Origin of the sequence: Halomonas pelophila (assembly GCF_040196315.1) — a bacterium.
Classification (GTDB): Bacteria; Pseudomonadota; Gammaproteobacteria; order Pseudomonadales; family Halomonadaceae; genus Halomonas; species Halomonas pelophila.
In genome coordinates, this window is sequence record NZ_JBEGCI010000011.1 from 1 (window position 1) to 112577 (window position 112577).

At 69.0% G+C, this 112577-nt stretch carries 106 protein-coding genes, 2 tRNA genes, 1 other RNA gene and 1 pseudogene (1 of these 110 running past the window's edge); 67 read left to right on the plus strand and 43 right to left on the minus strand.

Annotation, left to right across the window (positions count from 1 at the left end):
- Positions 1-690: 690 nt before the first annotated feature.
- Positions 691-1890, minus strand: coding sequence for a tyrosine--tRNA ligase (tyrS, locus tag ABE957_RS12655; RefSeq protein WP_349759050.1), 1200 nt, complete (start codon positions 1888-1890; stop codon positions 691-693).
- A gap of 113 nt (positions 1891-2003) precedes the next feature.
- Here tyrS and ABE957_RS12660 point away from each other — a divergent pair, with 113 nt between their 5' ends.
- Positions 2004-3134, plus strand: coding sequence for an anhydro-N-acetylmuramic acid kinase (locus tag ABE957_RS12660; protein WP_349759051.1), 1131 nt, complete (start codon positions 2004-2006; stop codon positions 3132-3134).
- 31 nt (positions 3135-3165) lie between these two features.
- On the opposite strand, the gene ABE957_RS12665 is transcribed toward ABE957_RS12660, so the two are convergent.
- Both ABE957_RS12665 and ABE957_RS12670 read right to left on the minus strand, forming a co-directional pair.
- Positions 3166-4308, minus strand: coding sequence for a PilT/PilU family type 4a pilus ATPase (locus tag ABE957_RS12665; RefSeq protein WP_349759052.1), 1143 nt, complete (start codon positions 4306-4308; stop codon positions 3166-3168).
- 25 nt (positions 4309-4333) lie between these two features.
- Positions 4334-5365 (minus strand): type IV pilus twitching motility protein PilT, encoded by a 1032-nt coding sequence (locus ABE957_RS12670; RefSeq protein ID WP_349759053.1) that lies wholly within the window; start codon positions 5363-5365, stop codon positions 4334-4336.
- Between the two features lie 63 nt (positions 5366-5428).
- Between ABE957_RS12670 and ABE957_RS12675 the strand changes: the two genes are divergently transcribed.
- The 7 genes from ABE957_RS12675 to ABE957_RS12705 are packed head-to-tail and all read left to right on the plus strand — an operon-like array spanning position 5429 to position 10290.
- Positions 5429-6133, plus strand: a complete 705-nt coding sequence (locus tag ABE957_RS12675; RefSeq protein WP_349759054.1) for a YggS family pyridoxal phosphate-dependent enzyme — start codon at positions 5429-5431, stop codon at positions 6131-6133.
- 54 nt (positions 6134-6187) lie between these two features.
- Positions 6188-7012: a pyrroline-5-carboxylate reductase gene (gene proC / locus ABE957_RS12680; protein WP_349759055.1), complete on the plus strand. Its 825-nt coding sequence runs from the start codon at positions 6188-6190 to the stop codon at positions 7010-7012.
- Positions 7013-7061: 49 nt separating this feature from the next.
- The gene (locus ABE957_RS12685; RefSeq protein ID WP_349759056.1) at positions 7062-7655 is read left to right on the plus strand and encodes a YggT family protein; all 594 of its coding nucleotides are present in this window, start codon (positions 7062-7064) and stop codon (positions 7653-7655) included.
- Positions 7656-7691: 36 nt separating this feature from the next.
- Entirely contained in the window at positions 7692-8849 is a 1158-nt protein-coding gene (gene metX / locus ABE957_RS12690; protein WP_349759057.1) for a homoserine O-succinyltransferase MetX, read from the plus strand.
- Complete coding sequence (gene metW / locus ABE957_RS12695; RefSeq protein WP_349759189.1) at positions 8849-9445, plus strand: methionine biosynthesis protein MetW; 597 nt, start codon at positions 8849-8851, stop codon at positions 9443-9445. Before metX ends, metW begins: the two co-directional genes overlap by 1 nt.
- 48 nt (positions 9446-9493) lie before the next feature.
- On the plus strand, positions 9494-9946 hold the full coding sequence (locus tag ABE957_RS12700) for a DUF4426 domain-containing protein (RefSeq protein WP_349759058.1): 453 nt from the start codon (positions 9494-9496) through the stop codon (positions 9944-9946).
- A complete protein-coding gene (locus ABE957_RS12705) occupies positions 9943-10290 on the plus strand; it encodes a Rieske (2Fe-2S) protein (protein WP_349759059.1) in 348 nt (115 codons plus the stop codon). The genes ABE957_RS12700 and ABE957_RS12705 overlap by 4 nt, the downstream gene beginning before the upstream one ends.
- Here the strand turns inward: ABE957_RS12705 and ABE957_RS12710 are convergent.
- Both ABE957_RS12710 and ABE957_RS12715 read right to left on the minus strand, forming a co-directional pair.
- Positions 10249-11070, minus strand: a complete 822-nt coding sequence (locus tag ABE957_RS12710) for a DNA/RNA nuclease SfsA (RefSeq protein WP_349759060.1) — start codon at positions 11068-11070, stop codon at positions 10249-10251. The two genes, ABE957_RS12705 and ABE957_RS12710, sit on opposite strands and share 42 nt — an antisense overlap.
- Entirely contained in the window at positions 11070-12230 is a 1161-nt protein-coding gene (locus ABE957_RS12715; protein ID WP_349759061.1) for a pyridoxal phosphate-dependent aminotransferase, read from the minus strand. Before ABE957_RS12715 ends, ABE957_RS12710 begins: the two co-directional genes overlap by 1 nt.
- A 218-nt stretch (positions 12231-12448) precedes the next feature.
- Here ABE957_RS12715 and dksA point away from each other — a divergent pair, with 218 nt between their 5' ends.
- The 11 genes from dksA to ABE957_RS12770 all read left to right on the plus strand — a co-directional run bounded on the left by dksA (position 12449) and on the right by ABE957_RS12770 (position 24862).
- Positions 12449-12886, plus strand: a complete 438-nt coding sequence (gene dksA, locus ABE957_RS12720; protein ID WP_089852064.1) for an RNA polymerase-binding protein DksA — start codon at positions 12449-12451, stop codon at positions 12884-12886.
- Between the two features lie 106 nt (positions 12887-12992).
- Positions 12993-13886 (plus strand): tRNA glutamyl-Q(34) synthetase GluQRS, encoded by an 894-nt coding sequence (gluQRS, locus tag ABE957_RS12725; RefSeq protein WP_349759062.1) that lies wholly within the window; start codon positions 12993-12995, stop codon positions 13884-13886.
- Positions 13887-13898: 12 nt separating this feature from the next.
- The gene (locus ABE957_RS12730; protein WP_166462108.1) at positions 13899-14075 is read left to right on the plus strand and encodes a hypothetical protein; all 177 of its coding nucleotides are present in this window, start codon (positions 13899-13901) and stop codon (positions 14073-14075) included.
- Positions 14065-17025, plus strand: a complete 2961-nt coding sequence (locus ABE957_RS12735) for an ATP-binding protein (RefSeq protein ID WP_349759063.1) — start codon at positions 14065-14067, stop codon at positions 17023-17025. Before ABE957_RS12730 ends, ABE957_RS12735 begins: the two co-directional genes overlap by 11 nt.
- The gene (locus ABE957_RS12740) at positions 17003-18391 is read left to right on the plus strand and encodes a sigma-54-dependent transcriptional regulator (protein ID WP_349759064.1); all 1389 of its coding nucleotides are present in this window, start codon (positions 17003-17005) and stop codon (positions 18389-18391) included. The genes ABE957_RS12735 and ABE957_RS12740 overlap by 23 nt, the downstream gene beginning before the upstream one ends.
- Before the next feature lie 887 nt (positions 18392-19278).
- Positions 19279-20676 carry a polynucleotide adenylyltransferase PcnB gene (gene pcnB, locus ABE957_RS12745; protein ID WP_349759065.1) on the plus strand — a complete coding sequence of 466 codons (1398 nt, stop codon included), beginning with the start codon at positions 19279-19281 and terminating at the stop codon, positions 20674-20676.
- A 1-nt stretch (position 20677) separates the two neighbouring features.
- Entirely contained in the window at positions 20678-21187 is a 510-nt protein-coding gene (folK, locus tag ABE957_RS12750) for a 2-amino-4-hydroxy-6-hydroxymethyldihydropteridine diphosphokinase (RefSeq protein WP_349759066.1), read from the plus strand.
- A 113-nt stretch (positions 21188-21300) separates the two neighbouring features.
- Positions 21301-22092, plus strand: coding sequence for a 3-methyl-2-oxobutanoate hydroxymethyltransferase (panB, locus tag ABE957_RS12755; RefSeq protein WP_349759067.1), 792 nt, complete (start codon positions 21301-21303; stop codon positions 22090-22092).
- Positions 22093-22117: 25 nt separating this feature from the next.
- Positions 22118-22966, plus strand: coding sequence for a pantoate--beta-alanine ligase (gene panC, locus ABE957_RS12760; protein ID WP_349759068.1), 849 nt, complete (start codon positions 22118-22120; stop codon positions 22964-22966).
- A 35-nt stretch (positions 22967-23001) separates the two neighbouring features.
- Positions 23002-23382, plus strand: coding sequence for an aspartate 1-decarboxylase (panD, locus tag ABE957_RS12765; RefSeq protein WP_349759069.1), 381 nt, complete (start codon positions 23002-23004; stop codon positions 23380-23382).
- A 304-nt stretch (positions 23383-23686) separates the two neighbouring features.
- Positions 23687-24862 carry an acetyl-CoA C-acetyltransferase gene (locus ABE957_RS12770; protein WP_349759070.1) on the plus strand — a complete coding sequence of 392 codons (1176 nt, stop codon included), beginning with the start codon at positions 23687-23689 and terminating at the stop codon, positions 24860-24862.
- 310 nt (positions 24863-25172) lie between these two features.
- Here ABE957_RS12770 and pnp read toward each other — a convergent pair whose 3' ends face one another.
- The 15 genes from pnp to rlmE all read right to left on the minus strand — a co-directional run bounded on the left by pnp (position 25173) and on the right by rlmE (position 40802).
- Positions 25173-27308: a polyribonucleotide nucleotidyltransferase gene (gene pnp / locus ABE957_RS12775; RefSeq protein ID WP_349759071.1), complete on the minus strand. Its 2136-nt coding sequence runs from the start codon at positions 27306-27308 to the stop codon at positions 25173-25175.
- 411 nt (positions 27309-27719) lie between these two features.
- A complete protein-coding gene (gene rpsO / locus ABE957_RS12780; protein WP_108446032.1) occupies positions 27720-27989 on the minus strand; it encodes a 30S ribosomal protein S15 in 270 nt (89 codons plus the stop codon).
- 79 nt (positions 27990-28068) lie between these two features.
- On the minus strand, positions 28069-28986 hold the full coding sequence (gene truB / locus ABE957_RS12785) for a tRNA pseudouridine(55) synthase TruB (RefSeq protein ID WP_349759072.1): 918 nt from the start codon (positions 28984-28986) through the stop codon (positions 28069-28071).
- Complete coding sequence (rbfA, locus tag ABE957_RS12790; protein ID WP_349759073.1) at positions 28986-29414, minus strand: 30S ribosome-binding factor RbfA; 429 nt, start codon at positions 29412-29414, stop codon at positions 28986-28988. Before rbfA ends, truB begins: the two co-directional genes overlap by 1 nt.
- Before the next feature lie 18 nt (positions 29415-29432).
- Positions 29433-31964, minus strand: a complete 2532-nt coding sequence (gene infB / locus ABE957_RS12795) for a translation initiation factor IF-2 (RefSeq protein WP_349759074.1) — start codon at positions 31962-31964, stop codon at positions 29433-29435.
- Between the two features lie 27 nt (positions 31965-31991).
- Complete coding sequence (gene nusA / locus ABE957_RS12800; RefSeq protein WP_349759075.1) at positions 31992-33485, minus strand: transcription termination factor NusA; 1494 nt, start codon at positions 33483-33485, stop codon at positions 31992-31994.
- Positions 33486-33528: 43 nt separating this feature from the next.
- A complete protein-coding gene (gene rimP, locus ABE957_RS12805) occupies positions 33529-33987 on the minus strand; it encodes a ribosome maturation factor RimP (protein WP_108446037.1) in 459 nt (152 codons plus the stop codon).
- 218 nt (positions 33988-34205) lie between these two features.
- Positions 34206-34282, minus strand: a tRNA-Met gene (locus tag ABE957_RS12810).
- A gap of 107 nt (positions 34283-34389) precedes the next feature.
- A tRNA-Leu gene (locus tag ABE957_RS12815) sits at positions 34390-34476 on the minus strand.
- A 22-nt stretch (positions 34477-34498) separates the two neighbouring features.
- Positions 34499-34858, minus strand: a complete 360-nt coding sequence (secG, locus tag ABE957_RS12820) for a preprotein translocase subunit SecG (RefSeq protein ID WP_349759076.1) — start codon at positions 34856-34858, stop codon at positions 34499-34501.
- A 4-nt stretch (positions 34859-34862) separates the two neighbouring features.
- Positions 34863-35612, minus strand: coding sequence for a triose-phosphate isomerase (tpiA, locus tag ABE957_RS12825; protein WP_349759077.1), 750 nt, complete (start codon positions 35610-35612; stop codon positions 34863-34865).
- A gap of 71 nt (positions 35613-35683) precedes the next feature.
- Complete coding sequence (gene glmM, locus ABE957_RS12830) at positions 35684-37033, minus strand: phosphoglucosamine mutase (protein WP_349759078.1); 1350 nt, start codon at positions 37031-37033, stop codon at positions 35684-35686.
- A complete protein-coding gene (gene folP, locus ABE957_RS12835) occupies positions 37026-37889 on the minus strand; it encodes a dihydropteroate synthase (RefSeq protein ID WP_349759079.1) in 864 nt (287 codons plus the stop codon). Before folP ends, glmM begins: the two co-directional genes overlap by 8 nt.
- A gap of 65 nt (positions 37890-37954) precedes the next feature.
- Positions 37955-39919, minus strand: a complete 1965-nt coding sequence (gene ftsH / locus ABE957_RS12840; RefSeq protein ID WP_349759080.1) for an ATP-dependent zinc metalloprotease FtsH — start codon at positions 39917-39919, stop codon at positions 37955-37957.
- Positions 39920-40118: 199 nt separating this feature from the next.
- The gene (gene rlmE / locus ABE957_RS12845) at positions 40119-40802 is read right to left on the minus strand and encodes a 23S rRNA (uridine(2552)-2'-O)-methyltransferase RlmE (protein WP_349759081.1); all 684 of its coding nucleotides are present in this window, start codon (positions 40800-40802) and stop codon (positions 40119-40121) included.
- A 192-nt stretch (positions 40803-40994) separates the two neighbouring features.
- On the opposite strand from rlmE, the gene yhbY reads away from it, so the two are divergent.
- The gene (gene yhbY, locus ABE957_RS12850; protein WP_349759082.1) at positions 40995-41321 is read left to right on the plus strand and encodes a ribosome assembly RNA-binding protein YhbY; all 327 of its coding nucleotides are present in this window, start codon (positions 40995-40997) and stop codon (positions 41319-41321) included.
- Positions 41322-41488: 167 nt separating this feature from the next.
- Here the strand turns inward: yhbY and greA are convergent, their stop codons facing one another.
- The 4 genes from greA to dapB form a co-directional block, all read right to left on the minus strand.
- The gene (greA, locus tag ABE957_RS12855; protein WP_349759083.1) at positions 41489-41965 is read right to left on the minus strand and encodes a transcription elongation factor GreA; all 477 of its coding nucleotides are present in this window, start codon (positions 41963-41965) and stop codon (positions 41489-41491) included.
- Positions 41962-45207: a carbamoyl-phosphate synthase large subunit gene (gene carB, locus ABE957_RS12860; RefSeq protein WP_349759084.1), complete on the minus strand. Its 3246-nt coding sequence runs from the start codon at positions 45205-45207 to the stop codon at positions 41962-41964. Before carB ends, greA begins: the two co-directional genes overlap by 4 nt.
- Positions 45208-45261: 54 nt before the next feature.
- Entirely contained in the window at positions 45262-46407 is a 1146-nt protein-coding gene (carA, locus tag ABE957_RS12865) for a glutamine-hydrolyzing carbamoyl-phosphate synthase small subunit (protein ID WP_349759085.1), read from the minus strand.
- Positions 46408-46821: 414 nt separating this feature from the next.
- Positions 46822-47625, minus strand: coding sequence for a 4-hydroxy-tetrahydrodipicolinate reductase (gene dapB, locus ABE957_RS12870; protein ID WP_349759086.1), 804 nt, complete (start codon positions 47623-47625; stop codon positions 46822-46824).
- 123 nt (positions 47626-47748) lie between these two features.
- On the opposite strand from dapB, the gene ABE957_RS12875 reads away from it, so the two are divergent.
- Positions 47749-49683 carry an MBL fold metallo-hydrolase gene (locus tag ABE957_RS12875; RefSeq protein WP_349759087.1) on the plus strand — a complete coding sequence of 645 codons (1935 nt, stop codon included), beginning with the start codon at positions 47749-47751 and terminating at the stop codon, positions 49681-49683.
- On the opposite strand, the gene ABE957_RS12880 is transcribed toward ABE957_RS12875, so the two are convergent.
- Both ABE957_RS12880 and ABE957_RS12885 read right to left on the minus strand, forming a co-directional pair.
- Entirely contained in the window at positions 49680-50585 is a 906-nt protein-coding gene (locus ABE957_RS12880) for a DMT family transporter (RefSeq protein WP_349759088.1), read from the minus strand. The two genes, ABE957_RS12875 and ABE957_RS12880, sit on opposite strands and share 4 nt — an antisense overlap.
- On the minus strand, positions 50582-50860 hold the full coding sequence (locus tag ABE957_RS12885) for a DUF2218 domain-containing protein (RefSeq protein WP_349759089.1): 279 nt from the start codon (positions 50858-50860) through the stop codon (positions 50582-50584). Before ABE957_RS12885 ends, ABE957_RS12880 begins: the two co-directional genes overlap by 4 nt.
- A gap of 144 nt (positions 50861-51004) precedes the next feature.
- Here ABE957_RS12885 and corA point away from each other — a divergent pair, with 144 nt between their 5' ends.
- Positions 51005-51970: a magnesium/cobalt transporter CorA gene (gene corA / locus ABE957_RS12890; protein ID WP_349759090.1), complete on the plus strand. Its 966-nt coding sequence runs from the start codon at positions 51005-51007 to the stop codon at positions 51968-51970.
- Between the two features lie 95 nt (positions 51971-52065).
- Here corA and dnaJ read toward each other — a convergent pair whose 3' ends face one another.
- From dnaJ to grpE, 3 genes are all read right to left on the minus strand, one after another.
- The gene (gene dnaJ, locus ABE957_RS12895) at positions 52066-53208 is read right to left on the minus strand and encodes a molecular chaperone DnaJ (RefSeq protein ID WP_349759091.1); all 1143 of its coding nucleotides are present in this window, start codon (positions 53206-53208) and stop codon (positions 52066-52068) included.
- A 92-nt stretch (positions 53209-53300) separates the two neighbouring features.
- Positions 53301-55229, minus strand: a complete 1929-nt coding sequence (dnaK, locus tag ABE957_RS12900) for a molecular chaperone DnaK (RefSeq protein ID WP_349759092.1) — start codon at positions 55227-55229, stop codon at positions 53301-53303.
- Between the two features lie 121 nt (positions 55230-55350).
- Positions 55351-55974 (minus strand): nucleotide exchange factor GrpE, encoded by a 624-nt coding sequence (gene grpE / locus ABE957_RS12905; protein ID WP_349759093.1) that lies wholly within the window; start codon positions 55972-55974, stop codon positions 55351-55353.
- Positions 55975-56224: 250 nt separating this feature from the next.
- On the opposite strand from grpE, the gene recN reads away from it, so the two are divergent.
- Complete coding sequence (recN, locus tag ABE957_RS12910) at positions 56225-57898, plus strand: DNA repair protein RecN (protein ID WP_349759094.1); 1674 nt, start codon at positions 56225-56227, stop codon at positions 57896-57898.
- 118 nt (positions 57899-58016) lie between these two features.
- On the opposite strand, the gene fur is transcribed toward recN, so the two are convergent.
- Positions 58017-58463, minus strand: a complete 447-nt coding sequence (gene fur / locus ABE957_RS12915; protein ID WP_089847586.1) for a ferric iron uptake transcriptional regulator — start codon at positions 58461-58463, stop codon at positions 58017-58019.
- Positions 58464-58535: 72 nt separating this feature from the next.
- Here fur and ABE957_RS12920 point away from each other — a divergent pair, with 72 nt between their 5' ends.
- Complete coding sequence (locus ABE957_RS12920; protein ID WP_349759095.1) at positions 58536-58964, plus strand: outer membrane protein assembly factor BamE; 429 nt, start codon at positions 58536-58538, stop codon at positions 58962-58964.
- A 61-nt stretch (positions 58965-59025) separates the two neighbouring features.
- Here ABE957_RS12920 and ABE957_RS12925 read toward each other — a convergent pair whose 3' ends face one another.
- A complete protein-coding gene (locus ABE957_RS12925) occupies positions 59026-59340 on the minus strand; it encodes an RnfH family protein (RefSeq protein WP_349759096.1) in 315 nt (104 codons plus the stop codon).
- The gene (locus ABE957_RS12930) at positions 59330-59764 is read right to left on the minus strand and encodes a type II toxin-antitoxin system RatA family toxin (RefSeq protein ID WP_349759097.1); all 435 of its coding nucleotides are present in this window, start codon (positions 59762-59764) and stop codon (positions 59330-59332) included. Before ABE957_RS12930 ends, ABE957_RS12925 begins: the two co-directional genes overlap by 11 nt.
- Before the next feature lie 128 nt (positions 59765-59892).
- On the opposite strand from ABE957_RS12930, the gene smpB reads away from it, so the two are divergent.
- On the plus strand, positions 59893-60384 hold the full coding sequence (gene smpB / locus ABE957_RS12935; protein WP_349759098.1) for an SsrA-binding protein SmpB: 492 nt from the start codon (positions 59893-59895) through the stop codon (positions 60382-60384).
- Positions 60385-60425: 41 nt separating this feature from the next.
- Positions 60426-60806, plus strand: a transfer-messenger RNA (tmRNA) gene (ssrA, locus tag ABE957_RS12940).
- A gap of 93 nt (positions 60807-60899) precedes the next feature.
- Here ssrA and ABE957_RS12945 read toward each other — a convergent pair.
- A complete protein-coding gene (locus tag ABE957_RS12945; protein WP_349759099.1) occupies positions 60900-61919 on the minus strand; it encodes a GlxA family transcriptional regulator in 1020 nt (339 codons plus the stop codon).
- 102 nt (positions 61920-62021) lie between these two features.
- Here ABE957_RS12945 and tmpA point away from each other — a divergent pair, with 102 nt between their 5' ends.
- The 14 genes from tmpA (at position 62022) to ABE957_RS13015 (ending at position 77060) form a co-directional block, all read left to right on the plus strand.
- Positions 62022-63140, plus strand: coding sequence for a 2-trimethylaminoethylphosphonate dioxygenase (gene tmpA, locus ABE957_RS12950; RefSeq protein WP_349759100.1), 1119 nt, complete (start codon positions 62022-62024; stop codon positions 63138-63140).
- Complete coding sequence (locus ABE957_RS12955) at positions 63137-63748, plus strand: HD domain-containing protein (protein WP_349759101.1); 612 nt, start codon at positions 63137-63139, stop codon at positions 63746-63748. The genes tmpA and ABE957_RS12955 overlap by 4 nt, the downstream gene beginning before the upstream one ends.
- Complete coding sequence (locus ABE957_RS12960; RefSeq protein WP_349759102.1) at positions 63745-65346, plus strand: 5-guanidino-2-oxopentanoate decarboxylase; 1602 nt, start codon at positions 63745-63747, stop codon at positions 65344-65346. Before ABE957_RS12955 ends, ABE957_RS12960 begins: the two co-directional genes overlap by 4 nt.
- A 100-nt stretch (positions 65347-65446) precedes the next feature.
- Entirely contained in the window at positions 65447-66403 is a 957-nt protein-coding gene (locus tag ABE957_RS12965) for a glycine betaine ABC transporter substrate-binding protein (RefSeq protein ID WP_349759103.1), read from the plus strand.
- Positions 66400-67173, plus strand: a complete 774-nt coding sequence (locus ABE957_RS12970; protein ID WP_349759104.1) for a class II aldolase/adducin family protein — start codon at positions 66400-66402, stop codon at positions 67171-67173. The genes ABE957_RS12965 and ABE957_RS12970 overlap by 4 nt, the downstream gene beginning before the upstream one ends.
- Before the next feature lie 7 nt (positions 67174-67180).
- Complete coding sequence (locus ABE957_RS12975; RefSeq protein ID WP_349759105.1) at positions 67181-68419, plus strand: pyridoxal phosphate-dependent aminotransferase; 1239 nt, start codon at positions 67181-67183, stop codon at positions 68417-68419.
- Positions 68416-69210, plus strand: coding sequence for an ATP-binding cassette domain-containing protein (locus ABE957_RS12980; protein ID WP_349759106.1), 795 nt, complete (start codon positions 68416-68418; stop codon positions 69208-69210). Before ABE957_RS12975 ends, ABE957_RS12980 begins: the two co-directional genes overlap by 4 nt.
- A 33-nt stretch (positions 69211-69243) precedes the next feature.
- The gene (locus ABE957_RS12985) at positions 69244-70020 is read left to right on the plus strand and encodes a transporter substrate-binding domain-containing protein (protein ID WP_349759107.1); all 777 of its coding nucleotides are present in this window, start codon (positions 69244-69246) and stop codon (positions 70018-70020) included.
- Between the two features lie 77 nt (positions 70021-70097).
- Positions 70098-70805 carry an ABC transporter permease gene (locus ABE957_RS12990; protein WP_349759108.1) on the plus strand — a complete coding sequence of 236 codons (708 nt, stop codon included), beginning with the start codon at positions 70098-70100 and terminating at the stop codon, positions 70803-70805.
- Between the two features lies 1 nt (position 70806).
- A complete protein-coding gene (locus ABE957_RS12995) occupies positions 70807-71532 on the plus strand; it encodes an ABC transporter permease (protein WP_349759109.1) in 726 nt (241 codons plus the stop codon).
- Positions 71533-71547: 15 nt separating this feature from the next.
- Positions 71548-72993, plus strand: a complete 1446-nt coding sequence (locus ABE957_RS13000) for an aldehyde dehydrogenase family protein (protein WP_349759110.1) — start codon at positions 71548-71550, stop codon at positions 72991-72993.
- 260 nt (positions 72994-73253) lie between these two features.
- Entirely contained in the window at positions 73254-74453 is a 1200-nt protein-coding gene (locus ABE957_RS13005) for a saccharopine dehydrogenase family protein (protein WP_089847620.1), read from the plus strand.
- A 6-nt stretch (positions 74454-74459) separates the two neighbouring features.
- Positions 74460-75614 carry a carboxynorspermidine decarboxylase gene (nspC, locus tag ABE957_RS13010; protein ID WP_349759111.1) on the plus strand — a complete coding sequence of 385 codons (1155 nt, stop codon included), beginning with the start codon at positions 74460-74462 and terminating at the stop codon, positions 75612-75614.
- A 150-nt stretch (positions 75615-75764) separates the two neighbouring features.
- A complete protein-coding gene (locus tag ABE957_RS13015; RefSeq protein ID WP_349759112.1) occupies positions 75765-77060 on the plus strand; it encodes an aspartate kinase in 1296 nt (431 codons plus the stop codon).
- Positions 77061-77074: 14 nt separating this feature from the next.
- On the opposite strand, the gene gap is transcribed toward ABE957_RS13015, so the two are convergent.
- A complete protein-coding gene (gene gap / locus ABE957_RS13020; RefSeq protein WP_349759113.1) occupies positions 77075-78088 on the minus strand; it encodes a type I glyceraldehyde-3-phosphate dehydrogenase in 1014 nt (337 codons plus the stop codon).
- 374 nt (positions 78089-78462) lie between these two features.
- Here gap and ABE957_RS13025 point away from each other — a divergent pair, with 374 nt between their 5' ends.
- A complete protein-coding gene (locus ABE957_RS13025; RefSeq protein ID WP_349759114.1) occupies positions 78463-78936 on the plus strand; it encodes a methylglyoxal synthase in 474 nt (157 codons plus the stop codon).
- A gap of 25 nt (positions 78937-78961) precedes the next feature.
- Here ABE957_RS13025 and ABE957_RS13030 read toward each other — a convergent pair whose 3' ends face one another.
- Together ABE957_RS13030 and ABE957_RS13035 are read right to left on the minus strand one after the other, a co-directional pair.
- Positions 78962-79351, minus strand: a complete 390-nt coding sequence (locus ABE957_RS13030; RefSeq protein WP_349759115.1) for a fluoride efflux transporter FluC — start codon at positions 79349-79351, stop codon at positions 78962-78964.
- On the minus strand, positions 79348-79731 hold the full coding sequence (locus tag ABE957_RS13035; protein ID WP_349759116.1) for a fluoride efflux transporter FluC: 384 nt from the start codon (positions 79729-79731) through the stop codon (positions 79348-79350). The genes ABE957_RS13030 and ABE957_RS13035 overlap by 4 nt, the downstream gene beginning before the upstream one ends.
- Before the next feature lie 187 nt (positions 79732-79918).
- Here ABE957_RS13035 and ABE957_RS13040 point away from each other — a divergent pair, with 187 nt between their 5' ends.
- Entirely contained in the window at positions 79919-80992 is a 1074-nt protein-coding gene (locus ABE957_RS13040; RefSeq protein ID WP_349759117.1) for an alpha/beta fold hydrolase, read from the plus strand.
- Positions 80993-81272: 280 nt separating this feature from the next.
- Positions 81273-83588 (plus strand): mechanosensitive channel protein, encoded by a 2316-nt coding sequence (gene ybiO, locus ABE957_RS13045; protein WP_349759118.1) that lies wholly within the window; start codon positions 81273-81275, stop codon positions 83586-83588.
- Between the two features lie 363 nt (positions 83589-83951).
- Here the strand turns inward: ybiO and ABE957_RS13050 are convergent, their stop codons facing one another.
- The 4 genes from ABE957_RS13050 to hemC are packed head-to-tail and all read right to left on the minus strand — an operon-like array spanning position 83952 to position 88569.
- Positions 83952-85205 (minus strand): heme biosynthesis HemY N-terminal domain-containing protein, encoded by a 1254-nt coding sequence (locus ABE957_RS13050; RefSeq protein ID WP_349759119.1) that lies wholly within the window; start codon positions 85203-85205, stop codon positions 83952-83954.
- Positions 85202-86827 carry a uroporphyrinogen-III C-methyltransferase gene (locus tag ABE957_RS13055; RefSeq protein ID WP_349759120.1) on the minus strand — a complete coding sequence of 542 codons (1626 nt, stop codon included), beginning with the start codon at positions 86825-86827 and terminating at the stop codon, positions 85202-85204. The genes ABE957_RS13050 and ABE957_RS13055 overlap by 4 nt, the downstream gene beginning before the upstream one ends.
- A gap of 6 nt (positions 86828-86833) precedes the next feature.
- Positions 86834-87628: a uroporphyrinogen-III synthase gene (locus ABE957_RS13060; RefSeq protein WP_349759121.1), complete on the minus strand. Its 795-nt coding sequence runs from the start codon at positions 87626-87628 to the stop codon at positions 86834-86836.
- Positions 87628-88569, minus strand: coding sequence for a hydroxymethylbilane synthase (hemC, locus tag ABE957_RS13065; protein WP_349759122.1), 942 nt, complete (start codon positions 88567-88569; stop codon positions 87628-87630). The genes ABE957_RS13060 and hemC overlap by 1 nt, the downstream gene beginning before the upstream one ends.
- A gap of 233 nt (positions 88570-88802) precedes the next feature.
- Here hemC and argH point away from each other — a divergent pair, with 233 nt between their 5' ends.
- The 7 genes and pseudogenes from argH (at position 88803) to ABE957_RS13100 (ending at position 94914) form a co-directional block, all read left to right on the plus strand.
- A complete protein-coding gene (argH, locus tag ABE957_RS13070; protein WP_349759123.1) occupies positions 88803-90212 on the plus strand; it encodes an argininosuccinate lyase in 1410 nt (469 codons plus the stop codon).
- Positions 90212-90331: pseudogene (gene lptM, locus ABE957_RS18165) on the plus strand (LPS translocon maturation chaperone LptM); the annotation flags it as partial. The gene argH and the pseudogene lptM, both read left to right, overlap by 1 nt.
- Before the next feature lie 67 nt (positions 90332-90398).
- Entirely contained in the window at positions 90399-91679 is a 1281-nt protein-coding gene (lysA, locus tag ABE957_RS13080; protein ID WP_349759125.1) for a diaminopimelate decarboxylase, read from the plus strand.
- Positions 91679-92512 (plus strand): diaminopimelate epimerase, encoded by an 834-nt coding sequence (gene dapF / locus ABE957_RS13085; protein WP_349759126.1) that lies wholly within the window; start codon positions 91679-91681, stop codon positions 92510-92512. The genes lysA and dapF overlap by 1 nt, the downstream gene beginning before the upstream one ends.
- A 46-nt stretch (positions 92513-92558) precedes the next feature.
- Positions 92559-93275, plus strand: a complete 717-nt coding sequence (locus tag ABE957_RS13090; RefSeq protein ID WP_349759127.1) for a DUF484 family protein — start codon at positions 92559-92561, stop codon at positions 93273-93275.
- The gene (locus tag ABE957_RS13095; protein ID WP_349759128.1) at positions 93272-94189 is read left to right on the plus strand and encodes a tyrosine recombinase XerC; all 918 of its coding nucleotides are present in this window, start codon (positions 93272-93274) and stop codon (positions 94187-94189) included. The genes ABE957_RS13090 and ABE957_RS13095 overlap by 4 nt, the downstream gene beginning before the upstream one ends.
- On the plus strand, positions 94186-94914 hold the full coding sequence (locus ABE957_RS13100; RefSeq protein WP_349759129.1) for an HAD family hydrolase: 729 nt from the start codon (positions 94186-94188) through the stop codon (positions 94912-94914). The genes ABE957_RS13095 and ABE957_RS13100 overlap by 4 nt, the downstream gene beginning before the upstream one ends.
- 46 nt (positions 94915-94960) lie before the next feature.
- Here the strand turns inward: ABE957_RS13100 and yihA are convergent, their stop codons facing one another.
- Positions 94961-95587 carry a ribosome biogenesis GTP-binding protein YihA/YsxC gene (gene yihA / locus ABE957_RS13105; RefSeq protein WP_349759130.1) on the minus strand — a complete coding sequence of 209 codons (627 nt, stop codon included), beginning with the start codon at positions 95585-95587 and terminating at the stop codon, positions 94961-94963.
- Between the two features lie 238 nt (positions 95588-95825).
- Between yihA and ABE957_RS13110 the strand changes: the two genes are divergently transcribed.
- From ABE957_RS13110 to ABE957_RS13135, 6 genes are all read left to right on the plus strand, one after another.
- Positions 95826-96446 (plus strand): c-type cytochrome, encoded by a 621-nt coding sequence (locus ABE957_RS13110; RefSeq protein WP_349759131.1) that lies wholly within the window; start codon positions 95826-95828, stop codon positions 96444-96446.
- Positions 96447-96612: 166 nt separating this feature from the next.
- Positions 96613-97245 (plus strand): thiol:disulfide interchange protein DsbA/DsbL, encoded by a 633-nt coding sequence (locus ABE957_RS13115; RefSeq protein ID WP_349759132.1) that lies wholly within the window; start codon positions 96613-96615, stop codon positions 97243-97245.
- A gap of 1 nt (position 97246) precedes the next feature.
- Complete coding sequence (locus ABE957_RS13120) at positions 97247-98083, plus strand: endonuclease/exonuclease/phosphatase family protein (protein ID WP_349759133.1); 837 nt, start codon at positions 97247-97249, stop codon at positions 98081-98083.
- A gap of 117 nt (positions 98084-98200) precedes the next feature.
- A complete protein-coding gene (locus tag ABE957_RS13125) occupies positions 98201-98758 on the plus strand; it encodes a TRAP transporter small permease subunit (protein ID WP_349759134.1) in 558 nt (185 codons plus the stop codon).
- On the plus strand, positions 98758-100161 hold the full coding sequence (locus ABE957_RS13130) for a TRAP transporter large permease (RefSeq protein ID WP_349759135.1): 1404 nt from the start codon (positions 98758-98760) through the stop codon (positions 100159-100161). Before ABE957_RS13125 ends, ABE957_RS13130 begins: the two co-directional genes overlap by 1 nt.
- Before the next feature lie 232 nt (positions 100162-100393).
- A complete protein-coding gene (locus ABE957_RS13135; protein WP_349759136.1) occupies positions 100394-101503 on the plus strand; it encodes a TRAP transporter substrate-binding protein in 1110 nt (369 codons plus the stop codon).
- A gap of 84 nt (positions 101504-101587) precedes the next feature.
- Here the strand turns inward: ABE957_RS13135 and ABE957_RS13140 are convergent, their stop codons facing one another.
- Positions 101588-102019, minus strand: a complete 432-nt coding sequence (locus ABE957_RS13140; RefSeq protein ID WP_349759137.1) for a YqaA family protein — start codon at positions 102017-102019, stop codon at positions 101588-101590.
- A 63-nt stretch (positions 102020-102082) separates the two neighbouring features.
- Between ABE957_RS13140 and thiD the strand changes: the two genes are divergently transcribed.
- From thiD to dtd, 4 genes are all read left to right on the plus strand, one after another.
- Positions 102083-102895 carry a bifunctional hydroxymethylpyrimidine kinase/phosphomethylpyrimidine kinase gene (gene thiD, locus ABE957_RS13145; RefSeq protein WP_349759138.1) on the plus strand — a complete coding sequence of 271 codons (813 nt, stop codon included), beginning with the start codon at positions 102083-102085 and terminating at the stop codon, positions 102893-102895.
- Between the two features lie 83 nt (positions 102896-102978).
- Positions 102979-103824 carry a universal stress protein gene (locus ABE957_RS13150; RefSeq protein WP_349759139.1) on the plus strand — a complete coding sequence of 282 codons (846 nt, stop codon included), beginning with the start codon at positions 102979-102981 and terminating at the stop codon, positions 103822-103824.
- Positions 103825-103918: 94 nt separating this feature from the next.
- Positions 103919-104512: a chalcone isomerase family protein gene (locus ABE957_RS13155; protein ID WP_349759140.1), complete on the plus strand. Its 594-nt coding sequence runs from the start codon at positions 103919-103921 to the stop codon at positions 104510-104512.
- A gap of 70 nt (positions 104513-104582) precedes the next feature.
- Positions 104583-105020 carry a D-aminoacyl-tRNA deacylase gene (gene dtd / locus ABE957_RS13160; RefSeq protein WP_349759141.1) on the plus strand — a complete coding sequence of 146 codons (438 nt, stop codon included), beginning with the start codon at positions 104583-104585 and terminating at the stop codon, positions 105018-105020.
- A gap of 40 nt (positions 105021-105060) precedes the next feature.
- Here the strand turns inward: dtd and ABE957_RS13165 are convergent, their stop codons facing one another.
- Positions 105061-107007 (minus strand): ATP-binding cassette domain-containing protein, encoded by a 1947-nt coding sequence (locus ABE957_RS13165; RefSeq protein ID WP_349759142.1) that lies wholly within the window; start codon positions 107005-107007, stop codon positions 105061-105063.
- A 54-nt stretch (positions 107008-107061) separates the two neighbouring features.
- On the opposite strand from ABE957_RS13165, the gene ABE957_RS13170 reads away from it, so the two are divergent.
- From ABE957_RS13170 to ABE957_RS13200, 7 genes are all read left to right on the plus strand, one after another.
- Positions 107062-107577: a TIGR02444 family protein gene (locus ABE957_RS13170; RefSeq protein WP_349759143.1), complete on the plus strand. Its 516-nt coding sequence runs from the start codon at positions 107062-107064 to the stop codon at positions 107575-107577.
- Between the two features lie 104 nt (positions 107578-107681).
- On the plus strand, positions 107682-108704 hold the full coding sequence (locus tag ABE957_RS13175; RefSeq protein ID WP_349759144.1) for a TRAP transporter substrate-binding protein: 1023 nt from the start codon (positions 107682-107684) through the stop codon (positions 108702-108704).
- 199 nt (positions 108705-108903) lie between these two features.
- Positions 108904-109482, plus strand: coding sequence for a TRAP transporter small permease (locus ABE957_RS13180; RefSeq protein ID WP_349759145.1), 579 nt, complete (start codon positions 108904-108906; stop codon positions 109480-109482).
- A gap of 30 nt (positions 109483-109512) precedes the next feature.
- A complete protein-coding gene (locus ABE957_RS13185; protein ID WP_349759146.1) occupies positions 109513-110796 on the plus strand; it encodes a TRAP transporter large permease in 1284 nt (427 codons plus the stop codon).
- Positions 110797-110826: 30 nt separating this feature from the next.
- Positions 110827-111270 carry a universal stress protein gene (locus tag ABE957_RS13190; RefSeq protein WP_349759147.1) on the plus strand — a complete coding sequence of 148 codons (444 nt, stop codon included), beginning with the start codon at positions 110827-110829 and terminating at the stop codon, positions 111268-111270.
- Between the two features lie 145 nt (positions 111271-111415).
- Positions 111416-112102, plus strand: coding sequence for a BamJ family beta-barrel-assembly machinery protein (bamJ, locus tag ABE957_RS13195; protein WP_349759148.1), 687 nt, complete (start codon positions 111416-111418; stop codon positions 112100-112102).
- Positions 112103-112112: 10 nt separating this feature from the next.
- Positions 112113-112577 carry the 5' portion of an alpha/beta hydrolase-fold protein gene (locus tag ABE957_RS13200; RefSeq protein ID WP_349759149.1) on the plus strand. The gene runs 591 nt beyond the window's last position, so the window shows 465 of its 1056 coding nt (coding positions 1-465); the start codon lies at positions 112113-112115; its stop codon lies off the right edge, out of view.

Sequence of the window (112577 nt, forward strand, 5' to 3'; positions counted from 1 at the left end):
CATTTTGACGAGTCGCTTGCCTTGAATGTTTCAGTGACTGGTCACCAACATCCCGACAAGCGCCCACATGAATTACCTGATCGATTGTTAAAGAGCGTCTCGCTGTTGCCGTCGTGTCCGGCCTGCTTCTGTTGAAGCGGCGGTCTCGCCGACGCCCTGCGAGGAAGGCGTATTCTACATGACCGGCTGTTCTTGTCAACCCTGCAAGGCGTTCCGAAGAAGCGAACCGGGTGACCGAAACCTCGTTGCGCTAGAGCGCTGCGAGTGCCGATCGAGTGGCGTGCATTCTACCGAATGCGGCGAGTTCGTCAAGCGGGAATTTTCAAAGCGTCTTCGAAAAACCCAAGTGGAAACAAGCACTTCTGCCACCATCACCGCCTGCAACGTTTGCCCGTTGCCGGCAGCGGATGCGTACTTTACGGATTTCCCCGGAGCCGCGCAAGGCCTCGATGAAGAAAAATGTCAGAGCCGTGTCGAGACCATGAAACGGCGATGACACGAAGACCCGCAACATCACCCTCACCTCACGCCGCCTGACTGTCCACCGTCCTTTATCCACCACCCTTATCCACCGCCGCTATTGCGCCACCGGCTGTGGATAGCTTACCCATTCTGCAGAGACACGAACGCCCGCGCGAGGCGGGCGTCGTGGCCGGGAGAGCCGGTCAGCCACATAGAGAGAGGCGTGCCTCAGCCGAGGGTCACTCGGGCATAGCGCTTCTTGCCCGCCTGGATGACGTAGCTCTTGCCGGTCTCGAGCATATGATCACGCTCGACCACCTCGCCATCCACCTTGACCCGGCCATTGCCGAGCATGTCCTTGGCCTGGGCACTGTTGTTGGCCAGTCCCGAGCGGTTGAGCACCGCGGCGATCGGCGCCTGGGCGCTGCCCTCGAAGTCGACCTCGACCTCGGGCAAGTCCTCCGGCAGCTCGCCCTCGGCGAGCTGGTTGCCCGCACTGCGGTGGGCGTTGGCGGCCGCCTCTTCACCGTGATAGCGACCGATCAGCTCGCGGGCGAGGACCATCTTGATGTCGCGCGGGTTGGCACCGCCCTCGACATCGCGCTTGAGCGCCTCGATCTCCTCGTTGGGCTTGAGCGAGAGCAGCTCGAAGTAGCGCCACATCAGGCTGTCGGGCATGGAGACCAGCTTGTTGAACATCGACCCCGGCGTCTCGTCGACGCCGACATAGTTGCCCAGCGACTTGGACATCTTCTGCACGCCGTCGAGCCCCTCGAGCAGCGGCATGGTCATCACTACCTGGGGCGACTGGCCGAAGTGCTTCTGGACCTCGCGTCCCATCAGCAGGTTGAACTTCTGGTCGGTGCCGCCGAGCTCCACATCGGCCTCCAGCGCCACGGAGTCGTAGCCCTGCACCAGCGGATAGAGAAACTCGTGGAGGGAGATCGGCTGGCCCGCGCTGTAGCGCTTGTCGAAATCGTCGCGCTCGAGCATCCGCGCCACGGTGCTCTGGCCGGCGAGCTCGATCATGTCGGCCGCGCTCATGGCCGAGAACCACTCGGCGTTGAAGCGCACCTCGGTCTTGTCGGGATCGAGGATCTTGAACACCTGCTCCTTATAGGTCTGGGCGTTGGCCTTGACCTCCTCCTCGGTGAGCGGCTTGCGCGTCACGTTCTTGCCGGTGGGATCCCCGATGCGCCCGGTGAAGTCACCGATCAGGAAGATCACCTCGTGACCCAGGTCCTGAAACTGGCGCATCTTGGTCAGCAGGACACTGTGCCCGAGGTGCAGGTCCGGCGCCGTGGGATCGAAGCCCGCCTTGATGCGCAGCGTGCGCCCGGAGGTCAGCTTCTTCTCCAGCTCGTCCTCGAGCAGGATCTCGTGGGTGCCGCGCTTGAGCAGCGCCAGGGCGCCAGCTACATCGGTCATTGTCTCCTCTCCACTCAGCAGGCGGCCCGCGACCCGGCGGGCACTCGGTGTTCGAATGGTCGAGGATGGTACCATGTCCGACCACCCACGGTTGAGCCCGCCCGGGAGTCCCCATGAGCCTCTTCATCGGCCTGATGTCAGGCACCAGTCTCGACGGCGTCGATGCCGCCCTCGTCGATATCACCCCGGGACGCGCACCGAGCCTGATCGCCACCCATGCCGAGACGATGCCCGAGCCGCTGCGCGACCTGCTGTGGCGACTCTGCCACGCCGATCGCGTGGCCTTCGCCGAGCTGGCGGCCGCCGAGGACGCCTTCTGCCGCCTGCAGGCCACCGCCGTCGAGGCGCTGCTCGGCACCAGCGACGCGGGGCGGGAGACCATCGCCGCCATCGGCAGCCATGGCCAGACCATCGAGCACGCCCCCTGGGGCCATGACGGCGGCCCGGCCTATACGCTGCAGCTCGACAACCCCAGCCTGCTCGCCGAGCTCACCGGCTGCGCGGTGGTCGGCGACCTGCGCCGCCGCGACCTGGCCGCCGGCGGCCAGGCCGCGCCGCTGGCCCCGGCCTTCCACGAGGCGCTGTTTCGGGCGCGCGGCGAATGGCGCCTGGTGCTGAACCTGGGGGGCTTTGCCAACCTCACGCTGCTGCCGCCCGCCAAGGATCCGCGCCCACCGCTGGGCTTCGATACCGGGCCGGCCAATGCCTTGATGGATGCCTGGCACGCCCGCCATCGCGGCGGGCGCTTCGACGCCGGCGGCGCCTGGGCGGCCTCGGGCCGGGTCGACGAGGCGCTGCTGAGGCGCCTGCTGGCACAGCCCTTCTTCCACCGGCCACCGCCCCGCAGCACCGGCCGCGAGGTGTTCCATCTGGACTGGCTGGAAAGGCATCTAGAAGGGGGGGAATCACCGGAGGACGTGCAGGCCACGCTGGCCGAGCTGACCGCCGCCAGCGTGACGCTGGGCGTGGAGATGGCCCGGGAGACCCTGTCGGCCCCGCCGGCCGCGCTGCTGATCCCCTGCGGCGGCGGCGCCCACAATCCGGACCTGCTGGCACGCCTGGCGCGCCGACTGCCCGAGACCCCGCTCACCACCGGTGACGACTGGGGCTGGCCCGCCGACTGGCTGGAGGCCGGGGCCTTCGCCTGGCTGGCCGCGCAGCGCCTGGCCGGCCAGCCGGGCAACCTGCCCTCGGTGACCGGCGCCGCCGGTGCCCGGGTGCTCGGCGGGCTCTACGCCCCATGAGCTCCCTGAAGAGCGAGCGCGGGCCGAGCCGTTAGAAGTCGTCCTCGCCCCTCAGCGAGAGGTGGCTGGCCGCCTCCTTGGCCCCGGCCACGCCTTTACCGCTCTCGTCGCCGAACTTGATCATCATGCGCAGGTCGTTGGCCGAGTCGGCGTGCACCAGCGCCACCTCCTCGGTGATCTTGCCGGCCTTGAAGAGCTCATAGAGCGCCTGATCGAAGGTCTGCATGCCGAGATCCCGCGAGCGCGACATGACCTTCTTGATCTCACTGACCTCCCCCTTGCGCACCAGGTCACCGATCAGCGGCGACTTGAGCATGATCTCGATCGCCGGGCAGCGCCCGCCGTCGACCGTGGGCAGCAGCTGCTGGGCGACGATGGCGTGCAGATTGAGCGAAAGGTCGAGCCACACCTGGGCGTGACGCTCGATGGGGAAGAAGTTGATGATGCGGTCCAGCGCCTGGTTGGCGTTGTTGGCGTGCAGCGTCGCCAGGCAGAGGTGGCCGGTCTCGGCGAAGGTCAGCGCGTGCTCCATGGTCTCCCGGGTGCGCACCTCACCGATCAGGATCACATCCGGCGCCTGGCGCAGGGTGTTCTTCAGGGCCACCTCGAAGGACTCGGTGTCGATGCCCACCTCGCGCTGGTTGATGATCGCCTTGCGGTGCGGATGCACGTACTCGATGGGATCCTCGACGCTGATGATGTGGCCGCCGATCGTCTCGTTGCGCTGCTGGATCATCGACGCCAGGGTGGTCGACTTGCCGGTGCCGGTGCCGCCGACCACAAACACCAGGCCACGCTTGTTGTTGGCCAGCTCGCCGAGGGTGGCGGGCAGCGAGAGCTCCTCCAGATGGGGAATGTCGAAGCCGATGCGCCGAACGACCATGGCCATCTGGTTGCGCTGCTGGAAGGCGCTGATGCGAAAACGCCCCATGCCCTTGAGGCTCAGCGCGAAGTTGGCCTCGTGCTCGGTCTTGAAGCGCTCCTGCTGCGCCTCGGGCAGCGAGACGCCGACCAGCTCGTTGACCTGCGCCACGCTGAGCCCCTGGTCGCCGAGGGGAATGAGCTGGCCGGCCATCTTCAGCGTGGGCGGCGCGTTCACCGAGATCAGCAGATCCGACGCCTCCTTCTGCACCATGATGTCCAGCAGCTGGTGGAGCCACTCTTTTGCCGTCATGTCCCTGCCTCCTTGTTATCCGTGCTCAGGCCAGCACGCCCTTGGCCTTGGCCTGAGCCTCCTCGCGCGCCACGGTATTGTCGGTGACCAGCCGCGCCAGCGCAGAATCCATGGTCTGCATGCCCAGATTGCCGCCGGTCTGGATCGCCGAGTAGATCTGCGCCACCTTGTCCTCGCGGATCAGGTTGCGCACCGCCGCCGTGGCCACCAGGATCTCGTGGGCCGCCACCCGGCCGCCACCCTGACGCTTGAGCAGGGTCTGGGAGATCACCGCCTGCAGCGACTCGGAGAGCATCGAGCGCACCATGGACTTCTCCTCGCCCGGGAAGACGTCGATGATGCGGTCGATGGTCTTGGCCGCCGAGGTGGTGTGCAGGGTGCCGAACACCAGGTGGCCCGTCTCGGCCGCGGTGAGGGCGAGGCGGATGGTCTCGAGGTCGCGCAGCTCGCCGACCAGGATGATGTCCGGGTCCTCGCGCAGGGCGCTGCGCAGGGCCGGGGCGAAGCCGTGGGTATCGCGGTGCACCTCGCGCTGGTTGACCAGGCAGCGCTTGCTGCGATGGACGAACTCCACCGGGTCCTCGATGGTGAGGATGTGCTCGAAGCGGTTATCGTTGATGTAGTCGATCATCGCCGCGAGCGTGGTGCTCTTGCCCGAGCCGGTGGGGCCGGTCACCAGCACCAGGCCGCGAGGCAGCATCGAGAGCTGGCGGAAGACCGGGCCCATGCCCAGGTCCTCCATGGTCAGCACCTCGGTGGGGATGGTACGGAACACCGCCCCGGCGCCGCGGGCCTGGTTGAAGACGTTGACGCGGAAGCGGGAGACCCCGGGCACCTCGAAGGAGAAATCGGTCTCGTAGAATTCCTCGTAGTCGCGGCGCTGGCGGTCGGCCATGATGTCGTAGATCAGCTTGCGGACCTCGCGGTCCTCCATGGCCGGCACGTTGAGCCGGCGAATGTCGCCATCGACGCGGATCATCGGCGGCAGGCCCGCCGAGAGATGGAGGTCCGAGGCGTTCTGTTTTGCCGAGAATGCCAGCAGTTCGGTAATATCCATGCGTTTCCCCTGCTTCCGGGATAAGGTTCCCTTCTGTATGACCAGTATGACAGACCCTACGACATGACGGACCTGGTACTTTCCGAGTCGCTGGCCGCCGCTCGCGCCCGGCTCGACGCGGCCCTCGACGCCGCGGGCCGGCCCGCCGACGCCGCCCGGCTGCTCGCCGTGAGCAAGACCAAGCCCGCCGCGCTGATCCGCCAGGCCTGGCACGAGGGCCAGCGCGAGTTCGGCGAGAACTACGTCCAGGAGGCCCTGGACAAGCAGGCCGAACTGGCGGACCTCACGGCCATCGTCTGGCATTTCATCGGGCCGCTGCAATCCAACAAGACCCGCGACGTGGCCGAGCACTTCTCCTGGGTGCATAGCGTAGACCGGGAAAAGATCGCCCGGCGCCTGAGCGATCAACGCCCCGAGGGCCTGGAACCGCTGGACATCTGCCTGCAGGTCAACATCAGCGACGAGGCGAGCAAGTCCGGGGCCTCCCTCGAGGAGCTTCCGGCGCTGGCCGAGGCCGTGCTGTCGATGCCGCGCCTGCGGCTACGCGGCCTGATGGCGATTCCCGCGCCGGCCGAGACCCCGGCCGAGCAGCGCCTGCCCTTCGCCCGGCTGCGCCAGGCCCTGGAGGCGCTGCGCGAGCGCTTCCCCGAGGCGCCGCTGGACACCCTCTCCATGGGCATGAGCGCCGACCTGGAGGCCGCGGTGGCCGAGGGCGCCACCCTGGTGCGCCTGGGCACCGCCATCTTCGGCGAGCGTCACGCTCGATAATCCCGCCCGAGCCGGCTGCCGGCCGAGGCTTTTACCATCAGAAGGACAGATCCCATGGCCAGCACAATCACCTTCATCGGCGCCGGCAACATGGCCGGCGCCATCATCGGCGGGATGATCGAGAGCGGCTTCGCGCCGAACGACGTCATCGCCACCTCGCCCAGCGACGACGTCCTCGCCCCGCTGCGCGAGCGGCTGGGCATCCGCACCGAGACCGACAATGCCGCGGCCGTCGCCGAGTCCGACGTGGTGGTGCTGGCGGTCAAGCCGCAGATCATGCGCGAGGTGTGCGAGCAGATGCGCGACGCCGTCCAGGCGCGCCGTCCGCTGATCGTCTCGGTGGCCGCGGGGCTGCCGGCCGAGACCCTCGAGGCGTGGCTCGGTGGCGAGCTGCCGCTGGTGCGCTGCATGCCCAACACCCCCGCCCTGGTCGGCGCCGGGGCCGCCGGCCTCTACGCCAACGCACGGGTCGACGAGGACCAGCGCCGGCTCGCCACCGAGCTGATGGAGGCCGTGGGCCTGGTGGAGTGGGTCGAGGACGAGGCCCTGCTGGACGCGGTCACCGCCGTCTCGGGCAGCGCCCCGGCCTACTTCTTCCTGATGTTCGAGGCCATGGAGGAGGCCGGCGTGAAGCTGGGGCTGCCCGCCGACACCGCCCGTCGCCTGGCCATGCAGACGGCGCTGGGGGCGGCGAAGATGGCGCTTTCCAGCGACAAGCCGCCGGCGGAGCTCAAGCGCAACGTGATGTCGCCGGGCGGCACCACCGAACGCGCCATCGCGCACCTCGAGGATGCCGAGCTGCGCCGCATCATGGGCGAGGCGATGACCGCCTGCGCCGACCGCGCCGCCGAGATGGCCGACGAGCTCGGCCAGCGCTGAGCCCGCACGAGTAAACACGATCCCGTTTCAAGGACATGGAGGAGCCCCGATGGGCAGTCAACTGGGAAGTGCCGGCCTGCTGCTGGTGAACACCCTGATCAATATCTACATCTTCCTGCTGATGCTGCGCTTCCTGCTGCAGGCGTCCCGGGCCGACTACTACAACCCCATCAGCCAGTCGGTGGTGAGGGTCACTCAGCCGGCGGTGCGCCCCTTCCAGAGCTTCCTGGGGCCGGTGATGGGCCGCTTCGACCTGGCGACCCTGGCCACGGCCTTCGTGATCAAGGCGGTCAGCATCATCCTGATCCTGCAGGTCGCCGGCTTCGGCATGGCGCCGATCGTAAGCGTGGCGATCGGCGCGGTGGCCGCCGTCGCCAACGCCATCCTCAAGATCTACTTCTTCGCGCTGATCGTGATGATCATCCTCAGCTGGGTGGCGCCGCAGGCCAGCCATCCTGGCGCGCTGCTGGTGATGCAGCTGGTGGAGCCGATCATGGCGCCGGTGCGCCGGGTGATTCCGCCGCTGGGCATGATCGACCTGTCGCCCATCGTGGTGTTCATCGCCATCAGCCTGATCGATGGTATCGTGGTGGGCTCGCTGACCCGCGCCGCGGGTGTCGTCGGGGCCCTGGTCGGCCTCTGACGCTGGCCCATTACAACGACTGGACACGACAGACCGATGCCCGAGTTTCCCCGCGATTCGGTCGGCCTGGTGACGCCCGAAACGGCGCACTTCGCCGAGCCCCTGGCCCTGGCCTGCGGCAGGACGCTGCCGGCCTATAACCTGGTCTACGAGACCTATGGCACGCTCAATGCCGAGCGCTCCAACGCCATCCTGATCTGCCATGCCCTCTCCGGGCACCACCACGCCGCCGGCTTCCACGCCACCAATGAGCGCAAGCCCGGCTGGTGGGACGCCCACATCGGCCCCGGCAAGTCGATCGACACCGATCGCTTCTTCGTGATCTCGGTGAACAACCTCGGCGGCTGCCACGGCAGCACCGGCCCCACCAGCGAGAACCCGGAGACGGGACGCCAGTGGGGACCGGACTTCCCGATCATCACGGTGGTCGACTGGGTGCACAGCCAGGCACGGCTGGCCGACCGGCTGGGTATCGAGCGCTTCGCCGCGGTGATCGGCGGCAGCCTGGGCGGCATGCAGGTGCTGCAGTGGACGCTCTCCTATCCCGAGCGCATCGCGCATGCCGTGGTCATCGCCGCGACGCCCAAGCTCTCGGCCCAGAACATCGCCTTCAACGAGGTGGCGCGCCAGGCGATCCGCTCCGACCCCGACTTCTTCGAGGGCTGGTACGCGGATCACGACACGGCGCCGCGGCGCGGCCTCAAGCTCGCCCGCATGGTGGGCCACATCACCTACCTGTCCGAAGACGCCATGGGCACCAAGTTCGGCCGTGACCTGCGCACGACCGACCTGAACTTCGGCTTCGACGTGGAGTTCCAGGTGGAGTCCTACCTGCGCTATCAGGGCGACACCTTCTCCACCTCCTTCGACGCCAACACCTACCTGCTGATGACCAAGGCGCTGGACTACTTCGACCCGGCGGCGGCCCACGACGGCGAGCTGTCCCGGGCGCTCGCCCCGGCGGCCTGTCCCTTCCTGGTGGTCAGCTTCACCACCGACTGGCGCTTCCCGCCGTCGCGCTCCAAGGAGCTGGTCAACGCCCTGATCCGCGCCGACAAGGCGGTCAGCTACGTCAACATCGACTCGTCCCACGGCCACGACGCCTTCCTGATGCCCGAGCCCCGCTATCAGGCGGTGTTCGCCGCCTTCATGAGCCGCGCGGCCCGGGACCTGGGCCTGGAGGGCCACTCATGATGCGCGCCGACCTCAAGCTGATTCACGCCTGGATCCCCGAGGGCGCGCGGGTGCTCGACCTCGGCTGCGGCGAGGGCACGCTGCTGGCGGCGCTGGCCCGCGACAAGGGTGTCACCGGATATGGCCTGGAGATCGACCCCGAGGGCATCACCGCGTGCCTTGCCAAGGGCGTCAACGTCATCGAGCAGAACCTCGACGAAGGGCTCGCCAACTTCGACGACAACGCCTGCGACCTGGTCGTCATGACTCAGGCGCTGCAGGCGCTGCGCCGCCCCGACCTGATGCTCGACGAGATGCTGCGCGTTGCCGGGGAGTGCATCATCACCTTCCCCAACTTCGCCTACTGGCGCCACCGCGCCTACCTCGGCTTCAAGGGCTACATGCCGGTCTCCCGCTCGCTGCCCCACGCCTGGTACGACACGCCCAACATCCACCTCTCGACCTTCAACGACTTTGAACGCCTGTGCCGCGACAAGGGTCTGAGCATTGTCGACCGGGCGGTGGGCATCGGCGATCACGAGGGCCACTGGACCTCGCGCTGGTGGCCCAACCTGTTCGGCGAGATCGCCATCTTCCGGGTCGCCCGCCGGCCGTGAGCCCGCGCGCCCCGAGACACTGCCCAGAGCCGAGAGGGAGAACCGACGATGATGCGACACAGCCTGACGGCCCTGATGCTGGGCCTGCTCCTGCTGGCGGCCGTGCCCGCCCAGGCCCAGCAGTTCGAGCAGGTGGGGGACTACCAGATCCACTACAGCGCCGTGAACACCAGCTTCCTGCCGGCGTCGGTGGCCCGCGAGCACGGCATCCAGCGCAGCCAGGCCATGGCGCTGCTCAACGTCAGCGTGATGGAACGGCTCGAGGACGGCTCGACCCGCCCCGTGATCGCCTCGGTCGACGGCCGCAGCGGCACGCTCGACGGCAGCGACGGCAGTCCGCTGGCCTTTCGCAGCCTGCGCATCAACGACACGCCCTCCCAAGTCGCGGTGTTCCGCATCCGCGAGGACGAACCGATGCGCTTCGACCTGCGCGTGCGCTACGACCGCAATGCCGAGCCCGCCGAGGTGAGCTTCATCCAGCGCTTCTACATCGATCGATGAGCGCCCGGATCGACGACGTCCCGCCCATCGCCCACCTCGCCGAGCTCGAGGCCAGCGCCTCGCTCGGCCTGCGCCTGCCCGACGGTCGCGACGCCCTGCTGGTGCGGGTGCATGGCCGGGTCAGCGCCTTCGAGAACCGCTGCCCCCACCAGGGCGTGCCGCTCGAGGCCGAGCCGGACCGCTTCCTGGAGGCCGGCGGCGAACTGATCCAGTGCGCCATGCACGGCGCGCTCTTCCTGCCCGAGGGCGGCGAGTGCGTGTTCGGCCCCTGCCAGGGCGAGCAGCTGCGCGAGATTCCCGTCTCAGTCGACGATAGCGGACGCATCCACCTGGCGAGTGAGTGAGACCGGAAGCCCCTTGCCCAGGCGCACCTCGACCGGCACGCCCCCCGCGCGGCGGATCTCGCAGCGCCGCGCCAGCACCTCCACGCCGCGCGCCGCCACCTCGCGCAGGGTCGCGGCATAGGCCGGATCCAGATGCACGGCCGGCGCCACGTCCGCGATGCCCTCGTGGGCCACGCAGAACAGCAGCACGGCGCGATGCCCCCGCGCGGCGAGCGCCGCCAGCGCCTCGAGATGCCGGCGCCCCCGCGCGCTGACCGCATCGGGGAAGTAGCCGTGCCCGTCGGCCTCCCTCAGCGTCACCTGCTTGACCTCGACGAAGGCCGTGGCGCGGCGGGGATCCTCGAGGCAGAAGTCGAGCCGGGTGCGTTCGCGGCCCTTCCCGCCACCGGCGCCCTCGCCCTGCCCCCCGTCCGACCCGTCGAGCCGCTCTTCGACGCGCACCTCGCGGCGAATCTCCGCGTAGCCCGACAGCTCTTCCACGCGCCCCGCGCGCAGTGCCTCCTCGACGATGCGGTTGGCGCGCCCGGTGTGCACCGAGGCCGCCGCCACGCCGCCCTCGGGCTGCGGCAGCTCGATCAGCTCCCAGGTCCAGGCCAGCTTGCGCGCCGGGTTGTCGCTGGCGGCGAGCCACACCCGGCAGCCCGGCACGTTCACCGCCCGCATCGAGCCGGTATTGGGGCAGTGAGCGACCACCTCGCGGCCATCGTCGAGGCGCACGTCGGCCAGGAAGCGCTTGTAGCGGCGCAGCAGGGTGCCGGGCACCAGGGTCGGGTACTCCATCAGCGACGCGCCAGGAAGCGCTCGAGGCGGCTAACCGCCTCCTCGAGGCGCGCCTCGCCGGTGGTGAAGGCGATGCGCACATGCTGCTCGCCCCCCGCCAGGGCGAAGTCGGTGCCCGGGGTGATGGCGACGTTCTCCTCCTCGAGCAGCGCGCGGCAGAACGCCTCGCTGTCGTCGCTGTAGCGGGAGATATCGAGCCACAGGTAGAAGGCCCCCTGGGGTGGAAGCGACGGCGCCAGCCCCAGCCGCGAGAGCCCCGCCAGCAGGGCGTCGCGGCGCCGGCCGAGCTCGAGCCGCCGCGCCTCGAGGATCTCGCGGCAGTCGGGCGTGAAGGCGGCCAGGGCGGCATGCTGGGCCGGGGTGGAGGCGGCCAGGAAGACGTTCTGGGCCAGCCGGGTGAGCGGCTCCACCGCCCCCTCGGGGGCCAGCAGCCAGCCCAGGCGCCAGCCGGTCATGCCGAAGTACTTCGAGAAGCTGTTGACCACGAAGGCGTCCGGGGTGGTCGCGGCCACCGACAGCGGCGGCAGGTCATAGCAGAGCCCCTGGTAGATCTCGTCCACCAGCAGATCGCCGCCGCGCGCCTTCACGGTGTCGGCCACCGCCGCGAGCCGGCCGGCGTCGAGCATGTGGCCAGTGGGGTTCGAGGGCGAGGCCAGCATGGCGAGCCGTGTGTCGTCGCGCCAGTGGCGCGCCACCAGCTCGGCATCGAGCTGCCAGCCGCTCTCGGGCCCCACCGGTACGGCATCGACCTCGGCGCCGGCCAGGGCCATGAAGTGGCGGTTGCAGGGGTAGTTGGGGTCGGCCATCAGCACCCGGTCGCCGGGCCCCGCCAGCAGCTGGCTGGCCAGCAGCAGCGCCCCGGAGGCCCCGGGCGTGATCAGGATGCGCGCCGGATCGACCGCGGCCCCGAAGTGCTCGGCATAGTGCCCGGCGATCGCCTCGCGCAGCGCCGGCAGGCCGGCCGCCGGCGTGTAGCGGGTGTGGCCAGCCGCCAGGGCGGCCCGGCCGGCCTCGACGACCGGCGCGGGGGTGGCGAAGTCGGGCTCGCCGATCTCCAGATGGATGACATCGTGACCGGCGGCCTCCCGGGCCTGGGCGACCTCCAGCAGGCTCATCACGCGAAAGGGGGCGATACGCGCCACCCGGTCATTCCAGGACATCCGTGGCTCCTCTGTTCGCACCGGGAATCGAAGGGCATCTTTCCGGCGGCCGGTGGTCAAATTCGACATGTTACGACTTTTGGCGCGAAGCAGCAGTCCCGATGCCGCCGAAGGTTGCAACGCCCGTCTTTTTCCGATAAACAAGCATCCCTTTGGCGTGAAATACCCTGCAGACGGCGGGTATTGATCAGCAGTCACTCAAGACACGAGGCGGACCCATGCCAGTAGCAGAAAAGAAGATGGATGCTCCCAAGAAATTCACCCCGTACGAGCCGGCGGCGGGTGAAGAGTACATGAACGAGAAGCAGCTGGAGCACTTCCGCAAGATCCTGCTGGGCTGGAAACAGGAGCTCATGGAAGAGGTCGACCGCACCGTTCGCCACCTGCAGGAAGAGGCGAACAACTACGCCGACCCGGCCGACCGGGCCACCCAGGAAGAGGGCTTCAACCTGGAGCTGCGCACCCGGGATCGCGAGCGCAAGCTGCTCAAGAAGATCAACGAGACCCTCGACAACATCGACGATGACGATTACGGCTTCTGCGAGGCCTGCGGCGTCGAGATCGGCATCCGCCGCCTCGAGGCGCGTCCCACCGCCACCCTGTGCGTGGACTGCAAGACCCTGGCCGAGCTCAAGGAAAAGCAGCTGGGCGGCTGACGGCGATGCCGATGCCCCGGATCTCCCCCCGTGACGGGCACCTGAGGGTGCCCGTTTGCGTGTCGGCCAGCCACGCCGGATCGGCCCTTCACGCAGGAGGAGTGCGATGAGCGCCTACCGCGGGCGCTTCGCGCCGACCCCCTCGGGCCCGCTGCACTTCGGCTCCCTGGTGGCGGCCCTGGCGAGCTTTCTCGACGCCCGCCGCGCGGGTGGCGAGTGGCGGCTGCGCATCGAGGACATCGACCCGCCGCGCTGCCCGGCCGGCGCCGCCGACACCATCCTGCGCCAGCTCGAGGCCTTCGGCCTGGGCTGGGACGGCCCGGTAAGCTGGCAGCATGACCGCGACGACGCCTTCGCCGCCGCGCTGGAGCGCCTCACGGCTGCGGGCCTCGCCTACCCCTGCAGCTGCTCGCGCAAGCAGTGGCGCGAGTACTCCGTCTATCCCGGCTGGTGCCGCCACGGCGTGTGCGAGCCCGCCAAGCCGGTGGCCTGGCGGCTGCGCAGCGACCTGGGGCCGCGCCCGGTGGTCTGGCCGGATCGCCTGTTCGGCGAGCAGCGCTTCGACCCGGCCGCGCTCGGCGACGTGGTGCTGAAGCGCAAGGACGGCCTCTGGGCCTATCAGCTCGCGGTGGTGGTGGATGATGCCGACCAGGGCATCAGCGACGTGGTGCGCGGGGTCGACCTGCTCGACAACACCCCCTGGCAGCGCCAGCTGCAGCAGGCGCTGGGCTACCCCGAGCCACGCTACCTGCATCTGCCGCTGATCCTCGGCGACGACGACCAGAAGCTCTCCAAGCAGAACCTGGCGCCGGCCCTGCCCGAGGCCGATGACGCGGTGCGACCGCTGCTGCACGCCGCCCTGACGGCGCTGGACCAGGCGCCGCCGCGGGAGCTTGCCACGGCCCCGGTGGCCGAGCAGCTCGCGTGGGGCATCGCCCACTGGGACGTCGCCAAGCTTCGCGCCGCGCCCCATCGCCAGACCGACGCCACCATCCCCTGAGAGGAGCCCGACGTGTACGTCTATCGCATCATGCTCTTCCTGGTCTTCGGCGGGTATCTGCTCTCGCCGCTGCTGATGAGCGGCTGGGCGAGCCCCGAAATCGCCTGGTATCGCCCCTTCGTGGTCTGGGGCGTGCTGATCGCCCTGACCCTGTGGCTGGAACAGAAGAGAAAGCTCGATGAACGCTAGTCTCGGCGCCGTCCTGGCCCTCGGCAGCGGCTACCTGCTGCTGCTGTTCCTCTGCGCCCTGGCGGTGGAGCGCGGCTGGATCCCCACGCGCATCGCGCGCCACCCGGTGGTCTACACCCTGGCGCTCGGCACCTACGCCAGCGCCTGGGCGATCTACGGCAGCCTGGAGCTGGCCGGCCGTGCCGGCTACGGCTACCTGGCCTACTACCTGGGGGTGGCCGGCGCCTTCCTGCTCGCCCCGGTGCTGCTGGTGCCGATCCAGCGCATGACCCGCACCTACCAGCTCGCCTCGCTGGCCGACCTCTTCGCCTTCCGCTTCCGCTCGCGGTGGGTCGGCACCCTGATCACCCTGGTCAGCCTGCTCGCCGTGCTGCCGCTGCTGGCCCTCCAGGTGCAGACCCTGGGCGACACCATCCACCTGCTGACCGGCACCGCCTCGCCGGCCCTGCTGGCGCTGCTGTTCTGCGCGCTGATCGCGCTGTTCGCGATCCTCTTCGGCGCCCGCCATACCCGGCTTCACGCCCGCCACGACACCCTGCTGGCGGCCATCGCCCTGGAGTCGCTGGTCAAGCTGGTCGCCATGCTGGCGCTGGGCGGCTTCGCGCTGTTCGTGGTCTTCAACGGCCCCGGGGACCTGCAGGCCTGGCTCGACGGCCCGGGTCGCCAGGCCCAGGCGCACGTGAACCACCTGGACCCGGCCCAGTGGCGCACCCTGCTGCTGCTGTTCTTCGCCGCGGCCTTCCTGATGCCGCACATGTTCCACATCACCTTCGCCGAGACGCTCTCGCGGCGCACCCTGCTCCAGGCCGCCTGGGCGCTGCCGCTGTTCCTGCTGCTGATGGCGCTGCCGGTGCCGCTGATCCTGTGGGCCGCCCAGCGCCTGGGCGTCGATGCCGCGGGGCTGGGCAGCGCCTACCTGGCCTACGGGCTCTCGGAGTCGCTGTGGCTGCAGGGCGTGGTGTTCATCGCCGGCCTCGCGGCCACCAGCGGCACCATGATCATCATCTCGCTGGCGCTGTCGGGGATGATCCTCAACCACCTGGTGTTGGTCGCCCACCCCCCGGTGGACCAGCCGGACCTCTACCACTGGCTGCGCTGGCTGCGTCGCGCCCTGATCGGCGCGGTGATCTTCGCCGGCTGGCTCTTCTACCGCCTGGTGGGGGTCAACCATGACCTCACCACCCTGGGGCTTGCCGCCTTCATCGGCATGGCCCAGTGTCTGCCGGGCATGCTGGCGCTGCTCTACTGGCCCGGCGCCAACCGCAAGGGCATGGTCAGCGGGCTGACGGCCGGCGTGCTGGTGTGGCTCGCCGGCAGCTGGGTGCCGCTGCTGACCGACTTCCCGGCCCAGGTGCTGCTGCCGCCCGGCCTCGAGGCCCTGGCCGGCCAGCCGGACTGGTACGTGGTGACGATCGTATCGCTGGCGGCCAACATCCTCACCTTCATCTTGGTCTCGCTGCTCACGCCCACCTCCGACGGCGAACGCGCCGCGGCGGAGGCCTGCTCGGTGGATGCGGTGATCCGCCCCAAGCGCCTGCCGCTGGTCGCCGGCAACGGCGAGGAGTTCAAGTATCACCTGACCCGCGCCCTCGGCGAGGAGGTCGCCGGCCGCGAGGTCGACCGGGCGCTGACCGACCTGGGCCTGTCGCCGCTGGATGGCCGCCCCTATGCGCTGCGCCGCCTGCGCGATCGCATCCAGGCCAACCTCTCCGGGCTGATGGGCCCCTCGGTGGCCCAGGACATCGTCGACCGCCACCTGCCCTATCGCCGCGGCGGCCTGGAGCCCACCGACGACATCCACTTCGTCGAGAGCCGCCTGGAGGCCTACCGCACCCGGCTGACCGGCCTGGCCCGCGAGCTCGACGGCCTGCGCCGCTACCACCGCCGCATCCTCACCCGGCTGCCGGTGGGCCTGTGCGCCTTCGGCGTCGATGACGAGCTGCTGATGTGGAACGACGCCCTCGCCGAGCTGACCGGCATCGACGGCGCCAGCGTGGTCGGCTCCCGTCGGGACAGCCTGCCGGCCCCCTGGAACGACCTGCTGGGGCGCATGTTCCTCGAGCATCACGACCACCTCTACAAGCAGCCGGTGGCCCTCGACGGCACGCTCCGCCACCTGAGCCTCCACAAGGCAGAGCTCACCGCCGACGAGGACATCCGCGGTGGCACCGTGGTGCTGGTCGAGGATCACAGCGAGATGAAGTGGCTGGAGGACGAGCTGGTGCACGCCGCCCGGCTCGCCTCCATCGGCCAGCTGGCGGCCGGCGTGGCCCACGAGATCGGCAACCCCGTCACCGGCATCTCCTCGCTGGCGCAGAACCTGCGCTACGACACCGACGACCCGGAGGTGCTGGAGACCGCCACCCAGATCCAGCAGCTCACCGACCGCATCTCGCGCATCGTCGAGTCGCTGGTCGGCTTCGCCCACGGCGGTCGCCACGTGGCGGGGCGGGCCTTCACCGCGGTATCGCTGGCCGAGGTGACCGACGAGGCCCTGCACTTGATCCACCTCGCCCGCTCGGGGGAGGATATCCACTACCGTAATCGCTGCCCCGAGGGCCTCGAGGTCGAGGGCGATGCCCAGCGGCTGCTGCAGGTGATGGTCAACCTGCTCGGCAACGCCCGGGATGCCAGCCTCCCCGGCGGCGAGGTGATCGTCGACGCCGGCCGCCAGGGCGAGTGGCTGCACGTCACCGTCACCGACCAGGGCCACGGCATCGCCGAACACGTGCGCGACCACCTGTTCGAGCCCTTCACCACCACCAAGCCGCCCGGCGAGGGCACCGGGCTCGGCCTGCCGCTGGTCTACAGCATCATCGCCGAGCACGGCGGCCAGATCGACATCGACTCCCCGCCCCCTGGGCAGGCCCAGGGCACCCGCATCCACCTGTGGCTGCCCCTCAACACAGAGCATGGTGACCCCACCGATGAGCCGGATCCTGATCGTTGAAGACGAAGCCATCATCCGCAGCGCCCTGAGGCGCCTGCTGGAACGGCACGACCACCGGGTCAGCGAGGCGGGGTCGGTGGCCGAGGCCCTGGCTCTCGAGCCCCAGGGCTTCGACCTGGTGATCAGCGACCTGCGCCTGCCGGGCGAGCCCGGCACCGAGCTGATCGCCCGCGCCGCCCCCGTGCCGGTGCTGATCATGACCAGCTACGCGAGCATGCGCTCGGCGGTAGAGGCCTTGAAGCAGGGCGCCGTGGACTACGTCGCCAAGCCCTTCGATCACGACGAGCTGCTCGAGACCGTGGCCCGGGTCCTGCACCAGCAGGCCACCCAGCAGGGCGAGCCGCCTGACATCACCGAGCCCGACGGCCAGCGCCAGACCATGATCGGCAACTGCCCCGCCATGCAGGTGGTCTACACCCGCGTCCGCAAGGCAGCACCCGCCGATGTCACGGTGCTGGTGCAGGGCGAATCGGGCACCGGCAAGGAGCTGGTGGCCCGGGCCCTGCACCAGCAGAGCCGGCGCGCCGGCGCGCCGCTGATCTGCGTCAACTGCGCGGCCATCCCCGAGACGCTGATCGAGTCCGAGCTGTTCGGCCACGAGAAGGGCGCCTTCACCGGCGCCAGCGCCGCCCGCACCGGTCTCGTCGAGGCCGCCGACGGCGGCACCCTGTTCCTCGACGAGATCGGCGAGCTGCCCCTCGATGCCCAGGCGCGACTGCTGCGGGTGCTGCAGGAGGGCGAGATCCGCAAGATCGGCTCGGTGGAGACCCGCCACGTGAACGTGCGCCTGATCGCCGCCACCCACCGCGACCTGCAGAGCCTGTCGAAGACCGGCGAGTTTCGCCTCGACCTCTACTATCGCCTCAACGTGATGCAGATCGACCTGCCCTCCCTGCGCGAGCGCGAGGATGACATCCTGCAGATCGCCGACGTCCTCCTGGAGAAGGCCTGTCGCCGCCACGAGCGCGAGGGCCTGCGTCTCTCGCGGGCCTCCCGCCGCACCATTCGCGACTACCCCTGGCCCGGCAACGTGCGCGAGCTGGAGAACGCCCTGGAGCGCGGCGTCATCCTCGCCGAGGGCCACCTGATCCATCCCGACGACCTGGGACTGGCCAGCGCGCCCCGGCCACCTCTGGAGCCGGCAGGCGAGGTGCCGACCTCGTCCGCTCCCGCAGAGCCGGAGCCGGGTGAAGAGGACGACCTCTCCCTGGAGGACTATTTCCAGCACTTCGTGCTGGAGCACCAGGACCAGATGAGCGAGACCGAGCTCGCCCAGAAACTCGGCATCAGCCGCAAGTGCCTGTGGGAGCGACGCCAGCGCCTGGGCATCCCGCGCAAGAAGAGCCCGCGCCGCAACACGGGATGACGCCGCCCGGCCATACGCCCCCTGGCTATACGACCATAGTGCAAGCGCCCGCGGCCGACGCCGCGGGCGCTGTTTTTCCCCCTTCCGGACCGAGTTCTGCACCATTTGTTACCTTCCCACACAGCCACTGCCCCAAGGCGGGGCCAGATGGGTAACACTTGGCCGCCGCGTCGAAACATGGCCCCTGCAGCTCATCTGCATCTTTATGTTTTATAGCGCTTTTCTCGACAGTGGCACGACACCTGCTACTACCAGACCAAGAAAAACAAATCCGGACGTCACCCGGTGCCAACAACAACAACAAGGCAGCCAGGCGTGACAGGGCCTGACCCGACAACAACAACAAGACACCGGGCCCCTACGACTTCGGCGCCTGCCGACAACAAGAACAGCAGCGGCACGGCGCGAGGCCTTCGAGACTCAACAACAACAAGCTGCTCGAAGCACCGGAGCCATCAGGACGCGACGCACCCAAGTACGGCCAACAACAATGACAATGGCCAGCGAGGTGCACTCCCGGCAACAATGCCAACAATCCGGGAGGAGGCATACTTTCATGCCGTCGTGGTTGGACTATTGTTTTGAATACGAGACGGTCGCCGTCAGGAGCATCAACAACCATAACAACACCGCTTGCCTGAACACTCCTTGGTGACTGTGGTGCGTATTCAGGGCGATGCGCCATCACGAAGAAGAATCAGCTGCACGGACGCAGCATCCTGCTTTTGAGGGGAGGCCATTGGCCTCCCCTTTCTATGTCCGGCTTCCCTGTCTGGCGACGCCTGGACGCCCGTCATCACCAGGTCATCGCCGCGCCGCGCTTTGCAAGGTGTCAGTGGTCGGCTACACTCAACGCTTTTCCGCGTCCCGCGAGTCGATATCGCCGCATGATCAAAGGTTTTACCCGCTTTCTGCAGAGCCCGGGCCAGCACTTCAAGTCGCTGTTCGGCCCTCAGGATGCGCCGGCCGGCAGCACCGGCCCTCGCATCATTCCCCGCCAGGAACACCCGGTCTCGCGTCAGCACTTCAGTGACGCCGCCATCAAGGTGCTCTACCGCCTGCACAATGCCGGCTTCCAGGCCTTCCTGGTCGGCGGGTGTATCCGTGACTCGCTGCTCGGCCACATGCCCAAGGATTTCGACGTCGCCACCGATGCGACGCCGGAGCAGATCCGCGAGCTGTTTCGCAACTCGCGGATCATCGGCCGGCGCTTTCGCATCGTGCACGTCCGCTTCGGCCGCGAGGTGATCGAGGTCACCACCTTCCGCGGCAAGCCCAACGACGACCACGCCGATCATATCTCTCAGCAGTCGGACGACGGCCTGCTGCTGCGCGACAACGTCTGGGGCAACCTCGAGGAGGACGCACTGCGCCGCGACTTCACGGTCAACGCCCTCTACTACAACATCGCCGACTTCTCGATCCACGACTTCGCAAATGGCGTCAAGGACATCGAGGCCCGCACCCTGCGGCTGATCGGCGACCCGGCGACGCGCTACCGCGAGGATCCGGTGAGGATGCTGCGCGCGGTGCGCTTCGCCGCCAAGCTCGACTTCCACCTCGACCCGGCCACCGAGGCGCCCATCGCCGAGGCCGCGCCGCTGCTGCTGCAGATTCCGCCGGCCCGGCTGTTCGACGAGATCCTCAAGCTGTTCATGGCCGGCCACGGCGTCGTCACCTTCCAGCTGCTGCGCCGCTACGGCCTGTTCGCCATGCTCTTTCCCGAGGCCGACGAGGCCATGGAGGCGCTGCCCTGGGCCGAGCGCCTGGTCGAGCGAGCGCTGGAGAGCACCGATCGCCGCATCCGCGAGGAGCGCCCGGTAACGCCGGCCTTCCTGTTCGCCGCCCTGCTCTGGGCGCCCGTCCAGCAGCGTCAGGCGATCCTCGAGGCCGAGGGCATGCCGGCGATCCCCGCGCTCCAGACGGCCTCCCAGCAGGTGGTCTCGCGCCAGCTCCAGCACATCTCGATTCCCAAGCGCTTCAGCCTGCCGATGCGCGACATCTGGGATCTGCAGCAGCGGCTGCCGCTGCGCCGCGGCAAGCGCGTCTTCCAGACGCGCGAGCATCCGCGCTTCCGGGCCGCCTATGACTTCCTGCTGCTGCGCGAGGAGGCCGGCGAACTGGACCCGGGCCTCGGCGACTGGTGGACCGCCTTCCAGCAGGCCGATGAGCACGAGCAGCGCCGCCTGCTGAGCAAGGTCGGCGCCGACCCGGCCGGCAGCGGAGCGCCGCGCAAGCGCCGCCGGCGGCGCCGCAAGCCGCGGGGCCCCGCGAGCGACGCATGACATGAGTGGCGAGCCTAATGCGGGGCATCACGCCTGGATCGGCCTGGGCAGCAACCTCGATGGCCCACGCGAGCATGTCGCGCGCGCCCTCGAGGAGCTCGACCGCCTGCCGCTGACGCGCCGCGTCGCCGCCTCGCGCCTCTATGCCAGCCGCCCGGTGGGGCCCGCCGACCAGCCCGACTTCGTCAACGCCGTGGCGCAGCTGGTGACGCGGCTCTCGCCGCTCGCCCTGCTCGATCAGCTGCAGGCCCTCGAACAGCGCCACGGCCGCGTGCGCGGCCGCCGCTGGGGCCCCCGCACCCTGGACCTCGACCTGCTGCTCTACGACGAGCGCCGGCTGGCGCTGCCACGCCTCACTCTGCCTCATCCTGAGATGACCCGGCGCGCCTTCGTACTGGTACCGCTGGCCGAGCTGGCCCCGAGCCTCACCCTCGACGGCCAGCCGCTGTCCCGCCTCGCGGCCGAGCTCGAACCCCAGGACCTGGCGCCGGTGTTACCGAGCGGCGGGTGATCGCCCCCACACTGTTACCTATCGACACTCCGGCATGATTCGGGTAACAATCGCGGGTTACACCGAGGACGGCCCGCCAGAGGCCTCCCCCGACCAGACGATGAGAACACGCCATGAAAACCGTCACCCTGAGCACGCTGTCGGCCCTCAAGCGCGCCGGTGAGCCCTTCAGCTGCCTGACCGCCTACGACGCCTCCTTTGCGCGGGCGGCCGGCGAGGCCGGCATCGAGGTGCTGCTGGTGGGCGATTCGCTGGGCATGGTCCTGCAGGGGCATGCCAGCACCCTGCCGGTGACCCTCGACGAGATCTGCTATCACACCCGCTGCGTGGCGCGCGGCAAGGGCAAGAGCCTGCTGATGGTTGACCTGCCCTTCATGAGCAACTCCAGCACCGAGCGCCTGCTCCAGGATGCCGGCGCCCTGATGCGGGCCGGCGCCGAGCTGGTCAAGGTCGAGGGCGAGGCCTGGATGGCCGAGGGCATTCGCGAGCTGACGCGCCGCGGCGTGCCGGTCTGCGCCCACCTCGGCCTGACCCCCCAGTCGGTCTATCAGCTGGGCGGCTACAAGGTGCAGGGCCGCGAGGCCGAGCAGGCGACGCGGATCCTCGAGGATGCCCGCACGCTGGTCGAGGCCGGCGCCTCGGTGATCCTGCTGGAGTGCGTGCCGGCGAGCCTGGGGCGGGCGGTGAGCGAGGCGCTGGAGGTGCCGGTGATCGGCATCGGCGCCGGCCCCGATACCGACGGCCAGATCCTCGTGATGCACGATGTGCTGGGCGTGACCCACGGCCGCACACCGCGCTTCGTCAAGAACTTCATGGTGGATGCCGACGACATCCAGGGCGCCTTCCGTCACTACCACGAGGACGTCAAGGCTCGCCGCTTCCCCGCCGAAGCGCACTGCTTCTAAGTCTTTATTCCGGGAGCTCTAGCCGATGCGCACCCTGCATGAGATTGCCCTCCTGCGCGAGACCCTCGACGAGGCCCGTCGACACGGCCAGCGCATCGCCCTGGTCCCGACCATGGGCAACCTCCACGAGGGCCACCTGGCGCTGGTCGCGGAAGCCCGCCGCCGGGGCGACCTGGTGGTGGCGACCATCTTCGTCAACCCGCTGCAGTTCGGCCCCGGCGAGGACCTGGACGCCTACCCGCGCACCCTCGCCGAGGACCAGGCGAAGCTCGAGGCGGCCGGCTGCGACCTGCTGTTCGCCCCCGAGACCACCACGCTCTACCCGCGCGGCCTCCAAGCCCAGACCCGGGTCAGCGTCCCCGAGGTCAGCGAGGGCCTGTGCGGCGGCGATCGGCCCGGCCACTTCGACGGGGTCGCCACCGTGGTCACTATGCTCTTCCAGCTGGTGCAGCCCGACGTGGCCTGCTTCGGCGAGAAGGATTACCAGCAGCTGGCGGTGATCCGCCGCCTGGTGGCCGACCTGCACCTGCCGGTGGAGATCGCCGGCGTGCCGATCGTGCGCGCCGAGGACGGCCTGGCGCTCTCCTCGCGCAACGGCTACCTGGATGGCGCACAGCGCAGCGTCGCCCCGACCCTCTATGCGACCCTGTGCGCGCTGCGCGAGGCGCTGGAGAACGGCGCCGCCCCACACGACACCCTGGCCGACGGCCTCGCCCGGCTGAAGGATGCCGGCTTCGCGCCGGACTACCTGGAGCTGCGCGCCGCCGACCTGGGCCCGGTCGAGGCGACGACCCGCGAGGCCGTGCTGCTCGCCGCGGCCCGCCTGGGCCCGACCCGACTGATCGATAACCTGAGCCTGACCCTGCCGCGCTGAACGCGTGGCATCGCGACCGGAGGAACCGTTTCACCATGCAGACCATCATGCTCAAGGCCAAGCTGCACATGGCCCGCGTCACCCATGCCGTCCTCAACTACGAAGGCTCCTGCGCCATCGACGGTGAGCTGCTGGACATGTCCGGCATCCGCGAGAACGAGCAGATCCAGATCTACAACGTCGAGAATGGCCAGCGCTTCACCACCTACGCCATCCGCGCCGAGGAAGGCTCGCGGATCATCTCGGTGAACGGGGCGGCCGCCCACCTCGCCACCGAAGGGCAGCGCGTGATCATCTGCAGCTATGCCCACTACAGCGAGGCGGAGCTCGACGCCCACCAGCCGGCGCTGGTCTATCTCCAGGAAGGCAACGTCGTCAGCCATACCAGCAACGCCATTCCCGTCCAGCTGGCCTGACGCCCTGCGGGCACCCCTCACCGGGGTGCCCGCACTTCCTCCCCGTGACGAGCCTTTCACCCAAGCTCTCCACCAGGCTCTCCACGCCGAGCGCTGCCCGTACCACCCCCTGCATGCCGCCCTCTCCATGCCGCTCTCCTCGCGACGCACTCGCCGCGATGCCCCCTACGGCCATGGAAGCATTGCCGCGACGCACAAGACTCCCCTATGCTGAGAGACCGGCTCTGTCTGAGACGTCATCTCGTGCAGGGTGTCCCCCAGACACGGCCGCCAGTCCGCTACCTATTCTTCAGGAGTATCCCGCATGCAAGACGTGGTGATCGTTGCCGCACGCCGTACCGCCGTCGGCACCTTCGGCGGCTCCCTGGCCGGCATTCCCGCCAGCGACCTGGGCGCGCATGTCATCAAGGACATCCTCGCCTCCACCGGCGTCGCCGGCGACCAGGTCGACGAGGTCCTGCTCGGTCAGGTGTTGACCGCGGGGGTCGGCCAGAACCCCGCCCGCCAGGCGAGCATCAAGGCCGGCCTGCCGGACGCGGTGCCCGCCATGACCATCAACAAGGTCTGCGGCTCCGGCCTCAAGGCCCTGCACCTGGCGACCCAGGCGATCCGCTGCGGCGATGCCGAGCTGATCATCGCCGGCGGCCAGGAGAACATGTCCGCCTCGCCGCACGTGTTGCCCAATTCGCGCACCGGCCAGCGCATGGGCGACTGGAAGGCCGTCGACACCATGGTCCACGACGGCCTGTGGGACGCCTTCAACAACTACCACATGGGTATCACGGCCGAGAACCTGGCCGAGAAGTACGGTATCACCCGCGAGGCGATGGACGAGTTCGCCGCCGCCTCCCAGCAGAAGGCCGCCGCGGCCATCCGCGAGGGCAAGTTCAAGGGCCAGATCGTCCCGGTCGAGATCCCCCAGCGCAAGGGCGACCCGGTGGTCTTCGACACCGACGAGGGCCCGCGCGACGTGACCGCCGAGAAGCTTTCCGGCATGCGTCCGGCCTTCAAGAAGGACGGCAGCGTCACCGCCGGCAACGCCTCGTCCCTTAACGACGGCGCTGCCGTGGTCATGCTCTGCTCCGCCGAGAAGGCCAAGGCGCTGGGCCTCGAGCCGCTGGCACGCATCAAGGCCTACGCCAACGCCGGCGTCGATCCGTCCATCATGGGCATCGGCCCGGCCCCGGCGACCCGCCGCTGCCTGGAGAAGGCCGGCTGGAGCATCGATGACCTCGACCTGGTCGAGGCCAACGAGGCCTTCGCCGCCCAGGCGCTCTCGGTCAACAAGGAGCTCGGCTGGGATACCGACAAGGTCAACGTCAACGGCGGCGCCATCGCCATCGGCCACCCCATCGGCGCCTCCGGCTGCCGCATCCTGGTGACCCTGGTGCACGAGATGATCGCCCGCGATGCCAAGAAGGGTCTGGCGACCCTGTGCATCGGCGGCGGGCAGGGCGTCGCCCTGGCGATCGAACGGTAAGCACGCACCACAACACGAGCGGCCCCGGAGACAAGTCGAAGCGGAGGTCCGATGCCAGGGGTGAGGAGGATTCCTCCGAACGGGCTGGCCATGGATGGCCAGCACCGGCCCGGCAAGCGAAGCAGGATGCAAAAGCGCCGCAGGGCATCGGTAGCGCCCAGGGAAGGGTTCACAGCGCCTCCACGATGGTCCGGCACCCCGGGGCCTGTCGCCGGGAAAACCGCACCCCAAACGACAACCGCCCCCGCAGCCAGGCTGCGGGGGCGGTTGTCGTTACCGCGTCGGCTTTCTGCTCGCCGAAAACGGTCGCTTACAGCTCGGGCTCGGCGGCCGCTTCGGCCTCGAAGGCGGCCTTCTCTTCCGGGGTGATCTCCTTGATGGTGAGCTTCACCCGGTTGCGGTTGTCGATGTCGAGCACCTTGACGATGGGCTCGTCGCCCTCGTTGAGGAAGTCGCGCACGTCGTTGACCCGCTCCGGCACGATCTGGGAGATGTGCACCAGGCCGTCGGTGCCCGGCATGATGTTGACGAAGGCGCCGAAGTCGGCGATGCGCACCACCTTGCCGCGGTAGAGCTTGCCAATCTCGGGCTCGGCGGTGATCGCGAGCACCGTGTCGATGGCCGCCTTGGCCGCCGTCTTGTCCTCGGCGTAGATGCGCACGGTACCGTCGTCGTCCAGGTCGATGGAAGCGCCGGTGTCCTCGCAGATCTTGCGGATGGTGGCACCGCCCTTGCCGATGACGTCGCGGATCTTCTCCGGATCGATCTTGAGGGTCGCCATGGAGGGCGCGTTCTCGGAGACCTCGGTACGGCTCTGGGCGATCACGGTGTTCATCTGCTCGAGGATCTGCAGGCGAGCCTCGTGGGCCTGCTGCAGCGCCTGCTCCATGATCTCCTCGTTGATGCCCTCGATCTTGATGTCCATCTGCAGGGCGGTGACGCCCTCGGAGGAACCGGCCACCTTGAAGTCCATGTCGCCAAGGTGATCCTCGTCGCCGAGGATGTCGGTGAGCACGGCGAAGCCGTCGTCATCCTTGACCAGGCCCATGGCGATGCCCGCCACCGGCGCCTTCATCGGCACGCCGGCATCCATCAGCGCGAGCGACGAGCCGCACACGGAGGCCATGGAGCTCGAGCCGTTGGACTCGGTGATCTCGGAGACCACGCGAATGGTGTAGGGGAAGTCCGCCTCGTTGGGCAGCATGGCCTGCACGCCGCGGCGCGCCAGGCGGCCGTGGCCGATCTCGCGACGCTTGGGCCCGCCCATGAAGCCGGCCTCGCCCACGCTGTAGGGAGGGAAGTTGTAGTGCAGCAGGAAGCGGTCCTTGCGCTCGCCTTCCAGCGACTCGATCAGCTGAGAGTCGCGCAGGGTGCCGAGGGTCGCGACCACGATGGCCTGGGTCTCGCCGCGGGTGAAGATCGCCGAGCCGTGGGTCTTGGGCAGGCCGCCGACCTCGATGGAGAGCGGACGCACGGTCTTGTGGTCGCGACCGTCGATGCGCGGCTCGCCCTTGACCACGCGCGAGCGTACCACGCGCTTCTCGAGGCCGGCGAAGGCCCCCTTCACCTCGTCGGCGGCGAACTGGCCGTCTTCCTCACCGGCGAACTGCTCGACCGCCTGATCCTTAAGGGCGGACAGGGCGTCCTGGCGGGCCATCTTGTCGGTGACGCGATAGGCCTCGCCGACCTTGGCCTCGAAGGCCTCGGCCATGGCGCCCTTGAGGGCGACGTTCTCGGCGGGGGCCTGCCAGTCCCACTTCGCCTTGCCGGCCTCGGCGGTCAGCTCGTTGATGGCAGTGATGGCCACCTGCATCTCCTGGTGGGCGTAGAGCACGGCGCCCAGCATCTCGTCCTCGAGCAGCTCCTTGGCCTCGGACTCGACCATCAGCACCGCCTTCTCGGTACCGGCGACCACCATGTTGAGCTCGGAGTCGCCCAGCTCTTCCACGGTGGGGTTGAGGAAGTAGCCGTTGTCCTCGGTGAAGCCCACCCGCGCGGCACCGATCGGGCCGTTGAAGGGCACGCCGGAGATCGCCAGCGCCGCGGAGGTGCCGAGCATCGCGGCGATGTCCGGATCGTGGTTGCGGTCGGTGGAGAGCACCGAGCAGACCACCTGCACCTCGTTCATGAAGCCCTTGGGGAAGAGCGGGCGGATCGGGCGGTCGATCAGCCGCGAGGTGAGGGTCTCCTTCTCGGTGGGACGCCCCTCGCGCTTGAAGAAGCCACCGGGAATCTTGCCGACGGCGTAGGTCTTCTCCTGATAGTGGACGGAGAGCGGGAAGAAGGGCTGGGCCGGGTTGGCCTCCTTCTTGGCAACCACGGTGCACAGCACCACGGTGTCGTCCATGGTGACCATCACGGCACCGGTGGCCTGGCGGGCAATGCGCCCGGTTTCCAGGGTGACGGTGCTGCGACCGTACTGAAATGTCTTCTTGACCGGATTCACGGCGACTTCCTTCAACGTTACTTTTCTGTGTTTGGGTCGTTTTGACTCGCCGACCATTTTAGGGCGTGACGCCCGCCGGGACCACCAGGCAGCGACATTTCCACTGGCGCCAGGTGACGAGGAGCGCCGGGGACAGGCCGAAAGGGAGGTCGGAGGACCAGGGGTGAGGAGCACTGCTCCGAACGGGCTGGCCAAGGAGGGTCAGCACCGGACCTGCAAGCGGAGCAGGATGCGAGAGCGACGCACAGGGCCGAGGTAGCGCCCAGGGTCGGGGTCACAGCGCCTGCCTGACGGTCCGGCGCTCCGGGGCCTACGCCGGATCAGCTCCGGGCCAAGACCCGCTAAATGGCCCAATAAACAAAACGGGCAGCCCGAAGGCTGCCCGTTTCTCTACCGCGTAGGATGCGTCGCTTAGCGGCGCAGGCCCAGACGCTGGATCAGCGACTGATAGCGCTCGAAATCCTTGCGCTTCAGGTAGTCCAGCAGCTTGCGGCGCTGGTTGACCATGCGGATCAGGCCACGACGAGAGTGGTGATCCTGCTTGTTGGTCTTGAAGTGATCCTGCAGGCCATCGATGTTGGCGCTCAGCAGGGCCACCTGAACTTCGGGGGAACCGGTGTCGTTGTCGCCACGACCGTACTCGCTGACGATTGCGGACTTCTGCTCGGCTGTCAGTGCCATCTGTCTCTCCAGTAAGCAATATGCTTGGGGTTTGAATGTGTGAGACCACGCATATTTGCAGTCTCGGGCGTCTCTCCCTTCACTCGGCTGCGGTGCTCAGCAGCCGTTTCGGCGCCACCTCCTGTGGCCCCGTCACCGTGCCGAGACCCAGGAAGGCCTCGCCACGATAGAGTCTGGCGGTCTCGCCCTCGGCGAGCCCGCCGGCCTCGACCCGGGCCGACTGGCCATGGGTCAGGCGCCCCGCCGCCTCGGCGTCGACGTCGAGGCGCGGCAGATGATCGACCAGCACGTCGACCGGCAACAGTACCGCCTCGCGCTCGGCCTGATCGGCCAGGGCCTCGAGCGAGGCGATGTCGCGCATGCCGTCGCTCGTGAAGGGCCCGGTCGCCAGCCGCCGCAACGCGCTGATGTGGGCCCCGCATCCCAGGGCGCGGCCGATGTCCTCGGCCAGCGTGCGGATGTAGGTGCCCTTGCTGACGCGCACCTCCAGCTCGAAGGCCTCGGCCTCGCAGGCGAGAAGCCGGGCATCATACACCGTCACGCGACGGGCTGCACGCTCCACCGACTTGCCCTCGCGGGCGAGTTCGTAGAGCTTGCGGCCCTGGTGCTTGAGCGCCGAATACATCGGCGGGACCTGATCGATCTCGCCGCGAAAGCGCGCCAGCACGCCCTCGATGTCGGCCTCGGTGAGCCGCGGCACCGCGTGACGCTCGATCACCGCGCCCTCGGCATCGCCGCTGTCGGTGACCACGCCGAGTTCCACCCGGGTGCGGTAGACCTTGTCGGCCTCCAGCAGATGGGCGGAGAACTTGGTCGCCTCGCCGAAGCAGACCGGCAGCAGGCCGGTGGCCATGGGATCGAGCGTCCCGGTATGGCCGGCCTTCTGGGCCTGGAACAGGCGCCGCGCCCGTTGCAGGGCATGATTGCTGGACGCGCCCGCAGGCTTGTCCAGCAGCAGCACGCCGTTCACCGGCAGTCCGCGACGTCGCCGTGCCATCAGTCGCGCTCGCCCGTGTCCGTCGGCCCCTGACCCGAGGCACCGTCATCCGGGGCCTCGTCATGCTGGGCCTGGTCGCTGGCCACGGCCTCGTCGATCAGCGACGACAGCCGCTGACCGCGCACCACGCTCTCATCGTAGTGAAAGCGCAGCTCCGGCACGTGGCGCAGCTTGATGCGCCGGGCGATCTGGCTGCGCAGGAAGCCGGCGGCGCGCTTGAGCACCGCCAGGTTCTCCTTGATGCGCTCGGGCGCCTGCTCACCCAGCAGGGTCACGTGGACATCGGCATAGCCAAGGTCACGACTGACCTCGACACCGCTGACCGTGACCATGCCCAGGCGCGGGTCCTTGACCTCGCGCTGGATGAGCACCGCCAGCTCCTTCTGGAGCTGGTCGGCTACCCGGTCGGTACGCTTGAATTCCCGCATGGTCGACTCCTGGGGCCCTTAGAGCGTCCGCTCGACCTTGACCTGATCGAAGACCTCGATCTTGTCGCCGACCTGGACATCGTTGTAGTTCTTCACGCCGATGCCGCACTCCATGCCGTTGCGCACTTCCTGGACGTCGTCCTTGAAGCGGCGCAGCGACTCGAGCTCGCCCTCGTAGATCACCACGTTGTCGCGCAGCACACGGATCTTCTTGTTGCGATGCACGCTGCCCTCGACGACCATGCAGCCGGCCACGGCGCCGATCTTCGGTGCGCGGAAGACGTCACGGACCTCGGCCACGCCGACGATCTCTTCCTTCCACTCCGGTGCCAGCATGCCACTCATGGCCTGCTTGACCTCGTCGATCAGCTGGTAGATGACGCTGTAGTAGCGCAGATCCAGGCCTTCACGCTCGATGATCTCGCGGGCCGCGGCGTCGGCACGCACGTTGAAGCCGACCACGATGGCGTCACTGGCGAGCGCCAGGTTGGCGTCGGTACCGGTGATGCCGCCCACGGCGGAGGAGACCACGGCCACCTCGACCTCGTCCGTGGAGAGCTCTTCCAGCGCACCCTTGATCGCCTCCAGCGAGCCCTGCACGTCGGCCTTGAGCACGATGTTGAGCTTGGCGGCGACGTCCTGGCCCATCTGGCTGAACATGTTCTCCAGCTTGGCCTTCTGCTGGCGTGCCAGGCGCACCTCGCGGTACTTGCCCTGACGGAAGTTGGCGACCTCGCGGGCCTTGCGCTCGTCGGCCAGCACCATGAAGTCGTCACCCGCCTCGGGGGTGCCGTCCAGGCCCTGGATCTCCACCGGGGTGGAGGGACCGGCGTCGTCGACCTGCTTGCCCAGCTCGTTGGTCAGCGCACGCACGCGGCCGTAGTGCAGGCCGGCGAGCACGATGTCGCCCTTCTTCAGGGTGCCGTTCTGGACCAGCACGGTGGCCACCGGGCCACGGCCCTTGTCCAGGCGCGACTCGACCACCACGCCCTTGCCGGGCGCCTCGGGCACGGCCTTGAGCTCGAGCACCTCGGAGACCAGCTGGATCGACTCCAGCAGCGACTCGATGCCTTCCCCGGTATGCGCGGAGACGTGCACGAACTGGGTGTCGCCGCCCCAGGCCTCGGAGATGACGCCGTGCTGGGACAGTTCGTTCTTGACCCGGTCCGGATCGGCGCCCGGCTTGTCGATCTTGTTGACCGCGACCACCATCGGCACCTCGGCGGCCTTCGAGTGCTCGATGGCCTCGATGGTCTGGGGCATGACGCCGTCATCGGCGGCCACCACCAGCACCACCACGTCGGTGGCCTTGGCACCGCGAGCACGCATGGCGGTGAACGCCGCGTGACCCGGGGTATCCAGGAAGGTCACGCCGCCGTGATCGTCTTCCACATGGTAGGCGCCGATGTGCTGGGTGATGCCACCCGCCTCACCGGTGGCCACCTTGGCCTTGCGGATGTAGTCGAGCAGCGAGGTCTTGCCGTGGTCGACGTGACCCATGACCGTGACCACCGGCGAGCGGGTGATCTCCTCGCCCTCGTAGGAGATGCCCTCGAGGACCTCGGTCTCCAGCGCATCGTCCTTGACCAGCTTGGGCGTGTGACCCATCTCCTCGACCACGATGGCCGCGGTGTCCTGATCGATGGTCTGGTTGATGGTCACTGCCGCGCCCATGGTGAACATGGCCTTGATGACCTCGTTCGCCTTGATCGACATCTTGTCGGCCAGGTCGGCGACGCTGATCGACTCGGGGATGGAGACCTCGCGGACGATCGGCTGAGTCGGCTTCTGGAAGCCGTGCTTGCCGCCGCCCTGGCTGCCACCACCGCGGCGACCGCCGCGACGCTCGGCGCGCTTGGCCTTCTTGCCGCCCCGGCGACGCTCCTCGCGATCACCACGATCGTCCTCGCGATCGTCACGGCCCTTCTTGCCACCCTTGCCGCTGGCCTTCTTGACCGCGGCACGACGCGGCTCGGCACGCCCCTCCTTGGGGGGAGCCGGCGGCTCGTCGGATGCCGGCTGCGTCTCCAGCTCCGGCACCGGGATCGACGGCTCGATGACGGCCTTCTCGGCCTTCTCGGCCTCCAGCTTGGCGGCGGCCTCGCGGGCGGACTCCTCGGCGGCACGCGCCTTGGCTTCCTCGGCTTCGCGGGCATCCTTGGCGGCCTGAGCCTGCTGGGAATCGGCCATGTCGCCGACCAGCTGACGCGGACCGGCGTCGACATCGGCGTCGCTCTTGTCGGTCTCTTCCTCGGCGCGCTTGACGTAGGTGCGCTTCTTGCGCACCTGCACCTCGATGCTCTTGCCGCGCTCGCCGGTCTTGATGCGGCTGCGCGTCTTGCGCGTCAGGGTGATGCGGTTCTTCGCCGCCCCGGCGCCGCTGCCGCCGTGGCTCTTGGTGAGATAGTCGAGCAGCTGGCGCTTGTCCTCTTCGGACACGGCGTCATTCTCGGCCTTCTGGCCAAGCCCTGCTTCTTTCATCTGTTCCAGCAGACGAGGCACGTCGCGCCCCACCTTCGCTGCAAAATCCTTAACGGTCATTTCTGACATTACGACCCTCCTCAGCCCGTGACCCGTTTACTGTTCGTTCTCGAACCATGGCGCACGGGCAGTCATGATCAGTGCCGCGGCGCGCTCCTCGTCGATACCCTCGATGTCGGTCAGATCATCGACGGACTGCTCGGCCAGGTCTTCCATGGTGACAATGCCTCGACTGGCCAGAATGAAGGCCAGGTGACGCTCCATGCCGTCCATCTCCAGCAGGTCGTCGGCCGGCTGGGCGCCGTCGAGTTCCTCCTCGGAGGCGATGGCGAGATTCAGCAGTTCATCCTTGGCGCGAGCGCGCAGCTCCTCGATGGTCTCCTCGTCGAACTCCTCGATCTCGAGCATCTCCTCGACCGGCACATAGGCGACCTCCTCCAGGGAGGTGAAGCCCTCGTCCACCAGCAGGCGCGCCACGTCCTCGTCGATGTCCAGGTGCTGGATGAAGTGCTCGACGAGGCTATCCACTTCCTGGTCGCGCTTGGCCTCGGCCTCTTCCTCGGTCATGACGTTGAGACGCCAACCGGTGAGCTCGGAGGCCAGGCGCACGTTCTGGCCGCTGCGGCCGATGGCCTGGGCCAGGTTGTCCTCGGCGACGGCGACGTCCATGGCGTGGGACTCCTCGTCGACGAGGATCGAGGCGACATCGGCCGGCGCCATGGCGTTGATCACCAGCTGGGCGGGGTTGTCGTCCCACAGCACGATGTCCACGCGTTCGTTCTGCAGCTCCGAGGAGACGGCCTGCACGCGCGAACCGCGCATGCCGACACAGGCGCCGACCGGATCGATGCGGCGGTCGTTGGTCTTGACCGCGATCTTGGCCCGGGAGCCCGGGTCGCGCGCCGCGCCCTTGATCTCGATGAGCTGCTCGGCGATCTCCGGCACCTCGATGCTGAACAGTTCGATGATCAGCTCCGGGCAGGTGCGCGAGAGGATCAGCTGGGCGCCGCGAGCCTCGGCATCGACCTTGACCAGCAGCGCGCGGACCCGCTCGTTCATGCGGTAGCGCTCGCCCGGGATCATCTCGCTACGCGGCAGGAACGCCTCGGCGTTCTCGCCCAGATCGATGATCAGGCCGTCGCGGGTGGTCTTCTTGACGATGCCGGCGACCAGCTCGCCCTCACGCTCGGCGTACTGGCGCACCACTTCGGCGCGCTCGGCCTCGCGGACCTTCTGCACGATGACCTGCTTGGCGGTCTGCGCGGCGATGCGGCCGAAGGCGGCATTCTCGATACGCTCCTCGACCACGTCACCCAGCCCCAGGGGCGGGTCGCGACGCTCGGCGAAGGTGAGCTTGATCTGGGCATCGGGCCCGTCGAAGTCGTCATCCTCGACCACCTCCCAACGGCGGAAGGTCTCGTAATCGCCGGTGTAGCGATCGATGTGCACGCGCACGCTGGCTTCCTCGTCTTCGAAGCGCTTGCGCGATGCACTGGCCAGGGCCGCCTCGACGGCCTCGAAGATCACCTCGCGGGAGACCCCCTTCTCGTTGGAGATCGTGTCGACGACCGCCAGAATTTCTTTACTCATGCCTTAGCCTCGCCAGTGAACCTGTCCTTATACACCGAGCTCGTCACGTGAACTGCGGGACGACCCGCGCCTGATCGATGCCCTCGATGGGAAAGCAATACTCCTCGCCGTCGACCTGCAGCAGCACCTCGTCGTTCTCGACCCCGGCCAGCAGCCCCTTGAACTTGCGCCGGCCGTCGAAGGGAGCGCGCAGCTTCACGGTGACCACATGGCCGGCGTACTGGGCGAACTGCTCGAGGGTGAAGAGCGGCCGATCCATGCCCGGCGAGGAGACTTCCAGTCGATACTCGCCCGGCACCGGGTCCTCGACATCGAACACCGCGCTGATCTGACGACTGACGTCGGCGCAGTCGTCCACGCTTATCCCGTTCTCATGGTCGATGTAGATCACCAGGCGGGAATGTTTGCCCTGAGACAGATGATCGATGCCCCAGAGTTCGAACCCCATGGCCGAGACCACCGGTTCGATCAGCGCATGCAGCGCAGCGTCCTTGATTGCCACGGAAGAAAGCTCCTACAGCCGTTGCATCAGGCACCTGGCCGGGAGTTGAGAGAAGAGTCAGGTGGCTGATTGGCGTTGCCCGAGCAGCGCCGCCGGCGTTTCCGGCTGGCAAGCTGCTAACAAAAAGCCCCTTCACAGGAAGGGGCTTTTACAAGAAACCTGTATACCACTTCGGCACTCTGGCACGCTCCTGTTGCTGCGCATGCCTGCCAAGAAGATGGTAGCGGGGACCGGATTTGAACCGATGACCTTCGGGTTATGAGCCCGACGAGCTACCAGACTGCTCCACCCCGCATCAATCTAGGCCGGTGATTGTAAGCCCACATGACCCGATGGTCAAGCGGCAACACCGCATTCTGCCAATCCTGCTTCGAAGACGCGAACTGCTCGCTTGCTTCGATTTGGTGCCGAAGGCGGGACTTGAACCCGCACGACCGTAAGGTCACTACCCCCTCAAGATAGCGTGTCTACCAATTCCACCACTTCGGCATCGGGGAGGCTGGATGACGACTTAGTCGCCGCTTTCCTCCAGCACTGGCGCAGTATTATCCACATCACTGCTACCGTCGTCAAGGGTCGGCACGGCATTCTGCTGCTCGATCAGCTCGGCATCGGGAATGCCGGCCTCGGGCGCATCGCCGGCCTGAGAGGCGAAGTACGCCAGGGTCAGCGAGGTAGCGAAGAAGGCCACGGCCAGCAGGCCAGTGAACTTCGCCAGGAAGTTACCGCTGCCCCGAGAGCCGAACACGGTCTGGGAGGCACCGCCGCCGAAGGCGGCACCGGCTTCGGCGCCCTTGCCCTGCTGCAGCAGGATCAGGACGACCAGGGCGATGGCGATCGCCACGTGGGTCATGAGAATGGCAACTTGCATGGATTCAACCTGCTGACTGACAAATGGCTAGGAAATCGTCGACCTTGAGGGAGGCTCCCCCCACCAGGCCGCCGTCGATGTCGGGCTGGGCGAGCAGCTCGGCGGCATTATCCGCCTTCATGCTGCCGCCGTACAGCAGACGCATGCCGTCGGCAAGCGTCTCGTCATAGCGCGCCAGGCGCTCACGCAAGGCCGCATGCACCGCCTGCGCCTGCTCGGGCGTGGCGGTGCGGCCGGTGCCGATCGCCCAGACCGGCTCGTAGGCCACGATCAGGCGCGACCGCTCGGCCGTATCGAGGGCCTCGAAGACCGCCTCGAGCTGGCCCAGCACCACCGCCTCGGTGCGCCCGGCCTCGCGCTCCTCGAGGGTCTCGCCGACGCAGAGCACCGGCGTGAGCCCCTCGTGAAGCGCCGCCTGAACGCGCGCCAGCACCGCCGCGTCGTCCTCGCCGAACAGGGCGCGGCGCTCGGAGTGGCCGACCAGCACCAGGCGGGCGCCACACTCACGCAGCATGGCGCCGCTGACCTCGCCGGTGAAGGCGCCGGCGGGCCGATCGCTGAGCGTCTGGGCACCCACCGTGACGGCGGTCTCACCCAGCGCCTGCCCCGCGACCCCCAGGTAGGGGAAGGGCACCATCAGGGCCACCTCAACGTTCACGGGCAGGGAGACGCCGGCGAAGGCCCGGCCGAATTCCTCGACCAGGGACAGGGAGCCGTTCATCTTCCAGTTCCCGGCGATCAGCGGCATGCGCATGGAGCTTCCTCTTTCAAGGTGGTGCGAAATGGTATAGGAGGGGCCTACCCAAGACAACCGGGCCCGGCCGCTCAGCCGAGCAGCGCCTCGACGTCATCGGCCAGGCGCCGCGCCAGGCCGTCGACGTCGAGATGGGCGCGCCCCTCGACCATCACACGAATCAGCGGCTCAGTGCCCGACGCCCGCAGCAGCACGCGCCCCTGGTCGCCGAGCTCCGCCTCCAGGGCCCTCACCGCCTGCTGGAGCGACGCCTGTCCCAGCAGCGCCTTGGCATCGCTGCCCGGCGTCAAGCGCACGTTAACAAGCGCCTGCGGCGCCTTCTCCAGTCCGGAGAGCAGACGTTCCAGCGACTCGCCCTCGCGGACCATGATCGCCAGCACCTGCAGCGCCGAGACGATGCCGTCGCCGGTGGTCTGCACGTGGCCGCAGACGATGTGCCCGGAGGACTCGCCGCCCAGCTGCCAGCCATTGGCCGCCAGGCGCTCCATGACGTAGCGGTCGCCGACCCGGGCGCGCTCGAAGGGGATCTCCAGCGACTCCATGGCAGTGGCGAGGCCGAAGTTGGACATCAGGGTGCCCACCACCCCGCCGCCCAGGTCACCCCGGGCATGCCGGTCGCGGGCGATCAGGTAGAGGATGTCGTCGCCGTCGATCTCCCGGCCGTCGGCACCCACCAGCAGCACCCGGTCGCCGTCGCCGTCGAAGGCCACGCCTAGATCGGCGCCCTGCTCGACCACCGCGGCGCTCAGGGCCTGGGGATGGGTCGAGCCCACCGCCTGGTTGATGTTGAGGCCGTTGGGCGAGGCGCCGATCAGACTGACCTCGGCGCCCATCTCGCGAAACACGCTGGGGGCGATGTGATAGGTCGCGCCGTGGGCGCAGTCGATCACCATCTTCAGCCCGTGCAGGCTGACCCGGTCGGGAATGGTCGACTTGCAGAATTCGATGTAGCGGCCGGGAGCGTCGTCGACCCGCATCGCCTTGCCCAGCCGGGACGGCCCCACGGTGGTCAGCGGCTCCTCGAGCATCGCCTCGATCTCGGCCTCGACCTCGTCGGCCAGCTTGGTCCCGGCGGCGGAGAAGAACTTGATGCCGTTGTCCTGGAAGGGATTGTGCGAGGCCGAGATGACGATGCCCGCGTCGGCGCGGAAGGTGCGGGTCAGATAGGCGATGGCCGGCGTCGGCATGGGGCCGAGCAGCATCACGTCGACGCCGGCAGCGGAGAGCCCGGACTCCAGCGCCGACTCGAACATGTAGCCGGAGATCCGCGTGTCCTTGCCGATCATCACCCGGGCCCGCCCCGTCTCGCGCGTCAGCACGCGACCGGTGGCCCAGCCCAGCTTGAGCATGAAATCGGCGGTGATGGGGTACTCCCCCACGGTGCCGCGAATGCCGTCGGTGCCGAAATAGCGTCTAGTCATGCGCGCAGCCTTCCTCGAGTACGGCCCAGGTCATGTTCACCGCGTCCACGTGGGGCCCCACGTCGTGAACGCGCAGGATGCGTGCGCCGCGCTCCACCGCCATGGCGGAGAGCGCCAGGCCACCGGAGAGACGCTCCTCTACCGGCCGCCCGAGCACCTTGCCGATCATGCTCTTGCGCGACATGCCGGCGAGCAGCGGCAGGCCGAGTCGCGCCACATGATCCATCTGCTTGAGCAGGCGCAGGTTGTGCTCCACCGTCTTGGCGAAGCCGAAGCCGGGGTCGAGCAGCAGGCGCTCGCGGCGCAGCCCGGCGGCCTCGCAGGCGGCCACCCGCTGTGCCAGGAAGTCGGCCACGGCCTCTTCCACCGGCACATCGTAATGCGGCTCCTGCTGCATGTCGCCGGGCTCGCCGAGCATGTGCATCAGGCACACCGGCAGGCCGCTGGCGATCGCCGCCGACAGGGCGCCCTCGCGGCGCAGGTTGCGCACGTCGTTGAGCATGCCGGCACCGGCCTGCGACGTTGCCTGCATCACCTCCGGCGTACTGGTATCCACCGAGACCAGCGCATCGAACTCGCGCACCAGCGCCTCGACCACCGGCACCACCCGGTCCAGCTCCTGCTGGAGCGGCACCGGCGCAGCGCCCGGGCGCGTGGACTCGCCGCCCACGTCGATGATCGCGGCCCCTTCGGCCAGCATCTGCTCGGCATGGCGCAGGGCGTCGTCCGGCACCGCGTGGCGCCCGCCGTCGGAGAAGGAGTCGGGGGTGACGTTGAGGATCCCCATGACGCGGGGGAAGGAGAGGTCGAGGCGGTGCCGGCCGCACTGCAGGTGGGTCGCTGTGCTGGTATCCATCGTCTTCCTGTTGGTCGAACGGCAAAGGCGCCCCGCAGGGCGCCTGAGAGTACTGCCGGAGCGGCTCAGCTGCCGGCCGGGCCACCCAGCGGGTCGGAGGGTCGGCGCGAGGGCGTGTCGTCGTCCTCGGTGTCGTCGCTCGCCGCCGGGCCCGTCTCGGCGCGCGGCTCGCCACCGGTGGGGGCGCCGCCGCTCGGGTCGTCCCAGCCCTCGGGGGGACGCGGGTCGCGACCGGCCATAATGTCCTTGAGCTGAGTGGAGTCGATGGTCTCGTACTTCATCAGCGCCTCGGCCATGGCGTCCAGCTTGTCGCGATTCTCGCTGAGGATCTTCTGGGCCTGCTCGTAGCAGCCGTCGATGATCTTGCGCACCTCCTTGTCGAGCTTGGAAGTGGTCTCGCCGGACTTGAGCTTGCCGCCCTGGCCGGGGCCGCCGAGGAACTGGTGCGACTCGTCCTCGTCGTACATGATCGGGCCCATCTCCTCGGAGAGGCCCCACTTGGCGACCATGTTGTGGGCCAGCTCGGTGGCGCGCTTGATGTCGTTGGAGGCGCCGGTGGTAACGCCGTTCGGCCCCAGGGTCATCTCCTCGGCGATGCGGCCGCCGAACAGCGAGCAGATCTGGCTGATGATCTGCTGGCGCGACAGGCTGTAGCGATCCTCCTCGGGGAGGAACATGGTCACGCCCAGCGCCCGGCCGCGGGGGATGATGGTCACCTTGTAGACCGGGTCGTGCTCCGGCATCACCAGGCCGATGATGGCGTGGCCCGACTCGTGATAGGCGGTATTGAGCTTCTCCTTGTCGGTCATGACCATGGACTTGCGCTCGGCGCCCATCATGATCTTGTCCTTGGCGAGCTCGAGCTCCTCCATGCCCACCAGACGCTTGTTGCGACGCGCGGCGAACAGCGCGGCCTCGTTGACCAGGTTGGCCAGGTCGGCGCCGGAGAAGCCGGGCGTGCCGCGGGCGATCAGCGACGGCTTGACGTCGTCGGCCAGCGGCACCTTGCGCAGGTGCACGTTGAGGATGTGCTCGCGGCCGCGGATATCCGGCAGCGGCACCACCACCTGGCGATCGAAGCGGCCCGGGCGCAGCAGCGCCGGGTCGAGCACGTCGGGACGGTTGGTGGCGGCGATGACGATGATGCCCTCGTTGGCCTCGAAGCCGTCCATCTCGACCAGCAGCTGGTTCAGCGTCTGCTCGCGTTCGTCGTTGCCGCCGCCCATGCCGGCGCCACGCGAACGGCCCACCGCATCGATCTCGTCGATGAAGATGATGCAGGGCGACTGCTTCTTGGCCTGCTCGAACATGTCACGCACGCGCGAGGCACCCACGCCGACGAACATCTCGACGAAGTCGGAACCGGAGATCGAGAAGAACGGCACCTTGGCCTCGCCGGCGATGGACTTGGCGAGCAGCGTCTTGCCGGTACCGGGCGGGCCGACCATCAGCACGCCGCGCGGAATGGTGCCGCCCAGGCGCTGGAACTTGGTCGGATCGCGCAGGAAGTCGACCAGCTCCTCGACCTCTTCCTTGGCCTCGTCGCAACCGGCGACGTCGGCGAAGGTGGTCTTGATCTGGTCCTGGGAGAGCAGCTTGGCCTTGGACTTGCCGAAGCTCATGGGCCCGCCCTTGCCGGCCCCACCGCCCTGCATCTGGCGCATGAAGAACATGAAGATGGCCAGGATCAGCAGGATCGGGAAGCTGGCGATCAGCAGGCGCATCCACAGGCTCTGCTGCTCGGGCTCCTTGCCCACCACGGTGACGTCATTGGCCAGCAGATCGTCCATCAGCTTGGGATCCTCCGCCGCCGGGCGGATGGTCCGGAACTGCGAGCCATCGGTGCGTTCACCGGCGATGGTGTAGCCATCGATGGTCACGCTCTTGACCTGCTGGTTCTGCACCTGCTGGACGAACTGGGAGTAGTTCATCGCCTGCGGTGAGCTGTCGACGCTGAAGTTGTTGAACACCGTCAGCAGCACTGCCGCGATGACCAACCACAGAATCAGGTTCTTCGCCATGTCGTTCAAGGGACTACCCTCATTGCAAGAATCTGTCGGCCGAAAATGCCTGGTCCTTCGACACTACATGAGCGGCACATGTTCAGCCAGCCTAGGGCCGGAGCGGGAATTACCGTCACTGTGACACAGTCGCGGCACCCTGTCCGGCCATCGGCCCATTAGGCGCTGCCTATCGTGGCAGTGCCCCGTATTGCGGCCGAGGCACGCCTCAGCCGCGAAATCCTTCCGCCAGCAGGTAGACCTCACGCGAGCGGGCCCGGGAGGCCTCCGGCTTGCGCGTCACCACGCGCTTGAAGCTGCCGCGCAGCTCCTTCAGGAACTCGTCGAACCCCTCGCCCTGGAAGACCTTGGCCAGGAAGGTGCCGCCGGGTGACAGCGTCTGGCGCGCCAGATCCAGGGCCAGCTCCACCAGGTACATCGCCTGGGGCTGGTCGATGGCGGCCATCCCACTCATATTGGGGGCCATGTCCGACATCACAAGGTCTACCGGACGATCGCCGAGGGTTTCGAGGATCGCCTCGAGCACGTGCGCTTCGGTGAAATCGCCCTGCACGATGTCGACGTCGGCCAGCGCATCCATCTCGAGGATGTCCGAGGCGATCACCACGCCGTCGGATCCGACCCTCTCGGCGGCCACCTGGCTCCACCCGCCCGGGGCGGCGCCCAGGTCGATCACGGTCATGCCGGGACGCAGCAGACGATCCTTCTCGTCCAGCGCCAGCAGCTTGTAGCTGGCCCGACTGCGGTAGCCGTCCTGCCAGCTCTGCTGCACGAAGCGGTCGTCGAAGTGCTCCTTCATCCAGCCCTTGCTGGTCTTGCTGACGGAGGAGGCCTTGCTGGCCGGCTTCTTGCCGGCAGCGCCCTTGGCGCGGGAAGCATGGGGACGTGCCACGGCATCACCTGTGAATGGCCATGAATGACAGGTAGTCGAGCGAAATCCGGGAAGACCCGAGGGAGGTGCGACGGGGTGCTGACCTGCGGACCCGGCCGATGGAGAAGCAGGCGGACAGGTAACGCGCTTTCGCCGCGGGACGATTCGCCGTACCATGTGCGCTGCGCGCCAACCGGGAAGAAGCAAGATACCATGAGCTTGTCACAGGCACAAAAGAAAGCATTTCGCAGCATCGGCCACCATCTCGACCCCGTGGTCACGGTCTCCGAGAACGGCGCCTCCGAAGGAGTGCTCGCCGAACTCGACCGGGCCCTGCGCGACCATGAGCTGGTCAAGGTCAAGCTCGCCCTGCCCGACCGCGACGACCGCGCGGCCATGCTCGACGAGCTGGTCACGGCGAGCGGCGCCGAGCTGGTGCAGAAGATCGGCAAGATGGCCCTGCTCTATCGCCACAACCCCAAGGTCAACCCGAAGCTCTCCAACATCACGCGCTTCGAGGAGCACCACGGGCGGCGCTGAGGCGACCGGCGGTCGATGATCGCCAGAGGCCACAACGCAAGACCGTAAAAAAGAAACCCCGCCGACTCCGGTCCGCGGGGTTTCTTCTTGTCTGGTATCTGCCTTTGCACCCGCCGCCCGTCACCGGGCGGCGTGGCGCTTGTGGCTTGTTGCTAAGCGCTTGGCGCTCAGAGGTGCTCGACGCTGGAGATCTCGTACTCGACCTCGCCACCGGGCGTCTTCACCACCACCACTTCGCCCTCTTCCTTGCCGATCAGGGCACGGGCGATGGGCGAGGTGACCGAGATGCGACGCGCCTTGATGTCGGCCTCGTCCTCGCCGACGATGCGGTAGGTCACCTCCTCGTCGTTATCGAGGTTGATCAGCCCCACGGTGACGCCGAAGATCACCTTGCCGGTCTGGGGCAGCTTGGTGACGTCGATCACCTGGGCGTTGGAGAGCTTGCCCTCGATCTCCTGGATGCGCCCCTCGATGAAGCCCTGCTGCTCGCGAGCCGCATGGTACTCGGCGTTCTCCTTCAGGTCGCCATGCTCGCGAGCCTCGGCGATGGCGGCAATCACCGTGGGACGCGCCTCGCCCTTCAGCTGCTCAAGCTCTTTGCGAAGCCGCTGCTCACCGGCGACGGTCATCGGGACCTTGTTCATTGCGTAGCTCCTGCATGCAGTTCCTGTAGCCGCCGCACGGTGATGGCGTTGCCATACTCGAGCGCCATGCACACGGCATTGGCTCCGGCCAGCGTGGTGGCATAGGGAACCTTGCGAGCGAGTGCGGTGCGGCGGATCACCGAGGAGTCGTTGATGGCCTGGCGGCCCTCGGTGGTGTTGACGATATAGGCGACCTCGTCGTTCTTGAGCAGATCGACGATATGGGGACGGCCTTCATAGACCTTGTTGACGATCTGGACCGGCAGGTCGGTGCCCTTGAGGGCCTCCGCCGTGCCACGGGTCGCGCACAGGGTGAACCCCAAGGTTACCAGAGAACGGGCCACCTCGATAACTCCCGCCTTGTCCGGATCGCGCACCGAGAGGAACGCCTTGCGCTCGCCCTCGAGCCGCGGGATCGCCTCGCCGGCACCCAGCTGCGCCTTGTAGAAGGCCTCGGCGAAGGTGTCGCCCGAGCCCATCACCTCGCCGGTGGACTTCATCTCCGGCGAGAGGATCGGATCGACGCCCGGGAACTTGTTGAACGGGAAGACCGCCTCCTTGACGCTGTAGAAGTGCGGCACAATCTCGCGCTCGAAGCCCTGCTCGGCCAGGGTCTGGCCGGCCATGCAGCGCGCGGCGATCTGGGCCAGGGAGGTGCCGATGCACTTGGAGACGAAGGGCACGGTGCGCGAGGCCCGCGGGTTGACCTCGATGACGTAGATCTCGCCGTCCTGCCAGGCCAGCTGGACGTTCATCAGGCCCTTGACGCCGAGCTCCACGGCCATCTGCTTAACCTGCTCGCGCATCGCGTCCTGCACCTCGGCGGGCAGCGAATAGGGCGGCAGCGCACAGGCGGAATCGCCGGAGTGCACGCCGGCCTGCTCGATGTGCTGCATGATGCCGCCGATCACCACCTGGCTGCCGTCGCTGACCGCATCGATGTCGATCTCGATCGCGGCATTCAGGAAGTGGTCGAGCAGCACCGGTGAGTCGTTGGAGACCTTCACCGCGTGGGTCATGTAGTTCTCTAGCTCGGAGGCGTCGTAGACGATCTCCATGGCTCGGCCGCCAAGCACGTAGCTCGGGCGCACCACCAGCGGGTAGCCGATCGCCTCGGCCTTGGCGAAGGCCTCGTCGAAGCTGCGCGCGGTGGCGTTGGGCGGCTGCTTGAGGCCCAGCTTGTCGATCATCTGCTGGAAGCGCTCGCGGTCCTCGGCGCGGTCGATGGCGTCCGGGGTGGTGCCGATGATCGGAACGCCGGCGGCCTCGAGCTCGCGGGCCAGCTTGAGCGGGGTCTGGCCGCCGAACTGCACGATCACGCCGACCGGCTGCTCCTTGTCGGCGATCTCCAGCACGTCCTCCAGGGTCACCGGCTCGAAGTAGAGGCGATCCGAGGTGTCGTAGTCGGTGGAGACGGTCTCCGGGTTGCAGTTGACCATGATGGTCTCGTAGCCGTCGTCGTGCATGGCGAAGGCGGCATGCACGCAGCAGTAGTCGAACTCGATGCCCTGGCCGATGCGGTTGGGCCCGCCGCCCAGCACCATGATCTTCTGCTTGTCGCTGACCTCGGCCTCGCACTCCTCCTCGTAGGTGGAGTACATGTAGGCGGTATCGGAGGCGAACTCCGCGGCACAGGTGTCGACGCGCTTGTAGACCGGGCGGATGCCGGCCCGCTGGCGGGTGCGCCGGAACTCCTTCTCGGCGACGCCCAGCAGGCGCGCCAGGCGGGCGTCACTGAAGCCCTTGCGCTTGAGCCGGTAGAGCTCGCGCGGCGTGAACTCGGAGAGCGAGCGCGTAGCCACCTCGGCCTCGATGCGGATCAGCTCCTCGATCTGCACCAGGAACCAGCGATCGATGTTGGTCAGCGCGAAGATCTCCTCGACGCTCATCCCGGCGCGCATGGCGTCGGCGACGAAGAAGATGCGCTCGGCCCCGGCGGCCTGCAGCTCGCCCTTGATGTGCGCCATGGCCTCGGCGGTGAACGCCCCGGGCTTCTGCTCGGGGAACACGGGATCCAGGCCGTCGTTGCCGGTCTCCATGCCGCGCAGCGCCTTGTGCAGCGACTCCTGGAAGGTCCGGCCGATGGCCATCACCTCGCCCACCGACTTCATCTGGGTGGTCAGGCGATCGTTGGCCTGGGGGAACTTCTCGAAGGTGAAGCGCGGGATCTTGGTGACCACGTAGTCGATGGCCGGCTCGAAGGACGCCGGGGTCCGGCCGCCGGTGATGTCGTTCTGCAGCTCGTCCAGGGTGTAGCCCACGGCCAGCTTGGCGGCGATCTTGGCGATCGGGAAGCCGGTGGCCTTGGAGGCCAGCGCCGAGGAGCGCGAGACCCGCGGGTTCATCTCGATGACCACCATGCGCCCGGTCTGCGGATCCATGCCGAACTGGACGTTGGAGCCGCCGGTCTCGACGCCGATCTCGCGCAACACCGCCAGCGAGGCGTCGCGCATGATCTGGTATTCCTTGTCGGTCAGCGTCTGGGCCGGGGCCACGGTGATGGAGTCGCCGGTGTGCACGCCCATCGGATCGAAGTTCTCGATGGCGCAGACGATGATGCAGTTGTCGTGCCTGTCGCGCACGACCTCCATCTCGTACTCCTTCCAGCCGAGCAGCGACTCGTCGATCAGCAGCTCGTGGTTGTTCGAGAGCTCGAAGCCACGCTGGCAGATCTCGTCGAACTCCTCCTTGTTGTAGGCCACGCCGCCGCCGGAGCCGCCCATGGTGTAGGAGGGGCGGATGATGGTCGGGAAGCCCAGCTCGGCCTGGATCTCCCAGGCCTCCTGCATGCTGTGGGCCACCTTGGCCTTGGGGCACTCCAGGCCGATGTTCTTCATCGCCTTGTCGAAGAGGTCGCGATCCTCGGCCTTGTTGATGGCGTCGGCGTTGGCACCGATCATCTCCACGCCGTACTTGGTCAGCACGCCGTGATGGTCGAGCTCCAGGGCGCAGTTCAGCGCGGTCTGCCCGCCCATGGTGGGCAGGATCGCGTCCGGGCGCTCGGCCTCGATGATCTTCTCCACCGCCTGCCAGGTGATCGGCTCGATGTAGGTGGCATCGGCCATCGCCGGGTCGGTCATGATGGTGGCCGGGTTGGAGTTGACCAGGATGACCCGGTAGCCCTCCTCACGCAGCGCCTTGCAGGCCTGGGCGCCGGAGTAGTCGAATTCGCAGGCCTGGCCGATGACGATGGGGCCAGCACCAATGATCAGGATGCTCTTGATGTCGGTACGCTTGGGCATGACGGTTTCCGCGGCTAATCGATGAATGACGGTCTGATGTAGGGCGATTCGCGCCTAGCGGCGTTCCTTCATCATGGTGACGAAACGGTCGAACAGCGGCGCCACGTCGCGCGGGCCCGGGCTCGCCTCGGGATGACCCTGGAAGCTGAAGGCCGGGCGGTCGGTGCGCTCGATGCCCTGCAGGGTGCCGTCGAACAATGAGCGATGGGTGGCGCGCAGGGTGGCCGGCAGGCTCGCCTCGTCGGCGGCGAAGCCGTGGTTCTGGCTGGTGATCATCACCTTGCCGGTGTCGAGGTCCTGCACCGGGTGGTTGGCGCCGTGGTGGCCATGGCCCATTTTCACCGTGGCGGCGCCGCTGGCCAGCGCCAGCAGCTGGTGACCCAGGCAGATGCCGAACAGCGGGATCTCGGTCTCGAGGAAGGCCTCGATGGCCTTGATGGCGTAGTCGCAGGGCTCGGGGTCGCCGGGGCCGTTGGAGAGGAAGATGCCGTCCGGGGCCATGGCCAGCACCTCGTCGGCCGGGGTCTGGGCCGGCACGACGGTCAGCCGGCAGCCGCGGGAGGCGAGCATGCGCAGGATGTTGCGCTTGGCGCCGAAGTCATAGGCGACCACGTGATAGGGACGCTCGATGGCGCTCGCATCGGCGTAGCCCTGGCCCAGGGTCCACTCGCCCTCGTTCCAGTCGTGGGACGTCTGGCAGGAGACCACCTTGGCCAGGTCCATGCCCTTGAGGCCGGGGAAGGCGCGGGCTGCCGCCAGGGCGCGCTCCACGGCGTCCTCACCCTCGGCCTCGCTGCCAGCCAGGATGGCGCCGTTCTGGGCACCCTTGTCGCGCAGGATGCGGGTCAGGCGGCGGGTATCGATATCGGCGATGCCCAGCACGTTCTCGCCCTTGAGGTAGTCGGAGAGCGACTGTTCGGAGCGGAAGCTGCTGGCCAGCAGCGGCAGGTCGCGGATCACCAGGCCCGCCGCGGCGATGCTGCCGGACTCGACGTCCTCGGCGTTGACGCCGGTGTTGCCGATATGGGGATAGGTAAGGGTGACGATCTGTCGGGTGTAGGAGGGGTCGGTCAGGATTTCCTGGTAGCCGGTCATGGCCGTATTGAACACCACCTCACCGCTGGTTTGTCCATCGGCACCGATGGCCGTGCCGTGGAATACACTTCCGTCTTCCAGGGCCAGTATCGCGGGTCTGTTCAATGCTAGGTCCTCCCAAGTGTTAACAGCTCGTCAAGGAATGCCGTTCGCCGGGCCGTAAAAAAGCGGGACGAACCCGATGGCTAGACCGGTTTCATCCCGCTTGTTGTCATTCGCTCGGAATGCCTGGGCCGAAGCAACAAGCGCGTTGAAGGGGCTTTCGCCCGTGCGCCCGGCCAAAATTTTGGGGATATTACAGGAAACGACGCCCCGCGACTACCCCCGAGGAATTACCACCCAAGCCCGTCGCAGTTAGCTGGCTCGGCTCGGAGCTAATCTGGCGACAACCCCTCGAGGAGGCGCTGTGAATTCCTCCCTGTAAGCTACCTACGCCCTCCCTGGCGTAGGACCTTCTCTTAGGCTTGTCCCCAGCGCTCCTCACATCGTGGGGCTGCGATGCCCGGGGTGCCCTCTTCACTACAGGCCCAGCACATCTTGCATCGCATAGCGGCCGTTGCCCTGGCCGGCCACCCAGCGCGCCGCGCGCACCGCGCCCTTGGCGAAGGTCATGCGGCTCGAGGCCTTGTGGGTGATCTCAATGCGCTCGCCCTCGGTGGCGAACATCACGGTGTGCTCGCCGACGATGTCGCCGGCGCGCACGGTGGCGAAGCCGATCTCCTTGTCGGTACGCGGGCCGCACTGGCCGACCCGCTCGAACACGCCGTACTCCTTGAGCGGGCGCTCCAGGGCGTCAGCCATCACCTCGCCCATCTTGAGCGCCGTGCCGGAGGGGGCGTCGACCTTGTGGCGATGGTGGGACTCGATCACCTCGATGTCGTAGCCCTCGTCGCCCAGCGCCCTGGCCGCGGTCTCCAGGAGCTTGAGGGTCAGGTTGACCCCCACGCTCATGTTCGGCGCGAAGACCATCGGCACGCGATCGCCATAGCCGTCGAGCTCGGCGAGCTCGGCGTCATCGAGCCCGGTGGTGCCGATGACGATGCGCTTGCCGTGCTCGGCGCAGAAGGCCAGGTTGGCCAGCGTGACCCGCGGGGCGGTGAAGTCGATCAGCACGTCGAAGTCGTCGACGATGGCGCCGAGGCTGTCCGCCGCCGTCACGCCCAGCTTGCCGATGCCGGCCAGCTCGCCGATATCGGCGCCGACGAGCGAGCTGCCCGGCTCGACGATCCCGCCGGCCAGGGTGGCCTCGGCGTCCTGCTGCACGGCGTTGACCAGGGTGCGGCCCATGCGGCCGGCGACGCCGACGATGGCGATACGGGTCATGCGGACTCCTGCGAATGCGATGGTTGGGAAATGGCTGCAGTATACCAGAGGGGCGCCCGCGCCGGGTGGCCGCCCCGCGGCACTCCCCCCACACTGGGCATATCGATGCCGAGGGCCGTCACCATGCCTGCACCGAGCGAACACCTCCCCGCAGACCACCCCCTGCTGGCCCTGCTGCAGCGGCATGACCGCGTGCTGGTGGTCGGCGCCCCGGGCAGCGGCAAGAGCACCCTGGTGCGTGCCGCCGCGGCGTCGCTGGCCCACCGGAACCAGGCGTGTCACTGCCTGAGCGCCGATCCGGGACTGCCCGCCATCGGACCGCCCGGCGCGGCCTGCCTGGGCCGCTGGCAGGCCGGAGACTGGCGGCTCGAGGCCCTCGCCGCCCTGGCCACCCTGGATGCCGCCCGCTTCCGGCTGCCGCTGGTGCAGGCGGTGCGACGCCTGGCCGAGCAGGCGCCCGTCGGGGCGCTGCTGCTGGATGCCCCGGGGGTGGTGCGCGGCGCTGCCGGGGCCGAGCTGCTGCCGGCACTGGCGGAGGCCGCCAGCATCGGCGCCCTGCTGTTGCTGGCAGCGGAAGGCACCCCCTTCCCGCTCCAGGAAGAGTGTCACGCCCTGGGCCTGGAGGCCGTCACCCTGGCACCGGAGCCGCATGTCCGCCACCCCGGAAAGCGTCGACGCCGCCAGCGTCGCAGCGACGACTGGGATGCGTGGCTGGCGTCGGCCCGCGAGACCGTGCTCGCGCTGCCCGCACTGGCCCTGACCGGCAACGCCCCGCCGCGCAGCGCCCCCGAGGCCTGGGCAGGGCGCCAGGTTGGGCTGCTCGATACGCGGGGCGACACCCTGGGGCTGGGCGAGATCCTGGCGCTGGAGGGTGACCGGCTGCGGATTCGCACGCCCAGGCTTGTCGGCAGGCCCCATGCCCTGGTGGTTCGCGATGCCCGTCGCGGGCGGGACGGCCAGCTGGGCACCGCCCGCCCCCACGCCTCCACCCTCGGCACGCCTGCGCCGGACGACATCCCCGCGCCCCTGAAAAGCCGCGACGGCCCGCGCCCCCGGGCCGACCTCGGCACCGTCACCGCGATCCTGGTCAACGGCGTCTACGGCGACCCGCTGCTGCACCTTCGGCTGCGCCATCAGTCGCGCAGCCTGCTGTTCGACCTGGGCGACCCCGGCCGCCTGCCGGCTCGCCTCGCCCACCAGGTCAGCGACGTCTTCATCAGCCATGCCCACTTCGACCACATCGGCGGCTTCCTGTGGCTGCTGCGCTCGCGCATCGGCGAGTACCCGCCCTGCCGGCTCTATGGCCCACCGGGGCTGGCGGAGCACCTGCAGGGGCTGGTGGGCGGCATCCTCTGGGACCGGGTCGGCGAGAAGGCGCCCCGCTTCGAGGTCGGCGAACTGCATGGCGAGCGCCTCCTACGCTGGGAGATCGTCGCCGGCGAGGCGCGCCCCAGGCCCCTGCCCGAACGCCCGGCCCTCGGCGGCCTGCTGCATGAGGAGCTCGGCTTTCGCGTGCGGGCCACGATCCTCGACCACGGCACGCCGGTGCTGGCTTTTGCCCTGGAGCCCGACCGGCAGGTCGCGGTACGCCAGGAGCGGCTGGAGGATCATGGCTGGCCGCCGGGCCCCTGGCTCGGCACGCTCAAGCAGCATGTCCTGGCGGGCGAGGGGGAGGCCCGGGTCCGGCTGCCGGACGGCACCACCCGGACCGCGGCCCGACTGGCGGCGCTGCTGCTGATGACACGGCCGGGGGAGCGGCTGGTCTATGCCACCGACCTGGGCGACACCGCTGCGAACCGACGGCGCCTGGTCGCACTGGCGCGGGGCGCCCGGGTACTCTTCTGCGAGGCCCCCTTCCTGGAGGCAGAGGAGGAACAGGCCCGACGCACCGGCCACCTGACCGCCCGGGCCTGCGGCGAGATCGCCGCGGCAGCCGGGGTGGCGCGACTGGTGCCCTTCCACTTCTCGCGGCGCCATATCACCGACGCCCGCCGCCTTCACGACGAGGCCCGCCTCGCCTTTACCGGCGAGGCAGTGGGCGATGGCAACAGCGGCTAGCCGGCCGCGCGGCCGTGGCGCAGCAGCATCGCAATCGCCACCACCACCAGCAGGCTGCCCGGCAGCCAGACCCAGTCGATCCGCCCCGGGTCGCGGACGAACAGCAGCAGCATCGAGACGAAGGGCACCAGGTAGCTGTAGGCGGTGACCGCCCCCGGCGTCAGCACCGCGGTGGCGCGCTGCAGCAGCCAGAAGGTCAGGGCGCTGGAGAAGAGACCCAGATAGACCAGCAGCAGCAGGTCGCGACCGGTCATGCTCGCCAGGCGCGCCACCGGCTCGACGGCGAGGCCCGCCAGCCCGACCAGGAGGGCGCCGAGCCCCAGGCTCCAGAAGGTGCGCACCGCCGCCGACGCCGGCAGGCGCCCCGTCGTCATTCCCCACTTGCTGAGCACCGGATAGAGCGCCGTGGCCAGACAGCCGAGGAAGAACACGGCCTCGCCGATGCCGAAGCGCAGGCGCCCGCCCTGCCCCAGGGACTCGGCGATAGCCAGCCCCAGCGCCCCCGCCGCGCCGAGCGCCAGGATCGCCGGCAGCCGCCAGCTCAGCCGCTCGACCCCGAAGCCCGCCCCGAGCAGGAAGGCCAGCAGCGGCACCGTGACGAACAGGGTGGCCATGGAGAGCGCCGTGGCATGGTGTGCCGCCCAGAACATGGCGCCGAAGAAGCCGGCCAGGCACAGCCCCATCAGGGCGTAGAGCGGCAGGGTCCGCCCGTCGGGCAGGAAATCCGGCGAGCGCCGGGCCAGCCACCACAGGCCCGCACAGGCGATCAGAAAGCGCAGTGCGGTCAGCGAGAGCGGTGGCAACTCGCTCATCACCCCCACCGCGGGGAACGAGAGCCCCACCAGCACCGCCCACAACAGCATGCCGAGGTGGGCGGCACGGACCGAGCGAGGCTCGTTCAATTTTCCCAGACGATCTCCAGGGTCACCCCCGCGAGCCCCTCGAGGGCGGCGTTCACCTTGCCCTCCAGGCGATCCAGGCTCTCGTCATCCAGGCTCTCGACGGCCACGCTGAGGTGCGTCGGACGGGCCTCGAGCAGGCAGCTGCCCTCGTCGAAGCGTACCCGCGCCTGGGTCTCCTCGCGGTCGATCGGCTGGGCATCGACCCACTCCTGGCAGAGGCGCTCGATCAGCCCCTTGGCATCCTCGGCGGGAATATCGGCACGTGAAATCGGCATGGGGGACTCCGGGTTCCTTGGACATGAGTCTCCAAGACTATGCCGCCCACCCCCGCCAACGCCACCCCGCCTGCCGGGCCGTCACGCGATGACCGCGCACTATGCTGTGGCACAGGACATCGTCATGACGCGGGAGGGGCGGCAATGATCATCAACTGCGTGGCCTACGAGAAAGGGCATCGCCTGCACGACATCGCGACCGAGGAGATCGGCGACATCCTGGGGCACCCGGATCGCTTCGTGTGGGTAGCCCTGCACGAGCCCGACGCGGCGGAGATGGCCCGTTTCCAGGCGATCTTCGGCCTGCACGAGCTGGCCGTGGAGGACGCCCTGAACGGGGGCCAGCGGCCCAAGCTCGAGGAGTACGGCGAGGCGCTGTTCGTGACCATGCACATGGTCACCCTGCGCGACGACCAGCTGGAAACCGGCCAGGTGGCGGTGTTCGCCGGCCCCGGCTACGTGCTTTCGGTGCGCCATCACCCGAGCCGGGGCTTCGCCGAGGTGCGCCGGCGCTGCGAGCGGGAGCCGAAGCTGCTCAGGCACGGCCCGGCCTTCGTGATCTACGCCCTGATGGACGCCATCGTCGACCGCTACTTCCCGGTGGTCGAGGCGCTGCAGGCGGAGCTCGAGAGCATCGAGGACCAGATCTTCGTCCGCGGCACGGCGCGCCAGAGCCTGGAGCGGCTCTATCAGCTCAAGCGCCAGACCATGCGGCTCAAGCACGCCTCAATGCCGCTGGGCGAGGCCGCCGGCCACCTCTCGGGCATCAGGGTGCCGGGCCTGTGCCGCAAGACCCGGGAGTACTTCCGCGACGTCTACGACCACCTGAGCCGCATCGAGGCGGCGGTGGACACCATCCGCGAGATGACCATCACGGCGATCCAGGTGAACCTCTCGATGGTGGCCATCGACGAGGGCGAGGTGCACAAGCGGCTCGCGGCCTGGGCCGCCATCTTCGCGGTGGCCACCATCCTCGCCGGGATCTGGGGCATGAACTTCAGCCACATGCCGGAGCTCGACTGGCGCCTGGGCTACCCCCTGGCCCTGCTGGTGATGGGCGGCGCCTGCGGCTGGCTCTACTGGCGCTTTCGCCGCGCCGGCTGGCTGTAGCGATCGGCGCCGCACGCCGCCGCTCAGGAGCGGACACGAAAAGACCCCGCCTCCTCTCGGAGCGCGGGGCCTCGTCGTGTTCGGCGGGACGGCCCTTAGGGCTTCATGTCCTCGAAGAACTTCTTCACGCCGTCGAAGAAGCTCGACTTCTTCGGCGAGTGATGGCTCTTGCTGCCCTCCAGGCTGTCCTGGAAGGCGCGCAGCAGATCCTTCTGCTCCTCGCTTAGCTTGACCGGCGTCTCCACCACGACCTTGCACAGCAGATCGCCGGGGGGGCCGCCGCGCACCGGCTTGACGCCCTTGCCGCGCAGGCGGAACAGCTTGCCGGTCTGGGTCTCGGGCGGAATCTTCAGCTTGACCCGAGCGTCCAGGGTGGGCACCTCGAGCTCGCCGCCGAGGGCGGCGTCGACGAAGTTGATCGGCACCTCGCACTGCAGGTGACGGCCGTCGCGCTGGAAGATGTGGTGCGGCTTGATCGCCACCTGCACATAGAGATCCCCGGGCGGTCCGCCGTTGACGCCGGCTTCGCCCTCGCCGTTCAGGCGAATGCGATCGCCGGTATCCACGCCGGCCGGGATCTTCACCGAGAGGGTGCGGGTCTCGCGCACGCGGCCCTCGCCATGGCACTTGTGGCACGGCACCTTGATGTGCTCGCCGCCGCCGTGGCAGGTCGGGCAGGTCTGCTGCACGGCGAAGAAGCCCTGCTGCATGCGCACCTGACCCATGCCGTTACAGGTCGGGCAGGTCTCCTTGCTGGAACCCGGCTCGGCACCGCCGCCGTCACAGCGCTCGCACTCGACATGGCGCGGCACGCGGATATCCACGCTGGTGCCGGCCACGGCGTCCTCGAGGTCGAGCTCGAGGTTGTAGCGAAGGTCGCTGCCGCGCTGCGGGGCATTGGGGTGGCGACGACCGCCGCCCCCGCCGAAGATATCGCCGAAGACGTCGCCGAAGATGTCGCTGAAGCCGCCGGCACCGGCCCCCGCGCCACCGAAGCCGCCGCCGGCCTGGCCGTCCACCCCGGCATGGCCGAACTGGTCGTAGGCCGCACGCTTCTCGCCGTCGCTCAGGACCTCGTAGGCCTCGGAGACCTCGCGGAACTTCTCGGCTGCCGAGTCATCATCCGGATTGCGGTCCGGATGGAATTTCTGGGCGAGGCGTCGGTAGGCCTTCTTGATGTCCTTCTGGTCGGCACCGCGCTCGACGCCCAGTACTTCGTAATAGTCACGCTTGGACATGAGTCTGTCCGCCTCCGTAGGGACTCTGCGGAAACACCAACGCGGGAGTCAGGCCCCCGCGCTGGCATCATCCGTCAAACAGATGTCGTGGTTTACTGCTTCTTCTGGTCGTCGTTGACTTCTTCGTACTCGGCGTCGACCACGTCATCTTCCTGCTTGGCGGCGGCCTCATCGGCCTCACCGGCCTGCTGCGCGGCCTCACCCTGCTCGGCGTACATCTTCTGCGCCAGGGTGCCGGAGGCCTCGGTCAGCTTGTCGAGCTTGGCCTGGATGTCCTCCTGGTCGTCGCCCTTGATCGCCTCTTCCAGCTCGGATGCGGCGGTTTCGATGGCCTGCTTCTCCTCGTCGCTGGCCTTGTCGCCGGCCTCTTCGAGGGTCTTGCGGGCGGCGTGGATCATGCCGTCGGCCTGGTTGCGAAGCTGGACCAGTTCCTCGAACTTCTTGTCCTCGTCGGCGTGAGCCTCGGCGTCCTGGACCATCTGCTCGACTTCTTCCTCGGACAGGCCGCTGGAGGCCTTGATCACGATGGACTGCTCCTTGCCGGTGGCCTTGTCCTTGGCAGACACGTTCAGGATACCGTTGGCGTCCAGGTCGAAGGCGACCTCGATCTGCGGCACGCCGCGCGGCGCCGGCGGGATGTCGGCCAGGTCGAAGCGACCGAGCGACTTGTTGCCGGTGGACTGCTTGCGCTCGCCCTGCAGCACGTGAATGGTCACGGCCGTCTGGTTGTCATCCGCGGTCGAGAAGGTCTGCGTCTTCTTGGTCGGGATGGTGGTGTTCTTCTCGATCAGCGGCGTCATCACGCCACCCAGGGTCTCGATGCCCAGGGTCAGCGGGGTGACGTCGAGCAGCAGCACGTCCTTGACGTCACCGCCCAGCACGCCGCCCTGGATCGCCGCGCCCACGGCCACGGCCTCGTCCGGGTTGACGTCCTTGCGGGCGTCCTTGCCGAAGAACTCGGCCACGGACTTCTGCACCATGGGCATGCGGGTCTGACCGCCGACCAGGATGACGTCGTCGATCTCGCCGTTGGACAGGCCGGCATCCTTGAGCGCGGTCTTGCACGGCTCGAGGGAGCGCTTGACCAGCTCCTCCACCAGCGACTCCAGCTTGGCCCGGGTCACCTTCACGTTGAGGTGCTTGGGACCGGTGTTGTCGGCGGTGATGTAGGGCAGGTTGACGTCGGTCTGCTGGGCGCTGGACAGCTCGATCTTGGCCTTCTCGGCGGCTTCCTTGAGGCGCTGCATGGCCAGGTTGTCGCCGGACAGGTCGATGCCGCTGTCGGCCTTGAACTGATCGACCAGGTAGTTGATCAGCTTCATGTCGAAGTCTTCGCCGCCCAGGAAGGTGTCGCCGTTGGTGGCCAGCACCTCGAACTGAGTCTCGCCGTCGACGTCGGCCACTTCGATGATGGAGATATCGAAGGTGCCGCCACCCAGGTCATAGACCGCGATGGTCTTGTCGCCGCGCGCCTTGTCCATGCCGTAGGCCAGGGCGGCCGCGGTCGGCTCGTTGATGATGCGCTTGACCTCGAGGCCGGCGATGCGACCCGCGTCCTTGGTGGCCTGACGCTGGGAGTCGTTGAAGTAGGCCGGCACGGTGATCACCGCCTCGGTCACTTCCTCGCCCAGGTAGTCCTCGGCGGTCTTCTTCATCTTCTTCAGGACTTCGGCGCTGACCTGCGGCGGCGCCAGCTTCTTGTCCTTGACCTGCACCCAGGCGTCGCCGTTGTCGGCTTCGGTGATGGTGTAGGGGACCATCTTGACGTCCTTCTGGACGACATCGTCCTTGAAGCGACGGCCGATCAGGCGCTTGATGGCGTACAGGGTGTTCTGGGGGTTGGTGACCGCCTGGCGCTTGGCCGCCTGGCCCACCAGCGTCTCACCGTCGTCGGTGTAGGCGATGATGGACGGCGTAGTGCGCGCGCCTTCAGCGTTCTCGATCACCTTGGCCTGGTCACCGTCGAGCACGGCGACGCAAGAGTTGGTGGTCCCCAGGTCAATACCGATGATGCGTCCCATAGGAAATCCTCAAACTGGCAGTTGAATTCGTGATCTGCGGCTTTCGCCGCGGGGTTGCCGTCTATCTGGGGGCCCTCGAACCCATTTCAAGACCCGAGGGCCGCTTTTCTATGGCTCGGTGTCAGCCGGCGGCCTGGCTGACGACCACCATGGCCGGACGGACCAGGCGCCCGTTGAGCAGGTAGCCCTTCTGCATGACGTCCATCACGGTGTTGGGCTCCAGCTCGGGGTTGGGCACCATGGCCATGGCCTCGTGGTACTGCGGGTCGAAGGGCTCGCCGTGGGGCTCCACCACCTCGACGCCGAACTTGGCCATCACGTCGCGCTGCATCTTGAGCGTCATGGAGACGCCCTCGATGTGGGCCTCGCTGGCCTCGTCGCCCATCGACTCGAGGGCCTTCTCGAGGCTGTCGATCACCGGCAGCAGCTCCTTGACGAACTTCTCCAGGGCGAACTTGCGGGCCTTCTCGGCCTCCTGCTCGGCGCGCCGGCGCACGTTCTGTGCCTCGGCGGCCGCGCGCATGGCCTGATCCTTGGCCTCGGCGACGCTCTGCTCGAGCTCCTCGACACGCGCCGCCAGCATCTCGGCCTCGGGATTATCGGCGGCCTCGGCCTCGGTGGCGGCCTGATCGGCGCCCTCGATGGCGTCCTCCAGCTCACCCTCCACGGTCTCGGCCTGCGGCTCGGCTTCCCGCTCTTCGCGAGCGAGTTCGTCGTCCAGCGGGGTCTGAGAGTCTTTGGCCATGTGGGGTCTCCTGAATGGCAATCAGCGGCGAGGGGCCGCTGGCAAGGCATGAAAGATGGCTTGAATAACGGTCTGCGAGGTATATGGGGCTGGCCGCGGTGAACTCAAGGCGTCGTCGCGAGACGAATTTGCGGGTGCATTGTGGGGGATGCTTGACTACTGTATAAACGCACAATACTTGTATGGATAGACAGTAGTTCAGGAGCAGTACTTCCAGAACAGTATCCCCAGACAGGCCCCGGGAGGCACCATGCTGACAGAGCTTGCCATTCGCGACTTCGCCATCGTCGACCACCTCGAACTGGACCTGGCCGGCGGCATGACCGCCATCACCGGCGAGACGGGGGCCGGCAAGTCCATCCTGCTCGGCGCCCTGGGGCTGTGCCTGGGCGAGCGCGCCGATAGCGCCAGCGTGCGCCACGGAAGCGAACGCGCCGACCTGAGCGCCCGCTTCGACCTCAAGGCCCTGCCCGAGGCGCGCGCCTGGCTCGAGTCCCGGGAGCTGCCCAACGACGACTGTCTGCTGCGTCGCGTGGTGACGCGCAGCGGTCGCTCCAAGGCCTGGATCAACGGCCAGCCGGCCACGGTGGCCGACCTGCGCGCCCTGGGCGAGCACCTCATCGAGATCCACGGCCAGCACGCCCACCAGGCGCTGCTGCACGAAGAGACCCACCTGCGCCTGCTCGACGACTTCGCCGGCCATCGCGAGCGGGTGGCCGAGATGCAGCAGACCTTCCGCGAGTGGCAGGCGAGCCGCCGGCGCCTCGAGCGCCTGGCCGAGGACGGCGATGAGATCCGCGCCCGCCGCCAGCTGCTGCGCTATCAGGTCGAGGAGCTGGATACGCTGGCGCTCGCCGAGGGAGAGCTCAAGGGGCTCGAGGAGGAGCAGGAGGAGCTGGCCCACGCCGAGGAGCGGCTGCGCGAGGCGCAGTTCGCCGCCGAGTGCTGCGACGGCGACGAGGCCGGGGCGCTGTCGCTGCTCAACCAGGCGATCCAACATCTCTCGGAGCTGCCGGGCAGCGATCGCGGCAGCCTCGCTGACACCCTCACCATGCTCGGCGAGGCGCGCATCCAGGTCGAGGAGGCCGGCCGCGAGCTCGGCCACTTCGCCGCCGGTGTTGAGCTGGATCCGGAGCGGCTGGCCTGGGTGGAGGAGCGCCTGGGCGAGGTGCACCGCATCGCCCGCAAGCACCACGTGCTGCCCGAGGAGCTGGTCGGCCTGCACCGGCGCCTGGCCGAGGAACTCGAGGGCCTGGAGGGCGGCGACGGCGACCTCGAGACGCTGGCAGCCGAGGTCGAGGCGCAGAAGGCGCGCTGGCACGAGCAGGCCACGGCGGTCTCCAAGGCACGTCGCCAGGCCGCCCGCCGTTTCGGCCGGGCCGTGCAGGAGCAGCTGGCCTTCCTGGCCATGGGCAAGGCGACGTTCGAGGTCGAGCTCACCCCCCGGGAGACCCCGGCCCTCGAGGGGCTGGAGGGCGCGCGCATGCTGATCAGCGCCAATCCCGGCCAGCCGGCGCGCCCGCTGGCCAAGGTGGCTTCTGGCGGGGAGTTGTCGCGCATCAGCCTGGCGATCCAGGTGGTGGCGGCGCAGCACTCGACCATCGCGAGCCTGGTCTTCGACGAGGTGGACGTGGGGGTCTCCGGGGCCACCGCCGAGATCGTCGGCCAGCTGCTGCGCCGGCTGGGCGAGAACGGTCAGGTGATGACCGTGACGCACCTGCCCCAGGTGGCCGCCCAGGCCCACCACCACCTGCACATCGAGAAGCAGGCCGAGAAGGCCTCCACTCTGACCCGCATGGCCCTGCTCGACGAGGCCGGCCGGGTCGGCGAGCTGGCGCGCATGCTCGGCGGCGTGAACCTCTCCGACCGCACCCTGGCCCACGCCCGGGAGATGCTCGACGCCAGCCAGCGCGCCCACCACTGACCCCGCCGAAGAGGGCGCGAGCCACGGCCGCCCCTAACGCAGCGCGGCCCCGATCCAAGGATCGGGGCCGCGCTATCCGCCGCTCGGGTGGTACGCCGCCTGGGCGAGCCCGTCGACGCTACTTCTTCTGGATGCCTTCCTGGCGAGTCGCCCGCGAGCCCCGCGGCCGCACGTAGAGCACCAGGGCATGGTCGACGAGCTCGTAGCCGTGCTCCTCGGCGATCTCCTGCTGGCGCCGCTCGATGGTCTCATCGAAGAACTCGATGATCTCACCGCTCTCCAGGCACACCATATGGTCGTGGTGCTCCTCCTGGGAGAGCTCGAAGACGGCATGGCCGCCATCGAAGTTGTGACGGATCACCAGGCCGGCGGTCTCGAACTGGGTCAGCACGCGATAGACGGTGGCCAGGCCCACGTCCTCGCCCGCGTCCAGGAGGGTCTTGTACACATCCTCGGCGCTCAGGTGATGCTTCTCGGAGGCGCTCTCGAGGATCTGCAGGATCTTGACGCGCGGCAGGGTCACTTTGAGACCGGCCTTGCGCAGTTCATGGTTCTGGTCGGCCATGGTCGCTCTTCGCAGTATCGGGTAGGGTCGGTTATGATCGACCGAATCCACGATAGTGAAGAACAGGCGCAAATGCAAAAGCTGACAAGAATCGTCACCCTTTCCGTCGCCCTGCTGATGATCAGCGGTTGCAGCTACTTCGGGGTCTACAAGCGCGACCTGCCCCAAGGCAACCTGGTGACCGAGGGCATGGCCGGACAGCTGCGGCCGGGCATGAGCCGCCAGCAGGTGGTCAACCTGATGGGCAGCCCGCTGCTCGAGGCGCCCTTCGATGCCCGCCAGTGGGACTATGTCTACCGCCTTGACGAGGCCTATGGCGGCGTGGAGCAGCGGCGCATCACCCTAACCTTCGACGGCGGGCGCGTCGTGAACATCGAGCGAGAGGGCGACTTCTCGACGGCACCGCCGCTCGGCGACGAGCGCGGCATCGGGCCCGCCAACGGGGTCGCCGCGGACGATCAGGACGCGCCGATCGACAACCTGACGCCGGATCGCCCCTGAGCTCGACCCGCGATCACGCGACATCCCTGGCGCCCCGCGCCGGCACTCGCCGGGCGGGGCGTCAGCGCGTTTTCGCCGCGGCGCGCTCGGCGCGCACTACCTTGGGATCGATCTTGAGCGGCCGATAGACCTCGACACGATCCCCCGCCTTCAGGCGCTGCGCCTCCGGGTCGCGCAGCCGCCTCCCGAAGAGCCCCAGGTCAGCCTCAGAGAAGGTCGCCGCGGGAAGCTCCGGAAACCGCGCCTCCAGCCCCGCCATCGCGACCGCCTGCCGGGCCGTGGTGCCCTCGCTGACGCTGAGCGGCAAGATGCACTGCCGTTCGGGCAGGGCGAAGGCCACCTCGACCTCGATCACGTCCGGCGAGCTAGCGCCCATAGAGGCTGTCCGCGCGGCGGGTGAAGGAGTCCACCAACTGCCCGGCGACCTGCTGGAAGAGCTTGCCGAAGGCCATCCCCAAGAGGCGGTTGGCGAACTCGAACTCCAGCTCGAGGCTGATCTTGCAGGACCCCTCGCCCATCGGCAGGAACAGCCAGCGGCCGCGCAGGCGCTTGAAGGGACCGCTGACCAGCGACATCTCGATGCGCTCGGGTTCGATCAGGTCGTTGCGGGTGGTGAAGCTCTGCTCGATGCCGGCACGCCCCAGGGTCATCTCGCCGATCAGGTGCGCGTCGTCGCGCTCCAGCAGGCGGGCGTTCCGGCACCCCGGGAGGAATTCCGGGTAGCGCTCGAAGTCGTTGACCAGGTCGAACATGTCCTGGGGGGTGTGCCGCACCATGGCGGACCGATTGACCGTTGGCATTGAGCTCTCCGCTGACTTCACAGTGCCCAGGGCGTATCATGAGCGGTTATTTCAGGCCTTGAATGGTACCACGCTTCCCCCCACATCGAAGGGCAAGCGCCACCGGCAGATACAGGACACGAGGTTTCATGGCCAACAAGAAAGGCAAGAGCAAGGGTCCCGGCGGCAACGTCATCGCCCAGAACAAGAAGGCACGCTTCGAATACCATATCGACGAAAGCTTCGAGGCAGGCGTGGTGCTGGCCGGCTGGGAGGTGAAGAGCCTGCGCGCCGGCAAGGCGCAGCTCACCGACACCTATATTCTGATCAAGAACGGCGAGGCCTGGCTGCTGGGCACCCACATCACGCCGCTCAATACCGCCAGCACCCACGAGATCGCGGACCCCACGCGCACCCGTAAGCTGTTGCTGCATCGCAAGGAGATCGCCAAGATCTTCTCGCGGACCCAGGAGAAGGGCCACACCTGCGTGCCGCTCAAGCTCTACTGGAAGAACAACCGGGTGAAGTGCGAGCTGGCGCTGGTGACCGGCAAGAAGCTGCACGACAAGCGCGCCACCGAGAAGGACCGCGACTGGCAGCGCCAGAAAGGACGCATCATGCGCGAACAAACCAAGGCCTGAGGTGTCACAAGGCCATGCATCCTGTTAGGATGCGCGAGTACGGGGGCGACACGGTTTCGACGCCGGTGACAATCCCTGAGGTGCATGCCGAGAGCGTGATGTATCTCGTAAATCCAACATCACGACTAAATAGTCGCAAACGACGACAACTACGCTCAGGGCGCGCTGGCAGCTTAAACGCCGCTAGCTTCTAGCCTGGCCCGAAGGCAATGTGCCCATTCATTGCTGACGGGATATGAGCCAAGACTGATGGGATCGCGATAGGTGGTGTCCTCTCGCCTGTCGTTAAACCTAACGAGGAATCGCGTTGCTGGATCCTGGTCGTCGGAGCCAGTGGCGTTAAATCAAATGACGAAACTAAGCATGTAGAGCCAATGGGTGCGTGCCGGCGGACGCGGGTTCAATTCCCGCCGCCTCCACCAAACAGTCGACGAATCAAGCGCCTACGGGCGCTTTTTTCGTTTCTGAGCGCCTCTCACAGACGCCCCGATCATCGCTACGCTACCGATCCGCCGTCACGCCCCCGGCTCGACGCTGCTGCCGCGCTCGGCGGTGACGCTGGGCGCCTCGGCGAAGCGGGCGCGATAGGCGCGGGTGAAGTGCGCCGGCTGGGTGAAGCCGGTGGCCAGAGCCGCCTCGGTCACCAGGCAGCGGCTGTCGGCCAGCAGCTGGCGCGCCCGATCCAGGCGCATGCCGAGGTAGCACTGGCTGGGCGTCTCGCCGAAGTGGCGCTGGAAAAGCCGCGTCAGCTGGCGCTGCGACTGCCCCACCAGCCGGCACACCTCGGGGATCGGCAGCGCCTGGGCCAGGTTGGCCTCCATCACCGCCAGCGCCCGCACCACGCTGCGCGGCAGGTCCGCATACCGGTGCCGCTGAGCGCCGCCCTCGCCGCGGCCTCGTTCGTGCACCAGCTGACGCCCCACGGCGTCGGCCAGGGCCGGCCCGTAGGCGCGCTCGATCCACTCCAGCATCATGTCGATGCTCGCCGCGCCGCCGGACCCGGTCATCCGCGTGGCATCGAACTCGTAGCGCGCCGGGCTGATCTCGAGCTCCGGAAACTCGAGCCGGAAGGCCGGCACGCTCTCCCAGTGCAGCGCCACCCTGCACCCCTCCAGCACCCCGGCCCGGGCCAGGATGAAGGGCGCGGTGTCGAGCCCGCCCAGCCAGCCGCCGTGGGCGGCGATGCGTCGCAGCACGGCGCGATCCTGGAAGCGCACCGTCGCCTCCGCCTCGTAGGAGGAGACGACCATCAGCCGCGCGCTGTCCTCCAGCGCTTCCAGCGGACCATCCACGTCGATGCGCACGCCGTTGCTCGCCACCACCGCCTCCCCGTCCGCCGAGAGCAGCCGCCAGGCGAAGAGGTCGCGGCCGAAGCGGTTGGCCACGCGCAGCGGCTCCAGCAGGCAGAACAGGGTCAGCATGGAGAAGCGCGGCACCAACCAGACGTCGAGGGTGTATTCGGCCTGCTCGGGGGTGAGCAGCGGCGGGGAATCGGGGCGCGGATAGGGCCAGGCGGTATCGGAAATGTCGATCATGGCCAATAGAGTCAAGCCTGAGGCCAATTTAATCAAGTCGCGGGCGTCGCAGGGGGTTATGGTGGATCGCGACCCCGAAGCACAGTCCGTGGAGACGCCGCCATGACACACGTCACATCCCTGGCCAATAACCGACGCCTGGTCATCGACCACCACGGCCGGACCCGCGAATTCGCCGCCCTCTGGCTGCGTGAGCGCAGCCCCGATGCCGAGACCCTGGACCCGCGCACCGGCCAGCGCCTGATCGAGGCCGCCGAGCTGCCGCTGGACCTCGCCGTGGAGTCGGCCGAGGCCCGCGACGGCGAGCTGCACCTGCGCTTCAGCGACGGCCACCGCGGCGTCTTCGACCTCGACGCGCTCTTCGACGACTCGCCGAGCGACCCGCCCCAGCGGCTCTGGGACGCCGCCAGCGCGCCGCGCCCCGAGGCCGACTTCGCCGCCGCGGTGGAGGACGATGCGGCCCTGCTGGCGATGCTCGAGGCGCTGCACCGCGACGGCTTCGTGCTGGTCTCCGGCGTGCCCACCGAGGAGCACGGCATGCAGCCGCTGATCGATCGCATCGGCCCGCTGCGGCGCACCAACTGGGGCGGCATCGCCGACGTCAAGTCGGTGGCCGACGCCTACGACCTGACCATGACCCAGCGCGGCCTGGAGCCCCACACGGACAACCCCTATCGAGACCCCATCCCCGGCTACATCTGGCTGCACTGCCTGACCAACGCCGCCGACGGCGGCGACAGCACCCTGTCCGACGGCTTCATGGCGGCCCGCCTGCTGCGCGAGCGCGACCCGGCGGCCTATGACTGCCTGACCCGGGTCACCCCGGGCTTTCGCTATCGCGATGACACCACCGACCTCGAGGGCGAGGGCCCGCTGATCGAGCTCGACAGCCAGGGCGACCCGGTGCGGGTGCGCTACTCCAACCGCACCGAGCGCGTACCGGCGCTGCCCACCGAAGAGCTGGAGGCCTACTACGCCGCGCGCACGGCCTTCTATCGGCTGATCACCGGCGAGGAGCTGACCCTGCACCTCAAGCTCGATCCGGGCCAGATGCTGATCATGGACAACTACCGCCTGCTGCACGGCCGCAGCGCCTTCCAGCTGGCCGGCGGCGTGCGCCACCTGCGCCAGGGCTACGTCGACCGCGACAGCACCGCCAGCCGCCGCCGGGTGCTGCGCCGCCAGGCCACCCTCGCCCCGACCGCAGGAGAGCCCGCATGAACCAGGCCACCTTTCGCCACTTCGGCGAGGCACGCCGCGTCGACTGGGCGCTGATCGACGCCCGCTTCCGCGACTACGTCGCCGACGCCCCGCGCCGGGTGCTGGCCCACCTGCACAACCTGGCCGGCGACACCCACGGCTACCCGGTGGATCGCTACCAGCACAGCCTGCAGACCGCGACCCGGGCGCTGCGCGACGGCGCCGACGAGGAGATGGTCGTCTGCGCTCTGCTTCATGACATCGGCGATGACCTGGCCCCGGCCAACCACGCCGAGATCGCCGCGGCGATCCTCGAGCCCTTCGTCGACCCGCTCAACGCCTGGATGATCCGCCACCATGAGCTCTTCCAGGGCTACCACTACCGCCACTTCTTCGGCCAGGATCCCCACGCCCGGGAGCAGTTCCGCGACCACCCGGCCTACGCGCGCACGGTGCGCTTCTGCGACGACTGGGACCAGGCGAGCTTCGACCCCGACTACGACACCCTGCCCCTGGCACACTTCGTGCCCATGGTGGAGCGGGTGCTGGGACGCCCGGTGCGCGGCGGCCTGCCTGATCTTGTGGAAGAGTCGGTGGAAGAGCCGGTGAACGGGGAGGCGACCCCATGAGCCAGACCTGTGCCCGTCAGCTGCTGCGCCTGCTCGAGGCCTACGGCGTGGATACCGCCTTCGGCATCCCCGGGGTGCACACCATCGAGCTCTACCGCGAGCTGAGCGACAGCCGCATCCGCCACGTGACGCCGCGCCACGAGCAGGGCGCCGGCTTCATGGCCGACGGCTATGCCCGCGCCAGCGGCCGCCCGGCGGCCTGCTTCATCATCTCCGGCCCCGGGATGACCAACATCGCCACCGCCATGGGCCAGGCGCTGGCCGACTCGGTGCCGATGCTGGTGATCTCCAGCGTCAACCGCCGCCCGACCCTGGGCCGCGGCCAGGGGCGCCTGCACGAGCTGCCGAGCCAGCAGCAGACCCTGGCCGGCGTCAGCGTCTTCAGCCACACCCTGCACGACCCCGAGGCGCTGTCGGAGCTGCTGGCCCGGGCCTTCGCGATCTTCCGCGGCGCCCGGCCGGGCCCGGTGCACATCGAGATTCCCATCGACCTCTTCGATGCCGAGATCCCCGCGCTCGCGCCGCGCCCCCTCGAGGTATTCCCCCCGGCGCCGGCCCCCGCGGCCATCGCCCGGGCCGTCGACTGGCTGGCGGGCGCCGAGCGCCCGCTGCTGCTGCTCGGCGGCGGCTGCGCCAGCGCCCCCGAGGCCGCCCGCGCCCTCGTGGAGCGCCTCCAGGCCCCGACCCTGACCACCATCAACGCCAAGGGCGTGCTCGGCCTGGATCACCCGCTGGACCTGGGCGCCACCGCCAGCCTGCCCGCCGCGCGCCGGCTGGCCGCCGAGGCCGACGTGGTGCTGGCCATCGGCACCGAGCTCGGCGAGACCGACTACGACCTGGTCTTCGACGAGGGCTTCCGCCTCGACGGCCGGCTGATCCGCGTCGACATCGACCCCCAGCAGCTGGGCCGCAACCAGGCCACCGACCTGGCACTGGTCGCCGACGCTGGCGAGACCCTCGAGGCGCTGGCGGCGCGACTGCCCGAGCCCGGCGAGCGCGACGGCCGCGCCCGCACCACCGCCGTGCGCCGGGAGCTGGCGCTGGCCGAGGACCCGGAGCTCGCGCCCTACGTGCCGCTCTTCGCCACCCTGCGCGAGGCCCTGCCCGACGCCGTGGTGGTCGGCGACTCCACCGGCCCCGTCTACGCCGGCAACTTCCTCGCCGCCATGCCGGCCCCGCGGCGCTGGTTCAACGCCGCCACCGGCTACGGCACCCTCGGCTACGGCCTGCCCGCCGCCCTGGGCGCTGCCCTGGCCCAGCCGGAGCTGCCGGTGGTCGCGCTGGTCGGCGACGGCGGCCTGCAGTTCGTGCTTGGCGAGCTGGGCACCGCCCGCGACCTCGGCCGCTCGCTGGCGATCGTGATATGGAACAACGACGGCTACGACGAGATTCGCCGCTACATGTCGGCAAGCGAGGTGCCGCACCTGGGCGTCGACCTGGCCGCGCCGGCCTTCCGGGACCTGGCCTCGGCCTACGCCTGCCGCTACGCCGCCGTGGGCGATCCGGCGAGCCTGCACGAGGCCCTCGCGCGCCTCGACGGAGCCGACTCGCCGCTGATCGTCGAGATCGATGCCGCGGCCTGGGCCGCGTCGGCATAACGCCGCCCGCGGCACCCCGCTACCCCCGGGCCGGGCCCCCGGGGACAACGATAATCTGCCCTCACAATACTGGCCCTGACGATAAGGAGACGTCTGCACAATGGATATCAAGACGCGAAGCCCCCTGACCCTCATCACCGGCCTGACCCTCGCGACCGGCCTGATCCTGGCCGCGCCGGCGCTCGCCGCCGACCGCGACGACCGACTGCGCCTGGTGGTGCCGCCCTGGCCGGGCGTGACCGTGAAGAGCGAGATCCTCGCCCAGCTCATCGAACCGCTCGGCTATCGCGCCGAATTCCTGGAGCTCAGTTCCACGGTGGGCTACAGCACCCTGCAGAGCGGCGACAGCGACGCCTTCCTGGCCGGCTGGATGCCGGCCCAGCAGGAGAGCTACGACGCCGCCATGGCGGCCGGCGCGATCCTCGATCTGGGCAACAACGTCAATGGCGCCCGCATGGGACTCGCCGTGCCCGGCTACGTGGCCGAGGCCGGCCTCACCAACGCCGATCAGCTCGCCGACCCCGAGATCGCCGAGCGCTTCGACCGCGCCATCTACAGCATCGAGAGCGGCTCCACCGTCACCGACATGATCGAGGGCGCCATCGAGTCTGATACCCACGGACTCGAGGAGTGGGAGCTCAAGGCCTCGTCCACGCCCGGCATGCTCTCCGAGGTCAAGGCCGCCGCGGCGGAGCAGCAGTGGATCCTCTTCTACGGCTGGACCCCGCACTGGATGGTGCCGGAATACGACGTGCACATCCTCGATGACGCCGCCAACGTCTTCGGCGCCGACAGCGGCCGCAGCGACGTCAAGACCATCGTCGCCAAGCCTTACGCCGAGGCCAACCCCAACCTGACTCGCCTGCTCGACCAGTTCGTGCTCTCCGCCGACCAGCAGAGCGACTTCATCCGCGAGTACAGCCTGGAGGAGCGCGACGTCGAGGCGGTGGCGCAGGAGTGGCTGGCCGCGCACCCCGAGCGGGTCGCCGCCTTCCTCGAGGGCGTGAAGACCCGCGACGGCGAGGCCGCCCTGGCCGCCGTGGAGGCCAGCCTGTGAGCGCGCCCCGCGAGACCGAGGCCAGCGTGCGTCGTGACCTGGCGGCCGCCTATCGGCTGATCGCCCTGGACGGCATGGACGACGGCATCTCGACCCACATCTCGGCGCGGCTTCCCGTTGAGGCGCCGCACGGCGAGGCTGGTCAGCAGGAGCGCTTCCTGCTCAACCCCTTCGGCCTGCGCTTCGAGGAGATCCGCGCCGAGGACCTGGTCACGGTGGCCGCCGACGGCACCGTGCTCGACGACCCCACCGGGCTCGGCATCAACCCAGCCGGCTTCACCATCCACAGCGCCATCCACGCCGCCCGCCCCGAGGTGGCCTGCGTGCTGCACACCCACACCGTGGCCGGGGTGGCCCTCTCCTGCCTCGCGGAGGGGCTGGCGCCGCTCAACCAGTGGGCGATGCAGTTCCACGACCGCCTGGCCTACCACGACTACGAGGGCATCGCGCTGGACCTCGACGAGCGCCGGCGGCTGACCGCCGACCTCGGCCCGCACCTGGCCATGGTGCTGCGCCAGCACGGCCTGCTGACCTGCGGGCGCAGCGTCGGCGAGGCCTTCCTGCGCATGCGCGACCTGGAGCGCAGCTGCCAGGCCCAGCTCGCCGCCCAGGCCACCGGCCAGACGCTGCTCGCCGCCTCGCCCGCGATGGCCGAGCACGTGGCCCGCCAGTACGAGGCCTGGGCCGAGAGCCCGGCGGGCACCGCGCTGGCCTGGCAGGCCGAGCGGCGCCGCCTGCCGACCCACTCCCCCGACACCGACCGAGGCTGAGCTTTTGATGCGCTATTCCCAACTGACCAACCGGATCGCCGGCGAGGGTGCCGCGGCCTGGGACATCCACTACCGCGCCCTGGCCCGCCAGGCCGCCGGCGACGACATCACCGTGCTCTCGGTGGGCGACCCGGACTTCACCACCCCGGGGCCGATCATCGAGAGCGCCGTCGCGAGCCTGCGCGGCGGCGCCACCCACTACGCCGACGTGCAGGGCAAGCTCTCGCTGCGCCAGGCCATCGCCGACGGCTATCGCGACCAGGGCCTCGAGGTGGGGCCGGAGCACGTCATCGTCATGGCCGGCGCCCAGTGCGGCCTCTACGCCGCCGCCCAGTGCCTGCTCGATCCCGGCGACGAGGTGCTGGTCCCCGAGCCCAGCTACGTCACCTACGAGGCGGTGCTGCGCGCCACCGGCGCCGAGCTGGTGCAGGTCCCGCTGCGCGGCGAGGCGGACTTCCGCCTCGACCCGGCGGCTCTCGAGGCGGCCATCACCCCGCGCACCCGGGCGCTGCTGCTCAACAGCCCCCACAACCCCACCGGCCAGCTGATCGACGCCGAGACCTGGGAGGCCGTCGCCGAACTCTGCCGCCGCCACGACCTCTGGCTGATCTCCGACGAGGTCTACGCCGAGCTGATCTACGAGGGCGAGCACCTCTGCCCCGCCGCCCTGCCGGGCATGGCCGAGCGCAGCGTGGTGATCAACAGCCTCTCCAAGTCCCACGCCATGACCGGCTGGCGCCTGGGCTGGGTGATGGGCCCGGCGCCGCTGATCGGCCACCTGAGCCACCTGGCGCTGTGCATGCTCTACGGCTGCCCGGACTTCATCCAGGACGCGGCCTGCACCGCCCTGACCGCGCCCCCCGCCGAGCTCGACGAGATGCGCGAGGCGTATCGGGGGCGTCGCGACGCCGTCTGCGAGGCGCTGGCCGAGAGCTCCGCGGTCACCGCGATCCGCCCGCCGGCGGGGATGTTCCTGATGGTCGACATCCGCGCCACCGGCCTCTCCTCCCAGGCCTTCGCCGACCGCCTGCTCGATGAGGAGGGCATCTCGGTGCTCTCCGGCGAGGCCTTCGGCCCCTCGGCGGCCGGCTTCGTGCGCCTCAGCCTGACCGTCGAGGCCGAGCGAGTCGCCGCGGCCAGCCGTCGCCTGGCGGCCTTCGCCGAGCGCGTCCAGTCCGAGCGCTCGGCCGGGCCGCGCGCGGCATCCCTGTCACCGACCCCGGCCTCGGAGGCCGATTGCCTATGACAACAGCGTTCGAACCCTCCCCCCGTTCAGAGGCCGCCGCCCCCGCGGTGGCGGCCCACCACCTGATCAAGCACTTCGGCGACCTGGAGGTGCTCAAGGGCGTCTCCCTCGAGGTCGAGGAGGGCACCGTCACCTCCATCATCGGCTCCAGTGGCTCCGGCAAGAGCACCCTGCTGCGCTGCATGAACCTGTTGGAGCGGCCCGACCGGGGCGAACTGGCGATTGCGGATGAGGCGATTCGCTTCACCCGCAATCCCCAGGGCGGCATCGTCGGCCTGGACCGGCGCCAGCTGCAGCGGCTGCGCGCCAAGGTGACCATGGTCTTCCAGCAGTTCAACCTGTGGCCCCACTTGAGCGTGCTGGGCAACGTCATCGAGGCCCCGATGCGGGTCAAGGGCCTCTCCCGCCGTCGGGCCACCGCCATCGGCGAGCACTACCTCGAGCGGGTCGGCATGGCCGATCGCCGCGACGCCTACCCCGCCTTCCTCTCCGGCGGCCAGCAGCAGCGGGTGGCCATCGCCCGCGCCCTGGCCATGGAGCCCCGCCTGCTGCTCTTCGACGAGCCCACCTCGGCGCTGGACCCGGAACGGGTCAACGAGGTGCTCGGGGTGATCCGCGACCTCGCCGACGAGGGCCGCACCATGCTGCTGGTCACCCACGAGATGCACTTCGCCCGGGAGGTCTCCGACCAGCTGGTCTACCTCGACCAGGGGCGCATCGCCGCCTCGGGGAGCCCGCAGGACGTCTTCGATGATCCCCGCTGCCGTCGCTTCGTCGCGCCGGCGGCCTGAACGCTCCACACACCACAACGACAGGAGAAGATCATGACATTCCCCCTGAAGCGCACCTTTGCTGCCGCCGCCCTGCTGGGCCTCGCCGCCACCGCCCAGGCCAACGATCCCCTCAAGGTGGGCATCTCCGGCGAGCCCTACCCGCCCTTCACCTTCAAGGCCGCCAGCGGTGACTGGACCGGCTTCGAGGTGGATCTCGCCCTCGCCCTCTGCGACGCCATGGGGCGCGACTGCGAGATCACGCCCACCGGCTGGAGCGGCATCATCGCCTCGCTCAACGCCGAGCGCATCGACATGATCATGAACTCCATGTCGATCACCGCGAAGCGCCAGCGGGTCATCGACTTCACGCGTCCCTACTACTTCACCCCCGGCGCCTACGTGGCCGCCGACGACCGCGAGATGACCAGCCCCGAGGACCTCGACGGCCTGGTGATGGGCGTCCAGGCCGCCACCACCAACGCCACCTACGCCCGGCGCGCACTGCGCGACAGCGGCGTGGACATCCGCATCTACAACCAGGCCGAACAGGTCAACAACGACCTGCTCTCCGGGCGCCTGGACGTGATCCTGGCCGACGAGATCGCCATGGTGCAGTTCCTCGATCGCGACGAGGCCGAGGGCTTCGAGATCAAGGCCACCGCGCCGCGCCATGAGGCCTACGGCGAGGGAGTCGGCATCGGCCTGCGCCAGGCCGACGACGAGCTCGAGGCGTCGCTCAATGCGGCCATCGCCACGGTGATCGATGACGGCACCTGCGCCAGCCTCTCCGAGCAGTACCTGGGCACCGACGTCTGCGTCTACGACTGAGCCGCCAGCGCCAGTCGCTGCCCCGACGCCAGCCGGCGTCGGGGCGCTTCGTCACGTGACCAAGGACACCATCGACCATGACTTCCATGACACCGGAGGGGCTCGGCGACTGGGCCGGCCCCATCCTGGCCGGGGCCCTGACCACGGTACAGATCGCCGTGCTGGCCTATGCCATCGGCCTGCTGCTGGGGCTGCTGGGCGCCGGCGCCAAGCTGAGCCCCTGGGCGCCGCTGCGCGGCCTGGCCAGCGCCTACTCGACGCTGATCCGCGCCGTGCCCGAGCTTCTGCTGATCATCCTGCTCTACTACGCCGGCGCCCAGGCGCTGGACGCCCTGCTGGCGAAGCTCGGCATGGACGGCGCGGTGAAGATCACCGGCTTCGCCACCGCCGTGGGGGTGCTGGCCTTCGTCCAGGGGGCCTACATGACCGAGGTCTTCCGCGGCGCCATCCTGGCCATTCCGAGGGGCCAGCTGGAGGCCGCCGACGCCTATGGCTTCTCGCGCTGGACCCGCTTTCACCGCATCGTGCTGCCGGCCATGCTGCCCAATGCCCTGCCGGGCATGTCGAATCTGTGGCTGATCCTGATCAAGGACACCGCCCTGATCAGCGTGATCGGCTTCAACGAGCTGTTCTTCACCATCCAGCAGGCCGCCGCCAGCAGCCGCGCCTACTTCCTGTTCTACGCCGCCGCCGGCGTCATCTACCTGCTGATGACCCTCTCCTCCACGGCGCTGTTCGCCCGCCTCGAGCGCCTGGTGCGCCGCGGCCAACCCACGGAGGCCTGAGATGGACTTTTCCTGGCTGAGCGACCCCTTCTATCAGGAGTACCTGTGGGAGGGCTTCGTCAACACCCTGTGGCTGCTGGTGGTCTCGGCCGTCGGCGGCTTGCTGCTCGCCGTGGGGGTGGCCCTGGCTCGCCTGCGCGGCCCCCGGCCGCTGGCCTGGCTGGCCCTGGCCTTCACCACGGTGATCCGCGGCACCCCGCTGCTGGTGCAGCTGTTCTTCTTCTACTATGGCGTGGGCCGCCTGCTGGAGGGCGTGCCGGGCATCCGCGAGAGCGTCTTCTGGCCGCTGCTGCGCGACCCCTTCTTCTTCGGCGCCCTGACCTTCATGCTCAGCGTCGGCGCCTACTCCGGCGAGGTGATCCGCGGCGCCATGCAGAGCGTGCCCCGGGGCGAGCTGGAGGCCGGCCGCGCCTTCGGGCTCTCCGGCTTTCAGGTGCTGACCCGGCTGTGGCTGCCGCGGGCCATCCAGCTCTGCCTGCCGACCCTGACCGGCGAGATGATCCTGCTGCTGAAATCGGTGCCGCTGGTCTCCACCATCGCGCTGATGGACCTGCTGCAGGCGGCCAACATCATTCGCGACGAGACCTTCCTGGTCTACGAGCCGCTGCTGCTGATCGCCGGCATCTACCTGGCCACCACCATCGTGCTGACCCTCGGGCTGCGCGTGGTGGAGCTTAACTTTCCCGGCATGCGGCCGACCCAGCGCCGCTGGCTGCCCATTCGCTGAGCACGACGAGGCCCTATGCACTCCCTGACCGAGCAGTTCATCGACAACGCCTGGGTGCCGAGCCGGGCCGAGATCCGCCACCCGGTGGTGGACCCCTACCATGAGACGGTGATCGCCGAGGTCACCGCCGGCGACCCGGCGGACGTGGAGGCGGCCGTGGCCGCCGCGCGCCGCGCCCTGCCCGGATGGCGCGCCACTCCGGAGCATCGGCGCGGCGAGCATCTCGACGCCATCGCCGCGGGGCTCGAGGCGCGCCGCGAGGCGCTGGCCGCCCTCTCGAGCCGCAATAACGGCAAGCCCCTGGCCGAGGCGCACCAGGATCTCAGTGATGCCATCGCCTGCTACCGCTACTACGCCGACCAGGCCCGCGCGCTGGGCGAGCGCCAGGGCCAGGCCGACGACAGCGGCCTCGATGGCCTCGCGGCCCGGCGCTACTGGGATCCCGTCGGCGTGGTGGGCCTGATCACCCCCTGGAACTTCCCGCTGGTCAGCAGCGCCTGGAAGCTCGCCCCGGCGCTGGCCGCCGGCTGCACGGTGGTGTTCAAGCCCTCCGAGGTCACCCCCCTGCCGGAACGGGCGCTGGCCGAGCTCGTGCTCGAGGCGGGCCTGCCGGCCGGGGTGGTCAACCTGCTGCACGGTGACGGCGAGGGCATCGGCGCGCCGCTGAGCCGGCACCCGGGCATCGACAAGCTCTCCTTCACCGGCAGCAACGCGGTGGGCGAGGCGGTGATGCAGGCCGCCGCCCACGGGGTGCGCCCGGTCTCCCTGGAGCTCGGCGGCAAGTCGCCGATCCTGGTCACCGAGGATGCCGATCTCGCCCAGGCGCGGGACCTGGTGATGGCCGGCATCTGCTACAACGCCGGTCAGATGTGCTCCGCCACCAGCCGCCTGCTGGTTCACGAGCGCCTGGCGGATGCCCTGTTCGACGCCATCGACGAGGCCATGGGCGCGCTGCGCCTGGGTGATCCGCTGGCGGCCGAGACCGACATGGGCCCGCTGGCCAACGCCGTCCAGCGCGACCGGGTTCGGGGCTTCCTCATCCAGGCCGAGCGGGAGGCGCTTGCCAGCGCCACCCCCGGCCTCGATCTGCCCGAGCACGGCTGCTTCGTGGCGCCGCGCCTCTATCGCGACGTGCCGACCGACAGCCGCCTGTGGCGAGAGGAGATCTTCGGGCCGCTGCTCTGCGCGCGGCGGGTGGCCGACGACGAGGAGGCCATCGCCCTGGCCAACGACAGCGACTTCGGCCTGGCGGCCACCGTGGTGGCCGGCTCCCCGGCCCGGGCCGAGGCGATCGCCCGGCGCCTGGAGGCGGGCAATGTCTGGTGCAACTGCGACCAGGTCGCGCCGCCCCACGCCAGCTGGGGCGGCATGAAGCGCAGCGGCATCGGCCGCGAGCTCGGCCCGGCCGGGCTAGAGGCCTACCTGGAGCCCAAGCGCATCACCCGCCCGACGGCGGGCTGACGCCTACCACGCCTCGCCCGGCCGCCTTTCGGAGCCGGGCGAGGCGCGCTCCTGCCCCCCGCTTTTCGTCGCACGGCATGCACGAAAAGCACTTGCCCCCGACTCGCTAGGACGCCATCATCGCGCACTCGCGCCTCCCTTGCGGAGCTCGGTGCGAAAGGTCGACCGGGGTGGCATCGGGTCCGGGCTCGCAGACGCGGTCCATCGACCGATAAGACCCTATCATCGTTGAACATTTCTCGATCTGGATTCGAAACCCCATGAGCAAAGTCCTGATTGTCGGCGCCGGTGGCGTCGGTGGCGTCGTTACCCACAAGTGCGCCCAGCATCCCGAGGTCTTCTCGGAGATCTGCCTGGCCAGCCGCAACCAAGACAAGTGTCGCGCCATCGCGGCGCAGCTGGACCGTCCCATCCAGACCGCCCAGGTGGATGCCGACGACGTCGAGGCGCTGGTCGCGCTGATCGAGTCCTACCAGCCGGACCTGCTGATCCACGTGGCCCTGCCCTACCAGGACCTGACCATCATGGAGGCCTGCCTGCGCACCGGCGTGCCCTACCTCGACACCGCCAACTACGAGCACCCGGACGAGGCGAAGTTCGAGTACAAGGAGCAGTGGGCCTTCCAGGAGCGCTTCGCCAAGGCCGGCAACATGGCCACCCTGGGCTGCGGCTTCGACCCGGGCATGACCAACATCTACTGCGCCTGGGGCCAGAAGAACCTGTTCGACGAGATCCACCACATCGATATCCTCGATGCCAACGGCGGCGATCATGGCTACCCGTTCGCCACCAACTTCAATCCCGAGATCAACATCCGCGAGATCACCGCCAACGGTCGCTACTGGGAAGAGGGCGAGTGGAAGGAGACCGCGCCGCTGGCCGAGAAGCGCACCTTCGACTTCGACGGCATCGGCGAGAAGGACCTCTACCTCCTCTATCACGAGGAGCTCGAGTCGCTCTGCCAGAACATCACGGGCCTGAAGCGCATCCGCTTCTGGATGACCTTCTCCGAGCAGTACCTTACCCACCTCAAGGTGCTCGAGAACGTCGGCATGACCAGCATCGAGCCGATCGAGTTCGAGGGGCGCCAGGTCACCCCGCTGCAGTTCCTCAAGGCGGTACTGCCGGACCCGGCCTCGCTCGGGCCGCGCACCAAGGGCAAGACCAACATCGGCGTGATCCTCGACGGCATCAAGGACGGCAAGCGTCGCAAGGTGCACATCTACAACATCTGCGACCATGAGGCCTGCTACCGCGAGGTGCAGTCCCAGGCAGTCTCCTTCACCACCGGCGTGCCGGCGGTGACCGGCGCCATGCTGATGCTCGAGGGCCTGTGGAAGGGCGACGGCGTTTACAACGTCGAGCAGCTCGACCCGGACCCCTTCATGGACCGCATCGGCGACATGGGGCTGCCGTGGCAGATGGTCGAGCTCGACCCCGACGCCGACCCGCTGGCCTAATCGACGATGTCCGAGACGCCAAACTTCGACGTCACGGCCTGCCCCTCGCCCGCCTACGTGGTGGACGACGCCCTGCTGCGCAAGAACCTGGAGCTGCTCGAGCGGGTCCAGGCCGAGAGCGGCGCGCGCATCCTGCTGGCGCTCAAGGGCTTCGCCCTGTGGGACGCCTTCCCGCTGGTCAGCCAGTACCTGGTCGGCACCACGGCGAGCGGCCAGGACGAGGCGCGCCTCGGCGCGGAGACCTTCGGCGGTGAGGTGCACGCTTACTCGCCGGCCTTCAGCGAGGAGGAGATGGCGGTGGTGCTGCGCTACGCGGACCACCTCAGCTTCAACTCCCCGACCCAGTGGCAGCGCTTCCGCGCGGCCGTGGCCGAGGCGCCGCGGAAGGTCTCCTGCGGGCTGCGGGTGAACCCGGAGTACTCCGAGGGCAAGGTCGCGCTCTACGATCCCTGCGCACCCGGCTCACGGCTCGGCGCCCGCGCGGCGGATCTCGCCGGTGTGGATCTCGCGGGCCTCGAGGGCCTGCACTTCCACACCCTCTGCGAGCAGGACAGCGACGCCCTGGAGCGCACCCTGGCGGCCTTCGAGGAGGCCTTCGGCCGCCATCTCGCCGAGCGCAAGTGGGTCAACTTCGGCGGCGGCCACCACATCACCCGACCCGACTACGACGTCGAGCGGCTGGTGCGAGTGATCCGCGACTTCAAGGCGCGCCATCCGCACCTCGAGGTCTACCTGGAGCCCGGCGAGGCGATCGCGCTCAACACCGGCTACCTGGTCTGCACGGTGCTCGATCTCGTCGAGAACGACGGCCCCATCGCCATCCTCGACACCTCGGCCACGGCGCACATGCCCGACGTGCTGGAGATGCCCTACCGGCCGGAGATCATCGGCGCGGGCGAGCCCGGCGAGAAGGCCCACACCTATCGCCTGGGCGGGCTGACCTGCCTGGCCGGCGACGTGGTGGGCGAGTACAGCTTCGATGCGCCGCTATCGATCGGCGATCGCCTGGTGTTCACCGACATGGCCCACTACACCATGGTCAAGACCACCACCTTCAATGGCATGCGCCTGCCGTCGATCTGCCGCATCGACGAGGCGAGCCGCGAGGTGCGCACGGTGAAGACCTTCGGCTACGAGGACTACCGGCAGCGGCTGAGCTGACGCCGACAGGATCCTCACGATAGACGCGACGGGCACCCTCGGGTGCCCGTCGTCGTTTCTCCCCCTGAACAGGGTTCATGCCCCTTTTCTCCCCCGCGACTTTCCCGCAAGGTAGCGACAGCGACATCATGCCACCGCGGAGGAGTCACCATGACCCAGGTCTTCAAGTTCGGCGGCGCCTCGGTCCGGGATGCCGAGGCCATCCGCCATCTGGGCCACCTGCTCGCCCGGTTCCCCGAGCGCCCGCTGGTCGTGGTGGTCTCGGCCATGGGCAAGACCACCAATGCCCTGGAGGCGCTGCTCGCGGCGGCCCGAAGCAATGCGCCGGCCGACTACCGCGACCGCCTCGAGGCCCTGCGCCGCGACCACCTGGCCACCGTCGAGGCGCTGTTCGGCGAGCGGGCCGAGCCCGTGGCGCGGCGGGTCGAGGCGCTCATCAATGAGCTCGACCGGCGCCACCGCGCCCATGCCGAGCGCGAGCGGCCCTTCCACTACGATCAGACGGTGTGCTTCGGCGAGCTGCTCTCCACCACCATCGTCGCCGCCTGGCTCGAGGACACGGGCCTGGCCAGCGAGTGGTGCGATGCCCGGGAGCTGATCGTCACCGATGGCGATCACCAGGCGGCGAGCGTGGACTGGGCGGCCACCGCCGAGCGGGTACGCAGCCTGGACCTCGCCGATGGCCGGCTGCGGGTCACCCAGGGCTTCATCGGCGCCACGCCCGAGGGCAATTCGACGACCCTGGGGCGCGAGGGCTCGGACTACTCCGCGGCGATCCTCGCCCACTGCCTGGGCGCCGAGGCGGTGACGATCTGGAAGGACGTGCCGGGGCTCTTCAACGCTGACCCGCGCCGCGTCGACAACGCGGTGCAGCTCGAAACGATCTCCTACCACGAGGCGATCGCGCTGGCCTGGCACGGCGCCACGGTGATCCACCCCAAGACCCTGGCCCCCCTGCAGCAGCGGGCTATTCCGCTGACCGTGCGCTCCTTCCAGGATCTCGAGGCGCCGGGCAGCACCATCGGCGAGGATGCGCGCCATGATGGCGAGGTGCCCGCCCTCATGCTCTGCGAGGAGCAGACGCTGCTGGAGATCCGCCCGCGGGACTTCGCCTTTATGGACGAGGCGTGCCAGCACGACATTCTCGGCCGGCTGGTGGCGGCCGGGCTGCATGCCGGCCTGATCGATGCCGGGGCCACACGCCTCTCGCTGTGCCTGGATAGCCATCCCGCCCGCCTCGAGCCGCTGGTCGCCTCGCTCGCCGACGACTATGCGGTGACGCGCCGGGACGGCCTGACCCTGGTCAACGTGCGCCATGGCGACGACGCCCTGCTCCGCGCCCTCGGCGAGGGGCGCGACTGCCTGGCCGAGCGGCGCAACACCGACACCGCCCAGCGGCTCTTCCCCGCTAGCCAGTGCCCGGCGACCTGGCACCTGCCCGACTGAGGCGCGTCCGTTACTCAGGCGGCGTCGCGCGCGGCCGCCTGCATGGCCAGGGCGGTGTCCAGCATGCGGTTGGAGAAGCCCCACTCGTTGTCGTACCAGGCCATCACCTTGACCAGCCGGCCGTTCACCCGGGTGTGGTTGGCATCGAAGGTCGAGGAGTGGGCGTCGTGGTTGAAGTCGATGGAGACCAGCGGCTGGGCGTTCACCGCCAGCACCGGGGAGGCCTCGGCGGCCCGAGCGACGATGGCGTTGATCTCCTCCCGGCTGGTGTCGCGGCTCGCGGTAAAGGTCAGGTCCACCAGCGAGACGTTGATCACCGGCACGCGCACCGCCAGGCCATCGAACTTGCCTTTGAGCGCCGGCAGCACCAGCCCCACCGCGGCCGCGGCACCGGTCTTGGTCGGGATCATCGAGTGCGTCGCGCTGCGGGCCCGGTAGGGGTCCTTGTGGTAGACGTCGGAGAGGTGCTGGTCGTTGGTATAGGCATGCACCGTGGTCATCAGGCCGTTCTCGATGCCCACCGCCTCATGGAGCGCCTGGGCAAGCGGCGCCAGGCAGTTAGTGGTGCAGGAGGCGTTGGAGACGACCTCGTGCTCGGCGGTGAGCACGTCCTCGTTGACGCCAAAGACCACGGTGGCGTCGGCATCCGGACTCGGCGCGGAGATCAGCACGCGCCGGGCGCCGGCCTCGAGGTGCCGGGCAGCATCCGCCCGATGGGTGAAGAGCCCCGTGCACTCCATCACCAGGTCGACCCCCAGAGCCTGCCAGGGCAGCGCGGCGGGGTCCTGCTCGGAGAGGATGGCAATCCGCTGGCCGTCCACGCTCAGGCTCTCCTCGTCGTGGTCGACGGCGAAGGGGAAGTGGCCATGCACGGTATCATGGCGCAGCAGGTGGGCGTTCAGGGCGGGATCGCCGAGGTCGTTGATGGCGACCACCTGCACCCGGTCGCGATAGCCGTTCTCGTACAGCGCCCGAAGCACGTTGCGGCCGATGCGGCCGAAGCCGTTGATGGCGATCTTGAGCGTCATGACAGGAGTCTCCTCAATCCGGTGCGTTCGCGGGTCTTGCTCCTCCGGGGTTAGAACGTCCCGGGGCGCGAAGGTTGTGTCCGGGGCCGACGGCCCTGCCCCGAGCAGGTCCTGCCCTCCAATGTGGACCAGGCGTCCCGAGGCCTCAAGGAATTTTAAGTAATTTTACAACACAACTTCCGGCACGCGCCCCGCTGCTTGGGAACCCCGCATCTCCGGATCGCTTGGCTTTCACACCCTCCGCCGCCCGATACACCGGCATGACGGGAGCGACGAGGCATCGTCAGTCACGCCGCCGAACGCCCAAAAAAGTAGTAAACTTACCTTAAAGTCGCTATCGTCAGCGAAGGAAACCCCTTCCGAGGAGCATCGAGATGTCACACCGACCGCCGCGCAACGTGACGCGCACCCTGCCGGCCAGCAAGCGCATCGCGCTGGTGGCCCATGACGGCAAGAAGGAGGAGCTGCTCGAGTGGGTGGCCCGCTGGGAGGCGACCCTGGCGGGGCACACCCTGGTCGGCACCGGCACCACGGCCGAGCGCATCTCGCGCCAGCTGGGGCTCGAAGTGGAGGGCCTGATGAGCGGGCCGCTGGGCGGCGACCAGCAGATCGGCGCGCGCATCGCCGAGCAGCGTCTCGACCTGCTGATTTTCTTCTGGGACCCCTTCGCGCCGCAGCCCCACGACCCCGACGTCAAGGCGCTGCTGCGCCTGGCGGCGCTGTGGAACGTCCCGGTGGCCTGCAACGCGGCGAGCGCCGACTTCATGGTCAGCTCCCCCTGGCTCGAGCAGGAGTACGCGATGACCATCCCCGATGCCGGGGCCTGGGTATCGTCGCGCACCGCCTGAGCCGCCGGGACGCGGCGCGTCACCCTCAGGCCCGCGCCGCCGCCCGTCGACCGGCCCGCTGCCCCAGCCAGGCCGCCGCCAGCCACAGCGGCACGCTCGCCAGCACGTAGCCGAGCGACAGCCAGGGATGGCCGGCCTGCAGCAGCCGCAGCGTCTCGAGGCCGAACAGCGAGAAGGTGGTGAAGCCTCCGCAGAAGCCGGCGACCAGGAAGGACTGCCAGCGCGCCACCCGGCCATGGACCCGGTGGGCGGCGAAGGCGGCGAAGGCGGCGATCAGCCAGGAACCGAGACCATTGATCGCCAGCGTGGCCCAGGGGAAGCGCGGCCCGGCGAGCGCCACCCCGACGAGGTAACGCAGCGCCGCCCCCAGGCCGCTGCCGAGCCCCACGGCGGCGTAGGCGCGCCAGGCGATCAAGAGAGCCCTCCCGTGAGCCAAGCGCCCGCCAGCAGGGCCGCGAAGCCCCCCACCAGGGTCGTGAGGACGTTGGCCACGGCGGCACCGCGCCGCCCCTGCTGGGCGAGGGTCAGGGTCTGCAGGCTGAAGGAGGAGACGGTGGTGTAGCCGCCCAGCAGGCCGATGGCCCCAAGCGACCACGCCGGCTCCGAGGCCGGCGGCCCCAGCGCACCGGCGAGCCCGCCCATCAGCAGGGCGCCGCTGAGGTTGACCGCGAGGGTGCCCCACGGCAGGCCGGTACCCAGGCAACGCGCCACGGCGTCGCCCAGCGCCAGGCGCGCCATGCCGCCCAGCCCCCCGCCGGCGGCCACCAGCCACAGCTCACTCCATCCCGCCGCCATCCCGCCTCCTTCGGCCGCTCCTCGGCCTCAGCTGCCTCTTACCTTCGCGGCCGTCAATACATGAGGACATTATGATACTCTGCTAACCATCGCGGCGCCTGCCGGCCAACCGCCGGCGCCGCGCCATGGTGGCCCCTGTTCGGCCGCGGCCGCAGGATATATGCAACGTCAACAACAAGGATACCCGATGAGCTCATCGCAGACGCTGGCCGGCACGGCCGTCACCCTCCTGCTCGGCGGCATGGCCCTGACGGCCCACGCCGCCCCCGCGCCCACGGTCGCCGATCCGGCGACGGTCGAGATCGCCAGTGGCTTCGACCATATCGGCGCCGAGGTGCACCGCCTCGATCTGGGCGACCGCCCGGTGTTCTACCTCGACGAGGGCGACCCCGAGGCGCGGCCGGTGGTGTTCATCGGCGGGCAGGGCACGAGCCTCGCGGCCTTCCAGCTCTCCGAGTTCAACCGCTCCCTGCGCCAGACCCTGGGCCTGCGCATGATCTCGGTCGAGCGCAACGGCTTCGGCGAGTCGCCCTTCGACCCCGAGCGCGGCTACCGCGACTACACCGACGAGATCCTCGGCGTGCTCGATCATCTGGGCGTCGAGGACTTTGCCATCGTGGCCATCTCGGGCGGCGGCGCCTATGCCGCCCAGCTCGCCACCACGGTGCCCGACCGCGTTCTGTCGCTGCACGCGGCGGCCGCCGTCTCCAGCACCCTGCCGACCCGCGAGGCGCCGGCGTGCGACACCTCCCTGGCGGAGATGAAGGAGACGCTGACCCAGTACACGCACCGCCCCAAGGCGTGGTGGGGCGTGCCGGGCTCCCCGGTGCTGAAGGTGCCGGGCTGGCAGACCGAGGCCTATGGCGATGCGACACGCTCGTTTTATGTGAACGGCCAGCTGGGCGATCCCACGGCGCTGGCGGCGGAATACCTGCGGCCCTGCAGCGACGACGAGGCGGTTGTGGACGCCGAGCGCATCACCGCCCCCACCTACCTCTACTGGGGCGAGGAGGACAGGACGGTGCCGGTGGAGGTGATGGCGCACTGGGAGGCGGCGCTGCCCAACGTCGTGCGCGCCACGGTCTATCCGGGGCAGGGCCATACGGTGCAGTACCGGCACTGGGACCAGGTGCTGACGGACCTGGCCGGGCTCGGCGACCACAGCGTCGTGTGCCGTGCCGGCGAGACCCTGCTGGTCCGCCGCGACGAACTCGACGCGGACGCCTTCCTGGGCAACTGCGCCTGGCAGGCGGCCGAGTAGGCGGCCACGCGCCAACTCCCACCCCACATAAAAAAGGCCACCCGTCGAGGGTGGCCAAGAGTATCGCATGCTTGCCTTGCAGGGGGGCGGCGACCCTTGGCCGCCGCGTTGAAGACAATATTGGCAGACAATTCTCGTGATGTACAATATTTGTACATAAAAATGGCTCACGGCCCTCGGGTCGTGATCGCCACGCCAAACCCGTACCATGCCGATTAGGTACCCGGGTACCACTCCCCTAACACCCCATCGCCACACGCCAAGAGACGGAGGTCACCGCGTGAACCCTAAGCGAGCCCTGACAGCCCTGGGCGTCTGGCTGCTGCTGGCCCTGGTGGCCATCGGCGGTCCGGCCCAGGCCCAGCAAGCCGACGCCGGCGGCGAGCCGCCGGCCTACTCCACCCTGGCCGACCTGCTCGAGAACGCCGAGAGCCGTCAACAGCTGATCGAGCAGTTACGCGGCCTGGCCGCCGACGCCCCGGGGGCCGAGGCGGCCAGCGCCGCGAGCGCCGCCGCCGAGGCGCCCTCCCTGCCGCGGCAGCTGGCCCAGGCCACCAGCCGCATCGCCGGGGAGGTCGGCACCGAGCTGGCCAGCGCGATGGAGGCGGTCAGCGGACTGCTCTCGGGCAGCGCCGAGGCGACCGCCGACGTCGACATGGCCGCCATCGGCGAGGCGGCCCTCAACCTGGGCCTGGTGATCCTGGCCACCGTCGTGCTGTTCCTGGTCATCCGCCGGCTGGCCAAACCGATCTTCACCCGCATCAGCCAGTGGTCGCTCACCGGCCAGGGGCTCAACCCGGTGCTGCGCCTGGTGCTCTGCGTGGCCCTGGCCGCGCTGATCGACGTGCTGGTGGTGGCGCTGGCCTACGTCGGCGGCAATCTGGTCGCCACCTTCGCGGTGGGCGAGACCGGCGAGCTCTCCACCCGGGCCTCGCTGTTCCTCAACGCCTTCCTGGTGATCGAGCTGCTCAAGGCGGGGGTGCGAATGCTGTTCTCGTCCCGCTATGAGGGGCTGCGCCTGCTACCGATCTCCGCCGGCGAAGCCTCCTACTGGAATCGCTGGATCGCCCGGCTCATCGGCCTGGTCGGCTACGGCCTGATGGTGGTAGTGCCGCTGATCAGCGCCTATATGGCCCCGGCCCTGGGGCAGAGCGTCGGCACCCTGATCATGATCGGCGCCTTCGTCTATGCGGTGGCGGTGGTGCTACGCAACCGCCTGCGGCTGCGTGACGCCCTGAACCACAAGGCCCAGCAGACCACCATGGCCGCCAGCCGGGTCTCGCTGCAGCTGTTCGCCCGCACCTGGCACCTGTTCGCCCTGGCCTACTTCGTGATGGTGCTGGTGCTGACCCTGACCCGTCCCGCTGACGCCCTGCCCTTCGTGCTCTTCGCCACCCTCAAGAGCCTGGCGACCGTGGTGGTCGGCATGCTGGTCTCGAACTTCCTGACCCAGACCATCGGCCGCCAGATCCGGCTCTCCGACGACCTGCGGCGCAAGCTGCCGCTGCTCGAGCCGCGCCTCAACAGCTACGTGCCCAACGCCCTGCGCGTCATCCGCGCGCTGATCCTGATCACCGTGATCATGGTCGTGCTGAGCGCCTGGGGCGCCTTCGACCTGTCCAGCTGGTATGTCTCCGAGGCCGGCCGTGAGCTGGTCGGCAAGATCGTCAGCGTGTTCGTGATCCTGGCGGTGGCCGCGGCGGCCTGGCTGGGGCTGGCCAGCCTGATCGAACACAAGCTCAACCCCGAGACCGGCGGCGGCGTGCCCTCGGCGCGGGCCCAGACCCTGCTGGCGCTGTTCCGCAACGCCCTGGCCATCGCCCTGGTCACCATGACGGCGATGATCGTGCTCTCCGAGATCGGCATCAACATCGGCCCGCTGATCGCCGGTGCCGGCGTGCTGGGCCTGGCCATCGGCTTCGGCGCCCAGAAGCTGGTTCAGGACATCATCACCGGGATCTTCATCCAGGTGGAGAACGCCATGAACACCGGCGACGTGGTCACGGTGGGCGGCATCACCGGCACGGCGGAGAAACTGAGCATCCGCTCGGTAGGCATCCGGGATCTCTCCGGCACCTACCACATCGTGCCCTTCTCCAGCGTCGACACCGTCTCCAACTACATGCGCGAGTTCGGCAACCACGTCGGCGAGTACGGCATCGCCTACCGCGAGAGCATCGACGAGGCCATCGAGCAGCTCAAGCTGGCCTTCGAAGACCTCAAGGCGAGCGAAGAGCACGGCCAGAAACTGCTGGAGCCGCTCACCGTGGCCGGCGTGGTGGCCCTCGCCGACAGCTCGGTGAACATCCGGGTGGTCATCAAGACCACGCCCGGCGACCAGTGGGCCGTGGGCCGCGCCTACAACCGCCTGGTCAAGCTGCGCTTCGATGAGGCCGGCATCGAGATCCCCTTCCCGCACACCACGCTGTACTTCGGCGAGGACAAGCAGGGCGGTTCACCGGCGGCCAACGTGCGGATGCTGAACGCCGCGTCGCGCGGGCGCCCCTCCGAGGCCGCCCACGGCGACGATACCCGCCACGGCGTCCAGGAGATCGCCGACGCCGACCATCGCCAGCCCAACGACAGCGAGGTCTAGCCGTGTAGACTCACCAGCAGGCGCCGGCGGGCGCCTGTTCGTCCCGACAGCGGGGTCGCCTTCGAGCGACCCCGCTGTCGTTTTATCGGGCGGCTGGGCGTCGCGGCGGGCGTGACCGCCGCCGCATGGCGCGACACTGCGCGCGAAGGCAGAGCCCCCTGGGCGGCAACGAACGATCATCGTGGCGTCTGAGGGAGGGGCGCAGCCGCGAGGACCGCGGCAGGCGGAAAGGCGGCTTCCCAGTCGACACCCGCACGGCACGACACCCGCACAGCGCATCGCGAGAACAGCACATAGCAAGAGGGGCTGCCCTTCGGCAGCCCCTCTTGTGGGTGGGTCACGTTTACTGCGGTCGCGAGGCGATCAGGACGCCGCCTTGGCCGTTTTCGCCGCCGAGTCGGGGGTCTCGGTGGGTTGCGGCAGCGAGGGCAGCGACTTGTCGAGCAGCTCGACGCTCTGGCGGTAGAAGAGCTGGCTCTTCTGATGCTCGCCCAGGTTGGCATAGAGCCGGGCCAGTTCCGCGCAGGCCACGCCGCTGGGCCGCTGGCGCTGGCTCGCCTCGAAGTACTCCTGGGCCTTGCCCCAGTAGGCGTTGCGCAGCGCCAGGCGCCCCAGGGTGAGCAGCAGGTCCGGGTCGTTGGGCCGCTCCTGCAGCCACTTCTCGGCCACCACCAGCTGTCGGCGGGCATCCACGTCGAGCAGGCCGTAGCGCAGCACCAGGCGGCTGTCCCAGTGCTCCTTGAGGGAGTGGCGCAGCAGGCGCTCGGCGATACCCTCCTGGTCACCCCGCACCAGCGCCTCGGCATAGAGCACGATCAGGTCGTTGTTGGTGCGCAGGTAGTCGGGCATGTCGGCCCAGAGGTTGCGCACCCGCTCGATGTCGCCGGGGTTGCGTGCCTCCTGGCCGATCAGCTCGCGGTAGGCGCGCAGCTCGAGCTGCTCGCGCTCCTCACGGGAGATCAGCTGCTGAGTCCCCAGCCGCGGCATCAGGCGGCGCAGGCCGTCCCAGTCGCTGACGCTCAAGTAGGCCTGCTTGAGCTGCTTGAGGACCTGGGGGTGGTTCGGCAGGTGGCGGTCCAGGCGGGTCAGGATCGCCAGCGCCTCCTCGTACTGCTGGCGATCCAGCATCAGCTGGGCCTGCATCATGCCCACCGCGGTATCGGCGCCCTCGGTGCTCAGGTGAGCCCGCTTGAGCAGGGTATCGGCCTGCTCGTAGCGCCCTTGGTAGTGGGCGGCCAGGGCCGCGGAGAGGTAGTTGACCAGCGGCGTGCTGGAGTCATCGGCGGCCTTGACCAGGGCCTTCTCGGCGCGCTTCCAGCGCCCCTCGGCGAGCGCCACCAGGCCGCGCACGGTGCGCTTCATGGCGGTGCGGTTGCGGGCCCGGCTGTTCCACACCTTGAAGCGGCTGACCGGCCGGGTCATGCGCATCAACAGGCGCAGGCCGAAGTGCAGCACGATGAACACCGCCAGCAGGATGACCAGGCCGAACCAGAAGGAGGTCTGGTAGGAGGTATCGCCCACCCGCACCAGCCAGTAGCCCGGCACCGACATCATCAGCTGGCCGAACAGCGCCCCGAGCGCGAGGCCCAGGACCACGATCAGGATCAGCTTTCTCATGCGTCATCTCCCTGGCCGCCCTCGGCCTGGTCGGCGGAGCGGCTCTCGAAGCGACGCTCGATGAAGCTCGCCAGCGCCTGCTGGGAGCCGCTGATATCGGGCAGCTCGGGGCGGATGCTGCGCTGCTTGAGCTCCTCGAGGCGCGCGATCACCGACTGCACGCTGGAAGCGTCCATGTCGTAGTAGCCACGGATCAGCGTCAGGGCCTTGTCGAGGCTGGCCTCATAGAGCGCCTGCTCCTCCTTGAGCAGCGCCAGCTGGGACTGCTCGAGCACCAGGCGCACGCTCTGGCGCAGGTAGGACTCCTGCTCCGGGGCGATCAGCGCCTCCAGCGCCTCGTCGTGCTTGCGCACGGTGACCAGGTCCTTGAGCTCGTTGCCGAAGCGCGACAGCTGCTGCTGCCAGCCGCCGGTGGGCGCCTCCTCGATGGTGGCGTCGGCGGTCATCTCCTCGATGTCCTGGGCCAGGGGCTGGCCGGCGATCAGCTCCTGCTGGGCGTTGAGCGCCAGGTAGAGGCCGGTGCGATCGACCGTCGGCACGGCCTCCAGGGCGGCGAGCTCGGAGGCGATCTCGCGACGCACCGGCACCAGGGCGGGGTTGTCGGCCTCGAGCAGGCGCGCGTCGGCGGTGCGCAGCAGGGCCGCGGCGCCCTCGACGTCGCGCTCCAGCAGCAGTCGCTGATTGGCCAGGCGCAGCAGGTAGGCGGCCTCGGCATGCAGCCAGTCGCGCTCGTCGGTGTCCTGCTCGCGGGAGAGCTCGTCGAGCACCTGGTCGAGGGTCTCGTCGACGCTGCCACGATAGTCGGCGAAGTCGCCGCGCAGGCTGGAGAGGGTCGATTCGAGGGCCGCGTCGCGCTCGCTCTCGGCGCTTTCCAGCCGCCCCGCCAGGTCGCCCAGGGCGGACTCGCTGGCGACGTCGGCAGGCAGCGCGGCGAGGCGCTGCTGCTGCGCCTCGAGCTTCTGCCAGGCCTGCCAGCCGAAGAAGCCCACGCCGATGGCCAGCAGGATCACCAGCACCAGCGCCACGGCGCCGGCCTTGCCGCCGCCCTTTCCGCCGTCGCTGGTGGCGGCACCGCCGGCCGGGGGCTTGCCCGCGTCGGAGGCCTTCGCCTTGTCGGCGGGCGCGCCCTGCGCCTTGGCCTTGCCGGTGCTGGCGCCGCCCGAGGCCGGCTTGTCGGCCGCGGCATTCTGCGTCTTGGTCTTGTCGGTGCCGGCAGCGCCCGAGGCCGGCTTATCGGCCGCGGCATTCTGCGTCTGGGTCTTGTCGGTGCCGGCAGCGCCGGTGGTGGGCTTGTCGGCGGAGGCGCTCGGCGCCTTCGTCTCGGTCGTGCCGCTCTGACCGCCCTGGCCGCTCGGCTGGTCGGCGCCAGCACTCGGCGCGCTGGACGGTGCGGTCGAATCGTCCGCGCCCGGCGCGGCGGCGCCCGATGCTGGCGCCTCCTGCTTCGCCTGTCCGGCCGGCGCCGATGCTCCGCCCTTGCCCCGGCGGCGCGAGCGGCGGGAGGCCGAACCGCCGCCCTTGTCGGCCTCGCCGCCTCCCTGACCGCCCGAGGTCGCCGATGCGCCCTGGGCCGCATCCGAAGGCGTCTGCTGTTCGTCCTGATCGTTTGGTTGCTTGCTCATCTGTCGCTAGCCCTTTTCGAGATCATCATGATCGACATCGGCCTCCTCAGGGGCGCTGCTCCCGGCGACCGCGGCCGCCAGGGCGGCAGGGGTGGCACCCGACGCCACCACGGGGAAACGAAACCCCAGCCTGCCGGCCAGTGTAGCCAACCGTGCGCTGGAAACGATTAGCGGTTGGTTCAAGGCGGCATCCGTACACCATCCTGCCAGATGTTCGAGGATTTCTCCGCTGCTGACCACCAGCGCTTGGTAATCGCCCTCGGCCAACCGCGCCTGCAGGGGCGCCGCGGGGTCGATCAGGCGACGCCGATAGACCGCCAGGCGGGTCACCCTGGCACCCCGCGCGGCCAGGGTATCGGCGAGCAGGGTGCGCCCGCCTTCGCCGGCTACCAGCAGCACGCGCTGCTCGTCGAGGGCCCGCAGCGAGGCGAGGCGCAGCAGGGCCTCGCTGGTGTCCTCGCCGCTGGCCGGTGACGGCACGTGCACGCGCACCCCCAGGTGGTGGTGCAAGGCGGCGGCGGTGGACGCTCCCACCGCATAGTAGTCGATACCGACCGGCAGCTGCGGCCAGTAGCGATCCAGCGCGTCCGCCAGGCACTCGGCGGCGAACGGGCTCACCACCACCAGCTTGTCGAACTGGTCGACGTCCAGCCAGGTGCTGCGCGCCGCCGGCGTCTCCGCCAGCGGCTCGAGGCGCATGACCTCCAGCCGCGCCACGGGCAGGCCGCGGGCCTCGATGGCCTCGGCCAGCGGGCCCGCGCGCTCGCCCGGACGGGAGATCAGAACCGGCCGGCTCGCCATCAACCGGCGCCGTAGACCTCGGCGAGGATATCGCCGGCGCCCTGGTCGAGCAGTTCCTCGGCCACGCGGATACCCAGCGCCTCCGGCTCGTGGATGGAGCCGCGGCCCTCGGCGCGCAGCACCCGGGTGCCCTCCGGGTTGCCCACCAGGGCGCGCAGCCAGAGGGTCTGACCGTCGTTCTCGAACACGGCATGGCCGCCGATCGGCACCTGGCAGCCTCCCTCCAGGCGAGTGTTCATGGCGCGCTCCGCCCGCACTCGGGTGGCGGTGTCCGCGTCGTCCAGCGGGGTCAGCAGCGCCAGCAGCTCCGGGTCGTGAAGGCGGCACTCGATGCCGAGCGCCCCCTGGCCGCAGGCCGGCAGGCAGACCTCGGGCGGCAGCTCCATGGCGATGCGCGCCTCGAGGCCCAGCCGCTTGAGGCCCGAGGTGGCCAGCAGGATGGCGTCGTACTCGCCGGCATCGAGCTTGCCCAGACGCGTCTGGACGTTGCCGCGCAGGTTGAGGACCTCGAGATCCGGGCGCGCCTCGCGCATCTGCAGGCCGCGACGCAGGCTGGAGGTGCCGATGCGTGCGCCCTGGGGCAGCTCGTCCAGCGAGGCGTAGTGGTTGGAGACGAAGGCGTCGGTGGGTTCGGCGCCCTCGAGGATCACCGAGAGCCCCAGGCTCTCGGGGAAGTGCATGGGCACGTCCTTCATGGAGTGCACGGCGATGTCGGCGCGACCGTCGAGCATCGCCTCCTCCAGCTCCTTCACGAACAGCCCCTTGCCGCCGACCTTGGCCAGCGGGGTGTCGAGGATCTTGTCGCCGCGAGTCGACATGGCCACCAGCTCGACCTGCAGGCCGGGGTGGGCGGCCATCAGACGGTCGCGGACATGCTCGGCTTGCCACATGGCCAGTTGACTCTTGCGGGTGGCGATACGCAGGGTATTGATGGCTTGCACGTGGTTCTCCCGTACCGGTTGGCCTGCCGATGGCGCACGATGCGCTGGCGCCCGGTGATGATGTGGATACGCCTCATCATAAAGCACCGCGCGAAACAGGAAAAATCGAGTCGCGCCGAGCGTGTGCCGCCCCTCGCCTGCCTCGTGGACTCTGGTACACTTTCCGCCATGTCAAGGCAGCGCCGCCCGGACGGCGCCCACCACCCCTATCGTCAAGCAGGATGCCCAGCCCGATGAGCCCGAGTCCTTCCACCCCCGGCACCAATCAGTCCTGGGGCGGCCGCTTCAGCGAGCCCACCGACGCCTTCGTCGAACGCTTCACCGCCTCGGTCGGCTTCGACCAGCGCCTCGCCCTCCACGACATTCAGGGCTCCGTCGCCCACGCCACCATGCTGGCACGGGTCGGCGTGCTGACCGACGAGGAGCGCGACGCCATCCTCCAGGGTCTCGACGAGATCCGCGGCGAGATCGAGCGCGGCGAGTTCGAGTGGTCGGTGGCCCTGGAAGACGTGCACATGAACATCGAGGCGCGGCTCACCGACAAGATCGGCATCACCGGCAAGAAGCTGCACACCGGCCGTTCGCGCAACGACCAGGTGGCCACCGACATCCGCCTCTTCCTGCGCGACGAGATCGACGTCGTCGCCGCCGAGCTTTCGCGCCTGCGCGAAGGGCTGATCGAGCTGGCCGACCGCGAGGCCGACACCATCATGCCCGGCTTCACACACCTGCAGACCGCCCAGCCGGTGACCTTCGGCCATCATCTGCTGGCCTGGCAGGAGATGCTGGCCCGCGACCACGAGCGCCTGCTCGACTGCCGCAAGCGGGTCAACGTGCTGCCGCTGGGCGCCGCGGCGCTGGCCGGCACCACCTACCCCATCGATCGCCACGTTACCGCCGAGCTGCTGGGCTTCGAGCGCCCCGCCGAGAACAGCCTCGACGCGGTCAGCGACCGGGACTTCGCCATCGAGTTCATCGCCTTCGCCAGCATCCTGCTGATGCACCTGTCGCGGATGAGCGAGGAGCTGGTGCTGTGGACCAGCGCCCAGTTCGACTTCATCGACCTGCCCGACCGCTTCTGCACCGGCTCCTCGATCATGCCGCAGAAGAAGAACCCCGACGTGCCGGAGCTGGTACGCGGCAAGACCGGTCGCGTCTATGGCCACCTGATGGGCCTGCTGACCCTGATGAAGTCCCAGCCGCTGGCCTACAACAAGGACAACCAGGAGGACAAGGAGCCGCTGTTCGACACCCTGGACACCGTCAAGGGCTGCCTGCGCGCCTTCGCCGACATGGCCCCGGCCATCGAGTCGAAGAAGGCCAGCATGGCCGAGGCCGCCCGCCGCGGCTTCTCCACCGCCACCGACCTGGCCGACTACCTGGTGCGCAAGGGCGTGGCCTTCCGCGACGCCCACGAGATCGTCGGCCAGTCCGTGGCCTTCGGCCTCAAGGAGGGCAAGGACCTCTCCGAGATGAGCCTCGAAGAGCTCCGCCAGTTCTCGGACACCATCGAGGCCGACGTCTTCGAGGTGCTGACCCTCGAGGGCTCGGTGGCGGCCCGTAACCACATCGGCGGCACCGCCCCGGACCAGGTGCGGGCCGCGGCGCAGCGCGCCCGCGATGCCCTGGCGAGCCTCGCCTGATGCGCTGGCTCCTTCCCGCCCTGGCGCTGGGCCTCGCGCTGGCCGGCTGCGGCCAGAAGGGCCCGCTCTACCTGCCAGGCGACGAGGCGGCCGCCGAACGCTACGACCCTGCCGGCGAGCAGGCGACGTCGGACGACGACGCCGCCCGGCAGGATGCTGACACCGCCCGCGACGACGAGAGCTAGCATGGATCACTTCGAATACCGCGACGGCGTCCTCTACGGCGAGGACGTGCCGCTCACCCGCATCGCCGACGAGTACGGCACGCCCTGCTACGTCTACTCCCGGGCGACCCTGGCGCGCCACTACCGCGCCTACGCCGAGGCCCTGGGCAGCCATCCGCACCTGATCTGCTACGCGGTGAAGGCCAATTCCAACCTGGCGGTGCTGGGCCTGCTGGCGAAGATGGGCGCCGGCTTCGACATCGTCTCCATCGGCGAGCTCGAGCGCGTGCTCGCCGCCGGCGGCGACCCGGCCAAGGTGGTCTTCTCCGGCGTCGCCAAGCAGGAGGCCGAGATGGCCCGCGCACTGGAGGCGGGCATCAAGTGCTTCAACGTGGAGTCGCGCCCCGAGCTCGAGCGCCTCAACGCGGTGGCGGGCCGGCTCGGCACGCGGGCGCCGGTCTCGCTGCGGGTCAATCCGGACGTCGACGCCGGCACCCACCCCTACATCTCCACGGGGCTCAAGGACAACAAGTTCGGCATCCCGGTGGACGAGGCGCTGGCCGCCTACCAGCTGGCGGCCGAGCTGCCCCACCTCAAGGTGGTCGGCCTGGACTGCCACATCGGCTCCCAGCTCACCGAGCTCGCGCCCTTCCTCGACGCCCTCGACCGCCTGCTGGTACTGCTCGAGCGGCTGCGCGAGCGCGGCATCGAGATCGAGCACCTCGACCTCGGCGGCGGGCTGGGCGTGCCCTACCAGCACGAGCACCCCCCGGCGCCCTTCGACTACGCCACCGCGCTGCTCGAGCGGCTGTCGACATGGCCGGGCAGCGAGCGGTTGACCCTGCTCTTCGAGCCGGGCCGCTCCATCGCTGCCAACGCCGGCGTGCTGCTGACCCGGGTCGAGTTCCTCAAGCCCGGCGAGACCAAGAACTTCGCCATCGTCGATGCCGGCATGAACGACCTGATCCGCCCGGCGCTCTATCAGGCCTGGCAGGCGATCCTGGCCGTGGATACCCGCCACCCCCGCGACACCGCCACCTATGACGTGGTCGGCCCGGTCTGCGAGACCGGCGACTTCCTGGGCAAGGATCGCGCGCTCGCCATCGCCGCCGACGACCTGCTCGCGGTGCGCTCCGCCGGGGCCTACGGCTTCGTGATGGCCTCGAACTACAACAGCCGCCCGCGCCCCGCCGAGGTGATGGTCGACGGCGACCGGACCCACCTGGTGCGTCGCCGCGAGCGCCTCGAGGACCTGTGGGCCGGCGAGGCGCTGCTGCCCGACGACGCGGGAGAGGCCCGCTGATGCTGCTGCACTTCACCAAGATGCACGGCCTCGGCAACGACTTCATGGTGGTCGACCTGGTCACCCAGCGGGCGCGCTTCACCGAGGAGGAGATCCGCCGCCTGGCCGATCGTCGCTTCGGTATCGGCTTCGACCAGCTGCTGGTGGTCGAGCCGCCCCGCGACCCGGAGATGGACTTCCGCTACCGGATCTATAACGCCGACGGCAGCGAGGTCGAGAACTGCGGCAACGGGGCGCGCTGCTTCGCGCGTTTCGTGCGCGACCAGCGCCTGACCCACAAGCACGAGGTCCACGTCGAGACCGCCGGCGGCCCGCTGACCCTGGTGGTCGAGGACGACGGCCGGGTGCGCGTCGACATGGGCACCCCGCGCTTCGCTCCCGAAGCGCTGCCCTTCGACGCCGCCGAGGACCGCGTCGTGCATGCCCTGGACGTGGGCGACGAGCGCCACGAGATCGGCGTGGTCTCCATGGGCAACCCCCACGCCGTGCTGCGGGTCGCGGACGTCGACACCGCCCCCGTCGAACGGCTGGGGCCGGCCATCGAGGCCCACCCGCGCTTCCCGAAGCGGGTCAACGCCGGCTTCATGCAGGTCGTCTCTGCCCATGAGATCCGTCTGCGCGTCTTTGAACGCGGCAGCGGCGAGACCCTGGCCTGCGGCACCGGCGCCTGCGCGGCGGTGGCCAGCGGCATCCGCCAGGGGCTGCTCGAGAGCCCCGTCACCGTCCACCTGCCCGGCGGCGACCTGTGCATCGAGTGGGCCGGCAACGCGGCCCCGCTGATCATGACCGGACCGGCCGAGCGCGTCTTCGACGGCCGCGTCGTGCTGAACTGAGTCGCCCTGCCACCCCAGGACCCTCGCCACCCCAGGAGAAGTGCCCATGACCCGTGCCGCCCCCGACCCGCGCAAGACCCTCGATCCCGATCGGGTGGCCGAGTGGCTGGCCCGTCACCCGGACTTCTTCGTCGGTCGCGAGGGGCTGCTGCAGCAGCTCAAGGTGCCCCACCCCGAGACCCGCGGCGCCACCTCGCTGCTCGAACGGCTGGTGCATGACCTGCGCGCCCGCGCCGAGCAGGCCGAATGGCGCCTGGAGCAGCTGCTGGAGTCGGCCCGCTTCAACGAGGGCCAGTATCGACGCACCCGGGAACTGGTCATCGCGCTGCTCGAGGCCGAGGACAACGACGCCCTGGGCCAGGCGCTGGCCACCCAGCTGAGTGAGCACTTCCACACCCCGGCGGTGGCGCTGTGGTGCCCGGCCAGCCTCACCGACGCCGAGCCCCGCCCGCCCCAGGCGCCCCGGCAGGTGCTCGACGACCATGCCGGCCAGCGCCTCGCGGCGCTGCTCGACGGTCGGCCCAGCCGCTGCACGCGGCTGACCCCCACCGACTGGAAGCGCCTGCTGCCCCATGTGCCGGCGCCCGGCAAGGCCGGCTCCTGCGCGGTGGCGCGGCTGACCCTGGGCGAGCCGCTGGGCTACCTGGTGCTGGCGAGCCCCGACCCGGACCACTTCCGCGCCAGCATGGACACCCTGTTCACCGACTACGTGGGCGAGGTGGTGGCGCGCCTGCTGGTGCGCATGGCGCCCGCCTCGTCGTGAGCACCGCGACGCTTGCGCCCGAGGTCGAGGCCTTCCTCGCCGGGCTGGCGCGCACCGCGAGCCCCGCCACGGCGGACGCCTACCGGCGCGACCTCGCGGCCCTGACGACCTTCCTCGCCGCCGAGGCCATCGACGACTGGGCCCGGCTCGATGCCGCCCTGCTGCGCCGCTTCCTCGGCGGCGAGCGCCTGCGCGGCCTGGCCCCGCGTAGCCTGGCCCGGCGCCGCGCCGCGATATCGCGCTTCGCCGCCTACCTGGTGGAGACGGGGCAGCTGGCCCACAACCCGGCCGCATTGGTGAAGGCCCCGCGCCAGCCGAGTCACCTGCCGCGTCCGCTGGACGTGGATCAGCTGGCGCGCTTCCTCGACACGCCCCACGACGGCTCGCCGCTGGCGCGTCGCGACCAGGCAGTGCTGGAGCTCTTCTATTCGAGCGGACTGCGACTGGCCGAACTGGCGGCGCTGGATCTCGGCGATCTCCAGCCGCAGCGGGTCAGGGTGCTCGGCAAGGGCGGCAAGCCCCGCCAGGTGCCCGTAGGCCGTCGGGCCCGCCAGGCGCTGGATGCCTGGCTCACCGTGCGCGGCCAGCTGGCCGCCGGCGATACACAGGCGCTGTTCGTGGGGGTGCGCGGGGGGCGGCTGGGGCATCGCGGCATCCAGCGGCGCCTCGCCGAGCTGGCCAAGGTGCGGGGGCTCGCCGAGCATCTCCATCCGCACCGGCTGCGCCACTCCTTCGCCAGCCACCTGCTGGAGTCGAGCCAGGACCTGCGCGCGGTGCAGGAGCTGCTGGGCCATGCGGATCTTGCCACCACCCAGGTCTATACCCGGCTCGACTGGCAACACCTGGCGGCGAGCTACGACGCCGCCCATCCGCGGGCGCGACGCCGCGGCAACGGCAGCGGAGAGCCCTCATGAGCCTGCGGGCGATCACCTTCGACCTGGACGACACCCTGTGGGACAACCGCGGGGTGATGGAGCGCACCGAGACCGGCCACTATGCCTGGCTCGACGAGGCCCTGACGGACTGGCTGGCGCGCCGCGGCGAGTCGCGCAGGCGCTTCGCCGAGCGCTACCCCCTGGCGGCCTATCAGGCCGCGCGCGGCCGGCTGGCCGAGCGCTTCCCGCCGCGGCGGGGCGACTTCAGCTGGCTGCGCGAGCGCGCCCTGGTGGAGCTGCTGGAGGCCTACGGGCTGCCGCGCAGCGCCGCCTGGCTGTGGGCCTCCGCCGCCATGGGGCGCTTCCATGCGCTGCGCCTGGACGTCGCGCCCCACCCCGAGGTGGAGCCGCTGCTCGAAGAGCTCGGCGATCGCTACCGGCTGGGGGCCATCACCAACGGCAACCTGGCGCTGCACCGTCTGGCGCTCTGTCGCCACTTCCGGGTGGCCATCGCCGCCGGCGAGATCCAGGCCCCCAAGCCGGACGCACGCCCCTTCCTGGCCGCCCTGGCGCGGCTCGAGACCGCGCCCTCGCGGGCGCTGCACGTGGGAGATTCCTGGCAGGAGGACGTACTGCCGGCGCTGCGCTTAGGGATGCGGGCGGTGTGGATCGCCCCGCAGGCGCCGGCGGGAGAGCTGCCGGCGGGCGTGCATCGGCTGGCGCATGTTCGCGAGCTGCCGGCCCTGCTGGCCGACCTGACCTAGTCGCCACCGTCATAGGCACCAGGTCAGAAAGGGAGGGAGGCGCCCATCAGTCGGCGGCGGGCACCGGCGCATCGAGCAGCCACTGGTCGAGGCGCGCATGCACCTCCTCGATGCCCTGCTTCTTGAGGGCGGAGAACAGCTGGATGCTCACCAGGTCCTCCCACTCATGCAGCCGCGAGCGCACCTGCTGCAGGGCATTCTTCGCCGCGCCGCTCTTCAGCTTGTCGGCCTTGGTCAGCAGGATGTGCACCGGCATCTCGGCCTCGTCGGCCCAGCCGAGCAGGGTCTGGTCGAACTCCGAGAGCGGATGGCGCACGTCCATCACCAGCACCAGGCCGCGCAGCGAGCCGCGCCGGCGCAGGTAGTCGGAGAGGTGGCGCTGCCACTCAAGCTTGACCTGCTCCGGCACCTTGGCATAGCCGTAGCCCGGCAGGTCGACCAGCCGGTGATCACTGTCCTCGCCAAGCCCGAAGAAGTTGATCAGCTGGGTGCGTCCCGGCGTCTTGGAGGTCCGGGCCAGCGCCTTCTGCCGGGTCAGGGCATTGATGGCGCTGGACTTGCCGGCGTTGGAGCGGCCGGCAAAGGCCACCTCGGCGCCGTCGTCCGGCGGGCACTTGGCCAGGGTCGGGGCGCTGGTGAGGAAGCGGGAGGCCTGATAATTGAGTCGCGACATGCGGGAGAATCCTGACGTTGATCAAGGGCGCCACGGCTTGCATTCCCGCGGCTCGGGTGTTCCGTTATAATGCAGTGTCTTTGTCTGCGACCCGGGGCGCGTCAGTATACCACCGTGCTTCGGCCGCCAGCGACCGACCACCGCGTCGGCGACGACCGGCCACAGGGCACCCGGATTCAACCCGGGCGGCACCCGGGGTACGTACCGGCCAACAACGTAACGGGATAGTGGAACTGCGATGAGAAAGCTACTGGCAAGCCTGGCAATCACCATGGGCGCGGTCGGCGTGGCCCATGCCGACCTTCAAGCGGACGCCGATGCGGCGGCCGGTCGAGACAAGGCGCAGGCCTGCGCCGCCTGTCATGGCCAGCAGGGCATCAGCCCCTCCGGCGCCTTCCCCAACCTGGCCGGCCAGCAGGCCTCCTACCTGGCCAAGCAGATCATGGACATCCGCGACGGCAACCGCATGGTGGCGCAGATGGCCGGCCAGGTGGACAACTACTCCGACCAGGACGCCTGGGACGTGGCCAAGTACTTCGCCGAGATGGACCCGGCCCTGGGCCAGGCCGAGGATGACGAGGTGCTGATCGAGCGCGGCCGCGAGCTCTATCGTGCCGGCAACATGGCCAAGGGCATCCCGGCCTGCTCGGCCTGCCACAGCCCGACCGGCGAGGGGATCGGCTCGGCGGTCTACCCGGCGCTCTCCGGCCAGAAGCATGACTACCTGGTCTCCACCCTGCAGGACTTCGCCGCCGGCAACCGGGCCAACGACCCCGCCGCCATCATGCGCAGCATCGCCGCCAAGATGAGCGATGGCGACATGGACGCCGTGGCCAACTACGTGCGCGGCCTGCACTGAGCCTCGCCCCGGCCCGCCGGGCACCGGCACTTGAAGGGCGGCCTGGGGCCGCCCTTCGCGTCTGTGGGGAACCCGGGCGGCAACGGGGCATCAAACCCAGCGACGTGCCGCCCGCCGGCACACGGATCACGTTTCATTCAAGGTGTTGCACTCAAGGAGAGCCCCCATGCTGAAGACCCTGATGGTTGCCCTGGCCGGCCTTGGCCTGTCGTCCCTGGTATCCGCCGCCCCCCTCGTCGAGGGCGAGCACTACACCGTGCTCGAGAACCCGGTGGAGACGCGGGTCGAGGACGGCCGCGTCGCGGTGACCGAGGCCTTCTGGTACGGCTGCCCGCACTGCTACGACCTGGAGGATACGCTCAACGCCTGGGTCGCCGAGCAGCCCGAGGACGTGGCCTTCCAGCGCATGCCGGCCACCATGGGCGGCAGCTGGAACACCCACGCCTTCGCCTACTATGCCGCCGAGCAGCTGGGGATCCTCGATGAGCTCCACGCGGACTTCTTCCACGCCATCCACGAAGAGGGTCGCCGCCTGACCTCCGAAGACGACATCGCCGCCTTCTTCAGCGAGTACGGCGTCAGCGAGGAAGAGGCCCGTGAGGCGCTGGCCTCCTTCGGCGTGAAGAGCCAGGTGAATCAGGCCCATGCGCGCATGCGCCAGATGCAGCTGATGGGCGTGCCGGCGCTGATCGTCGACGGCCGCTACCTGGTCTCGCCGAGCACCGCCGGCAGCCTCGGCAACATGCCACAGATCGCCGGCGCGCTGGTCGACAAGGTCCGCGAGGAGCGTGCTGACTGAGATGCCCCAGCTGGCCGAGGCAAGGACACGGCTGCTCGACGGCGGCCATCTCAAGCTGCTCACCTTCAACCTGCAGGTGGGCATACAGACCTCGGCCTACCACCACTACCTGACGCGCAGCTGGCAGCACTTCCTGCCGCACCCGAAACGGCTGCAGCGTCTGAACATGATCGGCGAGGTGCTCGGCCGCTTCGACATCGTCGGCCTCCAGGAGGCCGACGGCGGAAGCTTCCGCTCGAGCCACATCAACCAGGTGGAATACCTCGCCACCCATGCCGGCTTTCCCCACCATTTCCAGCAGCTCAACCGCAACCTGGGCCGCATCGCCCAGCACAGCAATGGGCTGCTCTCGCGACTGACGCCCTCCGGTATCGAGGAGCACCGCCTGCCCGGCACCCTGCCCGGCCGTGGCGCCATCCACGTCCGCTACGGCGAGGGGCCCGACGCCCTGCACCTGTTCGTCGCCCACCTGGCACTGAGTCATCGCGGCCGAGTGCGACAGCTCGACTACCTCAGCGAGATCATCCGCCCGCTGCGCCACGTGGTGGTGATGGGCGATCTCAACTGCACCCCGGACCAGCTGCACGGCCACGAGCGCTTCCGCGCCTCGCTGCCGCTGCATCCCGTGCGCCCGCCACTCAGCTACCCCTCCTGGCAGCCGCGCCGCGCCCTGGACCATATCCTGCTCTCCGACTCGCTCCAGGCGGACGAGGTGCGGGTGCTCGAGCACCTCTTCTCGGATCACCTGCCCATCGCCGTGGACGTGCGGCTGCCCGACGCCTGCCTGACCAGCTGCCTGGCCGCCGGCCGGCAGACGAGCGAACGCCGTCGACACTGACGCTCGGCGGGTCGGTAACGTATAGTCAGCGTTGGTTGTTGCGGCGGTCAGCGCCCCCCCCAGTGTGCGACCATCCGCTCCTTTTCCACGCTCAGATCGACACAGCGAGACCACCCCATGGCCCAATCCCGCGAGCTGCCGGGCATCATCGCCTGGCTCGACCGCGCCTCGGAGCGGCTCGGCAACAGCCTCTCCTGGCTGATCCTTGTGATGATGCTCATCCAGTTCCTGATCGTGGTGCTGCGCTACGCCTTCAGCGTCAACAGCATCCCCATGCAGGAGTCGGTGATGTACATGCACGCTGCGGTGTTCATGCTGGCCGCCGCCTACACCCTCAAGCACGACGGCCATGTGCGGGTGGACATCTTCTACCGGGCGATGACGCCGAAGCGCAAGGCGCTGGTCGACCTCGCCGGCACCCTCTTCCTGCTGCTGCCGGTGATGAGCTTCGTGATCCTGTCGAGCCTGGGCTACGTCGGCAAGTCCTGGGCGATCCTAGAGGGCTCGCCCGACTCCGGCGGCATCCCCGGGGTCTTCCTGCTCAAGACGCTGATCCCGCTGTTTGCCGGCCTGATGATCCTCCAGGCCCTGGTCGAGGCGGTGAAGAACGTCTACGTGATGACCGGACGCCTGGCCGCCACTCATGACGACGAGACCCACGAGGAGCACCTGTGATGCTGGAGTTCATGCCGCTGGTCCTGTTCGTCGTCATCTGCCTGGTGCTGATGGCCGGCTACCCGGTCGCGCTGTCGCTGGCCGGCACCGCGCTGGCCTTCGCCGGCCTCGGCCTCGGCCTCGAGTCCCTGGGCATCGATGCCCACTTCGATGCCGGCTACCTGGGCGCCTTCCCCAACCGCCTCTACGGCATCATGACCAACCAGACGCTGCTGGCGGTGCCGCTGTTCGTGCTGATGGGCGTGCTGCTGGAGAAGTCGAAGGTCGCCGAGACCCTGCTCGAGGCCATGGCCCTGCTGTTCGGCTCGCTGCGCGGGGGGCTGGGCATCTCGGTGACCCTGGTCGGCATGCTGCTGGCCGCCTCCACCGGCATCGTCGGCGCCACCGTGGTCACCATGGGCCTGATGTCGCTGCCGACCATGCTCAAGCGCGGCTACAGCATGCCGCTGGCCACCGGCACCATCTGTGCCACGGGCACCCTGGGCCAGATCATCCCGCCCTCCATCGCCCTGGTGCTGCTGGGTGACGTGCTCTCCTCGGCCTACCAGCAGGCCCAGCTCTCCATGGGCATCTTCAGCCCCAAGACGGTCTCGGTGGGCGATCTCTTCATGGGTGCGCTGATCCCCGGCCTGGTGCTGGTGGTGTTCTATATCGTCTATGTCGCCCTGATCGCCTGGTGGAAGCCCAGCGCCGCGCCGGCCGTCGACCGCCGCGAGCTGATGGAAGAACTCGGCCACGAGGGCGGCCTCGGCCTGCTGCTGCTCAAGGGGCTGGTGCCGCCCATCGTGCTGATCGTGATAGTGCTGGGCTCGATCCTTGGCGGCTTCGCCACCCCCACCGAGGCCTCGGCCGTGGGTGCCTTCGGCGCGCTGATGCTGGCCCTGGCCTACCGGCGTCTGGATCTCGCCACCCTCAAGGAGGTGCTGCGTTCCACCACCCACGTCACCACCATGGTGTTCATGATCCTGATCGGCGCGGCTCTGTTCTCGCTGGTGTTCCGCTCCTACGGCGGCGAGGAGCTGGTGACCGAGGTCTTCGAGGGTATGCCCGGCGGCGTGGTCGGGGCGACGCTGATCGTGATGCTGGTGATCTTCCTGCTCGGCTTCATCCTCGACTTCATCGAGATCACCTTCGTGGTGGTGCCGATCGTCGGGCCGATCCTGCTGGCCATGGGCCTGGATCCCATCTGGCTCGGCATCATGATCGCCATCAACCTGCAGACCTCCTTCCTCACGCCGCCCTTCGGCTTCGCGCTCTTCTACCTGCGCGGCGTGGCGCCGGACTCGGTGCCCACCTCGGCGATCTACAGGGGCGTCATGCCCTTCATCGCCCTGCAGCTGGCCATGCTTCTGGCGCTGGCCTTCTTCCCCGGGCTCGCCACCTGGCTGCCGAACCAGTTCTAGTGCGCGCACGCTCGCCGCACCCGGGCCAGGCCCGGGCGCGGCGACGCCCAAGGCTGAGCGTGGACTGAGAGTTAGCAGCAAAGGCGGTCCGGTTCGCTATAGTGCCAGCGTCCATAAGCGGCGCGAGCGCCGTGCACGGCGGGCACGCCCCGACCACCTGACCGCCAATCGCCAACCGCCCCCCTTGGGGTGGGCGTCTCGACACCAAGTCCCACAACACGAGAGGCACCGTATGAAACTCAGATCACTCGCCATGGCCGTGGCCATGAGCGCCGGCGCATCCGGCCTGCTGCTGGTCTCCAGCATCGACAACACCGCCCAGGCCCAGGAGACCTTCGAGTGGAAGATGGTCACCTCCTGGCCGAAGAACTTCCCCGGCGTGGGCCAGGGGCCCGAGCGGCTGGCCAAGCTGGTCGATGAGATGTCCGATGGCCGCCTGACCATCGAGGTGTTCGGGGCCGGCCAGCTGGTGCCGGGCTTCGAGGTCTTCGACGCCGTTTCCGGCGGCACCGCCGAGCTGGGTCACTCCGCCTCCTACTACTGGAAGGGCAAGGCCCCGGCGGCGCAATTCTTCGCCGCCGTGCCCTTCGGCATGAACGCCCAGGAGATGAACGCCTGGCTGCACCACGGCGGCGGCCTGGAGCTGTGGAACGAGCTGTATGACGACTTCGGCGTCGACGTCATGGCAGCCGGCGCCTCGGGCGTGCAGATGGGCGGCTGGTACAACAAGGAGATCAACTCCGTCGACGACCTGGACGGCCTGAAGATGCGCATGCCGGGCCTCGGCGGCGAGGTCATGAACCGCATGGGCGTGGCCATCGTCAACATGCCGGGCGGCGAGATCTTCACCTCCCTGCAGTCCGGCGCCATCGACGCCACCGAGTGGATCGGCCCCTACAACGACCTGGCCTTCGGCCTGCACCAGGCCGCCGAGTACTACTACTACCCCGGCTGGCACGAGCCGACCGTGATGTTCGAGGCGATCGTCAACGAGGAGGCCATGGCCGGGCTGCCCGCCGACCTGCAGGCGATCCTGCGCACCGCCGTGCGCGATGTGAACGCCGACGTGCTCGACGAGTACACCGCGCGCAACAACGACGCCCTCGAGACCCTGGTCAACGAGCACGAGGTGGAGCTGCGTCGCCTGCCGGCCGACGTCCTGGCCCAGGCCAAGGAGCACTCCGCCGACGTGGTCGCCGAGCTCGCCGAGTCCAGCGAGATGGCCCAGAAGATCTATGACTCCTACGAGGCCTTCCAGGACAAGGTCGTGAACTATCACGCCATCTCCGAGCAGGCCTACTACAACGCCCGCAACCCGGGGGGCGACACCACCAGCGAGTGATCGCGCCGGTGCCACGCCACTGACTTTGGGTGCAATACCAAGGGGCCGCCTGCGGGCGGCCCCTCGTCGTTGTCGGCCAGACAGTCAGGCGCACAGCGGGGCCAGCCAGGCCTCGGCGAGCCACAGCACCAGGGCGTAGCGCGCGCCCTTGGCCACGGCGATCAGCAGGATCGCCCGCCACCAGGGCAGGCGCAGGACACCGGCCAGCACGGTGAGCGGATCGCCGATGATCGGCGCCCAGGAGGCCAGCAGGCTCCACTCGCCGAAGCGCCGGTACCAGCGCTCGGCGCGCTCGAGCCCTCGCCGCGAGACCGGAAACCAGCGGCGATCCTGGAAGTGGCGGGCATAGCGCCCCAGGCCCACGTTGACGAGGCTGCCCAGCGTGTTGCCGACGCTCGCCACGCCCCACAGCCACCACCCCGGCTCGCCCTGGCACCAGAGGCGCGCCAGCCACACCTCGGAGCCGCCGGGCAGCAGGGTGGCGCTGGCCAGTGCCACCAGGAACAGCATCAGCATGGCACCGCGCCCCCTCCCTGCAGTAGGCTATCGGTCCCCTTCGAAAGCAATGACAAGACGCTGATGGCCACCCCCCGTTCGATTCCCAATACCCTGACCATCGCTGGCTCCGACCCCGGCGGCGGCGCCGGCATCCAGGCCGACCTCAAGACCTTCTCGGCCCTGGGCAGCTATGGTACCAGCGTGATCACCGCCCTGACCGCGCAGAACACCCGCGGCGTCACCGGGGTGCACCCGGTACCGGCCGCGTTCATCGCCGCCCAGCTCGACACCCTGCTCGACGATATCGCCATCGACGCGGTGAAGGTCGGCATGGTGGCCAGCCGAGAGGTGGCCGAGACGATCCGCGATAGCCTCACCGCCCGGCGGCCACGCTGGGTGGTGCTCGATCCGGTGATGGTGGCCAAGAGCGGCGATACCCTGGTCGACGATGCCGGCATCGCCGCGGTGCGCGACTGCCTGGTGCCGCTGGCCGACCTGATCACCCCGAACCTGCCGGAGGCGGCGGTGCTGCTCGATTGCCCGGTGCCCACCGACCGCGCCGGCATGCAGGCCATGGCACCCGCGCTGCGCGAGCTGAGCGCCGGGGCGGTGCTGCTAAAGGGCGGCCACCTGCGCGGCGAGGCGTGCCCGGACCTGCTGATCACGGCCGAGTCCCTCGAATGGCTGGATGGCCCGCGTATCGATACCGGCAACCTGCACGGCACCGGCTGCACGCTCTCCTCGGCAATCACCGCCCGCCTGGCCCTGGGCGATGCCCTGCCCGAGGCGGTGGCCGCCGCCAAGGCCTGGCTGTCCCGCGCGCTCGAGCAGAGCCATCGCCTCGCCGTGGGCCAGGGACACGGCCCGGTGCATCACTTCCACGCCTGGTGGTAGGCAGGCGGCCTTGCGCCCTCCCCCGGCGCCGCCCATGCTGAGAGTGGTGCCATCGAGATCTTCCTGTCCGGGAGGGAGTCATCATGAGCCAGACCCTGCTGTTCGCCAGCGACCTCTCCGCCGAGAACCGCGCCGCCTTCGCCCGCGCCGTGCGCCTGGCGGTGGAGAGCGGCGCCCGCCTCGACATCATCCACGTGCTCGACCCCTACCTGCCGCACCGCGTCCTCCACGACCTGGAGGAAGCCGTGGTGGCGGACATCCGCACCACCCTCACCGACCTGCGTGAGGACTATGCGCTACCCGAGCCCCAGAGCCTGATCCAGACCATGGCCGGCGCCCCCTATGCCGAGATCATCCGCGAGGCCCACGAGCGCCAGGCCGACATGATCATCCTCGGCGCCCATCGCAAGCGCGGGCAGCCCGACCTGGTGGCCGGCACCACCCTCGCCCGGGTGCTGCGCAGCGCCCCCTGCCCGGTGCTCTCGGTCAGCCACCTGGCGACCCAGGCGTGGCACGACATCCTGGTACCGGTGGACTTCTCGCTGACCTCACGCCACACCCTGCGCGAGACCCTGCGGCGCTTCCCCGAGGCGCGATTGACCCTGCTGCACGCCTGGGACATTCCCGGCGAGCGCGAGCTGGGCTCGAACGGCGACTATGCCCGCTGGCGCGACCGCGAGGTGGAGCGGATGCGCACCCAGCTGGAGCGCGAGACCGAACAGCTGATGGGCGAGCTCGACGACGTGCCGGAGCTCGAGCTGGTGCTCGAGCAGGGCGACCCCCTGGAGGTGTTGATGACGCGCCTGCGCCGCCAGCCGCCGGACCTGCTCGCCTTGGGCAGCCGCGGGCAGCTGGGCCGACAGAGCCAGATCACCGAGCGCCTGCTCTCGGAACCCCACTGCGACATCATGCTCTGCCGCGCCTGGTAGGCCTGGTAAAAGCTGTCTGGTAAAAAGCTATACAGAACCTTTACGCAGGGCTATTGTCTGTTCAGGCAATGCCCTGACGTGTGAGGTCTACCCCATGTTCCTGTCCCGCACCCGCACCATCCTGCTGCTGGCGACCCTGGCGACCGCCCTGCCCGCGGCGGCCCAATCCGTCGAGAAGTCGCCCGACAATAAAGCGCCCGTCGAGATCAAGGGCGCCCGCTTCCCCGCCACCCTGGAGGCCGACGAGCGCCGCTACGAGCGTATCGGCCATGGCCTCTTCCGATACATGATCTGGGATGCCTATGCCGGCGCCTACTACCAGGCTACCGGCTATCCCGTTCCTGCCCCGCTCTCCGACGTGCCGCGCCGCCTGGAGCTGGAGTACTTCCACGCCATCGAGGCGGGCGACTTCGCCGAGGTTACCCGCGAGCGCGTCGAGGAGGCCCTGCCCCGCGACGAGTTCGCCCGGCTGGTGCCGAACCTGAAGGCCTTCAACGACCGCTACCGCGACGTGTCGCCAGGCGACCGCTACGCCCTGGGCTGGGATGGCGAGGCCCTGACCCTCGCCCTGAATGGCGAAACCCTCTACGAGGGGAGCGACCTGATGCTGGCCAGCGCGCTGTTCGGCATCTGGCTGGGAGACGATCCACTGGGCGAGGGCTTCCGGGACGACCTGCTGGGACGCTGAGGGGCGGCCATCGAGGAAACGGCCGTGCTAAGCTCGGCCGCCCGAGACACCAGCAAGGAGAGCCCGTCCGATGAAGGCCCTGATTCAGCGCGTGCGACGCGCCAGCGTGGAGGTGGAGGAGCGTGAGGTGGGCGCCATCGGTCCGGGGCTGCTGGCCCTGGTGGGGGTCGAGAAGGGCGACGACGAGGCCGCAGCCGACCGGCTACTGCACAAGCTGCTGCACTATCGCGTCTTCGCCGACTCAGACGGCAAGATGAACCTCAACCTGCAGCAGGCCGAGGGCGAGCTGCTGCTGGTCTCGCAGTTCACCCTGGCCGCCGACACCCGCAAGGGGCTCAGGCCGAGCTTCTCCAGCGCCGCCCCGCCCGCCGAGGGTGAGCGCCTCTTTCACTACCTGCTCGACCAGGCCCGGGCGGCCTGGCCGACGGTGGAAAGCGGCGAGTTCGCCGCCGACATGCAGGTCTCGCTGATCAACGACGGGCCGGTCACCTTCCTGCTGGAGGGCTGAGTTCAACCGAAGCCCCCCGGCCCTCTCGTGAACGCCGGCCTCAGGCGCCGTTGAGCTCCGCCTCGGCGGCCTCCAGCGCCTCCTCGGCGTCGAGCCACTCCTGCTCCAGGCCCTCGAGCCGCGACTTGAGCTCGCCCTGGCGCCCCAGGCGCTCGGTGAGCTCTTCCTTTCTCGCCGGATCGGTATAGAGCGCGGCCTCACCGAGGCCCTCCTCGACGCCGACGAGCTCGGCCTGGACCTTCTCCATGGCCTTCTCGGCCCGGTCGCGATCACGCTTGAGCGGGCGCAGCTTCTCGCGCAGCTCCGCGGCCGCGCGACGCGTCGCCTTGCGATCCTCCCGGGGCGCGCTCCCCGCGTCCTGACGCTCGGCCTTGTCGGCCCGGGCCTCGCGGCGTTCCCCCTCCAGGCGGCTCTTGAGCCAGGCCCGGTAGTCCTCCAGGTCACCGTCGAAGGGCGTGACGCCGTGGTCGGCCACCCGCCAGAACTCGTCGACGGTGGCGCGCAGCAGGTGGCGGTCGTGGGAGACGATGATCACCGTGCCCTCGAAGCTCGCCAGCGCCTCGGTGAGCGCCTCGCGCATCTCCAGGTCCAGGTGGTTGGTGGGCTCGTCGAGCAGCAGCAGGTTGGGCTTCTGCCAGGCCACCAGGGAGAGCGCCAGACGCGCCTTCTCGCCGCCGGAGAAGCGCCCCACCTCGGCGAACACATCGTCGCCGTGGAAGCCGAAGCCGCCCAGGAACTTGCGGATGTCCAGGTCCGCCGCGGTGGGCGAGAGGCGCTGCACGTGCTGGAACGGCGTGGAGGCGAGATCCAGCCCCTCCAGCTGGTGCTGGGCGAAGTAGCCGATCGCCAGATGCTCGCCGGGCACTCGACGCCCGGCGAGCAGCGGCAGGTCGCCGGTGAGCGACTTGATCAGCGTCGACTTGCCGGCCCCGTTGGGGCCCAGCAGGCCGATGCGCTGGCCCGGCAGCAGGGTCACCTTGACGTCGTCGAGCTGCGTCGTCTCGCGGCCGTCGGCGTGACGATAGCCCAGGCGCGCCTCGTCGAGCACCAGCAGCGGGTGGGAGGTCTTGTCGGCCGAGGGGATGGAGAAGTGGAAGGGCGAGTCGGCGTGAGCCACGGCGATGTCGCCCATGCGTTCGAGCATCTTCAGGCGGCTCTGGGCGGCGCGCGCCTTGGTCGCCTTGGCGCGGAACCTCGCCACGAAACGCTCGATCTCCTCGCGGCGGGCCTGCTGCTTGGCGGCCTCGGCCTGCTGCAGGGCCAGCTTCTCGGCGCGGGTCCGCTCGAAGGTGGTGTAGTTGCCGCGATAGAGCGCAAGCGTTCGGCGATCGAAGTGCACGATGTGGTCGCACACCGCGTCGAGGAAGTCGCGGTCGTGGGAGATCAGCAGCAGGGTGCCGGGATAGCGGGTGAGCCACTGCTCGAGCCACAGCAGCGCATCCAGGTCCAGGTGGTTGGTGGGCTCGTCGAGCAGCAGCAGGTCGGAGGGCTTGAACAGCGTGCGCGCCAGGTTGACGCGCATGCGCCAGCCGCCGGAGAAGGCCGACAGCGGCCGCGCCAGGTCGGCCTGGACGAAGCCCAGCCCCACCAGCAGCTGGGCGGCGCGGGCCGGGGCGCTGTAGCCGTCCAGCGCCTCGATGGCGCCGTGCAGTTCGGCCTCGCGGTGGGCGTCTTCGCGCTGGCGCGCCTGCTCGAGGGCCGTCTCGGTGCGGCGCAGCTCGCGGTCGCCGTCGAGCACGTAGTCGACGATGGAGCGCTCCAGGGCCTCCACCTCCTGATCCATGTGGGCGATGCGCTGCCCGCCGCTCATCTCCAGCTCGCCCTTGTCCGGGGCGAGCTCGCCGAGCAACAGCTTGAACAGGCTGGACTTGCCCGCGCCGTTGGGCCCGACGATCCCCGCCTTGTGGCCGGCATGCAGGGTCAGGTCGGCCCCCTCCAGCAGGGTCTGGGTGCCGCGTTGCAGGGAAACTTGGCGCAGTGCGATCATGCAGGCTCCACTCGGCAGTCGGTGAGGCCGCCGCCCAGGGGGCGACAGCGTGTCATGACCCACGATTCTACCCAATTGCCCGACGCTCTGCGGGCCCATCTGCGCCGCGACCCGCTCTGGGAGTTCGCGCTGGCGCTCTACGGGCGCGACGGGGTCGAGGCCGCCTGCCTGACGCTGCAGGACGAGGCCGGCATCGATGTCTGCGAGATGCTCTGGCACTGCTGGCTGTATCAACACGGCCTGACCTGCGACGCCCCACCCGACGCTGTGCGCCGCTGGCAGCACGAGGTCACGGCGCCGCTGCGCCGCCTGCGCCGGGCCCTCAAGGCCGAGGCCCGGGACGACGACGGCGTCGCCGAGCTGCGCCGCACGCTCCAGACGGCCGAGCTCCAGGCCGAGCGCGAGGCCCTCTCTCGCCTGCAGCGTCTGGCCCTGAGCGGGCGCGGTATCCACCGCCTATCCACGCCGCCTCCCGAGCCGGTGGGGGTCCTCGCCGGCCGCCTTCACCTTCACAGAGCCCCACATCTTATTAAACTTAAGATGCTAATAAGCCAGCTTGACCCCTCATAGAGGCCACGCTAGCCTGAATTCCAGTTGCGTGAATGCCATATTCACCAGACACCTGCTGATGGATCATCCCCATCACGGGTCAAACCTGTAGAGGGATCACAAGAATGAAGTCACAGAAGCTGTTGACGAGCGCCGGTATTGGCGCCCTGATGATTGGCATGTCCTCCGCCGCGATGGCCGACAACTGGCGCTATGCCCACGAAGAGTACGAAGGCGATGTGCAGGACGTCTTCGCGGTCGCCTTCAAGGACTACATCGAGGCCAACTCCGATCACTCGCTGCAGATCTATCGCTTCGGCGAGCTCGGTGAGTCCGACGACATCATGGAGCAGACCCAGAACGGCATCCTGCAGTTCGTCAACCAGTCTCCCGGCTTCACCGGCGCACTGATCCCCGAGGCACAGATCTTCTTCATCCCCTATCTGATGCCCACCGACATGGATCACGTGCTCGAGTTCTTCGACAAGAGCAAGGCGATCAACGAGATGTTCCCGGAGCTCTACGCCGAGCAGGGCCTGGAGCTGCTGCAGATGTATCCGGAAGGCGAGATGGTGGTCACCGCCGATGAGCCGATCACCTCGCCGGCGGACTTCGAGAACAAGAAGATCCGCACCATGACCAACCCGCTGCTGGCCGAGACCTACAACGCCTTCGGCGCGACGCCGACGCCGCTGCCCTGGGGCGAGGTCTACGGCGGCCTGCAGACCGGCATCATCGACGGCCAGGAAAACCCGATCTTCTGGATCGAATCCGGCGGTCTCTACGAGGTCTCGCCGCACCTGACCTTCACCAGCCACGGCTGGTTCACCACCGCGATGATGGCCAACCAGGACTTCTTCGAGGACCTCTCCGACGAGGACAAGGAGCTGGTACGGGCAGCCTCCGACGCGGCCTACGACCACACCATCGAGCACATTCAGGGGCTGGCCGAAGAGTCGCTGAAGAAGATCCAGGCGGCCTCCGACGAGGTCACCGTGACGCGTCTCGACGATGAGCAGATCCAGGCCTTCAAGGAGCGTGCTCCCCAGGTCGAGGAAGAGTTCATCGGCATGACCGGCGAGAGCGGCAAGGAACTGCTCGAGCAGTTCAAGGCCGACCTCGAGGCCGTGAGCGACGACGCGGAGTAACCGCGACCGACGTCGGCCCTAACAGGGGGGTGGCCTGCCCGGGCCACCCCCCTGCTGTTTCTGGGCATGGGGTTCCCGGGCACGGGTGAGCGTGCATAAAGCGTTGATGCCTCGGGCCTCGGCGCCCGATCACGACGCGTATGCTGACCCTCTGGGAATCCCACTTTTCCCGCATCGCATGCTGAAAGGGAGCGCGGACATGACCGAAGAAGAGTCCGAAAAGCATTACCGCTCGGGATTGCCGGGCTTTCTGGGCACTATCGACACCTTCATCAGCAAGCTCGAGGCGGTCATCCTGGCGCTCGGCGTCTTGCTGATGGCCTTCAACACGATCGCCAACGTCATCGCCCGCTTCGTGTTCGGCGACAGCATCTACTTCTCCGGCGAGATCAACCGCATCCTGATCATCATGATCACCTTTGCCGGCATCGGCTATGCCGCTCGGCATGGCCGCCATATCCGCATGTCGGCCATCTACGATGCCCTGCCCGTCGGCGGCCGCAAGGCACTGATGATCTTCATCGCGCTGGTCACCTCGCTGGTGATGTTCTTCCTGCTCTACTACTCGATCGTCTACATCCTGGACCTCTACGACAAGGGCAGGATCCTGCCGGCACTGGGCTTCCCGATCTGGACCATCTACGTCTGGGCACCGCTCGGCTTCTTGATCACCGGCATCCAGTACCTGCTCACCGCGATCAAGAACCTGACGTCGCGAGACGTCTATCTGTCGACCGGCGTGATCGACGGCTACAAGGATACGGAAACGGAAGTCTGACGGAGGGCAGAAAGCCCGGGGGAACACACGATGACGACAATAATGGTTACCACCATGATCGCCCTGCTGCTGCTGGGCTTTCCCATGATGATCCCGCTGATCGCCGCGGCGGTCATCGGTTTCTTCATGATGTTCAATGGCCTGGACCAGATGGATACGCTGATCCAGCAGATGATGGCGGGCATCCGCCCGGCGTCGCTGATCGCGGTGCCGATGTTCATCCTCGCCGCGGACATCATGACGCGAGGCCAGTCGGCCGAGCGCCTGATCAACATGGTGATGTCCTTCATCGGCCACGTGAAGGGCGGACTGGCGGTCAGTACCGCCGCCTCATGCACCCTGTTCGGCGCCGTGTCGGGCTCCACCCAGGCCACCGTGGTGGCCGTCGGCTCGCCCCTGCGCCCCAAGATGCTCAAGGCCGGCTACTCCGACTCCTTCACCCTGGCGCTGATCATCAACGCCAGTGACATCGCCTTCTTGATCCCGCCGAGCATCGGCATGATCATCTACGGGGTCATCTCGGGGACCTCCATCGCCGAGCTCTTCATCGCCGGCATCGGCCCGGGGCTGCTGATCCTGCTGATGTTCTCCATCTACTGCGTGATCTACGCCACCCTGCGCAAGGTCCCCACCGAGCCGAAGTCGAGCTGGGGCGAGCGCTTCTCGGCGGTGCGCCTGGCCCTGTGGCCGCTGGGTTTCCCGGTGATCATCGTCGGCGGCATCTACGGCGGCATCTTCAGCCCGACCGAGGCGGCGGCGGCCTGCGTGCTCTACGCCATCTTCCTGGAGTTCCTGATCTTCCGCTCCCTGAAGATCCCGGACATCTACCGGATCGCCAAGTCCACCGGCCTGATCACCGCGGTGGTGTTCATCCTGGTGGCGGTGGGTAACGGCTTCTCCTGGATCATCTCCTTCGCCCAGATCCCCCAGGAGCTGCTGGCGGCAGCAGGCATTCACGAGGCGGGCCCCACCGGCGTGCTGATCGCCATCTGCATCGCCTTCTTCGTGGCCTGCATGTTCGTCGATCCCATCGTGGTGATCCTGGTGCTGACGCCGATCTTCGCCCCGGCCGTCGAGGCCACCGGCCTGGATCCGGTGCTGGTCGGTATCCTGATCACCCTGCAGGTAGCGATCGGCTCGGCGACCCCGCCCTTCGGCTGCGACATCTTCACCGCGATCGCCATCTTCAAGCGGCCCTACCTGGACGTGATCAAGGGCACGCCGCCCTTCATCTTCATCCTGGTGCTGGCGGCGGCTCTGCTGATCCTGTTCCCGCAGATCGCCCTCTTCCTTCGTGACCTGGCCTTCCGGTAAGCGTCGATTTCAGGCCTGAGGAGAAAGACCATGTTCAATCGCATTCTGGTCCCGGTGGACGGTTCCAAGAGGGCCATGAAGGCCCTGGAGAAGGGCGCGGGCCTGCAGATGCTCACCGGCGCCGAGCTCTACATCCTGTGCGTCTTCAAGCACCACAGCCTGCTTGAGGCCTCGCTCTCCATGGTGCGCCCCGAAAAGCTGGATCTCCCCGACGACGTGCTCAAGGAGTACGCCACCGAGATCGCGGTGCATGCCAAGGCACAGGCCGTGGAGCTCGGGGTGCCATCGGAGCGGGTTCGCTCCTTCGTGAAGGGAGGCCGGCCCTCGCGCACCATCGTGCGCTTCGCCCGCAAGCGCGAATGCGACCTGATCGTGATCGGCTCCCAGGGCACCAACGCCGAGGCCGGCCTGCTGCTGGGCAGCGTCGCCCAGCGGGTGGCCGGCTCCGCCCACTGTCCCACCCTGATCATCTGACCCCCGACGCGGGGCGACAGCGGACCGGTTTGCCGGCATCGTTCTCGGGTGCGGAACCGGTTCGGCACTGTTAGAGTCCCAGAACTCCGATCCTGATTATCCTATTCATCCACGGCGCCACGGCGCCGGACCACAAGGTTGTTTCATGAAGACACTGCTGACCACCGCCTCCCTCGCTGCCCTGCTGACCGCCGCCCCGCTGGCCCTCGCCGCTCCGGAAACCGAGGACGAGAAGCTGAGCTACAGCCTCGGCGTCACCCTGGGTCAGAGCATCCAACAGGACGTGGCGGATCTCGACATCGACGCCTTCACCCAGGCCATTCGCGACGTCTTCGGCGGCGACGAGCTGGAGATGAGCGACCAGCAGATGGCCGAGGCCCTGACCGCCTTCCAGCAGCAGGCCATGGCCGCCCGCGAAGCCGAGACCGAGCAGAAGGCCGCCGCCAACCGCGCCGAGGGCGAGGCCTACCTGGCCGAGAACGCCGAGCAGGACGGCGTGACGGTCACCGATTCCGGCCTGCAGTATCGCGAACTGGAAAGCGGCGACGGCACCACGCCCGCGGCCGGCGATACCGTCCAGGTCCACTACGAGGGCACGCTGATCGACGGCACCGTCTTCGACAGCTCCTACCAGCGCGGCGAACCGGTCAGCTTCCAGGTGGGCCAGGTCATCGAGGGCTGGCAGGAGGCCCTGCAGCTGATGAGCGTGGGCGATACCTGGGAAGTGGTGATTCCCTCCGAGCTCGCCTACGGCGCTCAGGGCCAGGGCCCCATCGGTCCCCATGAGACCCTGATCTTCAAGGTCGAGCTGCTCGACGTCACCGGTGAATGATCCGGCCGCGATGCGTCCCGTCCGCTGCCTGTCGGCCGTCGGTCTCTGTCTGACGCTGGGCCTGGCGGCCCCGGCGGTCGCCCAATCCACGCCGGACACCCTGCCCCGCCTCGCGCTCGCCGCAGACGACACCAGCGTGATCGGCGTCTCCTCGGGGGGCTACATGGCCACCCAGCTGGCGGTGGCCTGGCCGGAGCGCTTCAGCGGGCTCGGCGTCCTCGCTGCCGGCCCCTGGGCCTGCGCTCGCGGCTCCCTGAGCCTGGCCCTGGGCCAGTGCATGGGGACCCACAAGGGCCTGCCCGACCTGGAGATCCTGGCGGACCGTTACCGCGACTATCGCGAGCGCGACCTGGTCGGTGGGGCCGAGGCGCTCGCCGAGCTGCGGGTCTTCATCTGGCAGGGCGCCGAGGACGACACCGTAGCGCCTGCGCTGGGCCAGGCCCTGGCCGAGCAGTTCCGTGGCTGGCTGGCCGCG

Excerpts from the sequence above, each read along its gene's own strand:
- tyrS (WP_349759050.1), bottom strand. The coding sequence starts at position 1,890 with ATGACCGATGTAGCTGGCGCCCTGGCGCTGCTCAAGCGCGGCACCCAC.
- ABE957_RS12660 (WP_349759051.1), top strand. The coding sequence starts at position 2,004 with ATGAGCCTCTTCATCGGCCTGATGTCAGGCACCAGTCTCGACGGCGTC.
- ABE957_RS12665 (WP_349759052.1), bottom strand. The coding sequence starts at position 4,308 with ATGACGGCAAAAGAGTGGCTCCACCAGCTGCTGGACATCATGGTGCAG.
- ABE957_RS12670 (WP_349759053.1), bottom strand. The coding sequence starts at position 5,365 with ATGGATATTACCGAACTGCTGGCATTCTCGGCAAAACAGAACGCCTCG.
- ABE957_RS12675 (WP_349759054.1), top strand. The coding sequence starts at position 5,429 with ATGACGGACCTGGTACTTTCCGAGTCGCTGGCCGCCGCTCGCGCCCGG.
- proC (WP_349759055.1), top strand. The coding sequence starts at position 6,188 with ATGGCCAGCACAATCACCTTCATCGGCGCCGGCAACATGGCCGGCGCC.
- ABE957_RS12685 (WP_349759056.1), top strand. The coding sequence starts at position 7,062 with ATGGGCAGTCAACTGGGAAGTGCCGGCCTGCTGCTGGTGAACACCCTG.
- metX (WP_349759057.1), top strand. The coding sequence starts at position 7,692 with ATGCCCGAGTTTCCCCGCGATTCGGTCGGCCTGGTGACGCCCGAAACG.
- metW (WP_349759189.1), top strand. The coding sequence starts at position 8,849 with ATGCGCGCCGACCTCAAGCTGATTCACGCCTGGATCCCCGAGGGCGCG.
- ABE957_RS12700 (WP_349759058.1), top strand. The coding sequence starts at position 9,494 with ATGATGCGACACAGCCTGACGGCCCTGATGCTGGGCCTGCTCCTGCTG.
- ABE957_RS12705 (WP_349759059.1), top strand. The coding sequence starts at position 9,943 with ATGAGCGCCCGGATCGACGACGTCCCGCCCATCGCCCACCTCGCCGAG.
- ABE957_RS12710 (WP_349759060.1), bottom strand. The coding sequence starts at position 11,070 with ATGGAGTACCCGACCCTGGTGCCCGGCACCCTGCTGCGCCGCTACAAG.
- ABE957_RS12715 (WP_349759061.1), bottom strand. The coding sequence starts at position 12,230 with ATGTCCTGGAATGACCGGGTGGCGCGTATCGCCCCCTTTCGCGTGATG.
- dksA (WP_089852064.1), top strand. The coding sequence starts at position 12,449 with ATGCCAGTAGCAGAAAAGAAGATGGATGCTCCCAAGAAATTCACCCCG.
- gluQRS (WP_349759062.1), top strand. The coding sequence starts at position 12,993 with ATGAGCGCCTACCGCGGGCGCTTCGCGCCGACCCCCTCGGGCCCGCTG.
- ABE957_RS12735 (WP_349759063.1), top strand. The coding sequence starts at position 14,065 with ATGAACGCTAGTCTCGGCGCCGTCCTGGCCCTCGGCAGCGGCTACCTG.
- ABE957_RS12740 (WP_349759064.1), top strand. The coding sequence starts at position 17,003 with ATGAGCCGGATCCTGATCGTTGAAGACGAAGCCATCATCCGCAGCGCC.
- pcnB (WP_349759065.1), top strand. The coding sequence starts at position 19,279 with ATGATCAAAGGTTTTACCCGCTTTCTGCAGAGCCCGGGCCAGCACTTC.
- folK (WP_349759066.1), top strand. The coding sequence starts at position 20,678 with ATGAGTGGCGAGCCTAATGCGGGGCATCACGCCTGGATCGGCCTGGGC.
- panB (WP_349759067.1), top strand. The coding sequence starts at position 21,301 with ATGAAAACCGTCACCCTGAGCACGCTGTCGGCCCTCAAGCGCGCCGGT.
- panC (WP_349759068.1), top strand. The coding sequence starts at position 22,118 with ATGCGCACCCTGCATGAGATTGCCCTCCTGCGCGAGACCCTCGACGAG.
- panD (WP_349759069.1), top strand. The coding sequence starts at position 23,002 with ATGCAGACCATCATGCTCAAGGCCAAGCTGCACATGGCCCGCGTCACC.
- ABE957_RS12770 (WP_349759070.1), top strand. The coding sequence starts at position 23,687 with ATGCAAGACGTGGTGATCGTTGCCGCACGCCGTACCGCCGTCGGCACC.
- rpsO (WP_108446032.1), bottom strand. The coding sequence starts at position 27,989 with ATGGCACTGACAGCCGAGCAGAAGTCCGCAATCGTCAGCGAGTACGGT.
- truB (WP_349759072.1), bottom strand. The coding sequence starts at position 28,986 with ATGGCACGGCGACGTCGCGGACTGCCGGTGAACGGCGTGCTGCTGCTG.
- rbfA (WP_349759073.1), bottom strand. The coding sequence starts at position 29,414 with ATGCGGGAATTCAAGCGTACCGACCGGGTAGCCGACCAGCTCCAGAAG.
- infB (WP_349759074.1), bottom strand. The coding sequence starts at position 31,964 with ATGTCAGAAATGACCGTTAAGGATTTTGCAGCGAAGGTGGGGCGCGAC.
- nusA (WP_349759075.1), bottom strand. The coding sequence starts at position 33,485 with ATGAGTAAAGAAATTCTGGCGGTCGTCGACACGATCTCCAACGAGAAG.
- secG (WP_349759076.1), bottom strand. The coding sequence starts at position 34,858 with ATGCAAGTTGCCATTCTCATGACCCACGTGGCGATCGCCATCGCCCTG.
- tpiA (WP_349759077.1), bottom strand. The coding sequence starts at position 35,612 with ATGCGCATGCCGCTGATCGCCGGGAACTGGAAGATGAACGGCTCCCTG.
- glmM (WP_349759078.1), bottom strand. The coding sequence starts at position 37,033 with ATGACTAGACGCTATTTCGGCACCGACGGCATTCGCGGCACCGTGGGG.
- folP (WP_349759079.1), bottom strand. The coding sequence starts at position 37,889 with ATGGATACCAGCACAGCGACCCACCTGCAGTGCGGCCGGCACCGCCTC.
- yhbY (WP_349759082.1), top strand. The coding sequence starts at position 40,995 with ATGAGCTTGTCACAGGCACAAAAGAAAGCATTTCGCAGCATCGGCCAC.
- greA (WP_349759083.1), bottom strand. The coding sequence starts at position 41,965 with ATGAACAAGGTCCCGATGACCGTCGCCGGTGAGCAGCGGCTTCGCAAA.
- carB (WP_349759084.1), bottom strand. The coding sequence starts at position 45,207 with ATGCCCAAGCGTACCGACATCAAGAGCATCCTGATCATTGGTGCTGGC.
- dapB (WP_349759086.1), bottom strand. The coding sequence starts at position 47,625 with ATGACCCGTATCGCCATCGTCGGCGTCGCCGGCCGCATGGGCCGCACC.
- ABE957_RS12875 (WP_349759087.1), top strand. The coding sequence starts at position 47,749 with ATGCCTGCACCGAGCGAACACCTCCCCGCAGACCACCCCCTGCTGGCC.
- ABE957_RS12885 (WP_349759089.1), bottom strand. The coding sequence starts at position 50,860 with ATGCCGATTTCACGTGCCGATATTCCCGCCGAGGATGCCAAGGGGCTG.
- corA (WP_349759090.1), top strand. The coding sequence starts at position 51,005 with ATGATCATCAACTGCGTGGCCTACGAGAAAGGGCATCGCCTGCACGAC.
- dnaJ (WP_349759091.1), bottom strand. The coding sequence starts at position 53,208 with ATGTCCAAGCGTGACTATTACGAAGTACTGGGCGTCGAGCGCGGTGCC.
- dnaK (WP_349759092.1), bottom strand. The coding sequence starts at position 55,229 with ATGGGACGCATCATCGGTATTGACCTGGGGACCACCAACTCTTGCGTC.
- grpE (WP_349759093.1), bottom strand. The coding sequence starts at position 55,974 with ATGGCCAAAGACTCTCAGACCCCGCTGGACGACGAACTCGCTCGCGAA.
- recN (WP_349759094.1), top strand. The coding sequence starts at position 56,225 with ATGCTGACAGAGCTTGCCATTCGCGACTTCGCCATCGTCGACCACCTC.
- fur (WP_089847586.1), bottom strand. The coding sequence starts at position 58,463 with ATGGCCGACCAGAACCATGAACTGCGCAAGGCCGGTCTCAAAGTGACC.
- ABE957_RS12920 (WP_349759095.1), top strand. The coding sequence starts at position 58,536 with ATGCAAAAGCTGACAAGAATCGTCACCCTTTCCGTCGCCCTGCTGATG.
- ABE957_RS12925 (WP_349759096.1), bottom strand. The coding sequence starts at position 59,340 with ATGGGCGCTAGCTCGCCGGACGTGATCGAGGTCGAGGTGGCCTTCGCC.
- ABE957_RS12930 (WP_349759097.1), bottom strand. The coding sequence starts at position 59,764 with ATGCCAACGGTCAATCGGTCCGCCATGGTGCGGCACACCCCCCAGGAC.
- smpB (WP_349759098.1), top strand. The coding sequence starts at position 59,893 with ATGGCCAACAAGAAAGGCAAGAGCAAGGGTCCCGGCGGCAACGTCATC.
- ABE957_RS12945 (WP_349759099.1), bottom strand. The coding sequence starts at position 61,919 with ATGATCGACATTTCCGATACCGCCTGGCCCTATCCGCGCCCCGATTCC.
- tmpA (WP_349759100.1), top strand. The coding sequence starts at position 62,022 with ATGACACACGTCACATCCCTGGCCAATAACCGACGCCTGGTCATCGAC.
- ABE957_RS12955 (WP_349759101.1), top strand. The coding sequence starts at position 63,137 with ATGAACCAGGCCACCTTTCGCCACTTCGGCGAGGCACGCCGCGTCGAC.
- ABE957_RS12960 (WP_349759102.1), top strand. The coding sequence starts at position 63,745 with ATGAGCCAGACCTGTGCCCGTCAGCTGCTGCGCCTGCTCGAGGCCTAC.
- ABE957_RS12965 (WP_349759103.1), top strand. The coding sequence starts at position 65,447 with ATGGATATCAAGACGCGAAGCCCCCTGACCCTCATCACCGGCCTGACC.
- ABE957_RS12975 (WP_349759105.1), top strand. The coding sequence starts at position 67,181 with ATGCGCTATTCCCAACTGACCAACCGGATCGCCGGCGAGGGTGCCGCG.
- ABE957_RS12980 (WP_349759106.1), top strand. The coding sequence starts at position 68,416 with ATGACAACAGCGTTCGAACCCTCCCCCCGTTCAGAGGCCGCCGCCCCC.
- ABE957_RS12985 (WP_349759107.1), top strand. The coding sequence starts at position 69,244 with ATGACATTCCCCCTGAAGCGCACCTTTGCTGCCGCCGCCCTGCTGGGC.
- ABE957_RS12990 (WP_349759108.1), top strand. The coding sequence starts at position 70,098 with ATGACTTCCATGACACCGGAGGGGCTCGGCGACTGGGCCGGCCCCATC.
- ABE957_RS12995 (WP_349759109.1), top strand. The coding sequence starts at position 70,807 with ATGGACTTTTCCTGGCTGAGCGACCCCTTCTATCAGGAGTACCTGTGG.
- ABE957_RS13000 (WP_349759110.1), top strand. The coding sequence starts at position 71,548 with ATGCACTCCCTGACCGAGCAGTTCATCGACAACGCCTGGGTGCCGAGC.
- ABE957_RS13005 (WP_089847620.1), top strand. The coding sequence starts at position 73,254 with ATGAGCAAAGTCCTGATTGTCGGCGCCGGTGGCGTCGGTGGCGTCGTT.
- nspC (WP_349759111.1), top strand. The coding sequence starts at position 74,460 with ATGTCCGAGACGCCAAACTTCGACGTCACGGCCTGCCCCTCGCCCGCC.
- ABE957_RS13015 (WP_349759112.1), top strand. The coding sequence starts at position 75,765 with ATGACCCAGGTCTTCAAGTTCGGCGGCGCCTCGGTCCGGGATGCCGAG.
- gap (WP_349759113.1), bottom strand. The coding sequence starts at position 78,088 with ATGACGCTCAAGATCGCCATCAACGGCTTCGGCCGCATCGGCCGCAAC.
- ABE957_RS13025 (WP_349759114.1), top strand. The coding sequence starts at position 78,463 with ATGTCACACCGACCGCCGCGCAACGTGACGCGCACCCTGCCGGCCAGC.
- ABE957_RS13035 (WP_349759116.1), bottom strand. The coding sequence starts at position 79,731 with ATGGCGGCGGGATGGAGTGAGCTGTGGCTGGTGGCCGCCGGCGGGGGG.
- ABE957_RS13040 (WP_349759117.1), top strand. The coding sequence starts at position 79,919 with ATGAGCTCATCGCAGACGCTGGCCGGCACGGCCGTCACCCTCCTGCTC.
- ABE957_RS13050 (WP_349759119.1), bottom strand. The coding sequence starts at position 85,205 with ATGAGAAAGCTGATCCTGATCGTGGTCCTGGGCCTCGCGCTCGGGGCG.
- ABE957_RS13055 (WP_349759120.1), bottom strand. The coding sequence starts at position 86,827 with ATGAGCAAGCAACCAAACGATCAGGACGAACAGCAGACGCCTTCGGAT.
- ABE957_RS13060 (WP_349759121.1), bottom strand. The coding sequence starts at position 87,628 with ATGGCGAGCCGGCCGGTTCTGATCTCCCGTCCGGGCGAGCGCGCGGGC.
- argH (WP_349759123.1), top strand. The coding sequence starts at position 88,803 with ATGAGCCCGAGTCCTTCCACCCCCGGCACCAATCAGTCCTGGGGCGGC.
- lysA (WP_349759125.1), top strand. The coding sequence starts at position 90,399 with ATGGATCACTTCGAATACCGCGACGGCGTCCTCTACGGCGAGGACGTG.
- dapF (WP_349759126.1), top strand. The coding sequence starts at position 91,679 with ATGCTGCTGCACTTCACCAAGATGCACGGCCTCGGCAACGACTTCATG.
- ABE957_RS13090 (WP_349759127.1), top strand. The coding sequence starts at position 92,559 with ATGACCCGTGCCGCCCCCGACCCGCGCAAGACCCTCGATCCCGATCGG.
- ABE957_RS13100 (WP_349759129.1), top strand. The coding sequence starts at position 94,186 with ATGAGCCTGCGGGCGATCACCTTCGACCTGGACGACACCCTGTGGGAC.
- yihA (WP_349759130.1), bottom strand. The coding sequence starts at position 95,587 with ATGTCGCGACTCAATTATCAGGCCTCCCGCTTCCTCACCAGCGCCCCG.
- ABE957_RS13110 (WP_349759131.1), top strand. The coding sequence starts at position 95,826 with ATGAGAAAGCTACTGGCAAGCCTGGCAATCACCATGGGCGCGGTCGGC.
- ABE957_RS13115 (WP_349759132.1), top strand. The coding sequence starts at position 96,613 with ATGCTGAAGACCCTGATGGTTGCCCTGGCCGGCCTTGGCCTGTCGTCC.
- ABE957_RS13120 (WP_349759133.1), top strand. The coding sequence starts at position 97,247 with ATGCCCCAGCTGGCCGAGGCAAGGACACGGCTGCTCGACGGCGGCCAT.
- ABE957_RS13125 (WP_349759134.1), top strand. The coding sequence starts at position 98,201 with ATGGCCCAATCCCGCGAGCTGCCGGGCATCATCGCCTGGCTCGACCGC.
- ABE957_RS13130 (WP_349759135.1), top strand. The coding sequence starts at position 98,758 with ATGCTGGAGTTCATGCCGCTGGTCCTGTTCGTCGTCATCTGCCTGGTG.
- ABE957_RS13135 (WP_349759136.1), top strand. The coding sequence starts at position 100,394 with ATGAAACTCAGATCACTCGCCATGGCCGTGGCCATGAGCGCCGGCGCA.
- ABE957_RS13140 (WP_349759137.1), bottom strand. The coding sequence starts at position 102,019 with ATGCTGATGCTGTTCCTGGTGGCACTGGCCAGCGCCACCCTGCTGCCC.
- thiD (WP_349759138.1), top strand. The coding sequence starts at position 102,083 with ATGGCCACCCCCCGTTCGATTCCCAATACCCTGACCATCGCTGGCTCC.
- ABE957_RS13150 (WP_349759139.1), top strand. The coding sequence starts at position 102,979 with ATGAGCCAGACCCTGCTGTTCGCCAGCGACCTCTCCGCCGAGAACCGC.
- ABE957_RS13155 (WP_349759140.1), top strand. The coding sequence starts at position 103,919 with ATGTTCCTGTCCCGCACCCGCACCATCCTGCTGCTGGCGACCCTGGCG.
- dtd (WP_349759141.1), top strand. The coding sequence starts at position 104,583 with ATGAAGGCCCTGATTCAGCGCGTGCGACGCGCCAGCGTGGAGGTGGAG.
- ABE957_RS13165 (WP_349759142.1), bottom strand. The coding sequence starts at position 107,007 with ATGATCGCACTGCGCCAAGTTTCCCTGCAACGCGGCACCCAGACCCTG.
- ABE957_RS13170 (WP_349759143.1), top strand. The coding sequence starts at position 107,062 with ATGACCCACGATTCTACCCAATTGCCCGACGCTCTGCGGGCCCATCTG.
- ABE957_RS13175 (WP_349759144.1), top strand. The coding sequence starts at position 107,682 with ATGAAGTCACAGAAGCTGTTGACGAGCGCCGGTATTGGCGCCCTGATG.
- ABE957_RS13180 (WP_349759145.1), top strand. The coding sequence starts at position 108,904 with ATGACCGAAGAAGAGTCCGAAAAGCATTACCGCTCGGGATTGCCGGGC.
- ABE957_RS13185 (WP_349759146.1), top strand. The coding sequence starts at position 109,513 with ATGACGACAATAATGGTTACCACCATGATCGCCCTGCTGCTGCTGGGC.
- ABE957_RS13190 (WP_349759147.1), top strand. The coding sequence starts at position 110,827 with ATGTTCAATCGCATTCTGGTCCCGGTGGACGGTTCCAAGAGGGCCATG.
- bamJ (WP_349759148.1), top strand. The coding sequence starts at position 111,416 with ATGAAGACACTGCTGACCACCGCCTCCCTCGCTGCCCTGCTGACCGCC.